The 115,343-nt window shown below is 59.4% G+C and carries 94 protein-coding genes, 4 pseudogenes and 1 riboswitch (2 of these 99 cut by a window edge); of the genes and pseudogenes, 53 read left to right on the top strand and 45 right to left on the bottom strand.

What is annotated here, in order from left to right:
- From gltB to hemE, 3 genes are all read left to right on the top strand, one after another.
- A protein-coding gene (gene gltB, locus ACYZT5_RS22470) for a glutamate synthase large subunit (RefSeq protein WP_462047466.1) crosses the window boundary here: on the top strand, positions 1-837 show its final stretch. 3,609 nt of this gene lie to the left of the window's left edge; only the last 837 of its 4,446 coding nucleotides appear in the window; its start codon lies beyond the left edge, outside the window; its stop codon occupies positions 835-837.
- A gap of 33 nt (positions 838-870) precedes the next feature.
- Positions 871-2,289, top strand: coding sequence for an FAD-dependent oxidoreductase (locus tag ACYZT5_RS22465; protein ID WP_462047465.1), 1,419 nt, complete (start codon positions 871-873; stop codon positions 2,287-2,289).
- A gap of 232 nt (positions 2,290-2,521) precedes the next feature.
- Entirely contained in the window at positions 2,522-3,589 is a 1,068-nt protein-coding gene (gene hemE / locus ACYZT5_RS22460) for a uroporphyrinogen decarboxylase (RefSeq protein ID WP_462043220.1), read from the top strand.
- A gap of 126 nt (positions 3,590-3,715) precedes the next feature.
- Here hemE and ACYZT5_RS22455 read toward each other — a convergent pair whose 3' ends face one another.
- Entirely contained in the window at positions 3,716-4,990 is a 1,275-nt protein-coding gene (locus ACYZT5_RS22455; RefSeq protein ID WP_462047464.1) for an MFS transporter, read from the bottom strand.
- Positions 4,991-5,108: 118 nt separating this feature from the next.
- Between ACYZT5_RS22455 and ACYZT5_RS22450 the strand changes: the two genes are divergently transcribed.
- From ACYZT5_RS22450 to ACYZT5_RS22435, 4 genes and pseudogenes are all read left to right on the top strand, one after another.
- Positions 5,109-6,011 (top strand): LysR family transcriptional regulator, encoded by a 903-nt coding sequence (locus tag ACYZT5_RS22450; RefSeq protein WP_462047463.1) that lies wholly within the window; start codon positions 5,109-5,111, stop codon positions 6,009-6,011.
- A 506-nt stretch (positions 6,012-6,517) separates the two neighbouring features.
- Entirely contained in the window at positions 6,518-6,784 is a 267-nt protein-coding gene (locus ACYZT5_RS22445) for a DUF6124 family protein (RefSeq protein ID WP_462047462.1), read from the top strand.
- 148 nt (positions 6,785-6,932) lie between these two features.
- Positions 6,933-7,109 (top strand): annotated as a pseudogene (locus tag ACYZT5_RS22440) (addiction module antidote protein); the annotation flags it as partial.
- A 230-nt stretch (positions 7,110-7,339) separates the two neighbouring features.
- Complete coding sequence (locus ACYZT5_RS22435) at positions 7,340-7,783, top strand: DUF2846 domain-containing protein (protein ID WP_462047461.1); 444 nt, start codon at positions 7,340-7,342, stop codon at positions 7,781-7,783.
- Between the two features lie 127 nt (positions 7,784-7,910).
- Here the strand turns inward: ACYZT5_RS22435 and ACYZT5_RS22430 are convergent, their stop codons facing one another.
- The 20 genes from ACYZT5_RS22430 to ACYZT5_RS22335 all read right to left on the bottom strand — a co-directional run bounded on the left by ACYZT5_RS22430 (position 7,911) and on the right by ACYZT5_RS22335 (position 26,046).
- Positions 7,911-9,137: a beta-ketoacyl-ACP synthase gene (locus tag ACYZT5_RS22430; RefSeq protein WP_462047460.1), complete on the bottom strand. Its 1,227-nt coding sequence runs from the start codon at positions 9,135-9,137 to the stop codon at positions 7,911-7,913.
- The gene (gene fabG, locus ACYZT5_RS22425) at positions 9,137-9,865 is read right to left on the bottom strand and encodes a 3-oxoacyl-ACP reductase FabG (RefSeq protein WP_462047459.1); all 729 of its coding nucleotides are present in this window, start codon (positions 9,863-9,865) and stop codon (positions 9,137-9,139) included. Before fabG ends, ACYZT5_RS22430 begins: the two co-directional genes overlap by 1 nt.
- A complete protein-coding gene (locus ACYZT5_RS22420; RefSeq protein ID WP_462047458.1) occupies positions 9,862-10,335 on the bottom strand; it encodes an ApeP family dehydratase in 474 nt (157 codons plus the stop codon). Before ACYZT5_RS22420 ends, fabG begins: the two co-directional genes overlap by 4 nt.
- Positions 10,332-11,528, bottom strand: coding sequence for a beta-ketoacyl-[acyl-carrier-protein] synthase family protein (locus ACYZT5_RS22415; RefSeq protein ID WP_462047457.1), 1,197 nt, complete (start codon positions 11,526-11,528; stop codon positions 10,332-10,334). Before ACYZT5_RS22415 ends, ACYZT5_RS22420 begins: the two co-directional genes overlap by 4 nt.
- Complete coding sequence (locus ACYZT5_RS22410; protein WP_462047456.1) at positions 11,525-12,007, bottom strand: hypothetical protein; 483 nt, start codon at positions 12,005-12,007, stop codon at positions 11,525-11,527. Before ACYZT5_RS22410 ends, ACYZT5_RS22415 begins: the two co-directional genes overlap by 4 nt.
- Positions 12,007-12,732: a class I SAM-dependent methyltransferase gene (locus ACYZT5_RS22405; protein WP_462047455.1), complete on the bottom strand. Its 726-nt coding sequence runs from the start codon at positions 12,730-12,732 to the stop codon at positions 12,007-12,009. Before ACYZT5_RS22405 ends, ACYZT5_RS22410 begins: the two co-directional genes overlap by 1 nt.
- Complete coding sequence (locus ACYZT5_RS22400; protein ID WP_462047454.1) at positions 12,729-13,976, bottom strand: NAD(P)/FAD-dependent oxidoreductase; 1,248 nt, start codon at positions 13,974-13,976, stop codon at positions 12,729-12,731. Before ACYZT5_RS22400 ends, ACYZT5_RS22405 begins: the two co-directional genes overlap by 4 nt.
- A complete protein-coding gene (locus tag ACYZT5_RS22395; RefSeq protein ID WP_462047453.1) occupies positions 13,963-15,123 on the bottom strand; it encodes a cation:proton antiporter in 1,161 nt (386 codons plus the stop codon). The genes ACYZT5_RS22400 and ACYZT5_RS22395 overlap by 14 nt, the downstream gene beginning before the upstream one ends.
- Positions 15,120-17,459, bottom strand: coding sequence for an MMPL family transporter (locus ACYZT5_RS22390; RefSeq protein ID WP_462047452.1), 2,340 nt, complete (start codon positions 17,457-17,459; stop codon positions 15,120-15,122). Before ACYZT5_RS22390 ends, ACYZT5_RS22395 begins: the two co-directional genes overlap by 4 nt.
- Positions 17,443-18,045 (bottom strand): outer membrane lipoprotein carrier protein LolA, encoded by a 603-nt coding sequence (locus ACYZT5_RS22385; protein ID WP_462047451.1) that lies wholly within the window; start codon positions 18,043-18,045, stop codon positions 17,443-17,445. The genes ACYZT5_RS22390 and ACYZT5_RS22385 overlap by 17 nt, the downstream gene beginning before the upstream one ends.
- Entirely contained in the window at positions 18,042-18,467 is a 426-nt protein-coding gene (locus ACYZT5_RS22380) for an acyl-CoA thioesterase (protein WP_462047450.1), read from the bottom strand. Before ACYZT5_RS22380 ends, ACYZT5_RS22385 begins: the two co-directional genes overlap by 4 nt.
- Complete coding sequence (locus ACYZT5_RS22375; RefSeq protein ID WP_462047449.1) at positions 18,460-20,004, bottom strand: HAL/PAL/TAL family ammonia-lyase; 1,545 nt, start codon at positions 20,002-20,004, stop codon at positions 18,460-18,462. The genes ACYZT5_RS22380 and ACYZT5_RS22375 overlap by 8 nt, the downstream gene beginning before the upstream one ends.
- The gene (locus ACYZT5_RS22370; RefSeq protein ID WP_462047448.1) at positions 19,985-20,932 is read right to left on the bottom strand and encodes an LpxL/LpxP family acyltransferase; all 948 of its coding nucleotides are present in this window, start codon (positions 20,930-20,932) and stop codon (positions 19,985-19,987) included. Before ACYZT5_RS22370 ends, ACYZT5_RS22375 begins: the two co-directional genes overlap by 20 nt.
- Positions 20,929-21,663, bottom strand: a complete 735-nt coding sequence (locus ACYZT5_RS22365) for a glycosyltransferase family 2 protein (RefSeq protein ID WP_462047447.1) — start codon at positions 21,661-21,663, stop codon at positions 20,929-20,931. Before ACYZT5_RS22365 ends, ACYZT5_RS22370 begins: the two co-directional genes overlap by 4 nt.
- A 131-nt stretch (positions 21,664-21,794) precedes the next feature.
- Positions 21,795-23,477 (bottom strand): AMP-binding protein, encoded by a 1,683-nt coding sequence (locus ACYZT5_RS22360; RefSeq protein WP_462047446.1) that lies wholly within the window; start codon positions 23,475-23,477, stop codon positions 21,795-21,797.
- On the bottom strand, positions 23,474-24,019 hold the full coding sequence (locus ACYZT5_RS22355) for a COG4648 family protein (protein WP_462047445.1): 546 nt from the start codon (positions 24,017-24,019) through the stop codon (positions 23,474-23,476). Before ACYZT5_RS22355 ends, ACYZT5_RS22360 begins: the two co-directional genes overlap by 4 nt.
- Positions 24,016-24,270 carry an acyl carrier protein gene (locus ACYZT5_RS22350; RefSeq protein ID WP_462047444.1) on the bottom strand — a complete coding sequence of 85 codons (255 nt, stop codon included), beginning with the start codon at positions 24,268-24,270 and terminating at the stop codon, positions 24,016-24,018. The genes ACYZT5_RS22355 and ACYZT5_RS22350 overlap by 4 nt, the downstream gene beginning before the upstream one ends.
- Before the next feature lie 9 nt (positions 24,271-24,279).
- Positions 24,280-24,555 (bottom strand): phosphopantetheine-binding protein, encoded by a 276-nt coding sequence (locus ACYZT5_RS22345; protein ID WP_462047443.1) that lies wholly within the window; start codon positions 24,553-24,555, stop codon positions 24,280-24,282.
- Entirely contained in the window at positions 24,533-25,345 is an 813-nt protein-coding gene (locus ACYZT5_RS22340) for a lysophospholipid acyltransferase family protein (RefSeq protein WP_462047442.1), read from the bottom strand. The genes ACYZT5_RS22345 and ACYZT5_RS22340 overlap by 23 nt, the downstream gene beginning before the upstream one ends.
- The gene (locus ACYZT5_RS22335; protein WP_462047441.1) at positions 25,321-26,046 is read right to left on the bottom strand and encodes a beta-ketoacyl synthase chain length factor; all 726 of its coding nucleotides are present in this window, start codon (positions 26,044-26,046) and stop codon (positions 25,321-25,323) included. The genes ACYZT5_RS22340 and ACYZT5_RS22335 overlap by 25 nt, the downstream gene beginning before the upstream one ends.
- Positions 26,047-26,401: 355 nt before the next feature.
- Here ACYZT5_RS22335 and ACYZT5_RS22330 point away from each other — a divergent pair, with 355 nt between their 5' ends.
- On the top strand, positions 26,402-27,172 hold the full coding sequence (locus ACYZT5_RS22330) for a ParA family protein (protein ID WP_462047440.1): 771 nt from the start codon (positions 26,402-26,404) through the stop codon (positions 27,170-27,172).
- Between the two features lie 144 nt (positions 27,173-27,316).
- Here ACYZT5_RS22330 and trxC read toward each other — a convergent pair whose 3' ends face one another.
- Positions 27,317-27,751, bottom strand: a complete 435-nt coding sequence (gene trxC / locus ACYZT5_RS22325) for a thioredoxin TrxC (RefSeq protein ID WP_462047439.1) — start codon at positions 27,749-27,751, stop codon at positions 27,317-27,319.
- A 271-nt stretch (positions 27,752-28,022) separates the two neighbouring features.
- Here trxC and mazE point away from each other — a divergent pair, with 271 nt between their 5' ends.
- Together mazE and mazF are read left to right on the top strand one after the other, a co-directional pair.
- Complete coding sequence (mazE, locus tag ACYZT5_RS22320) at positions 28,023-28,292, top strand: type II toxin-antitoxin system antitoxin MazE (RefSeq protein ID WP_095127471.1); 270 nt, start codon at positions 28,023-28,025, stop codon at positions 28,290-28,292.
- On the top strand, positions 28,292-28,654 hold the full coding sequence (gene mazF, locus ACYZT5_RS22315; protein WP_462047438.1) for a type II toxin-antitoxin system toxin MazF: 363 nt from the start codon (positions 28,292-28,294) through the stop codon (positions 28,652-28,654). The genes mazE and mazF overlap by 1 nt, the downstream gene beginning before the upstream one ends.
- A gap of 6 nt (positions 28,655-28,660) precedes the next feature.
- On the opposite strand, the gene selO is transcribed toward mazF, so the two are convergent.
- The 5 genes and pseudogenes from selO to ACYZT5_RS22290 form a co-directional block, all read right to left on the bottom strand.
- Positions 28,661-30,124: a protein adenylyltransferase SelO gene (gene selO / locus ACYZT5_RS22310; RefSeq protein WP_462047437.1), complete on the bottom strand. Its 1,464-nt coding sequence runs from the start codon at positions 30,122-30,124 to the stop codon at positions 28,661-28,663.
- A gap of 48 nt (positions 30,125-30,172) precedes the next feature.
- Positions 30,173-33,523: a mechanosensitive channel MscK gene (mscK, locus tag ACYZT5_RS22305; protein WP_462047436.1), complete on the bottom strand. Its 3,351-nt coding sequence runs from the start codon at positions 33,521-33,523 to the stop codon at positions 30,173-30,175.
- A gap of 34 nt (positions 33,524-33,557) precedes the next feature.
- Entirely contained in the window at positions 33,558-35,300 is a 1,743-nt protein-coding gene (locus tag ACYZT5_RS22300) for a potassium/proton antiporter (RefSeq protein WP_462047435.1), read from the bottom strand.
- 250 nt (positions 35,301-35,550) lie between these two features.
- Positions 35,551-36,150 (bottom strand): annotated as a pseudogene (locus ACYZT5_RS22295) (methyl-accepting chemotaxis protein); the annotation flags it as partial.
- A gap of 303 nt (positions 36,151-36,453) precedes the next feature.
- Positions 36,454-37,110: pseudogene (locus tag ACYZT5_RS22290) on the bottom strand (MCP four helix bundle domain-containing protein); the annotation flags it as partial.
- A 341-nt stretch (positions 37,111-37,451) separates the two neighbouring features.
- Here ACYZT5_RS22290 and ACYZT5_RS22285 point away from each other — a divergent pair.
- The 4 genes and pseudogenes from ACYZT5_RS22285 (at position 37,452) to ACYZT5_RS22270 (ending at position 40,019) form a co-directional block, all read left to right on the top strand.
- Entirely contained in the window at positions 37,452-37,682 is a 231-nt protein-coding gene (locus tag ACYZT5_RS22285) for a hypothetical protein (protein ID WP_008149645.1), read from the top strand.
- A complete protein-coding gene (locus tag ACYZT5_RS22280; protein WP_462047434.1) occupies positions 37,679-37,981 on the top strand; it encodes a cell division protein ZapA in 303 nt (100 codons plus the stop codon). The genes ACYZT5_RS22285 and ACYZT5_RS22280 overlap by 4 nt, the downstream gene beginning before the upstream one ends.
- A gap of 55 nt (positions 37,982-38,036) precedes the next feature.
- Positions 38,037-39,104 (top strand): annotated as a pseudogene (locus tag ACYZT5_RS22275) (cache domain-containing protein); the annotation flags it as partial.
- 69 nt (positions 39,105-39,173) lie between these two features.
- Positions 39,174-40,019 (top strand): methyl-accepting chemotaxis protein, encoded by an 846-nt coding sequence (locus ACYZT5_RS22270; protein WP_462052293.1) that lies wholly within the window; start codon positions 39,174-39,176, stop codon positions 40,017-40,019.
- Between the two features lie 119 nt (positions 40,020-40,138).
- Here ACYZT5_RS22270 and ACYZT5_RS22265 read toward each other — a convergent pair whose 3' ends face one another.
- Together ACYZT5_RS22265 and putA are read right to left on the bottom strand one after the other, a co-directional pair.
- The gene (locus tag ACYZT5_RS22265) at positions 40,139-41,941 is read right to left on the bottom strand and encodes an acyl-CoA dehydrogenase (RefSeq protein ID WP_462047433.1); all 1,803 of its coding nucleotides are present in this window, start codon (positions 41,939-41,941) and stop codon (positions 40,139-40,141) included.
- A 226-nt stretch (positions 41,942-42,167) separates the two neighbouring features.
- A complete protein-coding gene (gene putA / locus ACYZT5_RS22260; RefSeq protein WP_462047432.1) occupies positions 42,168-46,121 on the bottom strand; it encodes a trifunctional transcriptional regulator/proline dehydrogenase/L-glutamate gamma-semialdehyde dehydrogenase in 3,954 nt (1,317 codons plus the stop codon).
- Positions 46,122-46,584: 463 nt separating this feature from the next.
- Between putA and putP the strand changes: the two genes are divergently transcribed.
- From putP to ACYZT5_RS22215, 9 genes are all read left to right on the top strand, one after another.
- On the top strand, positions 46,585-48,069 hold the full coding sequence (gene putP, locus ACYZT5_RS22255) for a sodium/proline symporter PutP (protein ID WP_462047431.1): 1,485 nt from the start codon (positions 46,585-46,587) through the stop codon (positions 48,067-48,069).
- A gap of 351 nt (positions 48,070-48,420) precedes the next feature.
- The gene (locus tag ACYZT5_RS22250; RefSeq protein WP_462047430.1) at positions 48,421-50,439 is read left to right on the top strand and encodes a type VI secretion system Vgr family protein; all 2,019 of its coding nucleotides are present in this window, start codon (positions 48,421-48,423) and stop codon (positions 50,437-50,439) included.
- The gene (locus tag ACYZT5_RS22245; RefSeq protein ID WP_462047429.1) at positions 50,429-51,166 is read left to right on the top strand and encodes a DUF4123 domain-containing protein; all 738 of its coding nucleotides are present in this window, start codon (positions 50,429-50,431) and stop codon (positions 51,164-51,166) included. The genes ACYZT5_RS22250 and ACYZT5_RS22245 overlap by 11 nt, the downstream gene beginning before the upstream one ends.
- Positions 51,166-55,929, top strand: a complete 4,764-nt coding sequence (locus tag ACYZT5_RS22240; protein WP_462047428.1) for an RHS repeat-associated core domain-containing protein — start codon at positions 51,166-51,168, stop codon at positions 55,927-55,929. Before ACYZT5_RS22245 ends, ACYZT5_RS22240 begins: the two co-directional genes overlap by 1 nt.
- A gap of 8 nt (positions 55,930-55,937) precedes the next feature.
- A complete protein-coding gene (locus ACYZT5_RS22235; protein WP_367372349.1) occupies positions 55,938-56,348 on the top strand; it encodes a hypothetical protein in 411 nt (136 codons plus the stop codon).
- A 196-nt stretch (positions 56,349-56,544) separates the two neighbouring features.
- A complete protein-coding gene (locus tag ACYZT5_RS22230) occupies positions 56,545-56,859 on the top strand; it encodes a contact-dependent growth inhibition system immunity protein (protein WP_462047427.1) in 315 nt (104 codons plus the stop codon).
- A 167-nt stretch (positions 56,860-57,026) separates the two neighbouring features.
- Entirely contained in the window at positions 57,027-57,284 is a 258-nt protein-coding gene (locus ACYZT5_RS22225; protein WP_462047426.1) for a hypothetical protein, read from the top strand.
- A gap of 108 nt (positions 57,285-57,392) precedes the next feature.
- Positions 57,393-57,848, top strand: a complete 456-nt coding sequence (locus ACYZT5_RS22220) for a hypothetical protein (RefSeq protein ID WP_462047425.1) — start codon at positions 57,393-57,395, stop codon at positions 57,846-57,848.
- Positions 57,848-58,264 (top strand): hypothetical protein, encoded by a 417-nt coding sequence (locus tag ACYZT5_RS22215; protein ID WP_462047424.1) that lies wholly within the window; start codon positions 57,848-57,850, stop codon positions 58,262-58,264. Before ACYZT5_RS22220 ends, ACYZT5_RS22215 begins: the two co-directional genes overlap by 1 nt.
- Positions 58,265-58,629: 365 nt before the next feature.
- On the opposite strand, the gene tnpC is transcribed toward ACYZT5_RS22215, so the two are convergent.
- The 3 genes from tnpC to tnpA all read right to left on the bottom strand — a co-directional run bounded on the left by tnpC (position 58,630) and on the right by tnpA (position 60,894).
- Positions 58,630-60,177, bottom strand: a complete 1,548-nt coding sequence (gene tnpC / locus ACYZT5_RS22210) for an IS66 family transposase (RefSeq protein ID WP_462047423.1) — start codon at positions 60,175-60,177, stop codon at positions 58,630-58,632.
- A 61-nt stretch (positions 60,178-60,238) separates the two neighbouring features.
- Positions 60,239-60,574, bottom strand: a complete 336-nt coding sequence (gene tnpB, locus ACYZT5_RS22205; protein WP_237142353.1) for an IS66 family insertion sequence element accessory protein TnpB — start codon at positions 60,572-60,574, stop codon at positions 60,239-60,241.
- Positions 60,571-60,894, bottom strand: a complete 324-nt coding sequence (tnpA, locus tag ACYZT5_RS22200) for an IS66-like element accessory protein TnpA (RefSeq protein WP_462047422.1) — start codon at positions 60,892-60,894, stop codon at positions 60,571-60,573. The genes tnpB and tnpA overlap by 4 nt, the downstream gene beginning before the upstream one ends.
- Positions 60,895-61,509: 615 nt before the next feature.
- On the opposite strand from tnpA, the gene ACYZT5_RS22195 reads away from it, so the two are divergent.
- Positions 61,510-61,833, top strand: coding sequence for a hypothetical protein (locus ACYZT5_RS22195; protein ID WP_462047421.1), 324 nt, complete (start codon positions 61,510-61,512; stop codon positions 61,831-61,833).
- Between the two features lie 32 nt (positions 61,834-61,865).
- On the opposite strand, the gene ACYZT5_RS22190 is transcribed toward ACYZT5_RS22195, so the two are convergent.
- Positions 61,866-63,227, bottom strand: a complete 1,362-nt coding sequence (locus ACYZT5_RS22190; protein ID WP_462047420.1) for an IS4 family transposase — start codon at positions 63,225-63,227, stop codon at positions 61,866-61,868.
- 408 nt (positions 63,228-63,635) lie between these two features.
- Here ACYZT5_RS22190 and ACYZT5_RS22185 point away from each other — a divergent pair, with 408 nt between their 5' ends.
- Complete coding sequence (locus ACYZT5_RS22185) at positions 63,636-64,475, top strand: 23S rRNA (adenine(2030)-N(6))-methyltransferase RlmJ (protein ID WP_462047419.1); 840 nt, start codon at positions 63,636-63,638, stop codon at positions 64,473-64,475.
- A gap of 124 nt (positions 64,476-64,599) precedes the next feature.
- On the opposite strand, the gene msrA is transcribed toward ACYZT5_RS22185, so the two are convergent.
- The 5 genes from msrA to aceE all read right to left on the bottom strand — a co-directional run bounded on the left by msrA (position 64,600) and on the right by aceE (position 74,526).
- Complete coding sequence (msrA, locus tag ACYZT5_RS22180; protein WP_462047418.1) at positions 64,600-65,247, bottom strand: peptide-methionine (S)-S-oxide reductase MsrA; 648 nt, start codon at positions 65,245-65,247, stop codon at positions 64,600-64,602.
- A 74-nt stretch (positions 65,248-65,321) separates the two neighbouring features.
- Positions 65,322-68,015: a putative bifunctional diguanylate cyclase/phosphodiesterase gene (locus ACYZT5_RS22175; protein ID WP_462047417.1), complete on the bottom strand. Its 2,694-nt coding sequence runs from the start codon at positions 68,013-68,015 to the stop codon at positions 65,322-65,324.
- 232 nt (positions 68,016-68,247) lie between these two features.
- Positions 68,248-69,642, bottom strand: coding sequence for an alkaline phosphatase D family protein (locus ACYZT5_RS22170; RefSeq protein WP_462047416.1), 1,395 nt, complete (start codon positions 69,640-69,642; stop codon positions 68,248-68,250).
- A 271-nt stretch (positions 69,643-69,913) separates the two neighbouring features.
- On the bottom strand, positions 69,914-71,869 hold the full coding sequence (gene aceF, locus ACYZT5_RS22165; protein WP_462047415.1) for a dihydrolipoyllysine-residue acetyltransferase: 1,956 nt from the start codon (positions 71,867-71,869) through the stop codon (positions 69,914-69,916).
- An 11-nt stretch (positions 71,870-71,880) separates the two neighbouring features.
- Positions 71,881-74,526, bottom strand: a complete 2,646-nt coding sequence (gene aceE, locus ACYZT5_RS22160) for a pyruvate dehydrogenase (acetyl-transferring), homodimeric type (RefSeq protein WP_462047414.1) — start codon at positions 74,524-74,526, stop codon at positions 71,881-71,883.
- A gap of 383 nt (positions 74,527-74,909) precedes the next feature.
- Here aceE and glnE point away from each other — a divergent pair, with 383 nt between their 5' ends.
- From glnE to ACYZT5_RS22075, 17 genes are all read left to right on the top strand, one after another.
- Positions 74,910-77,849 carry a bifunctional [glutamate--ammonia ligase]-adenylyl-L-tyrosine phosphorylase/[glutamate--ammonia-ligase] adenylyltransferase gene (glnE, locus tag ACYZT5_RS22155; RefSeq protein ID WP_462047413.1) on the top strand — a complete coding sequence of 980 codons (2,940 nt, stop codon included), beginning with the start codon at positions 74,910-74,912 and terminating at the stop codon, positions 77,847-77,849.
- Between the two features lie 207 nt (positions 77,850-78,056).
- Entirely contained in the window at positions 78,057-79,091 is a 1,035-nt protein-coding gene (gene waaF, locus ACYZT5_RS22150) for a lipopolysaccharide heptosyltransferase II (protein ID WP_462047412.1), read from the top strand.
- A 1-nt stretch (position 79,092) separates the two neighbouring features.
- Positions 79,093-80,154: a lipopolysaccharide heptosyltransferase I gene (gene waaC / locus ACYZT5_RS22145; RefSeq protein WP_462047411.1), complete on the top strand. Its 1,062-nt coding sequence runs from the start codon at positions 79,093-79,095 to the stop codon at positions 80,152-80,154.
- Positions 80,154-81,275 (top strand): glycosyltransferase family 4 protein, encoded by a 1,122-nt coding sequence (locus tag ACYZT5_RS22140; RefSeq protein ID WP_223432815.1) that lies wholly within the window; start codon positions 80,154-80,156, stop codon positions 81,273-81,275. Before waaC ends, ACYZT5_RS22140 begins: the two co-directional genes overlap by 1 nt.
- Entirely contained in the window at positions 81,275-82,081 is an 807-nt protein-coding gene (rfaP, locus tag ACYZT5_RS22135) for a lipopolysaccharide core heptose(I) kinase RfaP (RefSeq protein WP_462047410.1), read from the top strand. Before ACYZT5_RS22140 ends, rfaP begins: the two co-directional genes overlap by 1 nt.
- A complete protein-coding gene (locus tag ACYZT5_RS22130; RefSeq protein ID WP_462047409.1) occupies positions 82,081-82,815 on the top strand; it encodes a lipopolysaccharide kinase InaA family protein in 735 nt (244 codons plus the stop codon). Before rfaP ends, ACYZT5_RS22130 begins: the two co-directional genes overlap by 1 nt.
- Positions 82,812-83,564 carry a lipopolysaccharide kinase InaA family protein gene (locus ACYZT5_RS22125; protein WP_462047408.1) on the top strand — a complete coding sequence of 251 codons (753 nt, stop codon included), beginning with the start codon at positions 82,812-82,814 and terminating at the stop codon, positions 83,562-83,564. The genes ACYZT5_RS22130 and ACYZT5_RS22125 overlap by 4 nt, the downstream gene beginning before the upstream one ends.
- Positions 83,564-85,015 carry a lipopolysaccharide kinase InaA family protein gene (locus tag ACYZT5_RS22120; RefSeq protein ID WP_462047407.1) on the top strand — a complete coding sequence of 484 codons (1,452 nt, stop codon included), beginning with the start codon at positions 83,564-83,566 and terminating at the stop codon, positions 85,013-85,015. Before ACYZT5_RS22125 ends, ACYZT5_RS22120 begins: the two co-directional genes overlap by 1 nt.
- Positions 85,016-85,225: 210 nt before the next feature.
- Positions 85,226-85,561, top strand: a complete 336-nt coding sequence (locus ACYZT5_RS22115) for a YceK/YidQ family lipoprotein (protein WP_462052292.1) — start codon at positions 85,226-85,228, stop codon at positions 85,559-85,561.
- 17 nt (positions 85,562-85,578) lie between these two features.
- On the top strand, positions 85,579-86,379 hold the full coding sequence (locus ACYZT5_RS22110; protein WP_462047406.1) for a DUF3800 domain-containing protein: 801 nt from the start codon (positions 85,579-85,581) through the stop codon (positions 86,377-86,379).
- 227 nt (positions 86,380-86,606) lie between these two features.
- Positions 86,607-88,364, top strand: coding sequence for a carbamoyltransferase family protein (locus tag ACYZT5_RS22105; RefSeq protein ID WP_462047405.1), 1,758 nt, complete (start codon positions 86,607-86,609; stop codon positions 88,362-88,364).
- Complete coding sequence (locus ACYZT5_RS22100) at positions 88,348-89,478, top strand: glycosyltransferase (RefSeq protein ID WP_462047404.1); 1,131 nt, start codon at positions 88,348-88,350, stop codon at positions 89,476-89,478. The genes ACYZT5_RS22105 and ACYZT5_RS22100 overlap by 17 nt, the downstream gene beginning before the upstream one ends.
- Complete coding sequence (locus tag ACYZT5_RS22095; protein WP_462047403.1) at positions 89,478-90,374, top strand: antimicrobial resistance protein Mig-14; 897 nt, start codon at positions 89,478-89,480, stop codon at positions 90,372-90,374. The genes ACYZT5_RS22100 and ACYZT5_RS22095 overlap by 1 nt, the downstream gene beginning before the upstream one ends.
- Positions 90,375-90,382: 8 nt before the next feature.
- Entirely contained in the window at positions 90,383-91,813 is a 1,431-nt protein-coding gene (locus ACYZT5_RS22090) for a PIG-L deacetylase family protein (RefSeq protein ID WP_462047402.1), read from the top strand.
- A complete protein-coding gene (locus ACYZT5_RS22085; RefSeq protein WP_462047401.1) occupies positions 91,810-92,766 on the top strand; it encodes a glycosyltransferase family protein in 957 nt (318 codons plus the stop codon). The genes ACYZT5_RS22090 and ACYZT5_RS22085 overlap by 4 nt, the downstream gene beginning before the upstream one ends.
- Positions 92,767-92,805: 39 nt before the next feature.
- Positions 92,806-93,573, top strand: coding sequence for a glycosyltransferase family 2 protein (locus ACYZT5_RS22080; RefSeq protein WP_462047400.1), 768 nt, complete (start codon positions 92,806-92,808; stop codon positions 93,571-93,573).
- A 25-nt stretch (positions 93,574-93,598) separates the two neighbouring features.
- On the top strand, positions 93,599-94,726 hold the full coding sequence (locus ACYZT5_RS22075) for an O-antigen ligase domain-containing protein (protein ID WP_462047399.1): 1,128 nt from the start codon (positions 93,599-93,601) through the stop codon (positions 94,724-94,726).
- 42 nt (positions 94,727-94,768) lie between these two features.
- On the opposite strand, the gene ACYZT5_RS22070 is transcribed toward ACYZT5_RS22075, so the two are convergent.
- Positions 94,769-95,410: a BUD32 family EKC/KEOPS complex subunit gene (locus ACYZT5_RS22070; RefSeq protein WP_462047398.1), complete on the bottom strand. Its 642-nt coding sequence runs from the start codon at positions 95,408-95,410 to the stop codon at positions 94,769-94,771.
- Between the two features lie 115 nt (positions 95,411-95,525).
- On the opposite strand from ACYZT5_RS22070, the gene msbA reads away from it, so the two are divergent.
- Complete coding sequence (msbA, locus tag ACYZT5_RS22065; protein WP_462047397.1) at positions 95,526-97,328, top strand: lipid A export permease/ATP-binding protein MsbA; 1,803 nt, start codon at positions 95,526-95,528, stop codon at positions 97,326-97,328.
- A 123-nt stretch (positions 97,329-97,451) separates the two neighbouring features.
- Complete coding sequence (gene hldE, locus ACYZT5_RS22060) at positions 97,452-98,876, top strand: bifunctional D-glycero-beta-D-manno-heptose-7-phosphate kinase/D-glycero-beta-D-manno-heptose 1-phosphate adenylyltransferase HldE (RefSeq protein ID WP_462047396.1); 1,425 nt, start codon at positions 97,452-97,454, stop codon at positions 98,874-98,876.
- A 127-nt stretch (positions 98,877-99,003) separates the two neighbouring features.
- Here hldE and ACYZT5_RS22055 read toward each other — a convergent pair whose 3' ends face one another.
- From ACYZT5_RS22055 to ACYZT5_RS22040, 4 genes are all read right to left on the bottom strand, one after another.
- Positions 99,004-99,972 carry a metal ABC transporter ATPase gene (locus ACYZT5_RS22055; RefSeq protein WP_462003721.1) on the bottom strand — a complete coding sequence of 323 codons (969 nt, stop codon included), beginning with the start codon at positions 99,970-99,972 and terminating at the stop codon, positions 99,004-99,006.
- Positions 99,973-100,004: 32 nt separating this feature from the next.
- Positions 100,005-100,817 carry an aldo/keto reductase gene (locus ACYZT5_RS22050; RefSeq protein ID WP_462047395.1) on the bottom strand — a complete coding sequence of 271 codons (813 nt, stop codon included), beginning with the start codon at positions 100,815-100,817 and terminating at the stop codon, positions 100,005-100,007.
- Positions 100,814-101,989: an NAD(P)/FAD-dependent oxidoreductase gene (locus tag ACYZT5_RS22045; protein ID WP_462047394.1), complete on the bottom strand. Its 1,176-nt coding sequence runs from the start codon at positions 101,987-101,989 to the stop codon at positions 100,814-100,816. Before ACYZT5_RS22045 ends, ACYZT5_RS22050 begins: the two co-directional genes overlap by 4 nt.
- Before the next feature lie 198 nt (positions 101,990-102,187).
- Positions 102,188-102,520, bottom strand: coding sequence for a DMT family transporter (locus ACYZT5_RS22040; RefSeq protein WP_008004867.1), 333 nt, complete (start codon positions 102,518-102,520; stop codon positions 102,188-102,190).
- 103 nt (positions 102,521-102,623) lie between these two features.
- Here ACYZT5_RS22040 and ACYZT5_RS22035 point away from each other — a divergent pair, with 103 nt between their 5' ends.
- Positions 102,624-103,526 carry a LysR family transcriptional regulator gene (locus ACYZT5_RS22035; protein ID WP_415772988.1) on the top strand — a complete coding sequence of 301 codons (903 nt, stop codon included), beginning with the start codon at positions 102,624-102,626 and terminating at the stop codon, positions 103,524-103,526.
- A gap of 11 nt (positions 103,527-103,537) precedes the next feature.
- On the top strand, positions 103,538-104,815 hold the full coding sequence (waaA, locus tag ACYZT5_RS22030; RefSeq protein WP_462047393.1) for a lipid IV(A) 3-deoxy-D-manno-octulosonic acid transferase: 1,278 nt from the start codon (positions 103,538-103,540) through the stop codon (positions 104,813-104,815).
- Positions 104,816-104,932: 117 nt separating this feature from the next.
- On the opposite strand, the gene ACYZT5_RS22025 is transcribed toward waaA, so the two are convergent.
- Positions 104,933-106,366: a TolC family outer membrane protein gene (locus ACYZT5_RS22025; protein WP_462047392.1), complete on the bottom strand. Its 1,434-nt coding sequence runs from the start codon at positions 106,364-106,366 to the stop codon at positions 104,933-104,935.
- A 205-nt stretch (positions 106,367-106,571) separates the two neighbouring features.
- A riboswitch (TPP riboswitch) is annotated at positions 106,572-106,677 on the top strand.
- Positions 106,678-106,841: 164 nt separating this feature from the next.
- On the opposite strand from ACYZT5_RS22025, the gene thiC reads away from it, so the two are divergent.
- Entirely contained in the window at positions 106,842-108,731 is a 1,890-nt protein-coding gene (gene thiC, locus ACYZT5_RS22020; protein ID WP_462047391.1) for a phosphomethylpyrimidine synthase ThiC, read from the top strand.
- 144 nt (positions 108,732-108,875) lie between these two features.
- On the top strand, positions 108,876-110,168 hold the full coding sequence (gene cytX, locus ACYZT5_RS22015) for a putative hydroxymethylpyrimidine transporter CytX (protein WP_462047390.1): 1,293 nt from the start codon (positions 108,876-108,878) through the stop codon (positions 110,166-110,168).
- On the opposite strand, the gene ACYZT5_RS22010 is transcribed toward cytX, so the two are convergent.
- The gene (locus ACYZT5_RS22010; RefSeq protein WP_462047389.1) at positions 110,137-110,883 is read right to left on the bottom strand and encodes an RsiV family protein; all 747 of its coding nucleotides are present in this window, start codon (positions 110,881-110,883) and stop codon (positions 110,137-110,139) included. The two genes, cytX and ACYZT5_RS22010, sit on opposite strands and share 32 nt — an antisense overlap.
- Positions 110,884-111,111: 228 nt before the next feature.
- Between ACYZT5_RS22010 and ACYZT5_RS22005 the strand changes: the two genes are divergently transcribed.
- From ACYZT5_RS22005 to parE, 5 genes are all read left to right on the top strand, one after another.
- Positions 111,112-111,729: an NUDIX domain-containing protein gene (locus ACYZT5_RS22005; protein ID WP_462047388.1), complete on the top strand. Its 618-nt coding sequence runs from the start codon at positions 111,112-111,114 to the stop codon at positions 111,727-111,729.
- Positions 111,720-112,172, top strand: a complete 453-nt coding sequence (locus ACYZT5_RS22000; RefSeq protein WP_282376656.1) for a DUF1249 domain-containing protein — start codon at positions 111,720-111,722, stop codon at positions 112,170-112,172. Before ACYZT5_RS22005 ends, ACYZT5_RS22000 begins: the two co-directional genes overlap by 10 nt.
- Before the next feature lie 99 nt (positions 112,173-112,271).
- Positions 112,272-113,087, top strand: coding sequence for a 3',5'-cyclic-AMP phosphodiesterase (gene cpdA, locus ACYZT5_RS21995; protein ID WP_462047387.1), 816 nt, complete (start codon positions 112,272-112,274; stop codon positions 113,085-113,087).
- Between the two features lie 219 nt (positions 113,088-113,306).
- Positions 113,307-113,915 (top strand): YqiA/YcfP family alpha/beta fold hydrolase, encoded by a 609-nt coding sequence (locus ACYZT5_RS21990; RefSeq protein WP_462047386.1) that lies wholly within the window; start codon positions 113,307-113,309, stop codon positions 113,913-113,915.
- A gap of 69 nt (positions 113,916-113,984) precedes the next feature.
- Positions 113,985-115,343: the 5' portion of a DNA topoisomerase IV subunit B gene (gene parE / locus ACYZT5_RS21985; RefSeq protein WP_462047385.1), read on the top strand. 546 nt of this gene lie beyond the right edge of the window; only the first 1,359 of its 1,905 coding nucleotides appear in the window; its start codon is at positions 113,985-113,987; its stop codon lies beyond the right edge, outside the window.

The raw sequence follows: 115,343 nt of genomic DNA, 5'->3' as shown, positions 1-115,343 counted from the left end.
CGCAACCCACCGTTCGACAAAGGCCTGTTGGCCGAGAAAATGGTCGATATGGCCACCTCGGCCATCAACGACATGAGCGGCGCTGATTTCGCGCTGGATATCTGCAACTGCGACCGTTCGATCGGCGCGCGGATCTCCGGTGAAATCGCTCGCAAGCATGGCAACCAAGGCATGGCGAGTGCGCCGATTACCTTCCGCTTCAAAGGGACGGCCGGTCAGAGCTTCGGTGTGTGGAACGCTGGCGGCCTGCACATGTACCTGGAAGGCGACGCCAACGACTACGTCGGCAAAGGCATGACCGGCGGCAAGCTGGTTATCGTTCCGCCGAAGGGCAGCGTCTACAAGACTCAGGACAGTGCCATCATCGGCAACACCTGCCTGTACGGCGCCACCGGCGGCAAGCTGTTCGCCGCCGGTACCGCGGGCGAGCGTTTCGCGGTGCGTAACTCCGGTGCTCACACCGTGGTGGAAGGCACGGGCGATCACTGCTGCGAGTACATGACCGGTGGTTTCGTCTGCGTGTTGGGCAAGACCGGTTACAACTTCGGCTCAGGCATGACCGGCGGTTTCGCCTACGTGCTCGACCAGGACAACTCCTTCGTTGACCGGGTCAACCACGAACTGGTGGAAATCCAGCGGATCAGCGGTGAGGCGATGGAAGCCTATCGCAGCCACCTGCAACGCGTGCTGAACGAATACGTCGAGGAAACCGACAGCGAATGGGGCCGTAACCTCGCTGAAAACCTCGACGACTATCTGCGTCGTTTCTGGCTGGTCAAGCCCAAGGCTGCCAACCTGAAATCGTTGCTTTCCAGCACCCGTGCCAACCCGCAGTGATATGCGCCTGAAGAGTTTGATGAGGTTTTAACAATGGCTGAACGTCTGAATAACGACTTCCAGTTCATCGATGTCGGGCGCAAGGATCCGAAGAAGAAACTGTTGCGTCAACGCAAGAAAGAGTTCGTGGAAATCTACGAGCCGTTCAAACCCCAGCAGTCGGCCGACCAGGCCCACCGTTGCCTGGGTTGCGGTAACCCGTATTGCGAATGGAAGTGCCCGGTGCACAACTTCATTCCGAACTGGCTGAAACTGGTGGCCGAGGGCAACATCCTTCAGGCCGCCGAGCTGTCGCACCAGACCAACACCTTGCCGGAAGTCTGTGGCCGGGTGTGCCCGCAGGATCGTCTGTGCGAGGGTGCCTGCACCCTCAACGACGGCTTTGGCGCGGTGACCATCGGTTCGGTCGAGAAGTACATCACCGACACCGCGTTCGCCATGGGCTGGCGCCCGGACATGTCCAAGGTCAAGCCGACCGGCAAGCGTGTCGCGATCATCGGCGCAGGCCCGGCGGGTTTGGGCTGTGCCGACGTGCTGGTACGCGGTGGCGTGACCCCGGTGGTGTTCGACAAGAACCCGGAAATCGGCGGTCTGCTGACCTTCGGTATCCCCGAGTTCAAGCTGGAAAAGACCGTGCTGAGCAATCGTCGCGAAGTCTTCACCGGCATGGGCATCGAGTTCCGTCTGAACACCGAAGTGGGCAAGGACGTGACCGTCGAGCAACTGCTCGAAGAATACGATGCCGTGTTCATGGGCATGGGCACCTACACCTACATGAAGGGCGGCTTTGCCGGTGAAGACCTGCCGGGCGTTTACGACGCGCTGGATTTCCTGATCGCCAACGTCAACCGCAACCTGGGCTTTGAAAAGTCGCCGGAAGATTTCGTCGACATGAAAGGCAAGAAGGTTGTGGTGTTGGGCGGCGGCGACACGGCGATGGACTGCAACCGTACTTCGATTCGCCAGGGCGCCAAATCGGTGACCTGCGCTTATCGTCGTGACGAAGAGAATATGCCGGGCTCGCGCAAAGAGGTGAAGAACGCCAAGGAAGAAGGCGTGAAATTCCTCTACAACCGCCAGCCGATCGCCATCGTCGGTGAAGACCGCGTCGAAGGCGTGAAGGTGGTCGAGACCCGTCTCGGCGAACCGGACGCCCGTGGCCGTCGCAGCCCCGAGCCGATCCCGGGCTCCGAAGAGATCATCCCGGCCGACGCCGTGGTCATCGCGTTCGGTTTCCGTCCAAGCCCGGCGTCGTGGTTCGAACAGCACAGCATCCAGACCGACAGCCAGGGCCGCGTCGTGGCACCGGAACAAGGTCAGTACAAGCACCAGACCAGCAACCCGAAAATCTTCGCCGGTGGCGACATGGTTCGCGGTTCTGACCTGGTGGTAACCGCGATCTTCGAAGGGCGTAATGCCGCTGAAGGGATTCTGGATTACCTGGGCGTCTAACTCGCCAATGATCGTTCCCACGCTCCGCGTGGGAATGCAGCCTGGGACGCTCCGCGTCCCCAAAAGTCGTGACGCGGAGCGTCACAGGAGGCGTTACCACGCAGAGCGTGGGAACGATCTTTCGGTGGCTGATCCGCGACAAATTGACCCGATAGACAAAAGGCGCGGCTCTTGCCGTGCCTTTTGCGTCGCGCTCTGAGAAAATGCCCGCACTTTTTTTCCGGATGCCGACATGACTGCCCTGAAGAACGACCGTTTCCTTCGCGCCCTGCTCAAGCAACCCGTAGACGTCACGCCTGTCTGGATGATGCGTCAGGCCGGTCGCTACCTGCCGGAATACCGCGCCAGCCGTGCCAAGGCCGGTGACTTCATGAGCCTGTGCATGAACCCGGAGTTCGCTTGCGAAGTCACGATGCAACCGCTCGACCGCTATCCACAACTGGACGCGGCGATCCTTTTCTCCGACATCCTGACCATCCCGGACGCTATGGGCCAAGGCCTGTACTTCGAAACCGGTGAAGGTCCACGCTTCAAGAAAGTCGTCAGCACCCTGGCCGACGTCGAAGCCCTGCCAATCCCTGATCCGCACAAAGACCTCGGCTACGTCATGGACGCGGTCAGCACCATCCGCCGCGAACTGAACGGTCGCGTGCCGCTGATCGGCTTCTCCGGCAGCCCATGGACCCTGGCCACTTACATGGTCGAAGGCGGTTCGTCGAAAGACTTCCGCAAGACCAAGGCCATGCTCTACGACAACCCGCAAGCCATGCACCTGCTGCTCGACAAGCTCGCGCAGTCGGTCACCAGCTACCTCAACGGCCAGATCATGGCTGGCGCGCAAGCGGTGCAGATCTTCGACACTTGGGGCGGCAACCTGTCAGCGGCGGCGTACCAGGAGTTCTCCCTGGCTTATATGCGCAAAATCGTCAGCGGCCTGATCCGTGAACACGAAGGCCGCAAGGTTCCGGTCATCCTGTTCACCAAGAACGGCGGCCTGTGGCTCGAAAGCATTGCCGATGCAGGCGCTGATGCGTTAGGCCTGGACTGGACCTGCGACATCGGCGAAGCCCGCCAGCGTGTCGGCAACAAAGTCGCGCTGCAAGGCAACATGGACCCGACCGTGCTGTACGCCAAGCCAGAAGCCATTCGCGCCGAAGTCGGCCGCATCCTCGCCAGCTATGGCAAGGGCAGTGGTCACGTGTTCAACCTCGGCCATGGCATCACGCCTGAAGTCGACCCGGAACACGCTGGCGCCTTCCTGCGTGCGGTGCATGAACTGTCGGCGCAGTATCACGAGTAACTAGCGCCCGGTTTCAATGTGGGAGCGAGCCTGCTCGCGAAAGCGGTGGATCAGTCAGCAGTGATGTTGAATGTGAAACCTTTCGCGAGCAGGCTCGCTCCCACAGTTGTTTGTGGTGGGACGAAGTCAGGTTTTCACGCCGGCCAACGGCGGCAATTTCGCAAGCTTCAACGCCACCAACAGCGCAATCACCAGCAAACCACCAATGAACAACCCGATCCCGTTCCAGCCACCCAAATGCCAGAACACCCCGCCGGCAGTACCCGCGATGCTCGACCCGGCGTAATAGCTGAACAGATAAAGCGACGACGCCTGCCCCTTGGCCTTGATCGCACGACGGCCAATCCAGCTACTCGCCACCGAATGCGCGCCGAAGAAGCCAAAGGTGAAGATCAACATGCCAATGATCACCACCGGCAGCGGCGTGAACAGGGTCAGGGCGAGGCCGGCGATCATCAGCGCGATGGTCGCCCACAGCACTTTGCGACGGCCGAGTTGGTCGGCCAGGGCGCCGATTTTCGCTGAGCTGTAGATACCCGACAGGTACACCACCGACAGCAACCCGACAAAGACCTGATCCATGTGATACGGCTCGGCCAGCAAGCGATAGCCGATGTAGTTGAACAGCGTAACGAAGGCGCCCATCAGCACGAAAGCCTCAAGGAACAGCAGCGGCAGGCCGGCGTCGCGAAAGTGCATGGTGAAACCGTCGAGCAGGCTGCGCGGGTGCAGCGAGCGGGCTCGGAAGTTGCGCGACTCAGGAAGGATTTTCCAGAACACCGCCGCCGCGATCAGGGCCAGGCCGCCGATCACCAGCATCGCCGTGTGCCAGCTGACGAAATCGATCAACACGCCGGTAATCAAGCGTCCGCACATCCCGCCAATCGCGTTGCCGCCGATGTACAAACCCATGGCCAGACCGATGTGCTGCGGGTGGATCTCTTCGCTCAAATAAGTCATGGCGACCGCTGCCAGACCGCTCAACGACAAACCTATCAGCGCCCGCATCACCAATACGCCTTGCCAGCTCGGCATCATTGAACTGGCAATGGTGCAGAGTGCGGCGGCGAACAGCGCGGCGACCATCACCGGTTTACGCCCGATGCGATCGGAGATGGGGCCAGTGATCAGCAGGCCGATGGCGAGCATGCCAGTGGCCACCGACAGGATCAGGCTGCTCTGGGCCGCGTTGATCGAGTACTCGTGGGACAACAGCGGCATCATCGGTTGCACGCAATAAAGCAGAGCGAAGGTCGCGAAGCCGCCGGAGAACAGCGCCAGCACCGTGCGCATGAACATCGGCGTGCCTTTTTCGATGTAGATCTCCTTCAATTCGGCGACAACATCGTCCACCGCGGCAGGCGGAACTTCATGGGCAAGTGGAGCAACAGCAGTTTTCACTTCGGACCTCGGAGGGCGCAGCCGGTCAGGCAATGAAAAAAGCATATAGCTGCCTAATGATTCAATCCAATATATTGTTCGACCTGTTTGATAGGTTTAACGACCTAATGGAGTTTTCATGGAATTGCGTCACCTGCGCTACTTCATTGCCGTCGCCGAAGAGCTGCACTTTGGCCGCGCCGCCCAGGTGCTGGGCATCTCGCAACCGCCCCTGAGCCAGCAGATTCAGGCGCTGGAGCAAGAGGTGGGTGCGCGGTTGTTCGAGCGGACCAATCGTCGGGTCGAGCTCAGTGAAGCCGGTCGGCTATTTCTGGAAGAGGCGCGGCTGGTGCTGGCGCAGGTCGATAAAGCGGCAGACGTGGCACGGCGGGCGCAGCTGGGTGAGTTGGGCGAACTGAAGATTGGCTTCACCTCGTCGGCGCCGTTCAACTCAACGATCCCTCAGGCGATTTTTTCGTTTCGCCAGCGATTTCCGGCGGTGCACCTGAACCTGCGAGAGATGAGCAGCACCCAGGTAGCGGATGCGCTGGTGGATGAGTCGATAGAGGTCGGGATCATGCGGCCACTTGGGTTGCCGGACTCGCTTAGCGTGGTGGAGCTGATGCGTGAGCCACTGGTGGCGGTGCTCAGCTCCAAGCATCCGTTGGTGAGCGACAGCGAAGAGGGCTTGTTTCTGTCAGCCCTGGCCCTCGAACCCTTCGTATTTTTCCCACGCAGTTATGGCAGTGGTCTGTACGCACAATTGCTCAGCCTGGCCCGAGATGTCGGCTTCAGCCCGCACTTCGCTCAGGAGGCGGGCGAGGCGATGACGATTATCGGGTTGGTGGCGGCGGGGTTGGGTGTTTCGGTGCTGCCGGCGTCTTATCAGCGGATGCGCATTGATGGTGTGGTCTATCGGCCGTTGCTTGATCCAGAGGCTGTGTCGGCGGTGTGGCTGGTGCAGCGCAAGGACCAGAAGTCGCCGATGGCCAAGGCGTTCGTGGAGTTGTTGACGCGTAAGGTTGAGCCGCTGAAGACGTGACTGCTTTGCAGTCATTCGCGGGCAAGCCCGCTCCCACAGGATTTGCGGTGTGAACCGATTTTTATTCCACCACCCATCCACTGTGGGAGCGAGCCTGCTCGCGAAAGCGTCCGCAAGTCCGCCAAAAAAGGCGCAGTTACCTATGCCAAAGCGGACGCTTCGCTGATGAGCGTGGGACATTTCCGAACTACCTTAGGAAGGCTTCAGCGACTTGCTGCATTGCCTACAACTAATCCAGAATCCGCCGGCTTGTGCGCTTTGGGGGCCGTCGGTAACTTGATTCGCGTCACTGATTCCCAGCGATCGGGTTTAGTAGCCCGTGTTTTCACGATGCGCATTTGCATGCCGGACAGTCAGGTAATTTCATGCCTGCACTTTGATGGTAGCTGTGCGTAGGGCGCTCTCGGGCGCGCCGGTTCGTGTTTCCCGGTCTACTAACCTGCGTACGGCTGCCACCCTTTTGATTAGTAGCGACTCGGTGGCTCCACTTTGTAGGTAGCCGAAACATGACGAATACAAGAACAAACCTACCGGACGCAGATCCGGATGCTCCACGCCAACCAAGCAAAATCTTCCGCATCGCCACCGATATCGACAACCAAACCTTGCTGGAATACGCCTGTGAATCGCTGGCATCAGCGAATGTCATGGCGAGCGATTTCGCGAGGTTTCTGAAAGGATCGCAAAGCAACACACTGCTGGGGATTCAACAGTCGATCATGTTGGGAGAACTCGCAGTAAACCGCGTGCTGGATAACCTCGATCCACGCTGAGCGACGTAACCGATCGTTCCCACGCTCCCGCGTGGGAATGCCTCAACGGACGCTCCGCGTTCGGCTCTGGATGGGACGCAGAGCGTCCCGGGCTGCATTCCCACGCAGAGCGTGGGAACGATCAAAAATCCTGGCGGGAGCAAAACCCATGACCGAACAATTCACTCGCTGGGACTCTGCCGAGTACCTCAAGACCGAGGAGGACATGGCCAGTTATCTTGACGTTTGTATGGAAGAAGCGGGGAATGATCCAGCATTCATCGCCAAGGCTCTCGGGACCATTGCACGTGCTCGCGGCATGACTCAGGTCGCGCTGGATGCGGGACGGCGATGACAAGTCGACTTGTTTGTAAAGGGGCGCCGAAAGGCGCCCTTTGTCGTCCTGGCGTTACTGAAATCGTTGAAAGACTCGATTTATGACCAGCGCAGGAAGATCAGCGGAGCGGTTACGTTGATTGAATGGCTGACGCGCAAGCTGACGCCTTAGAGCTTCAAGGTTTTGTTGGGTACGGCCGATAACCGTTGTGGGACTCATCAAAACAATGGAGATACAGGATGTTCAAGCAGTTAACCTTCACCGCTTTGCTGGCATTGACCGCTCTGACCGGTGGTTGTGCTTCGGTAGAAATGGCTGATGAAAGCCAGGACGCTCAGGCCAAGACCTTCCAGGTCACCCCGGACAAAGCCAATATCTACGTTTATCGCAACGAGAGTATGGGTGCAGGCGTGAAAATGCCGGTGGCACTTAATGGCAAGCCGGTAGGGCAGACCGTCGCCAAGTCTTACCTGATGTTATCCGTCCCGGCCGGTCAACAGACCCTGGTGTCTTCGGCGGAAAACGATTCTGAACTGAAACTCACCGCAGAAGCCGGCAAGAACTACTTTGTCTGGCAGGAAGTGAAAGTGGGCTTCATCAAGGCGCGCAACAACCTGCAAGTCGTCGACGACAAGACAGGCCGCGCTGGCGTCGCGGAAAGCAAATTGATTCAAGCTCAGTAAGCAGTTACACAACTGATCGTTCCCACGCTCCCGCGTGGGAATGCTTCAACGGACGCTCCGCGTTCGGCTCGCATGCCCACGCAGAGCGTGGGAACGATCAACAACGCAGCATCACCGTACTTCCCTGTTACGACCAACGCCGAAAGATCAGCGACGTATTAACCCCACCAAACGCAAAATTATTGTTCATCACGTACTGGTTGCTCATCTGCCGGAACTCGCCGCGCAGGTAATCGAGCTTGCCGCAGTGCGGGTCGACGTCGTCGAGGTTGAGGGTGTGGATGTACAGGTCGCGGTTCAGCATTTCGATGCTGAACCAGGATTCAAGCGCGCCGCAGGCTCCCAGGGTGTGGCCGAGGAAGCTCTTCTGCGAGCTGATCGGCATGTGCTCGCCGAACAGACTGCTGGTCGCCAGTGTTTCGGCAATGTCGCCCTGTTCGGTGGCCGTGCCGTGACCATTCACGTAGCCGATGTCCGAAGGCTTCAGCCCGGCATCTTCCAGGGCCAGCTCCATGGCCCGGCGCATGGTGGTTTGCTCCGGCCGGGTGGCGTGCTGGCCGTCGGCGTTGCTGCCGAAACCGACGAGTTCTGCGTGGATGTGCGCACCGCGAGCCAATGCGTGTTCGAGTTCTTCGAGCACCAGCATGCCGCTGCCTTCACCGATCACCAGGCCATCGCGGCCGCTGTCGTAGGGGCGTGGGGAAGTTTGCGGCGCATCGTTTTTCAGGCTGGTGGCGTAGAGCGCATCGAAGACCATGGCTTCGGTGGGGCACAGCTCTTCGGCACCGCCGGCGAGCATCAATGGCAGGCGACCAAACTTGATCGACTCGTAGGCATAACCGATGCCCTGGCTGCCGCTGGTGCAAGCGCTGGAGGTCGGGATCAGCCGGCCGGTGAGGCCGAAGAAGATGCTGATATTCGCCGCCGTGGTGTGCGGCATCATGCGCACATAGGAGTTGGCGTTCAGGCCCTCGGCCACCGAGTTGAGCAGCATGTTGCCGAACGCCTTGATCTCGTCGGTGCTGCCGGTGGAAGAGCCGCAGGAAACGCCCATGCGCCCGTCCTTGATCGATTCGTCACCCAACAGCCCGGCATCGGCCAATGCCTTTTCCGCCGCACCGACCGCCAGGCGCGAGACCCGGCCCATGCTGCGCAGTTGTTTGCGGGTCCAGTGGCTCGGCACTTTGAAGTCATCGATCGGCCCCGCCAGGCGCGTGTTGAGTTCGGTGAAGCGATCCCACTCGTCCATGCGGCGTATGCCGCTGCGATTGGCGGCGAAGTTGCTGGCGATGGTGTCCCAATCGCTGCCCAGTGAGGTGATGCCGGCCATGCCGGTGACGACGACGCGCTTCATCAGCACAGGCCTCCGTTGACGGCCAGAACCTGCCGGGTGATGTACGACGCTTCCGCCGACATCAGGAAATTCACAGCGCTGGCCACCTCTTCAGGTGTGCCCATGCGTTGTGCGGGAATCATTTTCATCATTTCTTCCACCGGCACGTTTTCATCGAGCATCGCGGTGTCGATCAAGCCGGGTGCGACACAGTTAACGGTAATTTTGCGCTTGCCCAATTCGATCGCCAATGCCTTCGCCGCACCGATCAAACCGGCCTTGGAGGCGCTGTAATTGACCTGGCCACGGTTGCCGATCAACCCGGAAACCGAGGTGATGCAAACAATCCGTCCGGCCGCGCGGCGACGAATCATCGGCATCATCACCGGGTGCAGTACGTTGTAGAAACCGTCGAGATTAGTGCGCATCACCACATCCCAATCATCCTCGCTGAGGGCTGGAAAAGCACCGTCGCGCGTCAGACCGGCGTTAAGCACCACGCCGTAATAGGCGCCGTGGGATTCCACGTCGGCTTCGAGAGTGGCTTTGCAGCTGGCGCGGTCGGACACGTCGAATTGCAGGATGCGCGCTTTACGCCCCAACGCTTCGATGTCGGCCTTCACGGCTTCAGCGTCCGCAAGGCCACTGCGGCAATGCAGCACGATGTCATGCCCGGCCTGGGCCAGACGCAAAGCGATGGCGCGGCCGATGCCGCGGCTGGAACCGGTTATCAGTACGGATTCAGTCATGGCTGGGTTCCTTTTGAAGAGCCGGTAGACTCATGAAGGTATTGAGCGGCCTGAGGCGGACGGAACACGTTCAGACGAGCGGTGGCGTGAATGCCGGGGGCGGTGATATGGCATTCGAACACGCCCATGCCGTTGTCGTCTTCCAGCGAGCGTATTCCGTGGATGGTCAGCTCGGTGCCGGCTGGGAAGTGCTCGACGTTGCATTCGAATTTACGGGTGCCGAGCAGAAACCCCAGTGCCACCGCATCGCCACGCTGACGGGCATGGCAACCGGCGTAGGCGGCGACGCTCTGGGCCATCAGTTCGATGCCGACCCAGGCCGGCAGGCTGCCGTCCGGGCGGTTGAACAGGCCATCGGGTTTGACCGTGAGGCGGGTGTAAATCTGCTCGTCATCGAACGCCAGGATCTGATCGATGAAGATCATGTCGCCAGCGTGCGGCAGCAGTTCGGCGATCGGCCAGTCAATCATGGGGCGTCTCCGATAATCAGGCTGACGTTGTTGCCACCGAAGGCAAAGGAGTTGCTCATCAGATAGCGAGGTGCAATGGACGCCAGGCGATCGGCCGGGATCACCCAATTCAGGGCTGGCAGTTCGGGGTCCGGTTGGCCGTCCCAGACGTGGGGTGGCAGGGCGTGCTCGCGGTTGCCTGCACTTAGGCTCAACCAGCAGAACGCCGCTTCCAGAGCGCCGGCCGCGCCGAGGGTGTGGCCGGTCATGGGCTTGGTCGACGAACACGGCACACCCGCCGGGAACAACGTCGCCACTGCCAGGCTTTCCATGGCGTCGTTGTGTTGGGTGGCGGTACCGTGCAGGTTCAGGTAATCGATCTGCTGTGGTTGCAGTTCTGCTCGGCTCAAGGCTTTGCGCATTGCTTGCAGGGCGCCACGGCCGCTGGGTTCCGGTGCGGAAATGTGATGCGCATCGGAGCTGGCGCCACTGCCGAGCAGGGCAATCGGCTGGCTGTCGCCAACACTTTTGCTCATCAAAAACAGCACCGCCGCTTCGCCAATGTTGATGCCGTTACGGTTCACCGAAAACGGGTTGCAACGTTGCCCGGACACCGCTTCCAGCGCCGAGAACCCGTTGAGGGTCAGCTTGCACAGGCTGTCGACACCGCCGCACAGCACCGCGTCGCACACGCCCAGGTTCAGCAGCCGCTGAGCACTCATCAGCGCTCGGGCGCTGGAGGTGCAGGCCGTGGAAATCACATAGGCCGGGCCGCTCAGTTGCAGCCAGTCGGCGAGGAAGTTCGCCGGAGCGCCGAGTTCCTGTTGCTGATAGTCGTAATCGGCCGGGAACTGATGCTCGCGGATGTAATGGGCCAGGCCGCGACTGGCTTCGTCGATGCCCGAAGTGCTGGTGCCCAGAACGATACCAATGCGGTCGCGGCCGTAGGTCTGGATCGCCTGGTCGATGTCTTCGCGAATTTGCAGCGCGGCTTCCAGCAGCAATTGATTATTACGGCTGCTTTGCTGCGCAAGCTCAGCCGGGATCGGTGCCAGTTTGCCTTGGACCGCGGCCACGGGCAGCGACCGTTCCGCCACCCAGCCGGCCTCATTGCGCATGCCCGAGCAGTCACCGGCAAACAGGTTGCGGGCGACTTCGTGCTTGTCACGGCCCAGGGCGCAGATCACCCCGAGGGCGTTCAGGTAGGCCGTCATGGCGTGTCCCCACTGAGCGGCGTGACTTGATATTTCGGGCCTTTGGGCAGGTTCAATTCAAAGCTCATGGGTTGTGAGTAACGGACGTCCCAGTGCGCTGGCAAGGACCGTTGCGAGCCATGCTGCCAAGCGGCGGGATAGTTGCCCGACAGTTCATCTTTGGGGGTCAGCGCAAACAGCAGCGCGGCGAACAGCTCTCGCGCTTCCGGATTGGGTGGCAGCAGACCGTCAGCCTGCCACTCGCCATCGACCAGTTTCTGGCGTGCCTGTGGAATGCCCAGCAAGTCCATCATCGACCAGCGAATGCCCGGGCCTTCACGCTGGATCACCAGCACCCAGTCCTGCCGTTGGTCAGCCACCAGGCGCTGGATGTGCAATTGCAGCGGCAACGACAGGTTCGGAGTTTGCTCGGGCAGCGGCGCCCGGCTGGCACAGGCGCTCAGCAACAGGACGCAACCCAGGAGCAGAAAACGGATCATCAGGCACACCTTTCAAGGGGTTTGCGCGCGACCACATTGACCAGGGTTTCTTCCCGTTGGCCAATGGGTTTTGGCTGGCGCAGACCCAAACGTTCAAGCAGGCCGAAATCCTTGGCGCGGCTCCACCACAAGTACGGATAAGACACGTTTTTCGGGCCGAATTCGAAACCCTGTTGGCGAATCAATTCCAGATACCCGGCGGCGCTCTTCTGCACGTGCATCGGATGGCGGAACAACCAGCGGATCACCCAAGTATCAATGTAAGCCTCGGTGGATTCGGCGAACAGCAGATAGCCACCGGGCTTGAGCACGCGGTAGAACTCGGCCAGTGCCTGTTCCTGCTGCACCAGATGATGGAAGGTCTGGTGACAGAACAGCAGATCGACGCTGGCGTCCGGGACGTTGATGCTCGCACAGTCGTTGCTGATCAACTCCACCTCCACGCCCTGACGGACGGCTTCTTCGCCGGCCAGGTCCAGGCTGTGAGGGTCGGCGTCCAGTCCGATCAGGCGCTGGGGCGCAAAGGTCTGGCGCAAGTGCTGAAACGACTTGCCCTGACCGCAACCGGCATCCAGCAGCACCGGGTTGCTCGGCGGTGTTTCGCTGAACAGGCCGCGAAGGTCATTGATCGCTACGCGCAACACATGGTGCTGCCAGGTGTGGCTGCGCAGGAACCAGAAACCGAAACGGGTTTCCTCAACGTAGTTGTCGCTCAAATAGCTCACGTGGCATCCCTTGCGCAGAGCTCCGAGAGCATTCGCAGTCGACGTTTGGCTTCGCTGACGAACGGGTTGCGTTCATCCCAGGCATAACCGGCCAGGATCGAACTGATCATGCGGCGAATATCCGGGGAGCCGCCCTCATGATAAATCACGTCCTGGAAGGTTCCGGCGTACCAGCCTTCGACGTAGCAACGGAACGTGTCGACGCCGCGCTTGAGCGGGAGGGCGAACTCAGCCTGCCAATCGACACGTTCGCCTTGCAGTTGGCGATGCAGAACCCCGGCGGCCATGCTCGCCGAGCGCATGGCGATGGTCACGCCGGAGGAGAACACCGGGTCAAGAAACTCCGCCGCGTTGCCGAGCAGTGCAAAGCCTGGCCCGTGGAGGGTTTTGACGTTGGCCGAGTAGCCGCCAATGGTTCGAGCAGGCGTATCCCACAGGGCGTTGTTCAGCACTCCGGCCAGGCTCGGGGTTTCAGCAATAAACCCACGCAGGCACTCGTCCAGATTCTCCATGCGGCCTTCGAAGTGTTCGGCTGCCGCGACCACGCCCACCGAGCAACGGCCGTTGCTGAACGGGATGGTCCAGAACCAGATATCGCGATGGATCGGATGGGTGGTGATGAGGATTTTTTCCCGCTCGAAGGCCGGGTTGTCGATGTGGTCTTCGACGTGGGTGAACACGGCCTGGCGCACTGGGAAGTTCGACGGTGCTTCAAGGTCGAGCAAGCGCGGCAGCACGCGTCCGTAGCCGCTGGCATCCAGCACGAAATCGGCTTCGACGCGGTACTGGCTACCGTCTTCGCGAAGCACATCGAGTTGCGGTTTGGGCAGGGTGAAATCGACGCTGACGATGGCTTCGCCGTAGCGAACGTCCACGCCTTGCAGCGCGGCCTGATCGGCCAGCAGTTTGTCGAAATCGGCGCGCTGGACCTGGAAGGTGGTTGGCTTGCCGTTGCTGAAGGTGTCGCCGAAATCAAAGGCGCTGTACTGCTCGCCCCAGGCGAATGCAGCACCGTTTTTCAACTGGAATCCAGCGGCGTTCACGGCCTCGAGCATGCCGGCTTCTTCGACGAAATCCAGGCAGTGGGACAGCAGGCTTTCACCGATGGAAAACCTTGGGAAATGCTGGCGTTCGATCATCAACACGTCGTGACCTTTGCGCTTGAGCAGCGCGGCGGCGATGGCGCCCGATGGACCGGCACCGATAACCACGACCTGGCGATGTTCCATTTCAACTGTTGGCACGGGGGCTCCTTGCCGGGACGGCGATGTTCAGAGGGGTTCGGTGCATGCCGGCAAGCGCCGGCAGCAGTGTCGCGATCAGGCCCATCACCATCAGCGCGAAGTACAGCGCCGGGCTGATGAGTTGTTGTTGCAGCAGCAGGTTGAGAAAGACGATCTCGCTCAAGCCACGAATATTCAGCAAGATACTTTCCCGCCAGCGACTGGCGCCTTCAAACGAGGCGCCGGCCCAGCCGAGGCCCAGCCAGTTGCCCAGCAGTTTACTGGCAATCGGGAACAGCAGCAGTGCGCTCAGCTGCACCCAGCCGAGGCTGGCCATGGCGCTGTGGACGTTGATCTGCACGATGCCGAACGTGAGGATCAACGGGATCGCGATATACGTCTGCAAGTGACTCATCCAGATCACCGGCAACGGCAGCACCAACGGCACTTTGAGCATTGCCATCCACAGCAGGTAACCGATGCCGAAAATCAGCGCGTTGAGCTTGAAGTGTTCCGCCACGACCAGCAGCGCGAAGAAGCACCCGCTGTGCAGCAACGGCTGGCGCAATCCCAACAGGCGCAGCAGCAACGGCAAGCAGGCGCCGGCCAGCGGCAGCAGGAGGCTGCTCAGGTGCAGGCTGCCCTGGGCGATGGCGAACAGGGTCCAGCAGGTGAGGTCGATGAGGATGGCGGTCTGCACCAGTCGCCGGGTGGCGGCGGGCGGGTAGTTGATGTGCCGCAGGTACAAATACAACACCGGAATCGCGGTGATGGCGAACAGCAAGCCGACCGCCAGCGAACTGATCCACGGTTGCGGCGGCAGCAGCCAGACCGCTGTCGCGAGGCCGCAGGCAAACGGAATGGAGAAACTCGGCAGGGCGATTTTCAAGCTCTGACGGTCGAGTCGCAGGTCGATCACGTCACTGAGAATGTGCCCCAGCAACAAGGCAAAACTCAGGCTGTAGAGGTTTTTCAGCCAGACCGGCGCGACCAGCGCGGCGCCGCTCAATTGCCACTGGGGTTCGATCCAGAAGTACATCAGCAGCGGCAGGCCGAAGGTAGCCAGCAGCAACTGGCTGACGATCGGGATCACGCCGAAGTGACGACCGACACGGGTGGCCACGGCGAACAGCGCCAGGGCCATTGCCCAAAACAAGGCGATCATCATGCGGCAGACTCCGCGACCGGGGTGGCGTGAACCTGGCGTCCGGCCCAAGGCGCAAGCATGAAGCTGAAGGCCAGGCCCAGGCTAACGGACAGGCCGAAATTGCTCACCGCCGGCGTGCTGGACACCGCCAGCAGACCAAACGACAGCCAAGTGGTCAGCGCCGCCAGCAAGGTACCCAGCAGGCTCACGGCAGCGCCGCCGACCTGTTCGCGCATGAGGATCGCGTAATCGACGCTGATGGCCGTCACCAGCAGCAGGCCGAACAGGCTGAACAGCGTCAGCGGTTGCCCCAGCCAGCCGAGACTGGCCAGGCTGCACAGCGCGGCCAGCAGCGGCAGGGCGACGATCCGCAGCGCGCCACCGAAGCCGAACGGCAGGATCAGCACCAGCACGATCAGCACACAGGAAGCGAGTTTCAGCTCTGCGGCACTGATCTGGGTGTCGGCGAACACCTTGTTCAACTCACCGAGGCGATCCACCAGTTCCACGCCCGGCAAATCCAGCGCCTGGACTCGCAGCAGAGCGGGGTTGTTCAGGCCTTGCAGACTGACCATTGCCGCTACGCCGTCATCGGTCGGCCCCAGCCACAGCGCGCGATAGGGTTCGGCCAACGGACCGACCAGCGCCGCGTCGATGTCTTCGGTGGGCAGTGCCTGCAACTTCGTGAGCTCTGCTTGCAGCGCCTCGGCCGGCACGCCGACATCGAGCAGCGGTTGCCAGAACTGCGGCAACTTGTTCAACGCTTCGCGCACTTGCCGCTGTTCGGTCGGTTGGCTGACCAGTTGATTGAGTGACAGATAACCCTTGAGTTTTTCCAGGTTGACCAACTGATCCAGCCGCTCGCTCAACGCGGTTTGGCGTTCGAGCAGTTTCTGCTGATTGGCCGCGCGCACCAGGAAGAACTGGCTGGTGGGTTGATAGCCCGTAATGCGCGCAATGGTTTGTGCTTCGTCAGTCAGTTGCTGCGGTGCACCGACCCACTGGCGAATGTCGTTTTTGGTGTCGAGCTGCAACAGACCGCCCACACAAAAGGCAATCAGCAGCGCCAGCAACACCGGCGTACTCGCGAGTTTGAGCAACGCTTCACGGCGGCCCAGCAAATACTCGGAAACCCGCAGCGGCCACTGCGCTGGACGCAGGTCTGTGCCCTTGAGCAGTGCCGGCAGCAGGCACACCGCGGACAAATAAGCACCGAGCAGACCGGCGGCAGAGAACGCGGCAATCTGGGTCAACGCCGGGAAGGGGGTCCAGGCCAGGGCCAGGTAACCGATGCAACTGGTGATCAGGCTCAGCGTCAGGCCCGGCAACGTCAGGCGCAGGGCCGGCCAACTGTGCCAGGGTTTCAGGCTCCAGCTCTTGGACAGGTAATGCAGCGGGTAATCGACCGCCACGCCGATCAGGCTCGAACCGAGCACCAAGGTCATCACATGCATATGGCCGAACAGCGCCACGCAGGCCACCGCACCGAAGAGCATGCCCACCAGCACCGGGACGAAGGCCAGCAACACGCGCCAGCGCCGGAAGGCCAGCAACAGCAACAACAGAATCCCCGCCGTGGCACCGCCGCCGACCCAGGTCATTTCCCGGGAGGCTTGCTTTTGCCCATTGGCCGCATAGAGCAGGCCGCTGGCGGCAAGCAGTTGAACGTTTGCCTGGGCGGCTTCTTCACGGCTGTGCTGGAGCAGGTCGGCCACTTGCAGCGGCAAATTCATGTCGAAGGCGTTGCCAGTGGTTCGCGAGCGCAGCAGCACCCAACTCTTGCCGTCGGCATCGGCGACCAGCGCACCGCTGCCGATGTCCAGTTGCACCGAACCGTGCTGCGGCTGGCTGTTCTGGATGCGCCCGGTCAGGCCCAGCCAGTCATCCTGGCTCGGCACCAGACTGAAACCGGTGAAGGGGTCGAACAGCGCTTGCACCCTTTGCTGGATAAACGCGTCGGGATGCTCGATCAGTTGCTGCCGGTCGGCCGCCGAGAGCATTGCCAATCGGCCTTGCAGCAATTGCGTGCGTAACGCCGGGAGGTCGGCTTGCAGGTTCCATTGGACCTTTTCGAACAAGCCGCTCGCCTGCCATTGCTCACCCAGTTTCTGGGCCATGGCGACGGCTTGCTGGCGATCGGTGTGGCCCACCAGCACCAGCATTTCGCGGTTCAGCGGTTCTTGCATGCGTTGTTCGGCGCGCAGTTCCAGCGCGTCCGGCGCCGTGCCTGGCACCAGTTCCATCAGGTTGGCCGACAGCGGGGCGCCGTCACGCCATTGCCAACCGGCGAGCGCGAGCACCGCCAGCAGCAGGATCAGAAACAGCCGCGGAAGAATCCGTTCACTCGGCAAAGTCATGTTGCTCCGCATCGCTCAACGGTTGGATGCTGGTGCTGTCCTGCATGCGTAAAAGCGTGCTGTCGCCCTGGGTTTCGAGCAGCTCGATGCTGTGCACCAGTTCGCCGCCGGCAATGTTGATCTGAGTGAACACCTGTTTGAGCAGCATTGAACGCGGGGTCAGCGTCAGCTTCCAGTTCTGCGCATCGCCGCTCAGCGAAAGCTCGAAATCCCGTTGCAGCCCGCTGCTGTCACCTTGCAGTACGGCGAGGAACAAGCGGTTCTGCTCGGCGCCGGCACTCTTGCTGGGGAGCATTTGCCAACCGTTGGCGTCACGCCGGGCAATACCTTTGTCGCTGATGCGGTAATCCTGTTGCAGCGGGGTTTTCAGCAGCCAGAGCAAACCGTGGTTTTTAGCGAGGACGAAGGTGCCCTTGCTGGTCAACGGCTGGGGCAGGGCGCGCAGGTGTTTTTCCTGGATGAAGTTGCCGTGGATCACATCGGGTTTGGCCAATTGATCGCTGAGCTGTTGCAGATCGAATGCATGAGCGATCGATGACAACCCAAGCAGCGCCAAAACGCCGAGGCATTTGAAGAACGGGGTCATGCGAGCATCCTTTCAACTGCGTCGGTGAAGACCTTGGGTGAGGCCAACAGCATTTCTCGGCTGCTCATGTCGACGGCAACCTGCACGGAACTGGCGCGGGTCAAGCGCTCGCCGGTTTGCAGATCGCTGATCAGGTAGCTGATTTTCAGACGGTTCTCCCACTCCACCAGGTTGGCGCGTACGTTCAACTTCTGGCCAAACACCGCGCCGCGCACATAACGCAATTGCAGATCGATCACCGGCCACGCGTAACCGGACTCAACCATGGCGTCGTAGTTGTGGCCGATCTTGTCCAGCAGCGCGCAGCGGGCGACTTCCAGGTATTTGACGTAATGGCCGTGCCAGACGACGTTCATGGTGTCGACGTCAAAGAACGGCACGAGGATTTCCGTATCGGTGTGAAGCACTCCCTTGCTACGCATGCAGCCTCCAGTGTTGCTCGGCGATGCGTTGCAGACACAGGCGCAATTCGCCTTCCAGCGCACGGTCTTCGATGACCGGCGGGAAGTCTTTCGCCAGCTCTTCGTGCATGGCGGCGAGGGCTGGCGGCAGCGGGCGCGCATCCTCGGCCTTGCTGCGCAGCCAGACGCCTTGGTTGGCGGCCAGCAGGGTGGCGGCGGCGACCTGTTCGGTCAGCTCCAGCACGCGGATCGCATCGCGAGCGGCGATGGTGCCCATGCTCACTTTGTCCTGGTTGTGGCATTCGGTGGAACGCGAGAAGACGCTGGCCGGCATGGTGTTTTTCAGTGCTTCGGCGGTCCAGGCACTGGTGCCGATCTGCACAGCTTTGAAGCCGTGGTTGAGCATCGCGCGATCCGCGGTGGCACCGGACAGGTTGCTCGGCAAACCGTGGTTGTAACGCTCGTCCACCAGCAATGCGAGTTGACGGTCGAGCAGGTCGGCGACATTGGCCACCAGGTTCTTCAGGCTGTCCATGGCGAACGCAATGTGGCCGCCATAGAAGTGCCCGCCGTGCAGCACGCGCTCGGCTTCGGCATCGATGATCGGGTTGTCGTTGGCGCTATTAAGTTCAATCTCGATGAACGAACGCAGCCAGTTCAGGCTGTCGGCCAGCACGCCGAGGACGTGGGGCGCGCAACGCAGGGAGTAACGGTCTTGCAGGCGATGCAGCGGCGCGGTCGGCGCGTCGATCGCCAGGTCCTTGCGCAACCACGCGGCGACTTGCATTTGCCCCGGATGCGGTTTGGCGGCGAACAGGCGCTCGTCGAAGTGCTCCGGATTGCCTTGTAGCGCGACCACGTTCAGCGCGGTGATGCGCGTGGCCAGTTGCAGCAGGTAATCGGCGCGGGCATAGGCCAGGCAGGCGAGGCCAGTCATCACGGCAGTGCCATTCATCAAGGCCAAGGCTTCTTTGGGGCGCAGTACCAGCGGCTCCCAACCCAGTTCGCGGTGCACGTCGGCGGCTTGCCAGCGTTCACCCCGGAACATCACTTCACGCTCACCGGACAAGGTCGCGGCGACATAGGACAGCGGCGTCAGATCACCACTGGCGCCTACCGAACCTTCTTCCGGAATCAGCGGCAGAATGTCGTGTTCGAGGAAGGCTTGCAGGCGTTCCAGCAGCTCCACGCGCACCCCGGACACGCCGTGGCACAGCGACTGCAAACGAGCCGCCAATACCGCACGAGTGGCTTGAGCATCGAGCAGTTTGCCCAGGCCGCAGCCGTGGAACGTGTACAGATGACGGGGCAACGCCTCGACGTGATGCAGCGGCACCGCGACCACGCAAGAATCGCCGTAACCGGTGGTCACGCCATAAATCACGCCTTCCTTGTCCAGCAGGGAGTCGAGGAATCGCGCACCTTTGGCGATACGCTCGCGGTACGCAGGGTCGCCTTGCAACTGCGTCGGCACCTGACGATTGGCCAGGGCCAGCACGTCTTCGATGCGCAAAGGGAGTTCGCCGAAGGTTACCGGCTCAAGCGTTGGCGTCGTCATCGGTCTTCCAGAAAGGGTAAAAGTTGAACCATTGTTGAGGCGCTTCAAGGCAATAGTGACCCAAGCGTTCGGCATAGCGGGAGGCCCACTGATGAATGACCTGCTCGCGGTCGCTGCGTTTCCACACCACGGCCTCGGCGAACGGTTCGAGGGTCAGTCGATAGTCGCCCGTCGGTTTCTTCAGGCACAGCATCAGGTTGATCGGGCATTTCAGCAGGCCGGCCAGCAACCATGGCCCCTGAGGGAACGCGGCCTGATGGCCCAGGAAATCCACGATCACGCTGCGCCCGCCATGCAGCGGCACGCGGTCGCCGGCAATCGCCAGCCACTCGCCGCGCTCCAGGCGCTCATGCAGTTGCAGCATGATCAGCGGGTCCAGCTCGCTGACCTGGATCAGTCGCAGATTGGTCGCGCCGGCTTCGCCCAGCAACTGGTTGAATTGCTCGGCGTGCTTGGTGTGCACCAGCACGTTCATCGTGACTTTTTCGCCGATCTCCGCCAACGCACGGCAGACCTCGAGATTGCCCAGGTGCGCGCCCACCAGCATTTGCCCGCGGGTGCCGCGCAGTTGATTGCGCAGTAATGCCGGGTCGATGATTTCAATCTGCTCGATGCTCAGCTTGCCGTTCCACACGTCGAGCTTGTCGAGCATGGAATCGGCGAAGGCCATGAACTGGCCGAACACCCGCCAATGAGTCGGGCGCAATTCGTTGCGGCCGCTCCAGTCGGCGAGCCGTTGCTGGTATTGCCAGGCGCTGTGACGAGCGCTGCGGCCGAACAGGAAAAAGTACAGAACGATGCCGTACAGCAAAGGGCTCAACAGCCGCCGGCCCAGCACTTTGGCGCAGAGTGCGGTGAATTTCATCAGCCAGAAGCTGCCGCGCTCTTCGCGGTCAGCCCAGTGCTTTTTATCCGCGTCAGTGCTCATGCTCGCCACCGTCGCCAGAGAATCACCGGCGCCCGCAGCAACATGCCGAAGAACAGCCGGGTGTGCATGCTCGTAATCAACACGTTGTCGTGGAACAGGCGGAAATGCGAGACGCCGTCCAGCGGGTAGTGGACTTTGGTTTGCAGCCATTGCATCGGGAGATTGCGCCAGGCCAGTCGCACGATAATGTCCGAGTCGAAGTCCATGCGCTTGCCGATCTTCGCCGAATCGATCAGCGCCAGGGTCGGTGGTAACGGGTAGAGGCGGAAGCCGCACATGGAATCGCGAATCTGCAGCGACAAGGTGTTGATCCAGACCATCACGTGAGTCAGGTAACGGGCGTACAAGCGACCTTTCGGCACGCTGGCGTCGTATTGCGGATAGCCGCAGATCACCGCCTCGGGATGGGCGCGTGACTGTTCGATGAAGGTCTGGACGTCTTGCAGATCGTGCTGACCGTCGGCGTCTACCTGCAAGGCATGGCTGAAGCCCAGGCGCGAGGCTTCGCGAAAACCGGTCATGACCGCGCCACCCTTGCCCTGGTTGGCGGCGAGGCGGATCAGGAACACCTTGTCGCGCCGGGCCAGTTGATCGAGCACCTTTGCACAGGCCGGGCTGCTGGCATCGTCCACAAGAATGCACGGCAGGCGGCTTGCGAGCAGTGCATCAACCACCGTGGTGATCGCGGTTTCGTGGTTGTAGACCGGGACCACGGCGCAGGGGTTATGCATATTGGCATTCGCCTGAAGGACCGAGGTGCCTGCATCGCGAGCAGGCTCGCTCCCACATTGGATTCGTGTTGGACGCAGATCCAGTGTGGGAGCGAGCCTGCTCGCGAATGAGTGCGCAGCACTCACCAAGGTTACGCATCGCCTGCAGCCTCCAGCAAGATCCGCCCACTGGAGCAGGTCGCGGTCTCGTTGCGATAGGCGAAATACAACTTGCTGCGCGTCGGATCGAAGCGCAAGTGCAGCTGGACTTCATCGCCGGGGCGCACCAGTTGCTGGAATTTCAGCACTTCCATGCCGGCGAATTTTGCCGGCAGGTCCATCAATTGCTGACCCAGCGTTAACGCCCATTCTACTTGCACCACACCGGGCAATACCGGCGTTTGGGGGAAGTGCCCGCTGAAGTAGGCGAGGTCGGGTGGTACCGCCAGTTGCAGGCTCCACTCACCATCGACTTCGATCTGCTCCAGCACTTGCGGCGCCTTTGGTCGCGGCGCCAGTAGCAGGGCTTCAACGGTGGCCTGGGGCAGTTTGCCCTGAGCGTTCAGCGGCAGATGCCGCAGCAGGCGCCAACGGCGTGGCAACGCCAGGGCTTCGCAATGCTGGCTCAGATGTTGACGCAGTTCTTGCGTGAGGGTGCGTCGACCCTGATTGCGCAAGGCATGCAGGCCTGACTCGGTCAGCACCAGCAACGCACCCAACGAAGCGCGGTTTTCCTGAACCACGCCAAGACGCGCTTCGGCGACCCAGTCGTGGGCCATCAGGGCCTGTTCCAGCATCGGTAGCGAGATACGTTTTTCTTCCAGTTTGACGATCCGGTCCAGCCGTCCGAGCAGTTCGAATCGGCCGTCGGCAGCGATTCGCGCGGCATCCGCGGTGTGTTCGATATGGCCGTACGGCAAGTACGGCGAAGCAATGAGCAGAGCGCCGTCGCTGTCCTGGCTCAATTCAATGTCAGCAAAGGGCTGCCAGAGATCGTGGCCCTGACGCCAGGCGATGCCGCCGGTTTCCGAGCTGCCGAGGATTTCCGTCGGCCACTGCTGCAGGCGTTGCTGAAGGCTTTGCGCGGCCTCGGCCGGCAATGCACCGCCGGAGGAAAATACCCGGCGAACCGCACTTAAAGCAGGCCAGTCGAGGTTGTCGCCCATGCGCTTGAGCAGCGCCGGGCTGGCGACCCAGGCAAACGCCGGGTGTTCGCGGCTGGCGCGCTGCAGGTCTTCAGGGAATGCCAGCTGCTTGCGCACAAACGAGCGCCCGGCGCACAGCGGCCACAGCACTCGAAATAACAATCCGTAAATATGCTGAGTGGCGACGCTGCCAATGATGCAAGTCTGGCCCAGATCGGCTCCCCAGAGCAGCTCCAGCGCTTGGACCTCATTGGCCAGTTGGCGCAAGGTTTTGTCGATGCGCTTGGGCTCGCCACTGGAACCGGACGTGCACAGGCTCAGCGAACAACGATCCAGATCCAGTGCGGCGGGCATCAACGGCGGATGCCGGTAATCGCTCAGGTGCGCGTCATCGGCCTGATCGGTCAGCCACAGATCGACTTCGGTCGACCAGCGCTGTCGAGTCTGGGCTTGCAGGTCCGCGGGCAGCAGCACGCTGACCCCGGCACGCCAGGCACCCAGCAGGGCAATTGCCAGGTTGGCGGCGTCCTCAAGGTGCACGGCAATGCGCCGCACACCCTGGGCTTGCAGTCCCGCGGCGAGGCTCAACGCCTGTACGCACAGTTGCGCGTGATTCAGCGTCGGTTCGGCCGTCACGGCACGTTCCGGTTGCGCCTTGAGCAACAGTTGCTCAAGTTTTATCCAATTCATGGGTGGCCTCGTACCCGTTGTCGTATAAGCCATTCAATGGCAAACAGCAGACCCATCAATCCGTAGGAAATCAGGCCGGTGTACAGCATCCACCAACTCAGCGGCGCCCAGAGGGTCAGGGCGGCGGCGAGCAAACCGTTACAGAGGAAAAACACGCTCCAGACGATCGTCACCTGGCGCGTATAAACAATCGCCTTGGCCGGCAATTGCGGTTCACGCATACGCGCCAGTCGTTCGATGATCGGCGGGCCAACGATCAAGCTCAGGCCAAACAGCCCGAGCATGAAAGCGCTGATCAGCACCGGGTACCAGCGCAGCAAGAGCGGGCTGTCGAACAGCGCCAGCAATAGGCAAAAAACGATCGCGGTGATCGCCATCCACAAGCTGCCTGGGCGGCGCGCGCCGAGCAGCGCCCGGGCCAGCCACAGACTGCCCAGCAGCAGACCGAACTGCCACGGGGCAAAATGCTCCATGCCGAAATACACCGCGAAGGGGTACAGCAGACCCGCCAGCAGCAGGCCAAGGCCGATCAATCGACTCATGCGGCCGGCTGAACCAGACGGTAGACCGCCTCGACCACGTCGCTGACCGTGCGCACCGTTTTGAATTCTTCGGCAGCGATTTTCTTGCCGGTCTGGCGTTTGATGTGATCGATCAGGTCGACCGCGTCAATGCTGTCAATTTCCAGGTCCTGATACAGGTTGGATTCGAGGCTGACGCGTTCGGGGGCCAGCTCGAAGAGCTCGACCAGAGCATCGCGCAAGGTGTTGAAAATGTCGTCACGAGTTTGCATGGTCCGGTCTCAAGCTGCCTGTTTTGCAGTGACGAACGCCGCAAGGCTCGCCACGTTGCTGAAATGATTGCGGGTGTCTTTGGCGTCGGCGTCGATTTTGATGCCGTATTTTTTCTGGATCGCCAGGCCGAGTTCCAGGGCGTCAACCGAGTCCAGGCCCAAGCCTTCGCCGAACAGCGTCTGGTCGTCGCCGATGTCTTCGACGCTGATGTCTTCCAGGCCCAGGGCGTCGATGATCAGTTCTTTGATTTCCTGCTTGAGACTAAGAGTGTGCAGATCGCTCATCTTCGGCGAGCTCCTTAATAAAGTAAGAATGCAAATAATCGTTGAGCTTGCGCGAGGCCTGTGGAGCAGGGCCCAGCGCGGCGAAGGCTTGTGGGTCTATATCGGCCCCGACACGGAAACTGAAGTGCACGCGGCGTTTGGGGATCCGATACCAGGGTTCGGCCTTGGTCAATGTGGTCGGGCTGACCTTGATGATCACCGGGGTGAGGATTTTCGCACCGCGCAGTGCGATCGCCGCAGCACCCCGATGGAAGGCCGGCGGCTGACCCGGTTGGGTGCGGGTGCCTTCGGGAAAGATGATCAGGGTCTGGCCGCTTTTGAGCGCATCGGCAGCGGCATCGAGCATGTCCATGCTGCCGTCGTTGCTGATGTATTCGGTGCTGCCTAGCGGGCCGCGGGTAAAAGGGTTCTCCCAGAGGCTTTTCTTGACCACGCAGTTGGCGTGGCGCACCAGGCCGATCAGGAACACCACATCGATCAGCGACGGGTGATTGGCGATGATCATTTGCCCGGGGCGACCGAGTTTTTCGGCGCCCTGGATGTCGTAAGTCAGCACGCCGGTGCGAGCCATGAATCGTACAAAAAACCAGAACAGGCGAGCGACGGTCTGCCGCGCTCGCCGCCGGTGTGTCCGGGCATCGCCGGGCAGGCAGTTCAGCAGCGGGAAAACCACCAGGCGCAGGCACAGCCCGCCCAACCCGAACAGGGTGAAGCTTGCGGCGGTAGCCAGCAGGCGCCAGTAATAGGCGTCGCGGTTTTTATCGGTTACAGGTTGCGTTGCCAGGTCCATACACGATTTTTCCAGGCATGTTGGCAGGTTGTCTGCTGGCCGAGCAGGGTACGCAATAGGTTCAGGGCATGGGGCCAGTGGGCTTTGGACAACTGATCCGAGGCGCTGTTCAGGGACAGCTGCCAGTCGTTGCCGGGGGTGATCAGCAGACCGACCGCGTAAGGGAACGGCACGTCGTCGATCCAGGTCGAGTAGGCATCGGGCGGTTGCTCTTCGGTGACGACCAGCAGTACCGCGGGTGCGCCTTCGCCAAGCAAAGCTGCAGCCTCTAGCATGCCGTGTTCAAGGCCATCGCCGGCTGCGGCGAGGGCAGTCATTTCGCTGGTTTCACCCCGCATGATCGACCACAGGCCGATGATCGCGTTGTGCACGGACAGGCTGAATTGAGTCGGCGACAGCGGCTGATCGGCAGCCAGATCGCGGAGAATATCGAAGGTGCGCGGTGTTTCGCCGTGGCGAGAAATAAAGACCAACGGTAGGTCCTGACGACCATCGGCCAAAGGCCAGCCGACACTGAACGCCATCCGCGCCAGACGACTGAGTCGACGGCGCTGCATGGCCGGCAAAAACGAGACGTCGGGGGCGGCATCGCTGCTCGCAAGCACGACCGGTTGTCGGCTCCAGGCCTGCCAATCGTCCACGCTTTCGAGCCCAGGGGCCCACGCGCGCCATTGGGCGATGTTGAAGTTGATCACAGGCATTCATCCCGCCCCTGCGGGCTTCCTTGACGCGGTGAGTCGCAAAAAACGCAAACTACCTTATCGTGGCGCTTAGCGCCGAGTGGCGCGCATTATCCCGTTGCGGCGGGCGTGTAGCAAATGATGGTTACATTTTGCTCAATGAAATGTACCGGTTGGTTCGTGCATGGCTGTCACTTGGCCATTATCCACGCTGCGACCGGCCTGTCTGTCGGCTCTATCTGCAAGGAATGCACGCATTCATGGTTTTTTCCGCATGAGATCACACCTGACTGTGTAGTCCCTATGCCTGGGAGGTAGCTAAGCAACGTTGTGGACTACTACACTCGGTCATTCTTTGATACACGGAGGTTTTGACATGCGGCGCGTGGTGTTCAATCAGAAAGGTGGCGTAGGCAAATCCAGCATCGCCTGCAATCTGGCGGCGGTCAGCGCCAGCGAGGGCTATCGCACCCTGTTGGTGGATCTCGATGCCCAGGCCAACTCCACTCAGTACCTGACGGGGCTCACCGGTGATGACATTCCGATGGGCATCGCCGACTTTTTCAAACAGACCCTGACTTCCGGACCGTTCTCCAGGAAAAAACAGGTCGATATCTACGAAACCCCATTCGACAACCTCCACGTCATCACCGCCACTGCCGAGCTGGCTGATTTGCAGCCCAAGCTTGAGGCCAAACACAAGATCAACAAGCTGCGCAAATTGCTCGAGGAACTGGACGGCGATTACGACCGGATCTACCTCGATACCCCGCCAGCCCTGAATTTCTATGCGGTTTCAGCCTTGATTGCCGCTGATCGCGTGCTGATCCCCTTCGATTGCGACAGCTTCTCGCGTCAGGCGTTGTACGGCCTGCTGGCAGAAATCGAAGAATTGAAGGACGACCACAACGAAGGGCTGGAAGTCGAAGGGATTGTCGTTAACCAGTTCCAGGCTCGGGCCAGTCTGCCCCAGCAAATCCTCGACGAACTGATCGCCGAAGGCCTGCCGGTGTTGTCGGTGTACCTGGGTAGTTCGGTGCGCATGCGTGAATCCCACCAGGCCAACACGCCGCTGATCCACCTCGACCCACGTCACAAGCTGACGCAGCAATTCGTCGATCTGCACAAACTGCTGGAAAACACCTGATTCCTGCAAACAACACCGAACCACTGTGGGAGCGAGCCTGCTCGCGAAAGCGGAAGTCCAGTCAACAGAGATGTTGAATGTGAGGCCCTCTTCGTCGGAACGCCGCCCGGAGCCGGCTCGCTCCCACATTTATTTGTGGTGGTTCTAAATCCCTTGGCTACGCAACCAGCTCATCAACTGCGGTAACGGGAAGGCCCCGCTCTGGCGTGCGACTTCCCGGCCGTTCTTGAGCAGAATCAGACTCGGGATCGAACGGATCCCCAACTGTGCCGACAGCTGCTGGTTCGCCTCGCTGTCCAGCTTGGCCAGTCGACACTTGCCGGCCAATTGCACCGCCGCCTGCTCAAACACCGGCGCAAACGACTTGCACGGCCCACACCAGTCCGCCCAAACGTCCACCAGCAACGGCAGATCGCCCTTGATCTGGCTGGCGTAATCGCTTTGCTTCAACTCGAACGGTTTGTTCAGCAAGACCTCGGCCTTGCAGCGGCCGCATTTTGGGTGGTCGTTGAGGCGCTCGGCGGGGATGCGGTTGAGGCCGTTGCAGTGGGGGCAGGGGATGAGGAGTGGGTCAGACATGGTCGTGCTCTGAATGAGTGGGCAATCTAGAACTGATCTGGTGTCGCAAACTGCTTTTATCAAGCCGTGAAAGGCCAGCAGGCGCGACGCGCTTGTCGCAAATCCTCACATTTTCCAAGCGTTCCGTTTGGGATCGGTGGCTACGCTGGAAGCAACGCCACAATCTTCAAATCACCTTTGTGAGGAGTTCGCTTTGCCTTCAACCTCGTGCTACTTTTGTTGCACTTATCGAGAAATCGATGCCTTTCAATTATCGGATAGGAGTTATCCCATGTCCGTGACTTCCAAAATCCGTCGTCAAGGTGGGGCTGCGGTGATTACCCTCCCGCCAACTTTACTGAAGCTCCTGCACCTGGAAGTAGGGGCACAGTTGGAACTGAATGTGGTCGATGGCGAGTTGATTGCCCGTCCGGTTGTACAGCCTCCTCGCAAGCGGTACAGCCTTGCCGAGTTGCTTGAAGGTTCCGAAGAAGTCGCTGAGCTGAATGCTCAGACGGCGTTTGCACGTGAAGGCGATTCAGTTGGCCGGGAGCTAGGTTAATGGTTAAGCGGCAAGCCCCGCAGCGGGGCGATGTCTACTGGATTGACCCGAACCCGGTTGCGGGACGAGAGATGATGAACCGGCATCGGTTCGTGGTGATTACGCCAAGGGAAATCAACTCACTGGGTGTCAGCATGACTGTGCCCGTGACCAGTGGCGGGAGCTTCAGTCGAAACTCCGGTTTGGCGGTCATCGTCTCCGGCCACGAAACGAACGGTGTAGCGGTTTGCAATCAGGTGCGCAGTTTTGATATTGAGCAGCGAGTCCGGGACGGCTCAGCCAAGTTCATTGAACGACTTGATGACATCACGATGGCAGACATCATTGCTCGAGTCGTCAGTGCCATCGATCCCATGGATTGATCCCTCTCACGACGAACAACTGATCTCCAAATGCTTGCCCCACTCCGGCGGCCGTTCGGCATAACTCTCCATCCCCGGCTGTTCCTCGAACGGATTGCTCAACACCGCATGCAGTCGGCGAACCTCTGAATAGTCGCCACTCTCCGCCGCATCGATGGCTTTCTGCGCCAGGTAGTTACGCAGGATGTACAGCGGATTGACCGCATGCATCCGTTTGCGGCGTTGCTCCTGATCAACCTCGCCGTCACGGGCAACCCGGGCGACATAAAGCTCGCCCCAGGCATCGAAGCCCTTGATGTCGACGAAGTCATCGCGCAAACGGGCGACGGCCAGTTCAGGTGATTCTTCACCCAGGCGGCGGAAGAACAGGCTGTAGTCGACGCCGCTGTTCTGCATCAGTTGCAGCAAGTGTTCCAGCAGTTTCTGGTCATCGTCTTCGGCCGTGGTGAAGCCGAGGCGGCGGCGCATCAGGTCCAGGTAATGGGCCTGGTACAGCGGGAAGTACAGACCGAGGGTTTCACGCAGGGCTTCGACGCTGATGAATGGCGTCAGGGCCTGGGCGAGGGCGCTGAGGTTCCACTGGCCGATTGGCACCTGGTTGCTGAAGGAGTAACGGCCCTGGTCATCGGAGTGGTTGCAGATGAAGTGGGCGTCAAAGTCGTCGAGGAACGCGAACGGGCCGTAGTCGAAGGTAATGCCGAGGATCGACATGTTGTCGGTGTTCATCACGCCGTGGCAGAACCCATAGGCCTGCCATTTGGCGATCAGTTCAGCGTTGCGCTCAACGATTTCACGGAACATCGCCAGGTACGGTTCTGGCTGTTCCAGGCATTCCGGGAAATGCATGGCCAGCACGTGGTCGCCGAGTTCTTTCTGCTTCTCGGGACGTTTGGTGTAGTAGAAATATTCGAAATGCCCGAAACGCACATGGCTCGGCGCCATGCGCAGGACCATGGCCGCGCGTTCCTGCTTCTCGCGCCACACCGGCGTGTCGGAGCCGATTACGCACAGCGCGCGGGTGGTCGGGATGTTCAGGGCATACAGCGCTTCGGAGGCAAGAAATTCGCGGATCGAGGACCGCAGCACCGCCCGGCCATCACCCATGCGCGAAAAGGGCGTCTGGCCGGCACCCTTGAGGTGCAGGTCCCAATGCTCGCCGGCCTCGTTGTAGACCTCGCCCAGCAACAGACCGCGACCATCGCCCAGCTGTGGGTTATAGGAACCGAACTGATGACCTGAATAGACCATCGCCCTCGGGACCGCGTCGGCCCAGAGCTTATGGCCGCTGAACAGTTCGGCGAACTCCGGGGTTTCGGCCACGCTAGGGTCGAGGTCGAGCAGCGCCATGGCGGCGGGGCTGGCCACCACCAGACGCGGGTTGTCGATGGGTTCGGGCAGCACGTGGGCGGAAAACGTATCGCCCAGGCGGGCGAAACGATTATCGAAGGTCAGTTCGTCGAGGGCTTTCAAGGGCCATCTCCAGCAGAATGTCCGAGCATTCTGCTAGGGATAAGCCGCTTAGTCGAGCTTGGCCGGTGGTGGCTCTTGCGGCGATTTGCCATCGACCAGCGGCACGATGGTTTTGGATTCGGGCTCGATGGGCACCATTTTGTATTCCTGGCCGTGAACGTTCTTGAGGTAAACCTCCATCTGCCGGAACGAGATGTTGATGTGCTGTTTCTTGAACTCGCGATTGATGAAGCGGTTGACCTCATCGAGCACCGGGTTTCGGTCACCGAGGTCTCGCACGTGCATGCGCAACTCATGGTCGAGGGTGCTTTCGCCGAAGTTCAGGAAGTACACGTGGGGTTCCGGGTCTTTCAATACGCGTGGGTTGTCGCGCGCAGCCTTGAGCAGCAATTCCTTGACCAGGTCCAGGTCCGAGCCGTAATCGACGCCGAGTTTGAGCGTCACTCGGGTGATGGTGTCGGTCAGGGACCAGTTGATCAGTTGCCCGGTGATGAACGTCTTGTTCGGGACAATGATGTCCTTGCGGTCGAAGTCGGTGATGGTCGTGGCGCGGATACGGATCTTGCTCACCGTGCCCGACAGGTTGCCGATGGTGATCGTGTCGCCGATCCGCACCGGGCGTTCGAACAGGATCATGATCCCGGAGATGAAGTTCGCGAAGATTTCCTGCATCCCGAAACCGAGTCCTACCGATAGCGCCGCCACCAGCCATTGCAACTTGTCCCAGCTCACGCCAAGCGTCGACAGGGTCGAGACAAAACCGACGCCGGCGATCACGTAAGACAGCAACGTAGTGGTGGCGTACGCACTGCCCTGAGCCAGGTTCAGTTTCGACAACACCAACACTTCCAGCAGCCCCGGCAAGTTACGCGCGAGGGCGAAGGTGATGCCGATGATGATCACCGCGCCGAGCATGTCGCCAATGCTGATCGGCACCATGCTCATGTTGGCGCCGGTGCCGCTGGTGTATTCGTAGAGGGTGACGTTATCCAGGTACGAAAACACCGAGATCAGATCGGACCAGACCCAGTACAACGCCGCGATGAAACCGCCAAGCAGGGCCAGACGGATCAGGCGCAGGGACTGCTCGTTGACCTTCTCGATATCCAGTGTGGGCTCTTCGATCACCGCTTCACCGTCGCCGGCCTCTTTCGCGGCCTGGCGTTTGGCCAGGGCGCGCTGGTAGGCCAGACGGCGTGCCGCCACGCTGAGACCGCGCACGAAGGTGGCTTCGATCACCAGCCAGAACATCAGCAGGTACAGGGTGTTGATCAACCGGTCACTGAGCTTCAGCGCTGTGTAGTAATAACCGAAGCACACCGCTACGAATAACGCGACTGGCAGGACGGTGAACATGATCCCCACGGCCTTGCGGAACAGCGAAGCGTTCTGGTGAGTCGGGCTGCTGATCAGCAAGCGGCTGAGCAGCCAGGCCATCAACGCGTAGCAGGTCAGCACCACCGGCATGCCGAGCACATCATCGGCCAGTGCCGCCGGTTGCAGTTCGGCGACCGCCACTACCGCGACGAGGGCCATCACCACCAGCCCGAGCCGGCGGACCCAACCTTGAAGGAATTCGACCTGGGGTTTTTCCCAGCGGAAATGCAGTTCGGCCACGCCGCCCGGCGCGAGGGTCCGGTAAGCGGTGTAGAACACCAGCCAGGCCTGAGCCATTTGCAGCAGCGCCGCGCCCATGTTGGCGTTCTGTCCGCGGGCGTCGATTTGCAAGGCCAGGCCACACAAGGCCAGGCCCAGAGACACCGGCATCGCCAGCAAAATGTTGATCAGAATCGCCTGGGGAGTGTGCCACTGGCTATCGCGCTTGAAGTGACCGATGTCCTGGTGAACCTTGTTCAGTCGGGCATACAGGCTCTTGCGCCGCCACAGCAGGGTTCCGATCAGCAACGCCAACGGCAGGAACAGCAACGGCCGCTGGGTCAGGCCGTCAGCCAATTCGCTCAGGCTCGAGGCCCAGGGCAGGGTGGTGACCTGACGTTGCAGGCGTTCCGGTACGCCGCGCATCCACTCCGGGTCCAGCGGCTTGTTGCTGGGAATCCAGAACATCTGTTCATCGAGGGTCGCTCGCAGGCTTTGGGCCGTGCTGAGCAATTGTTTCTGATTGAGTTGCAACGTGATGGATTCGTTGAGCACCGCGCTCAGTTCGCGGTTCAACCGCTCCAGCAGGTCGGCGCGGGTCGTGGCCAGGTCCAGCAGGCTCTTGCGCAGCGCCGGGGTGACTTGTTCCGGCGGTTGGGTAGACAGCAGATTGTCGACGTAAGTGGCCGGGTTGCTGAGCAGTTCCCGTTGCTGGCTGACTTCGAATTGATAGAGGCGAATGTCGGCAATCTGGTCGGCCAGGTCACGGTCGAGCTTGAGACGTGGCAGGGCCTGTTTCTGTTTGTAGAGAATCTTGGAGAGCAGCAGGCTGCCCCTGAGTACGTTGATTTGCTCGTCCAGCGCCGAATCGCTCTGGGTCACGTTGTCCAGCTGCTGCTTGGTCTGCAGGTTCTGCTGGGTGACTTCGTTGAGGCGGTCAGTACTTTTGAGCAGGTAGTCAGAAAGCTTCAGGTTGGCCGCGCTTTCGGTGGCCAAAAGGCTGCTGCCGCCGGCCTTCTGCGCTTCGATGGACTGCTGGGTCACCGTCTCCTGGGACTGAGCCAGGCGCTTCTGGTTGATCAGGTTTTGCAGCTCCTGGATTTCCTGATCCAGACGATCGGATTTTTCCGATAGCAAGTCATGCTGGCTGTTGCCCAAGTCCTGCAGTTGATTGTTACCGGCCAGTTCCTGGCGACGCAACGGGATCAGGGCATTCAGCGCCGCGAGCTCGGCGTTGAGCAGGTCGCGTTGCTCGGGGGTCAAGGTCTTGCCGGCGTCCTTGCCGGCCTTGAGGATGTTGTTGATCTGCTGGATGCGCGTCTGGCTGGTAGAAATTTCGGCCTGGGCGCGCTCGGGGCGGGTCTGGGCGGTAATGACCAGGCTGTTGGCATCGGCCAGGGCCTTCTGCAGATCGCTTTGCTGGGTGGAGCGCTCAGTGAGCATCTGCTCCAGTTGCTGAATAGACTCTTTGGTATAGCGTTGCGGCACCGGCAACACTTTGGTGGCTTTGAGCTTGGTCAGTTCTCGCTGGTTCTCAACGTTCTGCTTCGGGGCGCTGGCCAGTTGCTGTTTGAGATCGGCCAGCCTCTGCTCGTAATCACGCTGGTTGTTGAGTTGTGTCAGCGTGTTTTGCAGGATGGTTTGCAGGGCTTTCTGATCGGCTTCCGGCAGTTTGCGGTCGGCGATCTTGTCCAGGTTCGCCTGCACGGCTTCGCTGGACGGCGGTTCGGCCGCTTGCAATGTACCGACAGAAAGACTCAAGCCCAGCAGGGCCATGATGAAAAAGGTGCGCAGGGTTGACATAGAGACCGATCGAAAACGAGACGAAGAATGGAGTTTAGAGGAAGAGTCCCGGACCGGGGCGACTTCCTTCGGGGAATCTGACGCCCACTTTGCCGATCTTGTTCCCTTCCATGACCGCGACGGTCCAAATGGTGTTGTTCCACTCCACCTGGTCGCCGACCACCGGTGCACCGCCCACTTTCTGGGCAATGAAATGGCCCAGGGACATGTCCGGGTCGATGCCTTCCACTTTCAATCCGTACAGCGCAGCAACCGCGGCCAGCTGGGCGTCTCCTTCGAGTACGAAGTCGCCGAAGAAGCGCAAATCGAGGCCTCGTTGCGGTGCCTGACTGAAGAGTTTTCCGAGGGCCGGAAGGTTGTGTTCATGGCCGATTACACACAGCAAATCATCCACTTCGAGCACCGTACTACCCGACGGATGGAGCAGTTGCTGGCCACGAAACAGGGCTGCAATGCGAGTACCTTCGGGCATTTTCAGTTCGCGAAGGGGCGAGCCGATGCACCATTTCTCGGCGCCGAGGCGATAAACGAACAACTCCCACTCGCTGGTGACGTGCACCTCCAGCGCTGCGCGCGAGATCGGCGCCGGCTCCGGCGGAACGGTCACTTTCAATAGCTTTGCCACCCATGGCAGGCTCGTACCCTGCACCAGCAGCGACACCAACACGATAAAGAACGCGAGGTTGAAGTAGAGCTGGGCGTTGGGGAGGCCGGCCATCAGCGGGAACACCGCCAGAATGATCGGGACCGCGCCGCGTAACCCGACCCAGGAAATGAACGCCTTCTCGCGCCCGTGGAACGCCTTGAACGGCAGCAGACCGACCATTACCGACAACGGCCGGGCAAACAGAATCATCCACAGCGCCAGACCCAGAGCGGGCAGGGCAATCGGCAACAAGTCATGGGGCGTCACCAGCAGCCCCAGCACCAGGAACATGCCGATTTGCGCCAGCCAGGCCATGCCATCGAGCATGTGCAAAATGCCGTGGCGGCTGCGCACCGGGCGGTTGCCGATGACCAGACCGCACAGGTACACCGCCAAAAAGCCGCTGCCGTGCAAGGCGTTGGTCAGGGCAAACACGACCAATCCGCCAGCAATGACCAGAATCGGATAAAGGCCGGTGGCCAGGTGGATACGGTTAACCAGTTGCAGCATGACCCAGCCGCCGCCCAGGCCGATGACGGCACCGATACCGAACTCACGCAGCAGGTGGGTCAGCAGGCTCCAGTGCAGACCGGTCTGGCCGCTGGCGAGCATGTCGATCAAGGTCACGGTGAGGAACACCGCCATCGGGTCGTTGCTGCCGGACTCGATCTCGAGGGTGGCGGTGACCCGTTCGTTCAAGCCTTTGCCACCCAGCAGTGAGAACACCGCCGCGGCGTCGGTGGAGCCAACGATAGCGCCGATCAGCAGGCCCTGAATCAGGTTCAGGTTGAACAACCAGGCGGCTGCCATGCCGGTCAGCCCCGTGGTAATCAACACCCCGACCGTCGCGAGCGACAGCGCCGGCCATAACGCCACGCGGAAGCTGGAAACCCGGGTGCGCAAGCCGCCGTCGAGCAGGATGACTGCCAGGGCGAGGTTGCCGACCAGATAAGCCGTTGGGTAGTTATCGAAAATAATGCCGGCGCCATCGACGCCGGCCGACATGCCCACCGCGAGGATGATCACCAGAATCGGGATGCCGAGGCGGGACGAAAGTGAGCTCACCAGAATGCTCGCACCTACCAGCAACGCGCCGATCAAGAACAGGCTGTTGATGGTCGTCGCATTCAAAGGCAGTACTCCAGAAAGCAGAAAGGCGGGCACAAACTGACCATGCAGTCTGCGTGCCAGCGATTCTAACCTGTTGAAATGTGATGCTGTCAAAAAGCTTTTTTGACAGCAGAGAGGAGGCGCAGGAGCGGTGATCGTTCCCACGCTCTGCGTGGGAATGCCTCAATGGACGCTCTGCGTCCGCTTTTTGGGACGCAGAGCGTCCCGGGCTGCATTCCCACGCGGGAGCGTGGGAACGATCAGTTACGGGTTACAGGCTAAACCGCCCAACCATATTGTTCAGGTCCAGCGCCAACCGCGACAACTCATTGCTGGCAGCACTCGTCTGATTCGCCCCGGTTGCCGACTGCACCGACAGATCACGAATGTTCACCAGATTGCGGTCCACTTCGCGAGCCACCTGCGCCTGCTCTTCGGCAGCGCTGGCGATCACCAGGTTGCGTTCGTTGATTTCGACGATCGCACTGTTAATAGTGTCCAGCGACAGGCCCGCGCCGCGAGCAATGTTCAAGGTCGACTCGGCGCGTTCGGTGCTGTTGCGCATCGAATCCACCGCGTGCTCGGTGCCGCTCTGGATGCTGCCGATCATGCGTTCGATTTCGCTGGTCGATTGTTGGGTGCGGTGGGCCAGTGCACGGACCTCGTCCGCTACCACGGCAAAACCACGACCGGCCTCACCGGCACGGGCTGCTTCAATGGCGGCGTTCAAGGCCAGCAGATTGGTCTGGTCAGCCAGGCCGCGAATCACGTCCAGCACTTTGCCGATGTCACGGGACTCGTTGGCCAGGTCGCCGATCAGGGTCGCGGTGCTCTGCACATCGGCGCTCATGCGTTCGATAGCGCTGACGGTTTCCTGCACCAGATCACGACCATCGCCGGCAGAGGTGGTGGCATTTTTCGAGGCTTCGGAAGTGCTGACGGCATTGCGCGCGACTTCTTCTACGGCGCTGGTCATTTCATTGACGGCAGTGGCAGCCTGTTCGATTTCGTTGTTCTGCTGGGTCAGGCCACGGGCGCTTTCGTCAGTGACGCTGTTAAGTTCTTCAGCGGCAGACGCCAGTTGCGTGGCCGAGCCGGAAATCCGTTGCAGGGTGTCGCGCAACTTGTCTTGCATCTTTGACATGGCGGCCAGCAGGCGGCCGGCTTCGTCTTCACCATCAACCTTGATCGGCCGAGTCAGGTTGCCTTCGGCGATTTCTTCGGCGGCGCTCAGCGCGTTGGCGATCGGCTTGGTAATGCTGTTGGTCAGCAACCAGGCGAACAACAACGTCAGGCCGGTGGCGAATGCCAACAGGGTCACCACCAGATTGAAGGCCGAGGCGTACTGGTCGGCAGCTTGCTGATTGGTGTCGACGGTCTGCTGAGTGTTGATCTCCAGCAAACGGTTGAGCACGGTGTTGACCGCTTCGGAGTTGGTCAGCAAATCGGTGTTGAGCAGGGTGCGCAGTTCATCCACCTGATTGTTGCGCGACAGGGTTTTCATCCGGTCTTCGATCTGACGGTATTGCCCCAACAGCTGCACGTATTGATCGTAGGCCGCGCGTTCTTGCGGGCTGGTGATCAGTTTTTCGTAGGTCGCCTGGGCCGTACGGATCTGCTGATTGCGGGTTTCCAGCAGCTCCATGGTCTTTTGCTGCACGTCCGGCTCGCGGTTCACCAGCAAGCGGTAGGACAACACGCGCAGACGCAGGGTGAGTTGCGTGAATTCGTCGAGGCTCTTGATGCTTGGCACGCTGCGTGAGGTGATGTCCTCGGCGGCACCGCGAATCTTGCTCATCTGGTTCAAGGCAAATACACCCAGGACCAGCATCAGCCCGCCAATCAGGGCGAAGCCGAGGAACGCCCGTGGGGCGATATTCATATTACGAAGGGACATGGTGTTTACCGAAAAGAGCGCATCCGTGCGGCGCTGAGACTGACGTATGGGTGACTTATCGGTCATACGACTAAAGTCTTGAGCCCCTGCGCGTATTTGTCGCACAACCGCCCGGGCGACGAAGTGCAGGAACCAGATCTGCCAATCACAGTCTTTAAAGTTCGCGAGGAAGGTCACTCGCCAGCAAAATCAAGGCCTTGCGCCTGAATAACCCTGGCATCCGTGGTGACTTTTCTTTATCGTACGCGCCCTTTGAAAATGCTTGGAAAATCAAAATGTTGGAAGCATCCCTAAGCCAATTGGAACAGCTGGTCAGCGACCTGGTGCAACAGAACCAGACCCTGCTCGGCACCAACCAAACCCTCAGCGCAGAATTGGCCCAGGCCAAGGATGAAAACGAAAGCCTGCAGCTGAGCCTGATGGAGCAGGAAGAGAAACAAGGCGCCACCGCCGCACGCATCCAGGCCCTGGTTGAGCGCGTCAGCGCCGGCCCAGTCAGCGCATGAATCACGGCGCCGCAGGGGTAAAAGTCGTCTCGATCCTGGGGGAGGACTATTCGATCAAGGCGCCGGCCGGGGAAGAGCAAACCCTGCTGGACGCCGCATTAATGCTGAAGGCTGCCCTGGCCGACACCAAAAAGAAGTACCCGACGCTGATCGGTGACCGCTTGTTGGTGCTGGCGGCGATGAATCTGTGCTCCCAGCAGATTGAAATGAAGAAGCAGCATCAGCAGGAACTCGACCGTTACCAAGAGCAAGTCAGCGCCACGGTTGAAGTGATCTCCAAGACGATCAATCAGGCCTGATCGGCTTTGCGCACAACCAAAGAATAAATTGTCGTTTGCGTTGTATACAATCGGCATGGCTGTTGCAGTGTTTCAGCCTCTTATTCTTTGGGGGTGCTCCATGCAGTTCTGGCGACGCAGTATTCAATGGCAGTTGATCCTGAGCATGGGCACCGCCCTGCTGGTCAGTATTCTGATCGTGGTTGGCGTTTATACCCTCGTGGTCAACCGTCTCGCCCAGCGCTATCTGGTCGAACAAGCGCTGCCGTCGAGCATCGAAGCGATGCGCAACGACATCGAGCGAATCCTCGTTCAACCCCTCACCGCCGCCAAGGACATCGCCAGCAACAGCATGGTGCGTGACTGGTTGGCCGGGGGTGAAAACAGTGCTCAGACCAACACCTTCGTCACCTATCTCGAAGGCATCCGCTCCGAGCACAAAGCCTTTACCGCGATTATTGTCGGCACCGCGTCCAACCATTACTTCACTGAAAAAGGCCTGGACCGGACCCTCAGTCGCTCCAATCCAAAGGACGCCTGGTTCTATGCATTCCTCGACAGCAACCAGCCGGGCACCCTCAATATCGACAATGACACCGCCACCGGCGAATTGGCCCTGTTCATTGACTTCAAGGTCGAGCAGGCCGGCAAAGTCGTGGGTGTTGCCGGGCTCGGCCTGAGCATGAAAGAGCTGTCGGAGCTGATCCACAACTTCAACTTCGGTGAGCGCGGCAAGGTCTATCTCGTGCGTTCCGACGGTTTGATCCAGGTTCACCCCGAAGCGCAGTTCAGCGGCAAACGCTCCTTGTCCGAACAGATTGGCGCCCCGGCAGCGCAAGCCATCATGGGCCAACAAGCTGCCACCCACAGCAGCTTCGATCGCGATGGCGAAGATTTCCTGGCATTGAGCCTGCCGTTGCGGGACTTGGGTTGGACCCTGGTGGCCGAAGTGCCGCAGTCGCAGATCTACGCCGAAGCCCGCCGCGCGATGTGGATGAGCAGCGGCATCGGCCTGGCGGTGGCGCTGGTTTGCCTGATGCTGGTGGTGTTGTTGGCCCGTGGATTGGTGCGGCCGATCCGTCAGGTAACAGCGGCACTGGTAGCCATCGGTAGCGGTGGTGGAGATTTGACCCACAGGTTAGATTCCAGTCGCGCCGATGAACTGGGTGACCTGGCTCGCGGCTTCAATCGATTCCTGGAAAGCCAGCGCGACATGATCGGCGAAGTGCTGACCACCAGCGAGCGCTTACGCACGGCAGTCGGCCAGGTGGCGCGGGTGGTGGACAACACCGCCGAACGCTCCGGCCGGCAGCAGGAAATGACCGACATGGTCGCCACCGCCGTCCACGAAATGGGCCTGACCGTGCAGGAAATCGCCCAGAACGCCGGCAACGCTGCGGTGGCTTCACAAACTGCTCGCGATGAGGCGATGCAGGCGCGGGAAGTGGTGGGCGGGTCGATCCGGCATATTGAAAGCATGTCCGATGAGATTGGCCTCGCTGCCAGTGCGGTGGGCGAGTTGGCCCATCAGGTGGCATCCATCGATCAGGTGCTGGCAGTGATTCGCGGGATTTCCGAGCAGACCAATTTGCTGGCGCTCAACGCGGCCATTGAAGCGGCGCGAGCCGGGGACATGGGTCGTGGGTTTGCGGTGGTGGCGGATGAGGTGCGGACGTTGGCGCGGCGGACTCAGTCATCGACTGATGAAATTCAGCAGATGATCGGCAGCCTCAAGCAAGGCGCGGAGAATGCGGTCTCGTCGATGCATTCCGGGCAGGCGGCGACGGGCACTGGGGTTGAGTCGAGCCAGCGCACCGGGGCGTCGTTGACGGCGATTACCGGGCAGGTCGAGCGGATCAGCGATATGAACCATCAGGTAGCGACGGCGACGGAAGAGCAGTCGGCGGTGACCGAAGAGATCAACCGGAACGTGCAGGGGATTTCCGATTTGGCCCGGGCTACGGCGGGGGAAGTCAGGGCTTGTCGTGAGGATTGTCAGACGTTGCAGCGGTTGGCGGATGATTTGGCGCGGCAGATGGGTGGGTTCAAACTTACCTAACTGATCGTTCCCACGCTCCGCGTGGGAATGCAGCCCGGGACGCTCCGCGTCCCATTGGAACGCGGAGCGTCCCCTGAGGCATTCCCACGCGGAGCGTGGGAACGATCAGTGTGAGGGGGTCAGAACCATTCATCCTGCATCCCCAGGCACACATCATCCCGCGCCTCAAGAATCGCCAGCTCATGGTGGCAACCCGGCACTTCCCACGTCAGGAAATACCGCGCCGCCTGCAGCTTGCCTTTATAGAAGCTCACATCCGCCGCATTACCCTTGGCCAACCCTTCCTCAGCGCGAATCGCCTGTTCCAGCCAGCGCCAGCCAATCACCGTGTGCCCGAACACTTTCAAATACAGCGCCGAGTTCGCCAGGCTGCTGTTGACCTTGCCTTGCCCGAGATCCGTCAGCAGGCCAATGGTCACCGTTTGCAGGCGTGCCACCAGTTTCTCCAGCGGTTCACGCAGCGCGGTCAACGACTCATGCGCCTGCGCTCGCTCAGCAGTGTCGGCGATCAGTCGAATCAGTTGCTTGAGCCCCGCACCACCGTTCTGCGCCAGTTTGCGGCCCAACAGGTCCAGCGACTGAATGCCGTGCGTGCCTTCATGAATCGGGTTCAAGCGGTTGTCGCGGTAGTACTGCTCAACCGGATATTCGCGGGTGTAACCGTGGCCGCCAAGAATCTGGATCGCCAATTCGTTGGCCTTCAGGCAAAACTCAGACGGCCAGGATTTGACGATCGGTGTCAGCAAATCCAGCAGCTCATGGGCCTGTTTGCGCTCGGCTTCAGTCTCAAGGGTCGTGGTGTCATCGAACAGCCGTGCCGCGTACAGCCCGAGGTCGAACGAGCCTTCTACGTACGCTTTCTGAGTCAGCAGCATGCGTTTGACGTCGGCGTGCTGAATGATCGCCACCGGCGCAGTGTTCGGGTCCTTGCTGTCCGGTACGCGACCCTGCGGACGCTCGCGGGCGTACTCCAGGGAATACAGATAGCCGGCGTAACCGAGCATCACCGCGCCCATGCCGACGCCGATCCGCGCCTCGTTCATCATCTGGAACATGTAGCTCAGGCCGTGGTGCGGCTTACCCACAAGGTAGCCGACACACTCACCGTTATCGCCAAAGTTCAGTGCGGTGGAGGTAGTGCCGCGCCAGCCCATCTTGTGGAACAACCCGGCCAGCAGCACGTCGTTACGTTTGCCCAGGCTACCGTCGTCGTTGACTAGAAACTTGGGCACGATGAACAGCGAAATACCTTTCACCCCGGCCGGTGCATCCGGCAACTTGGCCAGCACCATGTGCACGATGTTTTCCGACAGCGGATGGTCGCCGCCGGAGATGAAGATCTTGTTGCCCTTCAGGCGATAGGTGCCGTCAGACACAGGCTCGGCGCGGGTACGAATATCCGACAGCGACGAGCCGGCATGTGGCTCGGTCAGGGCCATGGTGCCGAAGAAGCGGCCATCGATCATCGGCTGCAGGAAGCGCTGCTTCTGCTCATCTGTACCAAAGCTTTCGATCAGGTTCGCCGCGCCCATGGTCAGGAACGGATAAGAGGTCGACGCCGCGTTGGCTGATTGAAAGTGAGCGAAGCAGGCTTGGGACAACAGCGTAGGAAGTTGCATGCCACCCGCATCGAAACTGCGCGCCGCGTTGAGGAAACCGGCTTCAAGGAAGGCATCTACCGCCGGTTTCACCTCCGGAATCAGAATCGCCTGACCGTCTTCATAGCGCGGCTCATTCTCGTCGCCCTTGCGGTTGTGCGGGGCGAAGAACTTCTCGGCGATGCTGCGGGCAGTGCCGATGGCGGCATCGAAAGTCTCGCGGTTGTGCTCGGCGAAACGCTCGCGCTGAGTCAGGCCCTCGGCATCGAGGACTTCATACAGCTCGAAAGCCAGATTGCGGGAACTGAGCAACGTCTCGGACATGTCGGCCTACCTTTTTTTGGAATGGACCGAGTCTAGGCGTGGGAAGGGCGGGGTGAACAGGAAGATTGATGAGCGTGATGGAGAGGCAAAACAAGGGCAGGGCATGATCGTTCCCACGCTCCGCGTGGGAATGCAGCCCGGGACGCTCCGCGTCCCCAAACGGCGTGACGCGGAGCGTCACAGGAGGCATTCCCACGCAGAGCGTGGGAACGATCACAAGGGAGAGTTAGCCGATAGTCATCAAACTGGCATTACCACCCGCCGCCGCAGTGTTAACACTCAACGCCCGCTCAATCACCAACCGCTCCAGCGCAATGTTGGTCTCGCCCTGGGACAAGCCATGAACCCCAACAATCGCACCAGCACGCTTGGCCACTTGCTGGCAGACCGCGCGCAGCTGATCGGAATGGCCGTGATGCAGAGCCGCATCAAACAGCACTTCGTCCTTGCTCCAGTCGGAAACCAGCTTGATCCGTGCCTGAACTTCCTTCGGCAGACGTGCGGACAACGCCTTGGTCAATTCAGCTTCCAGCCATACCGCCGAACCACCTACCGCCAATACCGCCGCCAGCTGAGTCAGCAGATCGCCTTCGACGTCCGCCAGGCACAGCACGTGTTCGCGCGGCAGGATGGCGTAGCTGTTGCGCTCGCCGGTCGGGCCAGCCAGAACACGGGTGATGCCGCTTTGCGATTGCGCCGCGAACTGTACGCACAGGGTGCTCAGATCAGCGAACTTGTTGCTGTCGGCCCAGGCCTTCAGGGCAGTCAGCGGTTTGCTCATGGCGTCACGCAGACGAACATCCGGTGCTGCGATGGCGTCACCACGAGCGAAGGATTGTTCGATCGCATCGGTAGGACGCGTCGACAGCAGACGGTACAGGTACAGCGGACCACCGGCTTTCGGGCCAGTACCCGACAAGCCTTCGCCGCCGAACGGCTGCACGCCGACCACGGCACCGACAATGTTGCGGTTCACATAGACGTTACCGGCGTTGACGTTGTCGATCACCTTGGCGATGGTCTCGTCGATACGGGTGTGCACGCCCAGCGTCAGGCCGTAACCGGAAGCGTTGATCTGACCAATCAGCTGATCGATGTCTTTGCGCTTGTAGCGAACCACGTGCAGCACTGGGCCGAAGATCTCCCGTTGCAGTTCGTCGAAGCTTTCCAGCTCGATCAACGTCGGCATCACGAAGGTGCCGCGTTTGACTTCTTCGGTATTGGCGATTGCCACCTGGTACACGCTGCGACCTTTGTCGCGCATGGCCTGGATGTGCTTCTCGATGCCCGCCTTGGCTTCGGCGTCGATCACCGGGCCGATGTCCACGGACAGGCGCTCTGGATTACCGAGACGGCATTCAGCCATGGCACCTTTGAGCATTTCGATGACACGGTCAGCGGAATCTTCCTGCAAGCACAACACTCGCAGTGCCGAGCAACGTTGACCGGCGCTGTCGAAGGCCGACGACACCACGTCGATCACAACCTGTTCGGTCAGTGCCGAGGAGTCGACGATCATGGCGTTCTGGCCACCGGTTTCGGCGATCAGCGGAATCGGGCGGCCCTGAGCATCCAGACGACCGGCGACGTTGCGTTGCAGCAAGCGAGCGACTTCGGTGGAGCCAGTGAACATCACGCCTTTGACCCGATCGTCACCGACCAGACGGGCGCCGACGGTTTCGCCGCGACCCGGCAGCAGTTGCAGCACGCCTTCCGGAATCCCGGCTTCGAGCAGCAAGCGCACGGCCTGAGCAGCCACCAGCGGGGTTTGTTCCGCAGGCTTGGCGAGTACCGGGTTGCCGGCGGCCAGTGCTGCAGCGACTTGGCCACTGAAAATCGCCAGCGGGAAGTTCCACGGGCTGATGCACACCACCGGACCCAGTGGGCGGTGGGCGTCGTTGGTGAAATCGTTGCGAGCCTGCACCGCGTAATAACGCAGGAAGTCCACGGCTTCACGCACTTCGGCGATGGCGTTGGCGAAGGTCTTGCCAGCTTCGCGAGCCAGCAGGCCCATCAGCGGCTGGATCTCGCCTTCCATCAAATCGGCGGCACGTTCCAGAATCGCGGCACGTTCGGCGGGCGGAGTGGCCTGCCAGATTGGCGCAGCGTTCAGGGCGCACTGGATCGCGTTGTCGACGTCTTCGACGGTGGCTTCTTGCACATGGCCGACCACATCACGCAGATCGGACGGGTTCAGGACTGGCGCAGGGGTTTCAGTGCTGGACTCGCAACCGAGCATCGGCGCAGCTTTCCAGTGGTTATGAGCGGTCGCCAGCAGGGCGCAGGACAGCGAAGCCAGACGATGTTCGTTGGCCATGTCGATGCCGCTGGAGTTGGCGCGCTCGGCACCATAAAGATCACGCGGCAGCGGGATACGCGGGTGTGGCAGGCCGAAGCCGCCTTCCAGCGTCGCCATCTGCTCGATGCTGGCCACTGGATCGGCCACCAGCTCCTGGATCGAAATAGACTGGTCGGCGATGCGGTTGACGAACGAGGTGTTCGCGCCGTTTTCCAGCAGACGACGCACCAGGTACGCCAGCAGCGTTTCGTGAGTACCGACCGGTGCGTACACGCGGCACGGACGGTTCAACTTGCCTTCGGAAACTTTACCTACAACCTGTTCGTACAGCGGTTCGCCCATGCCGTGCAGGCACTGGAACTCGTACTGGCCGGGGTAATAGTTCTGACCGGCGATGTGGTAGATGGCTGACAGGGTGTGGGCGTTGTGTGTGGCGAACTGCGGGTAGATGACTTCCGGTACCGACAACAGTTTTCGCGCGCAGGCGATGTAGGAAACGTCGGTGTACACCTTGCGGGTGTAGACCGGATAGCCTTCCAGGCCTTCGACCTGGGCGCGCTTGATTTCGCTGTCCCAGTACGCGCCTTTCACCAGGCGAATCATCAGGCGATGACGGCTGCGGCGAGCCAGGTCGATCACGTAGTCGATCACATACGGGCAACGCTTTTGATAAGCCTGAATCACGAAACCGATGCCGTTCCAACCGGTCAGTTGCGGCTCGAAGCACAGGCGCTCCAGCAGATCCAGCGACAGCTCGAGGCGGTCGGCTTCTTCGGCGTCGATGTTCAGGCCGATGTCGTATTGCTTGGCCAGCAGCGTCAGCGACAGCAGGCGCGGATACAGCTCGTCCATCACACGTTCGTACTGCGCACGGCTGTAACGCGGGTGCAATGCCGACAACTTGATGGAAATGCCCGGACCTTCATAAATCCCACGACCGTGGGACGCTTTGCCGATCGAGTGGATGGCTTGTTCATACGAGGCCAGGTACTTCTGGGCATCGTGCTCGGTGAGTGCGGCTTCACCCAGCATGTCGTAGGAATAGCGGAAGCCTTTGGCTTCGAACTTGCTGGCGTTGGCCAGGGCTTCGGCGATGGTTTCGCCGGTCACGAACTGCTCGCCCATCAGGCGCATGGCCATGTCGACGCCCTTGCGGATCATCGGCTCGCCGCTCTTGCCGATGATGCGGCTCAACGACGAAGTCAGGCCGGCTTCGTTGTGGGTGGCGACCAGTTTGCCGGTCAGCAGCAAGCCCCAAGTGGCGGCGTTGACGAACAACGACGGGCTGTTGCCCAAGTGCGGGTGCCAGTTGCCGGTGCTGATCTTGTCGCGGATCAGCGCGTCACGGGTGCCTTTGTCCGGAATACGCAGCAGCGCTTCTGCCAGGCACATCAGTGCCACGCCTTCCTGGGACGACAAGGAAAATTCCTGCAACAGGCCCTGAACAATCCCGGCACGGCCGCCGGCGCTCTTCTGATTGCGCAGTTTTTCGGCAATCGAGGCGGCGAGCTTGTTGGTGGCTTCGGCCATGGCAACCGGCAGGCGAGCCTGCTCGATCAGCATCGGCACCACTTCCGGCTCAGGGCGACGGTAAGCGGCGGTGATCGAAGCGCGCAGCACCGATTGCGGCAGGATGCTTTCGGCAAATTCCAGGAAGCACTGGTGCGCGTGGTCCGCGTGGACTTCGCCGGCGTCGTCAGCGTCTTTGCTGATCAAACCGCTCAGCTCGGTCAGGGTTGCACCACCCTCGAGTTTTTCCAGGTAATTGAAAATTGCCTGCTTGATCAGCCAGTGCGGCGTGCGATCAATCGAGGTCGCGGCGGCCTTGAGGCGCTCGCGGGTCGGGTCATCAAGTTTGACCCCAAGGGTGGTGGTAGCCATATTTTTATCCTCATGTTTGCCACGACCGCGTGGCATCAGCTGGCGGCAAGATTAGCTGCGCAACTCTCGAGGTGCAACCGGGTGCAACCCTTTTTTTGTCGGAATTATAAGCAGCTCGTCAGGAAATAAATTCCGGTACGAGCGTACCGCTTCTGCTTGGTGCTTTTGCTTCTAGCAAAATGTCCGAACTGCCCTAAAAAGGAGCAAAAACGGACGTTTTTCACGAAAATCCGACTAGGTGCAACTTATTCCAAAGAAACTGGTTGCACCTTATTTGCGTTGTTGAATAGGATTCGCGCCCAAGGTGCAACCGGCTAAAAAGTCAGGTGCGCCGGCTGATGGCTTTCCTGGGGAAACATCAGTCATAAATGCGCGGGGCTGGAAATCGTTTCAACAAACGTTGTCGTTTGTCGGCGTTTCACACTTCGCCGCTACATAAAAACAAAGCCAGGGCATCACTCGAATGAGCGTAAGCAATCCAACCCTGATCACGTTCGTGATCTACATCGCAGCAATGGTGCTGATCGGCTTGATGGCCTATCGCTCCACCAACAACCTTTCTGACTACATTCTGGGCGGTCGCAGCCTGGGCAGTGTCGTGACAGCATTGTCCGCTGGCGCCTCCGACATGAGCGGCTGGTTGTTGATGGGCCTGCCGGGCGCCATCTACATGTCCGGTCTGTCCGAAAGCTGGATCGCCATCGGCCTGATCGTCGGTGCTTACCTGAACTGGCTGTTCGTCGCCGGCCGTCTGCGCGTGCAGACCGAGCACAACGGTGATGCGTTGACCCTGCCGGACTACTTCTCCAGCCGTTTCGAAGACAAAAGCGGCCTGCTGCGGATCATCTCGGCGGTTGTGATTCTGGTGTTCTTCACCATCTACTGCGCTTCCGGCATCGTGGCCGGCGCCCGTCTGTTCGAAAGCACCTTCGGCATGTCCTACGAGACGGCGCTGTGGGCCGGTGCTGCGGCGACGATTGCCTACACCTTTGTCGGTGGTTTCCTGGCCGTGAGCTGGACTGACACCGTACAAGCGACCCTGATGATCTTTGCCCTGTTGCTGACGCCGATCATCGTGCTGCTGGCCACCGGCGGCATCGACACCACGTTCCTGGCCATCGAAGCACAAGATCCAAGCAACTTCGACATGCTGAAAAACACCACCTTCATCGGCGTGATTTCGCTGATGGGCTGGGGCCTGGGCTATTTCGGCCAGCCGCACATCCTCGCGCGTTTCATGGCGGCGGATTCGGTCAAGTCGATCGCTAACGCTCGCCGTATCTCCATGACCTGGATGATCCTGTGCCTGGGCGGCACCGTGGCTGTGGGTTTCTTCGGTATTGCCTACTTCTCGGCAAACCCTGCCGTGGCAATGCCCGTGAGCGAAAACCACGAGCGTGTGTTTATCGAACTGGCCAAAATTCTCTTCAACCCATGGGTCGCCGGTGTACTGCTGTCGGCCATTCTGGCTGCGGTCATGAGCACCCTGAGCTGCCAGTTGCTGGTGTGCTCGAGCGCCCTGACCGAAGACTTCTACAAAACCTTCCTGCGTAAAACCGCTTCCCAGGTCGAGTTGGTCTGGGTGGGTCGCGCCATGGTGCTGCTGGTTGCCCTGATCGCTATCGCTCTGGCCGCCAACCCGAATAACCGTGTTCTGGGTCTGGTCAGCTACGCCTGGGCCGGTTTCGGCGCTGCTTTCGGGCCGGTTGTTCTGATCTCCGTGATCTGGAAAGACATGACCCGTAACGGCGCACTGGCAGGCATCCTGGTCGGCGCGATCACCGTGATCGTCTGGAAGCACTTTGAGCTGCTGGGTCTGTACGAAATCATCCCTGGTTTCATCTTCGCCAGCCTGGCGATCTACATCGTCAGCAAACTGGGCGAGCCTACTAAAGGCATGCTTCAGCGCTTCGCCGCTGCCGAGGCAGATTTCCGTCTGAACAAGTGATGGGGATGAGCTGATGCTCTAACCTTTCGCCGAACATGAAAACGGCCCGCTTCCTTTTGGAGGCGGGCCGTTTTTTTGTTTGCGGGGAAAGGTTTGGTGTTTTTGATGGCCTCTTCGCGGGCAAGCCTCGCTCCTACGGATTTGTGTGTTCTGTAGGAGCGAGGCTTGCCCGCGAAGGGGCCATCAGCTGTAACACACTACTTTTGCGGGGAATGTCTGTAGCCAAACATCCCGATTTTTGAAGGAAGATTCCCTAAAAAAGTAGGGCAAATCTGATTTTCCTGTCCCTCCATCAATGCCCATTGTCGCTCATGCAGAATCGCCCGCCTTCATTCTGCAGAGACACATCGGATGTTCGCTCCTGCCAATCAACCGCGTTTCACGTTGACGATCGACGGCGTCCAGAATGAGCTCAAGGTACTTGAGTTCACGGGCAAGGAAGCCATCAGCCAGCCCTACCGTTTTGACCTGGAACTGGTCAGCGAACGGCCGGACATCGAACTCGAAAGCCTGCTGCATCGTCAGGCGTTTCTGAGTTTTGATGCACAAGGTTCCGGCATTCATGGTCAGATTTTTCGGGTCGGCCAAAGCGATTCCGGACAACGCCTGACGGGTTACCAAATCAGTCTCGTACCGCGACTGGCGTACCTCGGCCAGCGCATCAATCAGCGGATCTTCCAGCACAAAAGCGTGCCGACGATCGTCGCGCAAATCCTCAAGGACCACGGCATCCAGCGCGACGCCTTCGAGTTTCGGCTCGGCAGCGATTACCCAGCGCGCGAGTACTGTGTGCAATACGCCGAAAACGATCTGGCGTTCATCCAGCGGCTGTGTGCCGAGATCGGGATTCACTACCACTTTCAGCACAGCCTCGACGGGCACCTGCTGGTGTTTGGTGATGACCAGACGGTTTTCCCTCGTCTGCCCGAGCCGACGCTATACCTGCCGGGCAGCGGAATGGCGGCGGATGCGCCGGCCATCAAGCGTTTCAACGTGCGGCTGGAAACCCGGACGACAGCGGTAACCCGTCGCGATTACGACTTCCGCAAACCGCGCCTGCAACTTGAAAGCCGCCTCGACAGCGAACAGCGACCGGTGCTGGAGGATTATCACTTTCCTGGCCAATTCACGGATCGCGAACACGGTAAACATCTGGCTCAACGAGCACTCGAACGCCACAACGCCGACTTCCGTCAGGCCGAAGGTCGTGGCGACGAATCTGCGTTGGTCTGCGGGCACTTCCTACAGCTCGCCGAACACCCGCGCCAGGCGTGGAATGACCTGTGGTTGATCACCGACATTGAGCACCGAGGTCGCCAGCCGCAAGTGCTGGAAGAGTCGGTCACCAGCGACAGCCCGGATGATTTCCAGGGTTATCGCAATACCTTTCTGGCAATACCGTGGGACGTTTCGTTTCGTCCGTCGCTCGGGCCGGAAAAACCACGCATGCTCGGCTATCAACCTGCCGTGGTCACCGGCCCGACCGACAGCGAAATCCATTGCGACGAGTTCGGTCGGGTCAAGGTTCAGCTCGCCTGGGACCGTGACGGTCAACTCAATGAACATTCCAGTTGCTGGCTGCGCGTTGCCACCGGCTGGGCGCACGACCGTTACGGCAGCGTGCTGATCCCGCGAGTCGGCATGGAAGTGCTGGTCGGGTTCATCGACGCCGATGCGGATAAACCACTGGTGATGGGTTGCCTGCCAAACGCGGCGACACCGGTGCCGCTCGACCTGCCCGCCGACAAGACCCGCAGCATTTTCCGCAGCCAAAGCAGTCCCGGTGGAGGCGGTTACAACGAATTGCGCATCGAGGATCGCAAAGGCGCCGAGGAAATCTACCTGCGCGCCCAGCGAAACTGGACCCAGCACGTGTTGAACGATCAACAGGTGCAGGTCGATAACCAGCGCAGCATCGTCGTCACCGGTACCGCTCGCCATGAGCTGAAGGCCGACGAGCAACGCATCACCCACGGTCAACGCCAGACTGAAGTGAAGCTGGACGATCACTTGGTAGTGATCGGCGACCGACACATTCGTGTGACCAGCCAGGCGCTGAATGCCAGTCAGCAATTCCACGTCAGCGCCGGTCAGCAAGTGGTGATCGATGGCGGTGCCAGTGCGACGATTCAGGCGGGCGGGCAGTGGATCAACATTGGGCCGGGCGGGATTTTCAGCAGCGTGCCGATTCAGGTCGGTGGTGCGTTGATGCCGGCCATGGCTGCTGCGCCGTCCATACCGGATACGCTGCTGAATCTCGTCGCCGCTCCGGCGGCACTGCTGAGTGCCGCACAGATTCTGAGCCTGAAAAGTGATGCGCCGTTCTGTGAGGAATGCGAGCGTTGCAAAGGTGGTGTCTGTGCAGCCTGATCGTTTGTCGCCCCATGACTGGCTCAATCGCCAACCGCTGAAACCATCGGAACAATTGTTCGCCATCTTCAGCAATACGAGCGCCGCTGAACCGTTCAAAGCTTGGCAGCGTTCGAGCACGGCTCAAGCACCCAGTCCGATTTGGGCCGACACCGCTTACGCCGAGTGGGAACCGGTGATGCCCTATGTCGGAATCGTCGCCGCTGGCAGTGAGTTTCTGGAGTGGGTCGCCAACACCGAATCACGCGATTGGGGTTGGCTGGCGGTTTCTTCGGCCTCTCAAGAAGTGCTGGTCGAGCATTTTCGCAGCCTTACCCAGGTCCTTTTGCCTAGCGGCAACGCGGTGTTTTTCCGCTTCTGGGACGGGCGTTATTTGCTGCCCATTCTTCGGTCTGCCGAAGTTAATACCACGCAGTTAATGCCTGTGATCGACCGCTGTTTGATCAATGGTCAGCCGCTCGACATGGGTGGCGGCGCGTTGAAAACCGCAAGGGTTTTTCCGTGGTGGGACGTTTCTGAATCGCTGCTTAAACACCTCGCTACGGAGTCCGCAACAACCCGTATCAACAACTTGCTGAAGTGGTTGGGCGAGGACCGCCCTGATCTTTATGAGGCGTTTTCGATAAGCGTATTGCGGCACAAGGTCGCGATCTTTCTTGAGACGCCGGATCTGCCTCAAGCACCCAAAACAGCCTTGGTGGAATACCTGATGGCGGAGCTGAACTGATGGATCAGATTGTGCGTATCGAGCAGGAGCTCGACGGCTTTAAAGACACCCTAAGTGTGTATCGCCAACAACTCGGCGGCTTCCTAAGCAGGAATGCGGACAAGGTCAGTCGGGCTACGGACATGCCCTCGCTGATGGGCATGGAGCGGAAGATCAAGCTGGGCAATACCAGCAAGTCTGTAAGCAGTGGTGATGAAGATTTTTTCTCCAGTGTTGCGCAATGCCCGAGGAGCGGGATTCTTGAGATCGAGAGCAAGTTCGAGTCGGTCTACGACATTCCGTTGGGAAATATTCAGGTCGATGTGATTGCCATTGATGATGGTGAAAAAAAATCGGTCACGCTCGATGAACATGGCAAAGGAAAGTTCAAGGGCACGCCCGGAAAGTTCTATCGCGTGCATGTCCAGAGTGAAGTCACCCCGGATCAAATCAATGATCTTTTTTCCTCTTACGACGGCCTGACGAACGAGCTGGAAGGCTGGCTGCGCAAAGAGTGGGAAGGGTTTAAACCGCAGTGGTCGCAGCAGTCGGCGTCAGCTTCGTTGGCGGCGGTGGGCAATGGAATGCTCGCAGGAGGTTGGGCAGCAATTCAGGGGGTTTGGGATGGTATCGGTGAAATTACCGACATCCTGAAAGACCCCAACGCCTTTGCCAAGACGCTTGGTGAAAGCGCTGGCGAACTTGCCAGGCTCGCAGAAAGCGCTCCAGACCTGATGGAAAAAGCCATGTTGCTGGCCAGCGACGAGGCAGCGCTGTGTTTGCTGATGCGCACCGCGACGCTGTGGCTCGAAGCGTTGCCACCTTCGCAGCTGGCCGGGTCCTCGGCGGAAGCCATTTCCAAGGTCGTGGTTGGCTTGGTCATCGACTTGTTGATTGGCCTGGTGCTGAGCGTGGTCGGGGTTGGTATTGCCTGGCTCACGGTGCGCTTGATGAAGTACAGCGCGCAGATTTATGAGGCAGCAATGGGCTTCGTGAAGTCGATGGTCACGATCATCAACAACTTCATGGGGTACGTCGATCGCTACAAAACAGTCGCTGCGCGCGGCGTCGCGGCCGGTCTGAAACAAGGTCGGATGCAATTGCGCTGGAATGGCCGCAAGAACACCACGCTGAAAAAAGACGAACACCACGACGACGTCCCGGATCAAGCGAAAAACCCCAACGGCGACAGCGCCGACTCCGCCGACAAAACCGCCACCAACAAATGCCCGGTGTCGATGGTCACCGGCGAAGAACTGCTGACCCTCACCGACGGTGCGCTGGACGGCATCCTGCCGTTCGACTTCACCCGGCTCTATCGCACCAGCGCCGCCGAGATCGACTGCGGTCTCGGTTTCGGCTGGAGTCACAGCCTCGCGCATCGACTGGAAATCGACGGCGACCACGTCAACTGGATCGACCACGAAAACCGCCGCACCACCTTCCCGCTGCCGAACCGCGAACGCCCGGCGATCCACAACAGCCTCTCGCGCGCGTCGATTTATCTGGGCGATCAACCCGAAGAACTGATCCTCGCTCAGGCGGGTGACGACACGCGGTTCTATCACTTTCAAAACGGCCGACTGACAACCATCAGCGACGCTTACGACAACCGACTGCGTATCACCCGTGACCGCCAGGACCGGATCAAACGCCTCGACAACGCCGCCGGTCGCGCCTTGCTTTTGCGCTATGACCGCAGCCATTTGGTCGCCGTCGACTACCAGGTTTTTGTTCCGGCCCAAACCCTCGATGAGGCTTGGCACACCGAGCAAACACTGGTCAGTTACCACTACGACGAACGCTCGCAACTGATCGAAGCCTCCAACGCGGCCGGTGAAAGCGAGCGCTACGACTACGACGATCAGCACGTCATTCTCCAGCGGCAATTGGCCGGTGGGGCAAGTTTCTTCTGGGCGTGGGAAAGGTCCGGCAAGGCTGCCCGATGCATCCGCCACTGGGCGTCGTTTTCGCAGATGGACGCGCGGTATGTCTGGGATGACCAGGGTAGTGTCACCGTTCAGAACATCGACGGCAGCGAAGAGGTTTACGTCCACGACGATCGAGCGCGACTGGTGCGCAAGGTCGAACTGGATGGTGGCGAACACCTCAAGGCCTACGACGACCAGGGGCGGCTGATTGCCGAGCAGGATCCGCTGGGCGCCGTCACTGAATACCACTATGACCAAGTCGGACGGCTGGTTGCGCTGATTCCGCCGGAAGACGAACCGACGGCCTACGAGTACCGCAACGGTTTCCTGCACGCGCGGTATCGCGGCAAAGCGGTCTGGAAGTATCAGCGCAATGCTCAGGGGGACGTGACCGAAGCGACCGATCCCGACGGCCATGTCACCCACTACCACTACGACGAAAAAGGCCAGTTGCTGTCGATCCGTTACCCGGACAACAGCCGGCATGTCTTCGTCTGGAGCACCTTGGGGCAACTGCTCGAAGAGACCTTGCCGGACGGTGGCCAGCGGCGGTTTTCCTACGATGCATTGGGGCGGCAGATTACCCGTCAGGACGAACATGGCGCCGTCACCCAGTACCAATGGGATGCCGTCGGCCGACTGATCCAGACCACGCTTCCTGCCGGCGCCAGCCGCGCCTTCAGCTACAACGCCTACGGCAAGATCACCGCCAAACGCGATGAACTGGGCCGCGTCACGCGTTACGAATACGTCGACGATCTGCACCTTGTCAGCCGCCGGGTCAATCCCGACGGCACCCAGCTGAAGTATCGCTACGACAACGCCCAACTGTTACTCACGGAAATCGAAAACGAATCAGGCGAAAAGTATCAGCTGGACTACACGGCCAACGGCCTGATCCGACAGGAAAGCGGATTCGACGGCCAACGCACGGCGTACAGCTACGACCTCAACGGCCATCTGTTGGAGAAAACCGAGTTCGGCGATGACGGCTCACAGCTGGTTACCGCTTATGAACGAGACTCAGCAGGGCGGTTGCTAGTCAAAACCCTGCCCGACGGCATCAAGGTCGAATACCGATACGACAGTCTCGGTCGCCTGATCAGCGTCGATGACGGCCACGACCATCCGCTGGAATTCGAGTACGACCAGCAGGACCGCCCGATCACCGAACATCAGGGCTGGGGCACCTTGCGCTATGGCTACGACGCCTGCGGTCAGCTGAATCGCCTGCGCCTGCCGGACGGCAGCAAACTCGATTACCACCACGCCAAGGGCGGTGCGCTGACGGCCATCGACCTCAACGGCGCGCGACTCACGACCCACCAATTCGCCTTCGGCCGCGAACAGCAACGCCAGCAGGGACAACTGCTCAGCGAATATGCCTACGACGATCAGGGCCGATTGAAGGCCCACGCCGTCAGTCAACAGCACCAAACGCTGTATCGCCGCGACTATGCCTACAGCGCCAACGGCAATCTCGACAGCATCGCCGACACCCGTCACGGCCAACGCAATTACCAATACGACCCGCTTAACCGCCTGACCCGCGTCCGCCACACCCGCGACGACCCACCGGAAAGCTTCGCCCACGACCCGGCGGGCAACCTGCTGATGCAAGACCGCCCCGGCGCCGCGAAGGTGCTGGGTAATCGCCTGCTGATGCAAGGTGATCGCCATTACGACTACGACGCCTTCGGCAACCTCATCCGCGAACGCCGCGGCACCGCGCAAAAACTCGTCACCGAATACCGCTACGACTGCCAGCACCGCTTGGTCGGCGTCACGACCCCGGACGGTCGTTGCTCAAATTATCGCTACGACGCCTTCGGCCGCCGCATCAGCAAAACCGTCGACGGCAACACCACCGAGTTCTTCTGGCAAGGCGACAACCTCATCGCCGAAAGCAGTCGCGAGCACTACCGCAGCTACATCTACGAACCGGGCAGCTTCCGCCCACTGGCCATGCTCGACGGCAAAGGCCCGCGCAAGGCTTGCCCGTTTTACTACCAGCTCGACCACCTCGGCACGCCACAGGAACTGACGGATTTTGGTGGCGAGATTGTCTGGTCGGCGAAGTACAACGCCTACGGCAAAGTCACTCGCCTTGCATTCGGTGGGGGAGAGCAGCTCGAGCAACCGTTACGGTTTCAGGGGCAGTACTTCGACGCCGAGAGCGGTCTGCACTACAACCGGCATCGGTACTATGATCCGGAGGTTGGACGGTACCTGACGCCGGACCCGATCAAGTTGGCGGGCGGGCTGAACCAGTATCAGTACACGCCGAATCCGACGGGGTGGGTTGATCCGTTGGGGTTGAGCGGAAATTGCCCGCCGCCGAATAAGCCTGGGTGTCAGGCGCCGGATGATACGACTGGCGTTAAGGTTGATGAGGGTGAGCCTGAGTTACCGAAGCCTAAGTTAAGTGCTCAGGAGCTTGCCGAGAAAGAAGTTAGACGGTTGGATAAAAGCCACGGCATGCATATGGTGGGGAAACATAGTCCAGCGGTACCAGATGCCAAATGGAAGCAGCGAGCTATTGATGGTACGGATCCGATAACTGGTAGAAAACCCTGGCACCAACGGGGTAATCCAAGCTCCAGATTTAGCAGTTGGGAGTTGATGCTCGAGGCTTACACTCTTGCAACAACGAGGACTGAGCGAGGGCTATCTCGATTTACGGGGACGGACGGGGAGGATAATAACATCGTTAGAATGAGGCTTCCGGGTGCCGGGGAGGGATATGTGCCAAACACTAGGTCAAAGGAAAATCCAAGGCTTATTAAATTGCACGGCTTTGAAATGAAGTTTAGTGATGCTGGCATTCCATTTACGTTATATCCGATTAAGTGATGAAGATTATGTTTATTGATCCTGATACTCAGCAGCCATATATACCGACACCTTCATATTTTTTGGGTTGTTTCGATATTTATGATCGTGAGCATACTCTTGGAGAGGAGCTGGAAAAATTCGATCCGAATGATCCAGCGGACAGAGAAGAGTTAATACTCAAGTATTGCTTGGTTAGAAATCGCACATATCGACACCGTTTTTTACTTTATAAATGCTTAGAAGAGGCGCTTCAGGACAAAAGCTACGATTTCCAGTCGTTGCTGAAATATGACCCAGAGGCATATTCCTCATTCCCCTGTGGGTGGGATGAAATGGAAAATACAAGAGTTTTTTTTGAAGATATTTATCGATTGGCAACTATCGAATGGAAAGAAGATCTTCAAAAAGCCAGTCTTGAAGATCAATCCACTTGGTAGAGGACGTCTCAGTGCGGAAGCGAAATTTCCGGGCAGGGTTATCGGAAATTTCCTTTAACTCGTAGCGGTATGCATGAGCTGGTGTAAAGGGTAAATATGTCTGTCCCCTTTTTGGAGCTTTTATCGTTTATAAGATTAGTGCTTAGGCGAGGCTCTGGTTCGCCGAGTGAATATTTCATCTTAACGGGGTACGTAAATGAATAGCGATGTGTTTTCGCATCTTTATCAGTTCTTGGGGGCCTATTTTAACGAGGATTGGATGTGTGGATTTGAATCGGCTGATGATGTTGTTAGATCGTACTTATTGGACTCTAGTAAGGAGGCGATTGCAGGTGCTAGGGAAGAGATAAATATGCTGCTGATGCAGTCAGTGGGTGAGGAGCAGTTGCGAGATTTTTTGTTAAAGGATATGGGAGCTTGTTATTGCTATTGGCATGAGTGGCCCTCAGGAGAATCGTGGTTAAAGCACGTTGTTGTTCTCCTTGATGGTGAGCGACAAGGGGGTAAATAAGTCCACCCCATTTTTGTCATGCGATAAAGTAGTGAGGTCGGCGAATGACTAAGATATATGAAGCCGTATTGCTAGCAGTAGGTTCGGTGGTTGAGGGCGAGGTCTTGTTGCTCGTTTAAGGTTTGGAAATTAAATGCTTCACAAACTACTGCCCATCAAAAATTGAAGTGGGTGAAACCTATGAAGTTGAGTTCGATTTGGTGCTTCCCGACAACGAAGTTGTTATTGCTGCGGCAGAGGAGCCAATCACTACAATGGTAGAAATGAAAGACAGCGGATTTTCATGCGCGCTTTATGGGTATTTGGATGGGAGCGTGTTTCGATCTTTTGTTGATTTTTCGGATCAGGAAATTCACTACGACCATCCTCATCTGAACGGCCGATTTGTAAAAATTCAGGTAGATCGAATAGACGTGTCTTTCTGACGGAAAATTCAAAATTTCCCGGCGGGCGTCGGAAGTTTCCTTCAGTTCGTAGGATTAAATAAATCTGTTCCGTTGTTTTGGGGGGTTACAGTTACGGAGATGAAGCGCTTGAAAGAAAAGGCGATTAATTTGATCAGTAAATTTCTGAGGTGCGGTATTTTTAGTAGATATAAAAAGGATGGTGTGGCACGAATTACGGATACACATGGAGCGGAAAATTCGAGTTCTGCTGTTCAGCCGCAACCCACTGGGCGTGAATTTCATGGTGAAAGCAAAAAGTGGAGAGCCGTTAAGAGTTCTCGGTTTTTAAGTCATAGAGCACAATTGAATGCATATAACGAAGCGATGACAAGGGTAACCAGAAAAATGTCTCGTTTTACTGGAGAGGATAGAAAAGGAAATTTGTTAGTAAGAATGGAGGCTGAAAATGTAGGTCAGGGATATGAGCCTAATCCTTTAGATCCAGCCAACCCGCGTTTCATTCCTCAGATGAATGCCTTTGAGATGAAATTCGACTTTGAAACGTTGCAGCCTATAGCGTTTTATCCGATAGAGAAAATTTAATGCTGATGCATCCTTTTCTTGATATTCCATATGATCCACGTTTAGAGCACTTTCTCGGCGGGTTCGATATATATGACCGAGAAGAAAGTCTTGGTGTTGAATTGTCGGCGTACGATCCTGACTGTGCTACTGATAGAGAGTTTTTAATATCTCAGTTTGTTGCCAAGCGTTTCGCTGGCTTGAGTTATCGACACAAATTTGTTTTGTTTTTCGTATTGGGGGAGGCTCTTGACGGTGACTCAAGTGTTTTTTCTGAAGTTTTTGAACATGATCCGATGTCGCATTCCTTGCTTCCTCCTGGGTGGGATGAAATGAAAGATCCGAGGGCGTTTTTTGAAGATGTGTACGTTAAATTATCGGAAGAATGGGTTGATGATCTGTATAAAGCGAGTCAGGAGGATTTTTCAACTTGGTGAGGGTTGATACTTCCTCGCGAGGTAAGTTCAGTGTCTGGTTATAATATTTTGATGGGGTTTGCAAATGACAACTGAAGGATTTCTATGACTATTTTTGGTGAGGAGGGGGCGTCATGCCGAGCATCAAATAAATCTGTCCCACTTCGATCCATTCGGGTCTTGTTTACTTGTTTGAAAGAGCTATGAGTGGACGCTTTCCGAGTTGCACGATTTTTTTGGTGCGTACTTTCATCAAGATTGGTTGGTTGAACACGAGACTGCGGAGTAGGTGCTCGACTCCTTTTTAACCGAGTCTCACGTCGACGATTTAAAGGTGGTCCAAAAGGAACTCAATGGTATGCGTCCGGGCATCACATCTTGCGTGATTAAACCGGCTGCCACTTATGCGGAAGCAACTGCTCGATTTCACTCGCCCGCTGCGTCGGCAGGCGCGTGAGAACATCCTTTAGATAGGCATACGGATCATGACCATTCAGCCGCGCAGACTGGATCAAGCTCATGATCGCCGCCGCCCGTTTTCCGCTGCGTAGCGACCCGGCGAAGAGCCAGTTCTTGCGCCCAAGAGCCCATGGCCGGATCTGGTTCTCCGCCCAATTATTATCAATGGGTACGGTCCCGTCATTGAGGTAGCGCGACAGCGCTGCCCAGCGTTTAAGGCTGTAATCGAGTGCTCTGCTGATGGCCGACCCTTCGGGCACAAGATCACGCTGGGCGATCATCCAGGCATGCAGGATATCCATCACCGGCACGGCTTTTTCTTGCCGTATTCGGCACCGTAAATCCGGCTCCAGGTCACGCACTTCGCTCTCGATCTCGTACAGCAACTGGATGTAACGCAGGGCCTGCTCGGCGAGCTGGCTCTTGTTTGTAGCGTGCAGTTCGAAGAACTTGCGCCGGGCATGGGCCATGCAGCCGATCTCGGTTACGCCGAGTTCGAAGCTGGCCTTGTAACCGCCAAAATCGTCGCAGACCAACTTACCTTTCCAGCCTTGCAGGAAGTTGCGAGCATGCTCACCGGCGCGGCTGGGGCTGAAGTCGTAGACGACAGCGGCTGTTTCGCAGAACTGGCTGGTGGCGTAAGCCCAAACATAAGAACGGTGGGTTTTTTTCGAGCCCGGAGCGAGCATCTGCACGGGTGTTTCATCCGCGTGCACAACCTGCTGCCCGATCACTACGTCACGCAGGGCATCGACCAGTGGCTGCAACTGCACGCCAGTAACGCCAACCCATTGAGCCAAGGTTGAACGTGGAATCGCCAAGCCGGCACGACCAAAAATCGACTCCTGACGGTAAAGCGGAAGATGGTCAGCGAACTTCGCGATCATGACATGGGCCAACAACCCGGCGGTTGGGATGCCTTTGTCGATGACCTGCGCCGGTATCGGTGCCTGGATTAGCGTTTCGCAGTTATCGCAAACCCACTTGCCACGAACATGGCGTTCAACGGTAAACACGCCCGGTGTGTAGTCCAGTTTTTCGCTGATATCTTCACCGATACGCTTGAGCGCGCAGCCGCATGGGCAGTGGGTGTTGTCCGGCTCGTGATGGATCAAGGTGCGTGGAAACTCTGCCGGCAAGGCCGTGCGCTTGGGCTTTTGCTTTTTCTCGGTCGCCACTGGGGCTATTTGCAAGGCCTGAAGCTCGGCCTCAATCGCCGCGATATCGGTATCGATCAGGTCATCAAGCAGGCTCGCCTGCTCAGGATTCATCTGCTCGCTGCGCTTGGCAAACTTCAAACGCTTGAGCTGCGCAATCTCGTGGGTCAGCTTCTCGATTACCGTTTGATCGCGGTTGATCTTCTTACCCATTGTTTCGACCGTCTTACCCATGGTCTCGACCTGCGACAGCAACTGCGCAGCGAATGCACGCAGTTGGTCGGGAGTCATTTGATCGAGATTGGGCGAGGAAGTCATGCCGTGGATTTTACCAAAGCAGGCCACTTGCGACAGCAAGCCGAGGCACTAATTACGGTTTTTAAAGCAGCGTGATTGCACCGCCAGCGCCAACACGTTGCCAAGGTAGGCCGAGCACCAAGGCCTGAAGTTGTTCGGTATCCAACTGCATTTCGCTGCCTTGTCGAATGCCTGGCCAGTGAAACTTGCCTTGGTTCAAGCGACGTGCAGCCAGCCAAACGCCAATCCCATCGTGTACCAGCACTTTCATCCGAGTCGCGCGGCGATTGGCAAACAGATAAGCACAGTGCGGCTTCGCCGCACCGAAGACCGCAATCACCCTGGCCAGCGCAGTTTCAGTGCCGGCACGCATGTCCATGGGCTCGGTGGCGAGCCAGATGGCGTCGATGCGGATCATCGCAACAGGTCTCGAAGGAAAGCGGCGCAGGCAGCAGCACTATCGGTTGGCCAGTTCACTTTGACGGTGCCGCGTGGGTGCAGAATCTCAACGCTGATATTCGATGAAGATACGTGCGCCGTTGTTTGCATAGGCAATGGGATGAATGCAGGTTGAAGCGTCGTGCTTTTCTGCGCTTGCACTCGAATCCATTTGTGGACGAGGTTTGCGTTGAGGCGATGGCTGAGGGCGATGCTGGCAATCGAAGCGCCGGGCTGGGCACACTCTTGAATGACCTGGGCCTTGAAGGATTTGGAATAGGAACGGCGTGTTGGCTGCATGAAATACCCGCTTAAAAGGCTAGAACTGGTGCCCACTTAAATTTAAGTGCACACCATGTCCTGGCGTTGCGGGGTTGGGTAGATGACTTGGCCGGACGCATACACTCAATGCACTGCTCAATCAGGAAAAAGATGAGTTGGTACTGAGAGAGTGTCTATTGAAAGAGTTGAGTTGTTACTACTGCTACTGGAATGCATCGGAGTCAGGTGAGGCTTGGTTGCGCCACATTGCGAGCAGGTTGACCAAACAGCTTGGTCAATCTTGATCGATTGGTGGTCAGCGAAATTTCTGGGCAAGGTCGTCGGAAGTTTCCTTCAATCCGCGGCGGTTTCCATGAACTGGTGTGAAATGTTCTCCATCGATAGTCTCTGGTGGTCACTGAAAATTCAGTGGCGGGGTGTAGGAACCCTTCAATACTAGAGAGGACGCTTTGGCGTCGACACCTGAATTGCGGCCATCAACGTGCGTCCGTAAGATCAGTTGCGGCGGCTGTGCGCGGGCACGCTTCGGTGTGGTCGAGTTCTCTGGTCTCGATATCCCTACCCCGCGTATAGCTGCCACCCAAGCCTGTAGGAAGGCCGATGGTAGCGCCCATTACTACCAGAGGTTTCATTATGAAAAGTCTTCACCCCGATCCACCCTATGAAAAACCAATCCCCCATCCCGAAAACCGTTTCATGGCGTTGACCAGCAACTGCAACGACATGCCCACCCTGTTCGTTGATACCCGCGCACCGCTCGATGTCTTGGCCGACGCGGCCAGCTTCCGAATCCGCGCTGTCACTCAAGTGATGGAGAACCTGTCCATGCGTGGTTCGGTTGAGTGTCAGTCCTTCATTCTCAGCGACTTTGCCTTGCTCTGCGCCATTCCATTGCGGGATGGGTGTGATGTGCTGGACGTGATTGGCCGGCGTTTGCGAGCGCGGTCTTCGGAGTAGCACCGCAGAAAGATCGTTCCCACGCTCCGCGCTCATCGTTCTACACAACTCTCGATGAGCGCACGCTGGGCGTCTAATGCGATAACAAACTCACGTATTCGTTGCATCCCTATCCACATGGCCTTGGGGCCGGGAGGTCCGTCATTTTTACGCCCCAAGTAGCCTCCCAGGCTCGTGACCAGTAAAACCATTTCTCCTAAAGAAGGGGGCGCAGTGGGCGGTTGGCACCGTTTGACCACGATATAGGCTGCTTTCCACTCCGAAGCCTCAAACACCATCTCGCAGCTTAGATCGGGACAAGCACGTCCCAGCATCAGGCTGTACAGCACACGCCAGGTCGTGATCAGGTACAAACCAATGCAGGGCAACAACCGTTCCTCGGTCTCCAGCTGCAATCGACTGACCTGACAACCATTCTTCAGCACATTGAAAAACACTTCGATAGACCAGCGTACCCCGTACCACTCAACCACGGTGCTCGCCTGCTCCAGGCTAGTGACCGGCAGACTGGTCAGCAGCAGCCACTCCAGAGGTTCAACACCGTCTATGGCGTTTTCTTCACGGGCCAACACAGCATTGATCGAGACGCTGGGCAATTTATAACCCGGCCTGTCGGGGGCACGCAGGGTCACGGTTGCCGCGCGCAAGGTGACATCAGCCAGTCGGGCGGGGCGCTGGGGACGAGCTTTGACTTCAACCTTGAGTGTTCCCAAGGACGGTGCCTGATCCAGTGCCGACCACAACTTCCCGTTGTCAGCCCCCAGCAAGCGCCTGTCTTGAGCCGCCCGCACGATCCATTGGGCCCGGGTGTCTGGACTGAACTCTTGATGATCAACAAACCATTCGTACAGATCGCCCTCAGCATCGGCGAGGTTGACCACCAGGGTCTGCGGTAGCTGCCCCTGAATCGCGCAACTGGTTTGATAACTGTCAATCCAGCGCTGACTCTCTTTCTCATCAATCCCTTTATCTCGGCGCTCATGGCGGGGGCTCGGTTTATCGCGGCTCCACCACTGAGCATCGACGACGCCCAGACAAATACGTTCGGGGGTAAAGGCAATGGTTGGGTGCAGACGTCGAGAAAACTTCTTCTGCGCCTTGATCGTGCCCATCCCTTTGGGACCGAGATTGACCCATTTGTCCATCTCGGTCGTGTCTTGCGCCAACAGCACCACGGGACTGCTTTGCATCCGTTGCAGGGTCGCGTCCTGATGGGGCCGCAACACCTTCTGGAACGTGACTTTCTCATTATCAAGAAATCGATAGGCCGCCGTGGTTTCTGCCAGCCCTCGACAAGCGGTCGGGATGCTGTTGCCGGGATGATCGGCTAGGCGTCCTAAAAAGCTGGCGAGCCTGGCATTTAAACGGCCATCACCCAAGTCGGCGGTTTTCATTTCGTCCTGTGCCCAATTCAATCTTCGTTCTCCATTTCTTCGAGTTTCAAAAATACTTGAAAACAGAGTTATGTAGAACGATGAGCGCTCCGCGTGGGAATGCAGCCCGTGACGCTCTGCGTCACTTCGGTGTCAGGCGCGAAATCGGCGGTGCTGCTGGAACGCGGAGCGTCCCTTGAGGCATTCCCACGCGGAGCATGGGAACGATCACCGCGTAGAGTGCCCGCTCGGCTGCGTCACTTCGGTGTCAGGCGCGAAATCGGTGGTGCGGCTGGAACGCGGAGCGTCCCTTGAGGCATTCCCACGCAGAGCGTGGGAACGATCACCGTGTAGAGTGCCCGCTCGGCTGCGAGGTCCTGACGTTCGCCGCTGTACAAGGTAAACTTCCCGCCCTTCGCAGGAGCAATCATGAATTATCGTCACGCCTTCCATGCCGGCAATCACGCCGATGTGTTCAAACACCTGACTTTGACCCGCATCATCGCTTTGATGTCGCGCAAGGAGCAGCCGTTTGCCTATCTCGACACTCACGCCGGCATTGGTCTGTATGACCTGCAGGGTGATCAGGCGAGCCGTACCGGTGAGTACCTGGAAGGCATTGCGCGTTTGTGGGATCAGCCGGATCTGCCGGCGTTGACCGCCGATTATATGAAGGTGCTGCACGACATGAATCCGGATGGCCAGTTGCGCTATTACCCGGGGTCGCCGGAGTTGGCGCGACGTCTGACGCGGCCGCAGGATCGGGTGATGCTCAACGAGAAGCACCCGGAAGACGGTGTGTTGCTCAAGGACAACATGGCCGGCGACCGTCGAGTGAAGGTTCATTTGGGCGAAGGCTGGCATGTGCCGCGTGCGATGTTGCCGGTGCAGGAGAAGCGGGCGGTGATGTTGATTGATCCGCCGTTCGAGCAGCTGGATGAGATGCAGCGCTGTGCGGCGTCGCTGAAAGAGGCGATTGGCCGGATGCGGCAAACCGTGGCGGCGATCTGGTACCCGGTGAAGGACCAACGCATGTTGCGTCGTTTTTATCAGGATCTGGCAGGTAGTGGCGCGCCGAAGTTGTTGCGGGTGGAGTTGCTGGTGCATCCGCTGGATACGCCGAACAGTTTGAACGGGTCCGGGTTGGCGATTGCGAATCCGCCGTGGGGGCTGGAAGAGGAGTTGCGTGAGTTGCTGCCGTGGTTGTCCAAGAAGTTGGGACAGACACAGGGTGGGTGGCAGATGGATTGGTTGATCGCTGAGAGTTGACCGATCGTTCCCACGCTCTGCGTGGGAATGCCTCAATGGACGCTCTGCGTCCGCTTCGGCAGGGACGCGGAGCGTCCCGGGCTGCATTCCCACGCAGAGCGTGGGAACGATCAGCGCCCGAAAGTCAGATCGGGCAGGTAACGCCTGTACCGCCAATCCCGCAATACCCTTCAGGGTTTTTCGCCAGGTATTGCTGGTGATAGGTCTCGGCGAAGAAGAATGTCGGCGCTTCTTCGATTTCGGTAGTGATGGTGCCTTTCCCAGCCTTGGTCAACTCAGCCTGGAACACTTTCTCGCTGGCCTTGGCGGCTTCCAACTGAGTTGGATTGGTGGCATAGATCACCGAGCGGTACTGCGTGCCGATGTCATTGCCCTGACGCATGCCCTGAGTTGGGTTGTGCAATTCCCAGAACATCTTCAGCAGCTCTTCATAGCTGACTTTTGCCGGCTCGTAGACCACCAGCACCACTTCGCTGTGACCGGTCAGGCCCGAGCAGACTTCTTCATACGTCGGGTTCGGCGTAAAGCCGCCGGCGTAACCCACCGCCGTACTGACCACGCCTTCACGCTGCCAGAACTTGCGTTCCGCGCCCCAGAAGCAGCCGAGGCCGAAGATTGCGAAATCCACGTCGGTGACGAACGGGCCCAGCAGCGGCGCGTCGTGGACGAAGTGTTTTTCCGGCACAGTCATTGGGGTTTCGCGGCCAGGCAGAGCTTGTTCTTTAGTAGGGAGCACGTTTTTGTTCACCAGAATTTCCGAGCGCAGAACCATGATCAGTCCTCTCAGTCAGGTTGGGTGGTCAGTAAAAAGTCAGACACACAGTTTGCCCGAGTGTTACGCCGCTGTCAGGCGATCGGGCCACGCGGATAGCGCTTGAGCTTTTCGATCAGCTCTACGCCGGGGATCGGTCGGTCGAACAGGTAACCCTGGCCAACGTCGCAGCGGTGACGGCGCAGGAAAGCCAACTGCTCGGCGGTTTCGATTCCTTCAGCCACGACCTTGATTTTCAGGTTGTGGGCCATGGCGATCACCGCGGAGGTGATTTCCATGTCGTCCTGATTGTCCGGGATTTCGTGAATGAAGCTTCGATCAATCTTAATGATGTCGATCGGGAATTTTTTCAAGTAACTGAGCGACGAGTAACCGGTGCCGAAGTCATCCATGGCCAGGGTCAGGCCCAGACGCTTGAGTTGATCGAGCTGCAAGTGGGTGTCTTCGGTGGCTTCCAGCAGCAGGCCTTCGGTGAGTTCGAGTTCCAGCAGGTTTGCCGGCAGCGCTTCCTCTTTGAGGATATTGGCGATGGACGACACCAGGTCCGGATCGGAGAACTGCTTGGGCGACAGGTTGATTGCCACCTGAAGATTGCCCAGACCAGCGGCGGTCAGGTCTTTGCTCATGCGGCAGGCCTGGCGGGCGATCCATTTTCCGATGGGAATGATCAGCCCGGTTTCTTCGGCGACGCTGATGAACTGGTCCGGGCGGATCATGCCTTTTTCCGGATGGTTCCAGCGCAGCAAGGCTTCCATCCCGAGCAGGCGACCGCTGCGCAGGCAGAGCTTGGGCTGATAGAAAACGTCCAGCTCGTTCTGGGTCAGGGCGCGGCGCAGGTTGTTCTCGACGAACAGCTTGTAACTGGCCTCGGCATTCAGCGCTTCGGTGAACACCTGAACCTGGTGTTTGCCGTTGGCCTTGGCCTTGTGCAGCGCCAGGCCGGCGTTGCGCATCAGGGTTTGCGGGTCGCGGCCGTGCAACGGCGCGCAGGCCAGGCCCACTGAGCCGGTGACGCTGATCAGCTGGTTGTCGACGAACATCGGCTTGTCGAGGGTCGCCAGCAATTGATTGGCGATCTGTTGCCCCGCACGCAGGTCGGTGTTGTCCAGCAGTACGGCGAATTCGTTACTGGCGAACCGCGCCAGGCTGCCGCTCGGGCTCAGGCTGTTGCGCAGGCGCCGGGCCAGGCTGATCAACAGTTTGTCGCCGGTCTGGTGGCCGAGGCTGTCGTTGATCCGCTTGAAGTTGTCGATGTCGACCAGCAGCAGGCTGATCGGGATATCGCTGTCTCGGGCGAAGCGTTCATCGAGGTTGCGGATAAACGCCGGACGGTTGCCGAGGTTGGTCAGGTTGTCGGTGTAAGCCAGACGCTCGATGCGTTGCTGAGCGAGCTTGGTCTGGGTGATGTCTTCGTAGATGCCGATGTAATGGGTCAGTTCACGGTTGTCGCCGTAGACCTTGGAAATCGACAACTGGCCCCAGTAGGGTTCGAGGTTTTTGCGGCGACTTTTGAACTCGCCTTGCCAGCTGTTGCTCTTGGCCAGCGCCGAGTGCGCGTCGAACAACAGTTCGCTGAGGTTTTCCAGTGCCGGCAGTTCCGACAGCCGCTGGCCGTGGACTTCTTCGGTGGTGTACTGGGTGATCGCCGTGAAGCTCGGGTTGACGTATTCCACCACGCCATCGCAATTGACCAGCAAAAAGGCGTTGGCGCTTTGCTCTACCGCACGCTGGAACAGGTGCAGGGCGCTGGTGGCGGTGCGGCGGTTATGGTTGTTGATGACCTGAGCGAACTGATCCGCCAGTTCGCCGGCGAAAGCAATTTCGTCCGATTGCCAGGCGCGGGTCGTACCGGTCTGCTCCAGGCAGAGTACGCCGACCACTTGGCCGTCGACGCGGATGCTGGCGTCGAGCATCGCGTTCACATCGCGCGGGCGCAGGCTTTCGGCCATTTCCCGGGTGCGCGGGTCGCGCATGGCGTTGTGAGCGTCGATGGCGCGGCCGGTGTGCAAGGCTTCCAGGTAATCAGGGTATTGACTGACGTCGATCGGCTCCGGCAGAAGGTATTTCTGGCTGACGCGGTGATAGGCCGAAATCGGCACTAGCCGTGAACCTTCGAGGTTCCACAGGCTGGCGCAGTCGATTTGGTAAATGTCGCAGGCACTGCGAGTGATCAGCTCGGCGGCCTCTTGCAGGGAGTTGTTGCTGCTGTAGCGCTGGCGGGTCAGCAGCAGGATCAAGTCTTGCTGGGCGCGCACCCGGTCCAGGTGCAGGAGCTGTTCCTGCTGGGCGCGTTGATTGAGTTCCAGGGCGATTTGCAGGCGAGAGTTCTGGGTTTCGAGGTCCAGCGCCGGCTGCAGTTGCTCGCCCTCGAGCAGGCCGTCGACCACCAGCAGGTAGCCGCGCAGCAGGTGTCGATTGTGTTGTTTGTAGGCTTCGCCCAATTCCAGCAGGTTCAAGGAGCCTGCGGCGGTGTGCAAGGTGTAGCGGATCTGGTAATTCGGACTTTCGGTGAGCTGCTGCTGGACCGCGTCATGCAGCTGATAGCGCGCTTCAGGTTCCATCAGGCTGGCGTAAGGTGAGTCGACCAGCGCACAGAGGTCCACCGCCGGCAGGCCGAACTGTCGTTCGCAATTGGGATCGAGAAACAGCAGTGCCCAGCTTGGTTCATTCAGCCGTTCGAAACGCAGCATGCCGAGCCGCGAGGGCACAGGCAACTGCGTCACTACCTCGGCCACCATACGGCTGGCGGCATCGGGTTGGCTTTTCATTGAGGGGAACTCACTTCGAATGTGCTGATCGCGCCGGGCTCTCGCCCTCTTTACCGTTGTCTGCGGCAAGGTTGCATCATTGCGACACTGACTGACAAGAGACATGAAGGCCAAGTGCTATAAGAATATGTCGGCAGGAGGACGAATTTCTCCAGCAGACGGCTAAAAGTATTGCTTCAAGCCGAAAAGATCGTCCGAACGCGGCCCGAGCCTTCGGACGATCTTTTTGGGATCACCGAAGTGCTATGCCGACCGACTGCAAAAGATTGCCGTCCCGGTCGTGGTAATTCACGCGAATCTGCTGCGCCTCAACCACCAGATGGGCAAAGTTGTCCTCGCTGACCACCTTGCCAGTCAGTTCATGTCGATAGTCGCCCGCGACCGTTTGCGCCAGTGGCTGATCGAGAATGAAAGTGGAGGCCTTGGCATACGGCAGCAGTTTGCTGTTGCACAGCGGTGACGACACGATGGTGTGCACTTCGAAGTCCGGGTCCTCGCTGTGGGTCAGGCGACTGGTCAGGGAGCCGTGGACATCGCCCGAAATGAAGAAGACGTTCTTGAGGCGGTGTGTACGAATTGTCTCCAGCAGCCGTAGTCGTTGTTCCGGGAAGGCTTTCCAGGCGTCATCGCCTTGAGCTTTTCGGTCGGGATAGAACATCACGCTGGTGACCACGAATTTGACCTTGGCCGGGCTGTGGATCAGCCATTTGCACAACGCCTGTTCCTGCTCTTCGTCGAGAATGCGTCGGTCATCGGCCGACAGGTTGCGGCGGGTTCGGCTGTCAGTGACAAACCATTCAATATCGCCTTCAGCGAACTGATACCCATACTGTTCCAGTGTTCTGCTTATTTGTCCGTTGGCTAGAAGTTTATGAGCCGGGCTGTGGCTGGTTTGATATAACTCGTACGCCGCCATAGCGTTCTTATATAAGTAGTCATCGGCTTTACTCTCGTTGGCAGGCCAGTTGTCTTCAATTTCATGGTCGTCGAGGATCATGTAAGTCGGCACGCTGGACATCAACTTTCCGATATGAGTTTGAGAAAAAGCCGTGCGGTACTTGCTGAGTATTGCCTTGTATTCCCGGTCGGGAGCAATGACGTTCAGGTCATCGACATAGATTTGATCCCCGGTCATCAGCAGGGCGCTGATGGGCGGCTCGGCCTGCTGCGCCAAGCTCGTGATCGAGGCGAAAATCCGATCCCCCAGATGCGGTGCAGCCGGGACGCCAGCGGTCATGCGCAGGTAACGGCATGAGCCGACGATATAGGCCCGTGGAATCGTGACTTTGCTGGACTGCGTGCGAAACCGGTAGATATCCCGCGGCCATTGCAGCGGCAGCTCCTGAACCGTCTCCACGGTGTGGACCGGGCTCATGGGGCTGAACCAGCCCGCCTGATATTCGTACTCGGTATCGGTGGCCAGATCGTTGAGTGCAATGACATCGGACATGTCGCGCACGACCGTCAATTTTGCAAATACACCTTGGGACCAGCGTTCTTCGCCAATACGCCGATAACGAATACCCGCAAATACTAAAGCATTGTTTTGTAGTTCGCCGCGCAAGAAAATGCGTGTGTGATTAGTTGTGGTGTGGCCAATAATAGGGCCGACAGTCGGTTTGAACATGTTCGAATCCATTCGAAGTAATGCTAACTAAGCAAGAGAGGCTGATGATGATTTAAATCAATAATCAGTTGGACTAAGCCTAGTTACTGGTGCGCAAAAAATATCGGGTGAAAGTGGACTTGAGTTGTGGGCGACGTCAGCCACGAATGTAGGAAGAAACTTTCTTCCAAGCAAAAAAAGCCCCGCCAAACTGGCGGGGTTGAGGTACGAGCGTGGCGCTCGGAAAACGTGGAACGCGACTGGCCCTCCGGTGAAGGAGGGCCGGCCGGTGTTACAGCAGGATGGTGCGGATGTCCGCCAGCAGGTCGCTCAGACGCTTGGTGAAGCGTGCAGCAGCGGCGCCGTTGATCACACGGTGATCGTAGGACAACGACAGTGGCAGCATCAGTTTCGGCTGGAAGGCTTTGCCGTCCCAGACTGGCTGGATGGTTGCCTTGGAAACACCGAGGATCGCCACTTCCGGCGCGTTGACGATCGGCGTGAAGCCGGTGCCGCCAATGTGGCCGAGGCTGGAAATGGTGAAGCAGGCGCCTTGCATGTCGTCAGCGGTGAGCTTCTTGTCGCGGGCTTTGGCGGCCAGTACGGCGGCTTCGGCTGCCAGTTGCAACAGGCTCTTCTGGTCGACGTTCTTGATGACCGGTACCAGCAGGCCTTCAGGGGTGTCGACCGCGAAGCCGATGTTCACGTACTTCTTGCGGATGATCGCTTTACCGCTTGGTGCCAGCGAACTGTTGAAGTCCGGCAGTTCCTTGAGCAGGTGCGCGCACGACTTGAGCAGCAGCGGCAGGATGGTCAGCTTGACGCCAGCCTTCTCTGCAACGGCTTTCTGAGCGATACGGAACGCTTCCAGGTCGGTGATATCAGCCGAATCGAACTGAGTCACGTGTGGAATGTTCAGCCAGCTGCGATGCAGGCTCGACGCGCCGATTTGCATCAGGCGGGTCATCGGCACTTCTTCGGTTTCACCGAAGCGGCTGAAGTCCACGACCGGAATTGGCGGGATGCCCGCGCCGCCGGTTGCGCCGCCAGCGGCCGGTGCTTCCTTGGCCTTCTGCATCATGGCTTTGACGTAAACCTGCACGTCTTCTTTCAGCACACGACCGTGCGGGCCGCTTGGGCTGACTGCGCTCAGCTCGACGCCGAACTCGCGAGCCAGTTGGCGCACCGCAGGACCTGCGTGAACCTTGGCGCCTGGTTTAGCCGGTGCAGCAGCCGGTGCGGCCGGTGCCGGGGCAGCGGCTGCAGGAGCAGCTTCAGCCTTGGCAGCTGGCGCAGGAGCGGCGGCTGGAGCCGGGGCTGCAGCAGGCGCAACGCCTTTGACTTTCAACTTCAGGATCAGGTCGCCAGTACCGACTTCGTCATCCAGCTTGATGGAAACGCTTTCCACCACACCAGCGGCAGGCGATGGAATTTCCATGCTCGCCTTGTCGGATTCCAGGGTGATCAGCGACTGGTCGGCTTCAACGGTGTCGCCGGCCTTGACCAGCACTTCGATGATCTTGGCCTTGCCGGCCGAGCCGATGTCCGGGACGTGAATGTCCTGAACGCTGTCAGCTACCGGTGCAGCCGGTGCCGCAGCGGCTGGCGCTGGAGCAGCGGCAGCAGGTGCAGCCGCCTGAGCTGGCGCGGCCGCAGCCGGTGCCGCAGCACCTGCCACTTTCAGCGCCAGAATCAGGTCGCCGGTACCGACTTCGTCGTTGAGCTTGACGCTGATGCTTTCGACAACGCCAGCAGCGGGCGAAGGGATTTCCATGCTGGCCTTGTCGGATTCCAGGGTGATCAGCGACTGATCAGCCTCGACGGTGTCGCCGACCTTGACCTGGATCTCGATGATCTGGGCCTTGCCCGACGAACCGATGTCCGGCACGTGCACTTGTTGAGTGGTTGCAGCAGCAGGCGCGGCAGCAGGCGCAGCCGGCGCCGGGGCAGCCGCCGGTTTTGCTTCAGCTTTGGCAGCCGGCGCAGCGGCAGCCGCAGGGGCCGCAGCCGCGGCACCTTCGACTTCCAGCTCGAGCAATTCGTCGCCTTCTTTCAGGCGATCGCCCAGCTTCACTTTAATGCTTTTGACGATGCCGGCCTTAGGCGCAGGAATTTCCATGCTCGCCTTGTCCGACTCAAGCGTCAGAATGCTCTGGTCGGCTTCGATACGGTCGCCGACCTTCACAAATAGTTCGATTACTTCACCTTCACCGCTGCCGATGTCAGGTACGCGAATGAGTTCGCTCACAGAGTGTCTCCTCAGCAGTCCAGTGGGTTGCGTTTTTCCGGGTTGATCCCGAACTTGGCGATGGCTTCAGACACCACCTTAGGTTCGATATCACCACGGTCAGCCAAGGCTTCCAGGGCTGCCAACACCACGAAATGACGGTCGACTTCGAAGAAGTGACGCAGCTTCTTACGGCTGTCACTGCGGCCGAAACCGTCGGTGCCCAGGACTTTGAATTCCTTGGACGGTACCCACTGACGAATTTGCTCAGCGAACAGCTTCATATAGTCGGTAGAGGCGATGACCGGACCCTGACGGCCGTTCAGGCACTCTTCGACATAACTCAATTTAGGCTTCTGGCCCGGGTGCAGACGGTTGGTGCGCTCTACGGCCAGGCCGTCGCGACGCAGTTCGTTGAAGCTGGTAACGCTCCAGACATCAGCGCCGACGTTGAACTGTTCACGCAGGATCTTCGCCGCTTCGCGCACTTCACGCAGGATGGTGCCGGAGCCCATCAGCTGAACGTGATGCGCCGCTTCGCGGGTGTCTTCCTCGAGCAGGTACATGCCCTTGATGATGCCTTCCTCGACACCGGCCGGCATGGCTGGCTGCTGGTAGGACTCGTTCATCACGGTGATGTAGTAGAAAACGTCCTGTTGCTCTTCGGTCATCTTCTTCATGCCGTCCTGAATGATCACCGCCAGCTCGTAGCCGTAGGTTGGATCAAAGGTGCGGCAGTTCGGGATGGTGCCAGCCAGGATGTGGCTGTGACCGTCTTCGTGTTGCAGGCCTTCGCCGTTCAGCGTAGTCCGGCCGGCGGTGCCGCCGATCAGGAAGCCACGGGTGCGGCTGTCGCCGGCAGCCCAGGCGAGGTCGCCGATACGCTGGAAGCCGAACATCGAGTAGAAGATGTAGAACGGCAGCATTGGCTGGTTGTGGCTGGAGTACGAAGTACCGGCAGCGATGAAGGAGCTCATGGCGCCCGCTTCGTTGATGCCTTCTTCGAGGATCTGGCCCTTCTTGTCTTCGCGGTAGAACATCACCTGGTCTTTATCGACTGGCTCGTAGAGCTGGCCGACGGACGAGTAGATGCCCAACTGACGGAACATGCCTTCCATACCGAAGGTACGGGCTTCGTCCGGGATGATCGGGACGATGCGTGGACCGATTTCCTTGTCCTTGACCAGTTGCGCGAGGATCCGCACGAAGGCCATGGTGGTGGAAATTTCACGGTCGCCCGAGCCGTCCAGGATCGCCTTGAGGGTATCGAGTGACGGGGTCGGTACGCTGAAGCTTTGAGCGCGGCGCTGTGGCACGAAACCGCCCAGTGCAGTGCGACGCTCGCTCAGGTAGCGGGCTTCGGCGCTGTTGGGTTCTGGTTTGAAGAACGGCAGGTTTTCCAGTTCCGAGTCTTTGACCGGAATGTCGAAACGATCGCGGAACAGCTTTAGGCTTTCAACATCAACTTTCTTGGTGTTGTGCGCGGTGTTCTTCGCTTCGCCGGCACCGGTGCCATAACCTTTGATGGTCTTGGCCAGGATGACGGTCGGTTGTTCTTTGTGGTTGACCGCTTCGTGGTACGCCGCGTAGACCTTGTACGGGTCGTGACCGCCACGGTTGAGTTTCCAGATCTCGTCGTCGGACAAGTCTTCAACCATCGCCTTGAGTTCTGGCGAGTTGAAGAAGTGTTCACGTACGAACGCGCCGTCTTTGGCTTTGTAGTTCTGGTACTCGCCGTCGATGACTTCGTCCATGCGGCGTTGCAGGATACCGTCGACGTCTTTGGCCAACAGTGGGTCCCAGAAACGGCCCCAAATAACTTTGGTCACGTTCCACTGAGCACCGCGGAACACGCCTTCGAGTTCCTGGATGATCTTGCCGTTGCCGCGGACCGGGCCGTCGAGGCGCTGCAGGTTGCAGTTGATGACGAAGATCAGGTTGTCGAGTTTCTCGCGGCCAGCCAGCGAGATCGCGCCCAGGGATTCCGGCTCGTCGCACTCGCCGTCGCCCAGGAAGCACCAGACTTTTTGCTTGCCTTCCGGAATGAAACCACGGGCTTCCAGGTACTTCATGAAGCGTGCCTGGTAGATCGCCTGGATCGGGCCCAGACCCATGGATACGGTCGGGAACTGCCAGAAATCAGGCATTAGCCACGGGTGCGGATAGGACGACAAGCCCTGGCCGTCGACTTCCTGGCGGAAGTTGTTCATCTGGTCTTCGGTGATGCGGCCTTCCATGAACGCACGGGCATAAACGCCTGGCGAGGTGTGACCCTGGAAGTAGATCAGGTCGCCGCCGTGTTCATCGGTCGGGGCCTGGAAGAAATAGTTGAAGCCGATGTCGTACAAGGTTGCACTGGAGGCGAAGCTGGAGATGTGACCGCCCAGGTCAGAATCTTTCAGGTTCGTACGCATCACCATGGCCATCGCGTTCCAGCGTACCAACGAGCGAATGCGGCGTTCCATGAACAGGTCGCCAGGCATGCGTGCTTCGTGGGTAACGGGAATCGTGTTGCGGTACGGCGTGGTGATGGCGTAAGGCAATTGCGAACCGCTGCGGGTTGCGAGTTCGCCCATACGGGTCATCAGATAGTGAGCGCGGTCTTCGCCTTCTTTGTCGAGAACCGATTCCAGGGCGTCCAGCCATTCCTGGGTTTCGACGGGATCGAGGTCTTGCATGGCTTGCTCCAGGGCGGAAAGGCTTCCAGAATCGGTTGCCTGAGTTTGCGACTGGCCTTGTGGGCAGACGATATAAATTCTTGGATTGCCGAGAGGTTGTTCCGGCGGCGTGTAGTTTTACTACAAATCATCGGGCATTTCAGCCTTTCGAATGTATAGACGAGTAGTAAAACTACAGATGAGCGGCTTGTGGCCTCCAGCTGCGTTGTGAGAATAATCGTTAAGGTTGGTCTTTTTCCAATCAGAAAAGGTGAAAGCTTGATGCTGTCTGCCAAAAACAAAGAAATTTCAGCTATTTCTAACCTTTGTTCGACAGTCGATCACGTAGTGCATTCTAGCGAATCACTACATGCAGCCCTCTACACGCCGATCAAGGATAGACCATGAGCCTCCCTTCGCTTGCCGAGCTGCCCGGCATTCTCCTGCCGTTTGTCACCCGCGCCGAGCAGTCGTTCCGTACGGCCGTCGCCGGGTTGGACGACGACCATAGTCTGTCTCGCTGGACGCCTGATCGTTGGGCGCAATTCGCCCGTGTCACCGCTGCCAGCGATTTCGTGATCGAGCAGAGCGTGCGTGATCCGTTGATGTTGCTGGAACTGGTGCAGTCCGGTGAGCTGGATCGAAGTTTTGCTCCCGGCGAGCTGTGCGCACAGATTGCGGCGGCTGTGAATGCGGCGGAAACCGAAGATGGCCTGGGTCGCGCCCTGCGTCGTCAACGTACCCGTCATCAAGTGCGGATCATCTGGCGCGACCTGACGCGTCAGTGCGATCTGATCCAGACCTGCCGCGACCTCTCGGACATGGCCGATGCCAGCATCGATCAGGCCTATCAGTGGTTGTACACGCGGCATTGCCAGCAGTTCGGCGTGCCTACCGGTCGGCGCAGCGGCGAGCCGCAGCAAATGGTCATCCTGGGCATGGGCAAGCTCGGCGCGGTGGAGCTCAACCTGTCGTCAGACATCGACCTGATCTTCGCCTATCCCGAAGGCGGCGAAACCGTTGGCGTGAAACGCTCGCTGGATAACCAGGAATTTTTTATTCGTCTCGGTCAGCGCCTGATCAAGGCGTTGGACCCGATGACCGTCGACGGTTTTGTATTTCGCGTCGACATGCGCCTGCGGCCTTATGGTTCGGCCGGCGCATTGGTGTTGAGCTTCAACGCGCTGGAGCAGTATTACCAGGATCAGGGTCGCGACTGGGAACGCTACGCGATGATCAAGTCGCGGGTGGTGGCCGGCGATCAAGTGGCTGGCGCGCAATTGCAAGACATGCTGCGGCCGTTCGTTTACCGGCGTTACCTCGACTTCTCGGCGATCGAAGCGCTGCGCACCATGAAGCAACTGATTCAGCAGGAAGTCCGGCGCAAGGGCATGGCCGACAACATCAAGCTCGGCTCCGGTGGCATTCGTGAAGTCGAGTTTATCGCCCAGGCATTCCAGCTGATTCACGGCGGTCGCGACCTGAGCCTGCAGCAACGTCCTCTACTAAAAGTACTGCGCACGCTGGAAGGTCAGGGTTACCTGCCGCCGGCGGTGATCAGCGAATTGCGCGAAGGCTACGAATTCCTGCGTTACACCGAACATGCGATCCAGGCGATTGCCGACCGCCAGACCCAGATGCTGCCGCACGGTGCGCAGGATCAGGCGCGCATCGCCTTTATGTTGGGTTTCGCCGATTGGGCGGCCTTCCATGAGCAGCTTATGTATTGGCGTGGTCGTGTGGCGTGGCACTTCGGCCAAGTGATCGCCGATCCCGACGAAGAGCAAGGCACCGAGAGCGAAGTGGTAGTCGGCGGTGAATGGCTGCCACTGTGGGAAGAGGCTCAGGATGAAGAGGCTGCTTGCCGCCAGTTGGAGGAGGGCGGTTTCGCCGATGCCAGCAAGGCGCTGAAAGCCTTGGCCGGCTTGCGCAGCAGTCCACAATTGCGAGCGATGCAGCGGCTGGGGCGTGAACGCCTCGATGCCTTTATTCCACGATTGCTGGCTCAGGCGGTGGAGCACGCCAATCCGGATCTGGTGTTGGAGCGGGTACTGCCACTGGTGGAAGCCGTGGCCCGTCGTTCCGCGTATCTGGTGTTGCTGACCGAGAACCCCGGCGCGCTGCGACGCTTGTTGACCCTGTGCGCCGCGAGCCCGTGGATCGCCGAACAGATCACTCGCTTCCCGTTGCTGCTCGACGAATTACTCAATGAAGGTCGTCTGTTCAAGCCACCGCTGGCGCCGGAACTGGCCGCGGAGTTGCGCGAGCGTTTGACGCGGATTCCCGAAGACGACCTCGAACAACAGATGGAAGCCCTGCGGCATTTCAAGCTGGCGCACCGCTTGCGGGTCGCCGCTTCGGAAATCGCCGGCAGCCTGCCGTTGATGAAGGTCAGTGATTACCTGACCTGGCTCGCCGAAGCGATTCTCGAACAAGTGCTGGCCCTGGCCTGGCGCCAGACCGTGGCCAAATACGGCACGCCGCTGCGTACCGACGGCACCTTGTGCGACCCCGGCTTCATCATTGTCGGTTACGGGAAAGTTGGCGGTCTGGAACTGGGGCATGGTTCGGACCTGGACCTGGTGTTCATCCACGATGGTGATCCGCAGGCAGAAACCGACGGGCCGAAGCCTATCGATGGCGCGCAATTCTTCACCCGCCTGGGGCAGCGGATCATTCACTTGCTGACGGCCCAGACCAACTCCGGTCAGCTGTATGAAGTGGACATGCGCCTGCGGCCGTCCGGTGCGTCGGGGTTGCTGGTGAGTTCGCTCGGGGCGTTTGCCCGGTATCAGGAAAACGAAGCCTGGACCTGGGAACATCAGGCGCTGGTGCGGGCGCGGGTGTTGGTGGGCAGTCCGGACGTCGGCCAGGCGTTCGAGAAAGTCCGTGCGGCGGTATTGGGCAAGCCGCGGGATCTTGCGACCTTGCGCCAGGAGGTCAGCGAGATGCGCGCCAAAATGCGCGATAACCTTGGCAGCAAGAGCACCGCGGCCGGCACCGCGGCAAATGCCTTCGAGGCCACGGTGCCGTTCGATCTCAAGCAGGACGCCGGAGGTATCGTCGATATTGAATTTATGGTGCAATACGCGGCCCTGGCGTGGTCCGAAACGCATCCGCCATTGCTGCGCTGGACTGACAATATCCGCATTCTGGAAGGGCTGGAGGAGGAAGGGCTGATGTCCGCCGAAAACGCCAGCCTGTTGCGCGAGGCCTATAAAGCCTATCGCTCCGCCGCTCACCGGCAGGCCTTGCAGAAGGACGCCGGAGTGATACCGGGCGACCAGTTTGTGGACGAACGGCGGCAAGTAGTGCGGATCTGGCGCGAGCTGGGGCTAAGCTGAAACCGGATATTTGAAACACCCAATACCCATGTGGGAGCGAGCTTGCTCGCGATGAGGCCGTCACATACAACATTTATGCTGACTGTCACGCCGCCATCGTCGGAACGCCGCCCGGAGCAAGCTCGCTCCCACAGTAGATCTGCAGTGTTTTGTAGAATTCTCGAGGCGGGGAGGCGTATGCCTCCCCGGTTCGTTTTTGGAAACCACATGAAAATTCTGATCGTTGGGCCCAGTTGGGTCGGTGACATGGTGATGGCGCAGACACTTTTTCAGTGTCTCAAGCAGCGCCACCCGCACTGCGAAATCGACGTGCTGGCCCCCGAGTGGAGCCGGCCGATTCTTGAGCGCATGCCCGAAGTCCGCCAGGCCTTGAGCTTTCCGCTCGGTCACGGTGTTTTGGAGCTGGCGACGCGTCGGCGTATCGGCAAATCCCTGGCCGGCCAGTACGACCAGGCGATCCTGCTGCCCAATTCCCTGAAGTCGGCATTGGTGCCGTTCTTCGCCGGCATCCCGAAGCGCACCGGCTGGCGTGGCGAATTTCGCTACGGCCTGCTCAATGACGTACGCACGCTGGATAAAGAACGTTATCCGCTAATGATCGAGCGCTTCATGGCCCTGGCCTATGAGCCCGGTGCCGAACTGCCGACACCTTATCCACGGCCGAGCCTGCAGATCGACCCGGTCACTCGGGAGGCGGCAATGGCCAAGTTCGGCCTGGCCCTCGACCGCCCGGTGTTGGTGCTGTGCCCCGGTGCCGAGTTTGGCGAGTCCAAGCGCTGGCCGTCCGAGCACTACGCCAAAGTTGCCGAAGCGAAGATCCGCGAAGGCTGGCAAGTCTGGCTGTTCGGCTCGAAAAACGATCACGCGGTCGGCGAAGACATCCGTTCGCGGCTGATTCCCGGTTTGCGTGAAGAGTCGGTGAACCTCAGCGGCGGCACCTCCCTGGCCGAAGCCATCGACCTGATGTCCTGCGCCGACGCGGTGGTGTCCAACGACTCTGGCCTGATGCACGTCGCCGCCGCGCTGAATCGCCCGTTGGTGGCGGTCTACGGCTCGACTTCACCAGGTTTCACGCCGCCACTGGCCGAGCACGTCGAGATCGTGCGCCTGGGCATCGAATGCAGTCCGTGCTTCGACCGCACGTGCCGCTTCGGTCATTACAACTGCCTGCGTCAGCTCATGCCGCAAGCGGTGAACGAAGCCTTGCAGCGTTTGCAGGGCACTGTGGTCGAGGTCAAATAGTTTGCGGGTACTGCTGATCAAGACTTCTTCGCTGGGCGACGTGATTCACGCGTTGCCGGCGCTGACCGACGCGGCGCGGGCGATCCCCGGCATCACGTTCGACTGGGTGGTGGAAGAAGGCTTCGCCGAAATCCCGACCTGGCACCCAGCCGTGGGCAAGGTGATTCCCGTGGCGATTCGTCGCTGGCGCAAAAACATCTGGCAGACCCTCAAGAGTGGTGAGTGGAAGCGCTTCAAGCAAAGCGTTCGCGCCAACAAATATGATTTGGTGATCGATGCCCAGGGCCTGCTGAAAAGTGCGTTGCTGACCCGATATGCCAAAGCCCCAGTGGCCGGGCTGGATAAAAACTCGGCCCGTGAGCCGATTGCCGCACGCTTTTATTCCCGGCGTCTGGCCGTGGCCCGTGGGCAACACGCGGTGGAACGGGTGCGTCAGCTGTTTGCGGTGGCGTTGGGGTACGACCTGCCCAAAGGCTTGGGCGATTACGGCCTGAATGTCGAACGACTGGTGGAATTGCCGCGCAAGAATCCTTACGTGGTGTTCCTGCACGGCACCACGTGGGACACCAAACACTGGCCTGAAGCCTACTGGCGCGAGTTGGCCGAGCGCGTCGGCTATCTCGGTGTCGGGGTGAAGCTGCCGTGGGGTAATCCGATCGAGAAAGCCCGAGCCGAACGCATCGCCAAAGACATGAAACACGTCGAAGTGCTGCCCAAGCTGAACCTGGCCGGTGTCGGCAAAGTACTGGCCGGCGCGCAAGCCTGCGTGGCGGTGGACACCGGTCTCGGTCATCTCGCCGCCGCACTGGACGTGCCGACCCTGTCGCTGTTCGGCCCGACCAACCCGGGCCTGACGGGTGCCTACGGCAAGTCGCAGATTCACATGGCCAGCGACTTCCCTTGCGCGCCGTGCCTGCAAAAGAAATGCACCTATCAACCGACGGCCCAAGATGCCCGTCAGTTTGACCTGAAACGCGAGTGGCCCCTGTGCTTCACGCGTCTGAATCCCGAGCGTGTCGCCAGCCGACTGAGCACGTTGTTACTGGCTGAGGAGCTGCGCTGATGCAATTGGCATTTGTCCTGTACAAGTACTTTCCCTTTGGTGGCTTGCAGCGCGATTTCATGCGCATTGCCCTTGAGTGCCAGCAGCGCGGCCACCAGATTCGGGTCTACACGCTGATCTGGGAAGGCGACATTCCACCCGGCTTCGAAGTGTTGGTGGCGCCGGTCAAAGCGTTCTTCAATCATCGACGCAACGAGAAACTCAGCGAATGGATGGAGGCGGATCTGGCCAAGCGTCCGGTGGACCGTTTGATCGGCTTCAACAAGATGCCGGGTCTGGACGTCTACTACGCTGCCGACGGTTGCTTCGAAGACAAGGCGCAAAACCTGCGTAACTCGCTGTACCGTCGCTGGGGTCGCTACCGGCACTTCGCGGAGTACGAGCGCGCCGTGTTCGCCAAGGATGCCAAGACCGAAGTGCTGATGATTTCCGAAGTCCAGCAGCCGCTGTTCATCAAGCATTACGACACGCCGCTTGAACGCTTCCATTTGCTGCCGCCCGGTATCTCTCAAGACCGTCGCGCGCCGGCCAATGCCGCCGAGATCCGTGCCGAATTTCGTCGCGAATTCAACCTGAAAGACGATGACCTGCTGCTGGTGCAAATTGGCTCCGGGTTCAAGACCAAAGGCGTGGATCGCAGCCTCAAGGCGCTGGCCGCATTGCCCGCCGATCTGAAGAAACGCACCCGGCTGTTTGTAATTGGCCAGGACGACCCCAAATTATTCCAGATGCAGAGCGCCACATTGGGGCTCGGCGATAACGTGACGTTCCTCAAGGGGCGCAGCGACATCCCGCGTTTTCTGCTCGGCGCCGATCTGTTGATTCACCCGGCGTACAACGAAAACACCGGGACCGTGTTGCTCGAAGCCCTGGTGGCCGGCCTGCCGGTGCTGGTGAGCGCGGTCTGTGGTTACGCCCATTACATCGCCGAGGCCGACGCCGGTCTGGTGCTGGACGAACCTTTCGATCAGGCGCAACTGACTCAGTACCTGACCGGCATGTTGAACGACGCTCAAGCACGGGCGGCCTGGAGCCGCAACGGTCTGGCCTTCGCCGAGACGGCCGACCTCTATAGCATGCCGCAGCACGCGGCCGATGTGATTCTGGCGGAGCACGCTTAATGAAGTTGATGCTGGCTGAACCGTTCAAGAGCCTCTGGGCCGGGCGCGACCCGTTCGCCGAAGTCGAGGGTCTCCAGGGCGAGGTATACCGTGAACTTGAGGCGCGCCGGACCCTGCGGACCGAAGTCAATGGCAATGGCTTTTTCGTGAAGATCCACCGTGGCATTGGCTGGGGCGAGATCTTCAAGAACCTGCTCACTGCCAAGCTGCCGGTGCTCGGTGCCGGTCAGGAATGGAAAGCCATTCAGCGCCTGCAAGAAGTCGGCGTCCCGACCATGACCGCCGTGGCTTACGGCGAGAAGGGCAGCAACCCGGCAGACCAGCATTCGTTCATCGTCACCGAAGAGCTGGCGCCCACTGTCAGCCTCGAAGACTTCAGCATCGACTGGGTCAAGCAGCCGCCCGAGCCAAAACTCAAGCGTGCACTGATCGCCGAGGTCGCGCGCATGACCGGCATGATGCACCGCGCCGGAGTCAATCATCGCGACTGCTACATCTGTCACTTTCTGCTGCACACCGACAAACCGGTGACGGCCGACGATTTCAAGCTCTCGGTGATCGACCTGCACCGCGCCCATACCCGTCCGGCGATCACTCAGCGCTGGCGCAACAAGGACCTGGCGGCGCTGTACTTTTCGGCCCTGGACATTGGCTTGACCCGGCGTGACAAACTGCGTTTCCTCAAGGGTTATTTCCAGCAGCCCCTGCGCCAGATCCTGGGCGAAGAAGCCGGGTTGCTTGCCTGGCTGGAAGGCAAGGCCAACAAACTCTACGACCGTAAACAGCGATACGGGGATGCGCTCTGATGGCAGGTTGGAAACTGGAACCTGCGTACAGCGATCTGGCAGAAGATTTCGGCAGTCTTGAGGCTGTGTTTGCGCTTCAGGGCGAGCGCCTGACCCGCGACCTGTTATCCGAGGTCATTCGCGTCCAGCGCAATGGCGTCAACTATTACGTCAAACGCTACGTGGGTGCCGGCAAAGGTCTGCGCCGTTACTTGGGCAAACCCCGGGTGAAAATGGAGTGGCAGAACCTCAAGCGCTTCGCCAAGTGGGGCATTCCCACTGCCGAAGTGGTGGCCTGGGGCTTGGAGCGTCGCGGTGCGGCATACGATCGTGGGGCGATGATCACCCGTGAGCTGCCGCATACCGAAGACTTGTCGGCCCTGGCCGAGCGGCATGATCCGAAGCTGGCGGACCGCGCCTGGGTCGACAACGTCAGCCGGCAGCTGGCGGGTTATACCCGAACCATGCACGACCATCGTTTCACCCATAACGATTTGAAGTGGCGCAACCTGCTGGTCGACGATGAGCCCCGGCTGTTTCTGATCGACTGCCCCAATGGTGATTTCTGGCGCGGCTTCTGGCTCAAGTACCGGATCACCAAGGACCTGGCGTGTCTGGACAAGGTCGCCAAGTATCACTTGTCGGCCACCCAGCGCCTGCGCTTTTACCTGCAATACCGCCAGCGTGATCGGCTGAATGCCGCCGACAAAAAACGGATCCGGCACGTGGTGAGATTTTTCGAGGGACGCGAATGACTGATTTTCTGGCCGCTGAAGACCGTGCACTGCTTGAGCGTCACGGCCTCGGCACTTTCGACGCACTCTGGGCCAAGCAGCTCGACGCTGTGGACGAACCCAACACCGCTCGCGGTGGCTGGAGCAGCGTGTTTCGGCTGGATCTGGAAGGTCATGGCTACTACCTCAAACGCCAGAGCAACTACCAGATGCGCACTTTGCATGCGCCCTTTGGCGAGCCGAGCTTTGCCCGTGAATTTCGCAATATCAGTCGCTATGAGCGATTCGGAATTCCAGCGTTGAAAGCGGCGTTCTTCGGTGAGCGCAAGGTCGACGGCGAGGTTCGGGCGATTCTGCTGACCCGTGCCCTGGACGGTTGGGATGACCTGGATTCGCTGTTGCAGCGCTGGTCGGACCTGAGTTCGGCGCAGCATTCGGCGATTATGAAGGCCTGTGGGCAATTGGCTCGGCGCCTGCACGGCGCGCGTCAGGTTCACGGTTGCTTCTACCCCAAACACATTTTTCTCCAGGCTACCGGCGACGGTTACCTGGCCCAGCTGATCGACCTGGAAAAGACCCGGCCGTTGCTGTTTGGTCTGCGTGACCGGGCGAAAGATCTGGAACCGTTGCTGCGTCGGGCGCCTGAGTGGAGCGAAGCGCAGTTGCGCGAGCTGCTGGCTGCCTATCTGGATCAATCCCAGGACAGCTCGTTGATCGACAGCTGGCTGGCGCGACTGACTGCGCGGCGCACTCACAAGGAGACGCGCTGATGCGTTTGTCCGAGCTGAAAAACGCTGGCCGCAGCCCCAGCCTGCCGCTGAACATTTCACTGGCCGATGCGGCCGGCCCTGCCGAGTTGCAGTTGCTGACTCTGTTGCGAGTGTTGCCGGGGCAGCGTTATGTCGGTGCCGGCGTCTGGCGTGGGCGGCCGGTGCTGGCCAAGTTGTTGGTCGGCAGCAAAGCGGCGCGGCATTTCCAGCGTGAGCAGAACGGCGTGCGGTTGCTTGCGGCTCAGGGGTTGACCACGCCGTTGCTGCTGGCTGATGGCCTGAAGGACGGCGAGGGCGGTTGGCTGCTGTTCGATTTCCTTGAAGGCGCCGAAAGCCTTGGGGATGCCTGGGAGCAGGTCGAACACCTGCCGATGCTGGCGGATGAGCAGTCGGCGGTATTGGCCGATGCGCTGGGTGCGATTGGTCAATTGCACCGCAAGGGCCTGTGGCAGGAAGACCTGCACCTGGACAACCTGCTGCGCCAGGGCGGTCGGCTGTATTTGATCGACGGTGCCGGGATCTGTGCAGAAACGCCTGGCCAGCCGCTGTCTCGACAGAAAGTCCTGGAGAATCTCGGGGTGTTTTTCGCCCAGTTGCCCAAGACGCTGGAACCCTATACCGAAGAATTGCTGGTGTATTACCTGTTGAGCAACGGCGAGCATGCCTTGCCCATGGAAGCGTTGCAGAAGCAGATCAACAAGGTCCGCAGCTGGCGCCTCAAAGACTTCCTGATCAAGGTCGGCCGCGAATGCACGCTGTTCAGTGTCCAGCGCGGAGCATTCGGATTACGGGCGATTCGCCGCGAGGAAGAAGCGGCGATGCTGCCGGTGCTGGAGCAGGCCGATGCATTGCTCGATCAGGGCCATCTGTACAAGACCGGCGGCGCGGCGAGCGTCGGCAAGGTCGAGGTGGCCGGTCGTACGCTGGTGATCAAACGCTACAACATCAAGGGTTTTGCCCACTGGCTCAAACGCTTCTGGCGTCCGAGCCGTGCCTGGCATTCCTGGCGCGAAGGCAATCGCCTGGCGTTTCTCGGCATCGCCACACCCAAGCCGTTGGCGTTGCTGGAGAAGCGTTTTCTCTGGTTGCGCAGTCGGGCTTATCTGGTGACCGAGTATTTACCGGGGCCGGATATCATCGAGCGGTTTGCACCTTATGTTGAAAGCGGTGAGGCGCCTGAAGCTGAGTTGTTGGCGCTGGATCATCTGTTTGCCGAGCTGATACTTGAGCGGATCAGTCATGGGGATTTCAAGGGGCATAACCTGTTCTGGCAGCAAGATCGCTGGGCGCTGATTGATCTGGATTCGATGTGTCAGCATGCCTCGGTGAACAGCTTCGCCCCGGCCTATGCGCGGGATCGGGCGCGGTTCATGCGTAATTGGCCTGAGAGCAGTGCGCTGTATCAGGTCATTGATCAGCGTTTGCCCAAAGATATCTCTAGCGCTGCTTGAATCCCTTCGCGAGCAGGCTCGCTCCCACATTGGTTCTCCGTTGCGACACAGATCCCCTGTGGGAGCGAGCCTGCTCGCGAAGGGGCCGGAACAGCCACCCGAGATTAGGGACACGTTCTTATGAAATGTCCTACGTGATCTGAGGAGGCCATGAACTGTGCCCTGAATAGCCACGATGCTAGCTTGCCTGACGTTCTCGGAGGGCAGGTCTTGACTATAAAAATGGCAATTTCGTTGGGTGCTTTATCACTGGTTTTGGCAGGCTGCGGAACCGTCGCTACGGTATTGCAGGATGACGCCGCCGCGGCCCAGGGGCTGCGAAGACAAAAAACCTATTGCCAGTCCATCCCCCGCGTTTATAGCGGCCTGGCCTACGATTTTTGTGTGTTGAATGCGCCGCCGGACCCCACCGGTATTCTCGTACCGCTCGTTCTACTGGACCTGGCCTTGTCTGGCGTTCTGGACACGGCGGCCTTGCCGTACACCATTTACCGGCAAGGGGTCGATGGCAATATCAGCATCTACTGGCGAGCAGGCCGCGGGTAACTCTTTTGTATTCAGGCATGTCAGTGCTACCTCCACGAGGGAAGTACAGTGATTTCATAATTTATGTCGATGAGAGCGGCGATCATGGGATGCAAACATTAGATCCAAACTACCCAATGTTTGTGCTGGCATTTTGTGTGTTTCATAAAAGGCATTATTGCGGAAAGGTTATTCCTGCCCTTCAGAAGTTCAAATTTAATCATATGGGTCATGACCTGATCGGTCTGCATGAATTGGAAATTCGAAAGGAGAAGGGAGCGTTCTCTAGTCTTTTCACATCAAGGCAACACAAACATGCCTTTCTCGATGAGTTGACGGGAATCATTGAAGCCAGCAATTTCGTCCTGATTAGCTGCGCTATCGACAAAGCCGCTCTTCGCGAAAAGCAAGGTCCTGTCCACAATCCTTATCATGTCGCGCTCGGATTCTGCCTTGAAACGCTTTATGAGTATTTGCAGGAAAAGAATCAACAGAGCGTTTTAACTCATGTGATTTTCGAGCGTCGAGGGAAGCGGGAGGATAATGAGCTTGAACTGGAGTTTCGTCGCATGTGCGATGGCGCGAACAGATTGGGCATACAACTGCCGTTCGACATCGTCTTTGCAACCAAACAAGTGAATTCCACGGGGTTACAGCTAGCGGATCTTGTTGCAAGACCCATTGGTATGAGCGTTTTGCGGTCGGGGCAAGAAAATCGTGCCTTTGACGTGCTCAAGCGCAAGTTCTACTGCAGTGGTGGGCGTAACAATGTGGGAGAGGGTTTCGAGAATTGGGGGTTAAAAATTTTCCCTCTCTCAGAAAGCGAAAAACCCCGGTGAAACTCACCGAGGCCACAACGCCGACCGGGATCCCCCAGTCCATTTGCGCAGGAGTCTATGTCGAGGTCCGTCATCTGTCAACGCGCCAGCTTGCCACTTCCCGCTAGAGGCTTGCCGTCGCTTTTAAGCTATAATCCCGCCCTTTAGCTGCCACTCGCCCTTTGCGAGGGCACATTAATCTTTTAGGCGCCTTGCGCCTGCATGCAGACTAAAGAGGCTAGACCCCTGTGGCATTGACGATTCTTGGCCTGTCCGGCGCCCTTAGCCATGATCCTTCCGCAGCCTTGTACATCGACGGCAAGCTGGTCGCGGCGGCTGAGGAAGAGCGCTTTGTGCGCGATAAACATGCAAAGAACCGCATGCCTTACGAGTCGGCGAAGTTCTGCCTCGAGCAGGCTGGCATCAAACCGTCCGACGTTGATGTGGTAGCGATTCCATTCGCGCCGATCAGCCTGTTCGGCAAGGCTCGCTGGCATTACGCCAAGCGTTACTGGTACGCACCGGACCGCGCGCTCGACGCGATCCTGATGGGTAACCGTCGCTACAAGCGCTATCGCAACAAGATTGTCTGGTGCCTTGAGCAATTGGGTTTCGATCCGAAAAAAATCAAGATCGAACCGGTCGAGCATCACCTGGCCCACGCCTCCAGCGCCTACCACTGCTCCGGTTTCAAAGAGAAAACCGCGATCCTCGGGATTGACGGCAAGGGTGAGTACGCCACGACCTTTTTCGGTTACGGCGAAAACGGCAAGATCCACAAGATCAAGGAATTCTTCGATCCGGACTCCCTCGGCGGCCTGTACGGCGCGATCACCGAGTTCCTCGGTTTCGAGATGCTCGACGGTGAGTTCAAGGTCATGGGCATGGCGCCGTATGGCGATGCCAGCAAATACGATTTCTCGCGTCTGGCTTCGTTCGAGAACGGCGAGCTGGTGATCAACACCGACTACGCCAACGTCATCGGCTTGCGTCGTTATAAAGAGAAAGGCAAAGGCTTCTATTTCTCGCCGAAGCTGATCGAGTGGCTGGGTCCGAAGCGCGAAGGCGACATCGCCGACGAACCGTACATCCACTACGCCGCGAGCATGCAAGCGCTGTTCGAAAAGATCTCGCTGCAGATGATCGATCACTACCTGGGCGACGTACTCAAGGAAACCGGCAAACTGGCCTTCGCCGGTGGCTGTGCGTTGAACGTCAAACTGAACCAGAAGATCATCGCTCGCGACGACGTCAAAGAGTTGTTCGTGCAGCCGGCGTCCGGCGATGCCGGTACTGCGGTCGGTGCTGCGGCTTACGTGTCCCACGCCCGTGGTGTGCCGGTCGAGAAGATGGAACACGTCTACCTCGGCCCGTCCTACACCAACGAAGACGTGCTCGCTGCGTGTGCCCGTCACCCGAGCAAGCCGGTATGGCGCAAGCTCGAGAACATGCCGGAAAACATCGCCAAAATCATGGTCGACGGCAACCCGGTGGCCTGGTTCCAGGGCCGCATGGAGTTCGGTCCGCGCGCCTTGGGTGGTCGTTCGATCATCGGTTGCCCGAGCGCCACCGGCGTGGCTGACCGGATTAACCACCAGATCAAGTTCCGCGAGCGCTGGAGGCCTTTCTGCCCGTCGATGCTCGACACTGTTGCACCGCAGATGATCAAGGTCGATCACCCGGCGCCGTTCATGACCTTCACCTTTGAAGTGGCTGAAGAGTGGAAAACCCGCGTGCCGGAAGTCGTCCATGAAGACGGTACGTCGCGGGCCCAGGTGCTCAAGCGCGAATACAACCCGCGCTACTACGACATGATGAAGGCGCTGGAAGCACTGACCGGTAACGGCGTGTCGCTGAACACCTCGCTCAACCGTCGTGGCGAACCGATGATCTGCTCGCCTACGGATGCCCTGAACATGTTCTTCGGTTCCGATCTACAGTATCTGATCATGGAAGACATCCTGGTGGTCAAAGAGGGCGCGGACGCATATGACACGCTCGGCTGAACGCCATGTGCTGCAGTTCTGTCACGGCTATGACGGGCCGTTTCTGGACTGCGCCCGGCAGTACGCCAGCCTGTTCGCGGGGACCGGTTATCGAGTGACCACGGTATTCCTGACCGGGGCCGCAGACAGTGAGGTCGCCGCGGGCTGTGCTTCCGATGAAGTGCTGTTCATGGAATACAGCTCCAAGGCCATTCGTGGCCTGAAGCTGGGCGCCATCGGCGATCTGCGCAAGATCGCCGCCTCGCGCAATTTCAGTTTTTGCATCGCTCACCGATTCAAACCTATTTATATCGCCTTGCTCGGCACCTCGTTGCCGGTGATTGGCGTGCATCACGCGTTTGACGATTACAAGCGCGGCACGCGCAAACTCTTCGCGAATATTTTCCGCAAGCGTCTGAGCCTGCTCGGGGTTTCCGATGCGGTGCGCGACGACATGCGTCATTGCCTGCCGAAATGGCCGGCGGCACGGATTCAGACGCTCTATAACCGAATCGATGTGCAGACCTTGCAGGACAGCCAGGTATCGGTTCGCGAGGCTCGGGAAACCCTGGGTCTGGCGATGGATGCCTGGGTTGTCGGCAACGTCGGACGGCTGCATCCGGACAAAGATCAGGCCACGCTGCTGCACGGTTTTGCCGCGGCGTTGCCGGGTTTACCGGCCAACAGTCAACTGGTGATTCTCGGTGCCGGTCGACTGGAGCAGGACCTCAAGGCCCTGGCCCGTGAGCTGGGTATCGGCGGCCGCGTGCTGTTCCTCGGTCAGGTGCCTGAGGCTCGGCGTTATTTTCGTGCCTTCGATGTGTTTGCCCTGAGTTCCGATCACGAACCGTTCGGCATGGTGCTGCTGGAGGCCATGGCTGCCGGCGTGCCATTGCTCGCCACGGCGTGCGGCGGGGCGAAGGAAGTGGTCGAGGGCGTCGGTATTCTGTTCCCGCTGGGCGATGCCGAACACTTGGCTCAAGGGCTGCAACATCTGGCCGCGATGGACGAGCAGCAACGTCACCAGTGTGCCGAGCTGATGCTCGATCGCTTGCGTGAACGCTTCTCCGACCGCGCGGTGCGCGATGCTTTCTGGCGTTTGCCGCACGTTACCGAACTGGCACCGAGGGGCTGATGCTCAACCGATTTCAAGGCTGGCGCGAACGTGGCTGGGCGGTAGTCGACGCCTCGACCTATGCCGAGGCCTGGCAACGTTATGGCGGCAGCGTCGCCACTCATCCCATGGTGGTCGAGCGGCTGGCGCAGTTGGCCGACATCCCTGTGCGTTACCTGGCCTGGGAGCAAAATGGTGAAGTCAAAGCCGCGATCCCGACCTGGGGGCGCGACCTCGCCTTGTCCAAGTATGTGCTCAAGCGTTGCGGTAAAAAAGGCCTGTTCGACCTCGGTAATGCCGAGTTCATCCTGCCGGCCGCTGCCGATGCACAAGCGCCGCTACGTCATCGTGGACGCTACCTGTCGGTGCTGAATGAAGGCCGTTTCACCGGCATCAAGTTGCAGGCCGAGCAACTGGCGATGGCCCGCACTCCCGAAGAACTGTCGAAGAAGTTTCGCTACAACCAGCGCCGTGAATTGCGATTGCTGGAAGAAGCGGGCGGAGTGGTTCGGCCGGTCGCCGAGTTTTCCAGCAGTGAGCTGGCAGCGATCTATTGCGACCTGTTCCAGCGTCGCTGGGGCTTCCCGGCGACGGGGGCCGAGCGCATGGCTGAGGTCATCGAATTGCTGCGTGACTTGCTGATCGGCTCGGTGATTTTTCTCAACGATGCGCCGATAGCGATTCAACTGGTCTACCGTGTCGAGACACCACAGTGGATCAGCGTCGAGTACATCAATGGCGGCGTCGATCCCGAAACCCGCGAATTCAGTCCCGGCAGCGTGCTGAGTTTTCTCAATACGCAAAGTGCCTGGGAGCATGCCCGGGCGTTGGACAAACCCTTGCGCTTTTCTTTCGGTCGCGCCGACCGTGAATACAAGGATCGCTGGTGCAATCCTGTGCCGGTATTCACCGTATGAGCCAGCCCATGAACCGCAAACAGCAATTGCTCAAGCGCCATCGGCGCACCAAACGCATTGGTCTGCTCATTGCGCTGGCGCTATTGATTGCCATCGGCTTGCTGGTGAGCTGGTGGCTGCCGTTGGTGCTCGCGGTTCTGGGCTGGATTGCCCACGAGGCATGGTTCGCCGACCATTTGTTTTATTCGCCCAAAGACGATTACCAGTACAGCTTCCCTCCGTACACCCAACAGCCCAAGGTTCACCTTGATGGTGAGCGTTTGCGCCTGGACGACGGCGTCATGCTGGTCGACGACGCCACCCTGATCCTGGCGTTGCGGATAAAAAGCACCTGGCTGGGACGCTTTATCGATCCAGTGGTCGAGTTGTCGGGGGGGGATAACCCGGACCGACAAACCTTCGAGCGTGGTGTGAATGGCCTGCGTTACCTTAACCTCAGTGGTCAGGCGCATGTTCTTTCGCAAGGTGAGTTACGTCTACGCGGGCGTTTCTGCCGATTGCTCGGTGAGCCGGTGCTCTGGGCGTTCGAGCATCCGGATTACAGCCGTCAGCGGGTAATGGTGATTGCGCCCCACGCCGACGATGCCGAGTTGGCCGCATTCGGGTTGTACAGCAGCGCCAGTCAAAGCTGGATCGTGACCATGACCGCCGGTGAAATCGAGGCCGAGCACTATCAGCAGATGGGGCTCAACGGCGTCGAAGCGTCTCGGCTGAAAGGCTCGCTTCGCGCCTGGGACAGTCTCAGCGTGCCGCTGTGGGGCGGCGTACCTCAGGAACGCTGCATTCAGTTGGGGTATTTTTGCCTGCAATTGCCCGCCATGCAAAGTGCGCCGACCGAGGCCGTGGTGTCCCGTGAGGCACAGCTTGGCGATACTCGATATTTTCGACGGTTCAATCCGTTTGCCCTGGGCAGTGACATCGATGGCATACCGTCCTGGAACAATCTTCTGGCCGACCTGAGTGAGTTGATCGAGCGTATCCAGCCCCAGGTCATTGTCTTGCCACATCCGCGTTTCGACCCGCACCCAGACCATCTATGCTCACAACAGGCGGTGATGCAGGCACTGAGCGGTACAGCCTGGCAACCTGAAACCTTATTGCATTACGCCAATCATCTACACGATAACGATCGCTGGCCAATGGGTGATGCCAGCACTGGCGTGACACTGCCGCCACAGATCAATAGACATGAATCGTTGCGGCCCTGGGCGCTTTGCCTGTCGACCGAAAAGCAGTGGAACAAGGCTATGTCGTTGGGCATGATGCACGACCTTCAGCCCCGGCTTCCCCTCAAGCGTCTACTTCGTCGGGCGATACAACGTTGTCTGGCGGCCCGACACTGGCCGGCTTTCGGCGAAAACGAGTTCTTCCGTAAAGCGGTGCGACGCCACGAATTATTCTGGGTCCAAGAGCTGTCTGGAAAGAGAGAGACCAATTGAAAGTTCTGTTTCTGGTGCAGAAAGAGCAGCGAGCGATCCTCGATCGACTGTATGACGGTATCGCCGAGTGCTGCGACTGCGACAAGCGTGAGCTGACCAGCGCGGAGCAGGACGACTTGCGGGGTTACTTTCGCGAGCATGTCGATGTGAGCCGCTATGACAGGATTGTGTTCTTCCTGCGCTTCAAAAAAGAAATCAGACAGGTGAGGTTCATACAAACCCTGCCTAATCTGGTTATTCTGGAACACGATGCCTACCAGAATTACATCCCGTGCAAGTACACGGGCAAGTTCAGCGCCCATTACCACAAGCTGCCTTGGGTGCGGGTGATCTGCTCGGGTTTCATGGTCAGCCAGCGCTTGCGTGATGAAGGGTTTGACGCGCATTTCGTGCCCAAGGGCTACGATCAGGCGCTGTTGCAAAACTGCCAGCGTGAACGTGATATCGAACTGGGTTTCGTCGGTAGTCTCAACAGCGTGGCGTATGCCGGACGCAAGGCCATGCTCGAGTCCGTGGCCGACGTGGAGAACCTGCTGATCACGCGCACCAAGTCGGGTGAGGAATACTGCGAGACGTTGAGCCGGATCCGTTACTTCGTGAGTGCCGACGTCGGCATGGGCGAATACATGATCAAGAATTTCGAGGCCATGGCCTGTGGTTGTGTGCTGTTTGCTTACGATCAAGGGGAAGCAGAGAATCGCGCGCTGGGGTTTGTCGATATGCACAACATCGTGCTCTATCGAACCCGCGACGAACTCAGGGAAAAACTGGCGGTGTTGCGCGAGTCCCCACAGCTGACCGAGACCATTTCATTGGCCGGACAGGCTCTGGTAGAGCAGCGTTACACGTTCCGGGCTGTCGGGCATGCGATTGTCGAGGCCCTGCGTGCACCGCTGCGCGAGCATGTCCCGCTGGGCTGGAAAGAAAAATTACGCTTGTCGCTGGGGCTGTGAAGCCGGGCGATTAAACAACCAATGGTGCGGTGTAAATAAATGCTGTTCAGCGAGACTAGCGACATTTCGGTAGTAATCACTAGTTGCGGTCGCTTCGATCTGTTGAAGCGTACCCTCGAGACGTTTGACCGGTTCAACACGGCTCCCATCCGTAAAGTGTTCATCACCGAGGACTCCGGCGACAGCGCCGTAGAGGCCTGTATTCCGGAGCACTGGAGGGCGCATACCCAGTTTTTCATCAACAAGCCACGCTTGGGCCAGTTGCGATCCATCGATGCCGCCTATGCCGAGGTGCAGACGTCGTGGATTTTTCACTGTGAAGACGACTGGGACTTCTACCGTGAAGGGTTTATCGAAGAGTCCCAATGCCTGCTGGAGGAAGATCCACAGGCGCTGCAAGTGTGGCTGCGCAGCTTCAATCATGACCTGATGGTTCACAGTCCTTACGTGTTCCTGAACGAGCGCAAAGTCAGCCATGGCATTCCTTTCCATGTATTGGGCTCGCAAAAAGCCGAGTGGCAAGGTTTTTCCTTTAATCCAGGGCTGCGCCGTCGTGCGGATTACTTGACGCATGCACCGTATTCCGCATTTTCCGGGGAGAAAGACCTGTCGCGTCTGTATGCTGGCGAAAATCGCTATGCGTTGATTCTGGAAAACGACGCGGTATTGCACACCGGTTTCGGTGAGCATGTGGTGGTTCCCAAGGAGCGGGAGAACAAATTACGGCGTAAACGTCTCGATCGGCTGAAGCTGATCGCAGCTCTTATCTTGGGTCTGGCAATAGGTTGGGTACTCCATGGAATTTAGCGGCATGAAGCCAGGAAAGAACACCATGGCGTATTTCGGAACGGTGCTCTGTCTGTTTCTTTTGAGCTTTGTGGTGGGCTGGTCGTCGAAGTGGACCAATAACCTGTTCTACGTCCTGATGGCATTGCCGGGCCTGGTCTTTCTGATCAAGGAGCGCGGGGCGGGCTTGCTCAAGGAGCCGCTGGCATGGGGCTGGCTGGCGTTCATTCTGTGGTTTCTGGTGCCTGCAACGATTGCAGGGCAGATGCAGTTCTACAAGCACGTCTTCTATGTACTGATGTTCGTCATGGTGGCCGGCGCCCTTACCGATCCGCAGTTCTTCCGCAGCGCGGCGTTTATTCGCGCTCAGTTCTGGATTCTGACGTTGTACATCTTCGGCAGCGCACTCTACGGTTGGGCAACCGGTGAGTTCGCCGTCGGCGGCCGGGTGGGGCTGCTTCCGGCGCGTTTGGAGAACGTCATCTACGCCAGCATTTGGCTGTTCTGTGCGTTGGCGCTGGCACTGCCCATCTGGTTCAAGGAGCGAAAGTACATCGAAGCTGGCCTGGCCATCGTTTTGTCGGTGTTCGCGGTAGCCTTCGTCCTGCAGACGCGTACTGCGTTTGTGGGGGCAGTGTTCCTGTTTGGTATGTGGGTGCTTTACGGCATTTACCACAGGCCGCGGCTGGTAGGCGGTGCGGTGGCAATTTGCGCAATCGTTTTAGGCCTACTGTTTTTGGTGGTGCACAACGAAGCCTGGTACCAGTCCCTCTGGAACCGAGGTGATTCGTACCGCATCGAGATTTTTCATATCATGGTCGGCGAGTGGCGCCACTGCGGCTGGGTACTGGGCTGCGGCATCAACTTTCACACCGCCCAGGTACTCGATGGCTGGATGCCGATTCAGCATCCGCACAATATTTTCGTAGCGCTGGGGCTGTACAGCGGCGGGGTCGCGCTGGTGTTGTTCGTTGCGCTGATGGCAGCATCCCTTTGGCAGGCCTGGCGGCTGCGCGACGTGTGGGGTATGTACCTGGCGTGTGCGCTGGTGATGCTGAACTTCGATGGCAGTTTGCTGATCGGTAACCCTGACGAGTTGTGGCCACTGGTGCTGCTGCCCGCAGCGATGATCCTCTCTCGCGTGCTGAAGGCGCGGCAACCCGCGCTGGCGTAATGCCTGGCCTTCGTCTCCTCCCCGGAGGCGAAGGCGCTCAGATCATTTTTGCAGGGCGACGCTCAGCTCCTCCGGGGAGCAGATGCTCTGGGTCTGGCCATAATTGTGCATGAAGACTTCGCCGCGACCGTCAAGCAACCATTGCCGGTCTTGCGGGTAACGCACCATATGCTTGAAGTTGCGCAGCCGCAGGGTCTTGCGCAACGGACGGCGATACACCCGCATGTCGGCAATGTCGATCAGGCCCAACTGATGCTCGGGTGTGAGCACGATGTTGCCCAGGTGCGCCGAGCGGAAATAAATCCCCCGCTCATGCAAAGTGGCCATGAAGACCCCCAATTGACCGCGCAACGGATCGGCATCGCCCTGGGTGTCCAGTAGCTGGCGCAGGGTCTGGCCCGGTAGTGGATCGTAGTGCACGGCATCGCGCTCGATACTCGGGATGCGGTAAACCTGACGAATCGACGGGCAGGGGATCTGCCGTTCACGCAACGCATCGCAGTTGTCGGCAAAGCGTTTGGCGTACGGATACCATGCGGCCGATGTCAGCAGGCGCTTGCGGCGAAACAGTTTGAGTATTGAACCGTCCGTCAACCGCAGAACCTTGTCCCCCGAACCATCCGCTTCAAGGACTTGTGCTCCCTCGCGCAGGGCGAGATATCGGGTGTGATCAAGCGCTTGCATCAATACTCCGGGTTGGGCGCCGTGAGGCATGGATAGCCGGCCATGTTACCGCAGGTCAGCGACTAAAATGGCCTGTGTTACACTCGCGGGCTCTTTTCTCATACAACGGGTTCTCATGACCAGCCCTGATTCGCCTGCGCCGTCGAGCTTGAAGATTTACCTGCGCCTGCTGTCGTATGTGCGTCCGTACTGGGGCATGTTTGCCATCAGTATTGTCGGCTTTGTGATTTTTGCCTCGACGCAGCCCATGCTCGCCGGGATTCTTAAATATTTCGTTGATGGCCTGAGCAACCCTGAAGCGGTGCTCTTCCCGACTGTTCCCTATCTGCAAGACTTGCAGTTGCTGATGGCTGTGCCGCTGCTGATCATCCTGATCGCCGCCTGGCAAGGCCTGGGGTCTTTCCTGGGTAACTATTACCTGGCCAAAGTATCCTTGGGGCTGGTCCACGACTTGCGTGTTGAACTGTTCAACAAGTTGCTGGTATTGCCCAACCGTTATTTCGATACCCATAACTCCGGGCACCTGATTTCGCGCATCACTTTCAACGTGACCATGGTCACCGGTGCGGCCACGGACGCCATCAAAGTGGTCATTCGTGAAGGCCTGACCGTGGTGTTCCTGTTTGCTTACCTGTTGTGGATGAACTGGAAGTTGACCCTGGTGATGCTGGCGATCCTGCCAATCATCGCGATCATGGTCAGCAGCACCAGCAAAAAATTCCGCAAGCAGAGCAAGAAAATCCAGGTGGCGATGGGCGACGTGACTCACGTGGCCTCCGAGACCATCCAGGGTTATCGCGTGGTGCGCAGCTTCGGCGGCGAGAGCTATGAAGAGCGTCGTTTTGCCGAAGCCAGTCAGGGCAACACCGACAAGCAATTGCGCATGACCAAGACCGGTGCGGTCTACACACCCATGTTGCAATTGGTGATCTACACCGCCATGGCGGTGCTGATGTTCCTGGTGCTGTTCCTGCGCGGCGACGCCACCGCCGGTGACCTGGTGGCCTACATCACCGCGGCGGGCCTGTTGCCCAAGCCGATTCGACAGTTGTCGGAAGTCAGTTCGACGATCCAGAAAGGCGTCGCCGGTGCCGAGAGCATTTTCGAGCAACTGGACGTTGAACCAGAGATTGACAAGGGTACCGTCGAGCGCGATCGCGTCACCGGCCACCTGGACGTGCGCAACCTGAGCTTCACCTATCCGGGGACCGAGCGTGAAGTGCTGAAGAACATCAGCTTCACCGCGGCACCGGGGCAAATGATCGCCCTGGTTGGTCGTTCGGGTAGCGGCAAGTCGACCCTGGCCAGCCTTATTCCGCGTTTCTATCACCACGAAACCGGCGAGATCATGCTCGATGACGTGGAAATCGAAGATTATCGTCTGCGCAATCTGCGTCGGCACGTGGCGCAGGTGACACAGCATGTGACCCTGTTCAACGACACCATCGCCAACAACATCGCTTACGGTGACCTCGCCGGCGCACCACGTGCCGACATTGAAAAGGCCGCCACGGATGCTTACGCGATGGACTTCATCTCGGAGATGCCGCAAGGCCTGGACACCCAGGTCGGGGAAAACGGCGTGTTGCTGTCCGGTGGCCAGCGTCAGCGCCTGGCGATTGCCCGGGCCTTGTTGAAGAACGCACCGTTGCTGATTCTCGACGAGGCAACGTCGGCGCTCGATACCGAGTCCGAGCGGCATATTCAGGCTGCACTGGATCAGGTCATGAAAGGTCGCACCACGCTGGTGATTGCTCACCGGTTGTCGACCATCGAGAAGGCCGACATGATCCTGGTCATGGACCATGGTGAAATCGTCGAGCGCGGTACCCACGCTCAACTGTTGGCGCAAAACGGCTACTACTCGCGCCTGCACGCGATGGGGCTGGACGAGCCGGTCACCGCCGGAATCGCCTGACCTCCGCTGGCCGCCACCGAGGGGTGGCGGCCGCAAAAAATCTTCTCATTAATGCCATGCGCAAGCCCACGCCTACCCTGTGTTAATATCGCGCCCCTGTTCATTTTGTATGTGGGTTGCTCCATGAAGTTGTCCATGCCGCGATTCGATCAAGCCCCTGTCTTGGTGGTCGGCGATGTCATGCTCGACCGTTACTGGCATGGTGGTACCTCACGGATTTCCCCTGAGGCGCCGGTACCGGTAGTCAAGGTCGAGCAAATCGAGGACCGCCCGGGCGGTGCCGCCAACGTTGCGTTGAACATTGCCGCCCTCGGCGCACCAGCCTCGCTGGTTGGCGTGACCGGCGACGATGAAGCTGCCGACAGCCTGGTCAATAGCCTCAAGGGCGCTGGCGTACGAGCGTTGTTCCAGCGCATCGCGCATCAGCCGACCATCGTCAAGCTGCGGGTCATGAGCCGTCACCAGCAACTGCTGCGTATCGACTTCGAAGAACCCTTCGCCACCGACGCCCTGGCGTTGGGCGCGCAAGTCGACGAATTGCTCGAAGGCATCAAGGTGCTGGTGCTGTCCGACTACGGCAAAGGCGCGCTGAAAAACCATCAGGTGTTGATCCAGGCCGCCCGCGCCCGTGGCATTCCGGTGCTGGCCGACCCCAAGGGCAAGGATTTCTCGATCTACCGTGGTGCGAGCCTGATCACGCCGAACCTCAGCGAGTTCGAAACCATCGTCGGTGCTTGCATCGACGAACACGAGCTGGCGACCAAGGGCGCGCAATTGATGCACGACCTCGACCTCGGCGCATTGCTGGTGACCCGTGGTGAACACGGCATGACTCTGCTGCGTCCGGATCATCCGGCACTGCACCTGCCGGCCCGTGCCCGTGAAGTGTTCGACGTGACCGGTGCCGGCGACACGGTGATTTCCACCCTGGCGGCCGCCATTGCCGCTGGCGAAGAACTGCCGCACGCGGTGGCCCTGGCCAATCTGGCTGCGGGCATCGTGGTCGGCAAACTCGGTACGGCGGCCATCAGCGCGCCGGAACTGCGTCGCGCTATCCAGCGTGAGGAAGGTTCTGAGCGTGGTGTGCTCGGTCTTGAGCAGCTGTTGCTGGCGGTCGATGATGCGCGTGCGCATAAAGAGAAGATCGTCTTCACCAACGGCTGCTTCGACATTTTGCACGCCGGCCACGTGACCTACCTCGAGCAGGCGCGGGCCCAGGGCGATCGCTTGATCGTTGCGGTCAACGACGATGCGTCGGTCAGCCGACTGAAAGGCCCGGGTCGTCCGATCAACAGCGTCGACCGTCGCATGGCCGTACTGGCCGGTCTGGGCGCCGTGGATTGGGTGATCAGTTTCGCTGAAGGCACCCCGGAAAACCTGCTGCGCGAGGTCAAGCCGGATGTGCTGGTCAAGGGTGGGGACTACGGGATCGAGCAAGTGGTCGGCGCGGACATCGTGACTGCTTACGGCGGAACTGTGAAAGTGCTGGGGCTGGTGGAAAACAGCTCGACCACAGCGATTGTCGAGAAGATCCGCAAATCCGAGTGACCCTGATCGTTCCCACGCTCCGCGTGGGAATGCAGCCCGGGACGCTCTGCGTCCCAAAGCGGACGCAGAGCGTCCATTGAGGCATTCCCACGCGGACGGTTCGACGCCTCGACGTGGGAACGATCAATCAGGAGCTGACTTTTTTACGCGGCACAATCTTCTTCAGTAATAGCTTCGCCTTCCCACGCAACCGGGCTAATCCGGAATCCTTCCCCGGCGGGCTCAAACCCTGTTGCCGCACCCAATCCTTCCAGCGAATCCGCTCGTCCCGCACCAGCCAGCCTTCCTGCTGGGCAAAACTCTCTGCCAGGTACAACCCGCGAGTACTCGCCGGGTACAGCTGATCCTTCTTCAAGGTATACAGCTCGGCCATCGGCTGGCCGTCCTGCAGTGGCATTAAATACAGATCGGGGCGTTTGCGATCGAGGCGGGCTACCAGTTGATCGCCCTCCAGTCGTTCGTCGACATGAAACAAACTCAAGGATTTGGCTTCCTTGGGCACGTCCAGGCGCAAGTCATAGATCAATTGCAGCGACGCGGTCGGCAAATGCACGTAAGCCCGCGGACGTTCGATCAACTGCATCTTGGCGCAACGCACCGGCCGCGCCGAACCGGATAGCGGCGTCAGGCGAAACGGCAACGCCTCGCGATAATGCAGGGCGGACGAGTAGGGCGCCGGCAGCCAAGTGTCGTTGAAGCGCCCGCCGAGCCAGCCTTCCGGCGTTTCCAACAAGCACTCTTCGGCAATCTCCTGGATCGCCGTGTGCAGCGGCAGGTTCAGCTCGTGGGCCGGTACGTAGCCGGAGATCAGCTTGAGCACCACATCGCCACGGTCTTGCCGACGCTGACGGACCAACACCCAGTAGTCGCGATTTTGCCAATGAAGGGTCAGGCGCACCGAGACCCCAAGGTTGGCCAGCTCAAGCGAAAACCGCTGAGTGTCGGCTACCGTCACCGGGCGGCGACGTTGCAGGGTCTGGGAGAAATTGAGCGGCATCCCGACGCTTTGATAACTCAGGCCTTCGGGAGTCGCTTCGACGAATAACGGCAGGGTCTTGAAGTTGCTCGGGTTCTTTCTTATGAGCGTACGCGGCATGTCGGCTCCTGCTTAAGGCCGCGTGGGCGGCATCAGTTTCTACGTAGGACCTGGGCAACGGTCGCGACGTTATGGGCGAGGTGCAGCGGATTAATGGTCCCGACAATAGCACTGGCAACACCCGGATGTTCAAACAACAACTCGAAGCTGGCGCGAACAGGGTCCACGCCCGGACTCAGGCATACGTGGCCGCTGGCGAGGGCTTTTTTGACCAGAATGGCTTTGCCGTGAGCAGCAGCATAGTCAATGACCGGCTTCTCGTTCTGCTCGTTCAGATTGTAGGTGACCATGGCGCAATCGCCTTGTTCCAGAGCCTTCAAACCGCCTTCGACGGTTTTGCCGGAAAAACCGAAGCCGCGAATCTTGCCCTCGCTCTTCAGCGCCGCGAGGGTCGCATAGACTTCGCTGTCATTGAGGATCGCCAGGTCGTTGCCGTCGGAGTGCACAAGCACCAGGTCGATAAAATCCGTTTCCAGGCGTTGCAGGCTGCGCTCCACCGACAATCGCGTGTGGGCGGCGCTGAAATCGTGGCTCGACTGGCCGTCGGCAAACTCTTCGCCGACCTTGCTGACGATCACCCAATCCTGACGCTGCCCACGCAGCAATGGGCCGAGGCGTTCTTCGCTGCGGCCATAAGCCGGGGCAGTATCAATCAGGTTAATGCCCAGGTCGCGCGCGAGTTTGAGCAGCATGCGCGCTTCGTCGTCATCGGGAATCTGGAAACCGTTGGGGTATTTCACGCCTTGGTCACGGCCGAGTTTTACCGTGCCCAGGCCCAGTGGCGAAACCAGCAGGCCGGTGCTGCCCAGCGGGCGATGCAGATCGTGCAGGGTCGGTTGGCTCATGGCAGCAGTTGCTCCCAGGCAGGGACGCCCATCGGCGGTTTTGGCAGATCGGGCAGCGGCGCCGGATGGCTTGGCTGGATGCCGTCGCGCTGCAAGGAGGCGATGACCCGGTCGGCGAAGTCTGGCGCGAGGGCCAGTTTGGTCGGCCAACCAACCAGCAACCGGCCCTCTTCGGCAATAAACGCGTTGTCGGGGCGAGTCAGCCCCGATTGTAGCGGCTCGGCGCGATCCACTCGCAAGGTCGCCCATTGCGCCGTGCTCAGGTCGATCCATGGCAGCAACTGGCCGAGTTCTTTCTGCGCCGTGGCGATTTGTGCCGCGGGTTCACGAGTGACACCTTCTGCTTCGGCGATATCGCCGCCCAGGTACCAGACCCATTGGCCATCGGCGGCCGGATGAGTGGTGACGGTAATGCGCGGTTTGGTGCCGCCGCCCAGGCAGTGGGCATACAGCGGTTTGAGACCCGGGCCTTTGGCGATGATCATGTGCAGCGGCCGGCGTTGCATGGCGGGCTGGCTCAGCCCCAGGGCTTCGAGCAGTGCTGCCGTACCGGCCCCTGCACTGAGGACGATGCGCTGGGCGCGGATTTCTCGCTCGTCGACTTTGAGGCCGACCAGAACGCCACCTTCCAGCAACGGTTCGATTTTCTGACCGGCGAGCAAACCATCACCCGCCAGATCGGCGAGGCGCTGAATCAGGCTCGGCACGTCGATCACCAGTTCCGCCAGACGATAGACCTTGCCCTTGAAGCGCTTGTCTTGCAGGGCGGGTGGCAGTTGCTCACCCTTGACCTGATCGACACGACCGCGCACGGCTTTGCTGGCGAAAAAACTGGTGAGATTGCCGGCGATCGTACCGGGGGACCAGAGGTAATGGGCTTCGGACAGCAGGCGCACGCCGGTCAGATCCAGCTCGCCATCACCGGCCAGGGCTTCACGCCAGCGCCGAGGCATGTCGGCGATGGCTTCCGATGCACCGGTCAGGGCGCCATGCAACGCGTACTTGGCGCCGCCGTGGATGATGCCCTGAGACTTCACGCTCTGCCCGCCGCCGAGGCTGGCGCTTTCCACCAGCACGGTCGAAAAACCCTGGCGGCGCAGGCGCGCATTCAGCCAGAGGCCGGCGACACCAGCGCCGACAATCAGAACGTCGGTGGAAATAACGGATGGCATGCAGCGACCTCAGTGTTCAAGACGAGGGCGCAGTATACAGACTCGAAGAAGAGTGGATTTGTTGGTGATGAATAGGGCGGACGCAAAACCTGTGGGAGCGAGCCTGCTCGCGAAAGCGGCGTGTCAGGCAACATTGATGTCGACTGACACACCCTCTTCGCGAGCAGGCTCGCTCCCACAATGGAATGTGTTGCGCACTTAATGGCCAGCAGTTTTGGAGAAGAGCTGGATCACCACTACGCCCAATACGATGAGCGCCATCCCCAGCATTGCCGGCACATCCAGTTTCTGCCCGTAGATAAACAGCGCCGCCACACTGACCATCACGATTCCCATGCCGGCCCACACCGCGTAGGCGACGCCCACCGGAACGCTGCGCACTACCAGCGTGAGCATCCAGAAGGCGATGCCGTAGCCGACGATGACCAACAACAGCGGCAGTGGGGTGCTGAAGCCTTTGACTGCTTTCATCGAAACAGTGGCGATCACTTCGGCGCAGATGGCGATGGCCAGGTAGTAGTAAGCGGTCATAGGTGCATCCTCGTGTGAAGTGTTGCTTTCTGAGGTCGGCATTCTAGAGATTCTCCAGATGCGGTAAAGTCATTACCTATCTGTTCTGAAGATGGGTTGAGCCATGAATACGCAATGGAATCTGGAGCAGCTGCGGCTGTTTGTCAGCGTAGCGGAGCAGCGTTCGTTTTCTGCGGTGGCGCGGGATCAGCGCAAGGCGCAGTCGGCGGTCAGCAGTTCGATTGCGCTGCTGGAAGAGGACCTGGGCGTCAGTCTGTTCGACCGCAGCAGCGGCCGCCAGCCGAAACTCACCGAGGCCGGTAACGCATTGCTGGACGAGGCGCGGGAGGTGCTGCGCCAATGCGAACGCCTTAACGGTCGGGCGCTGGCAATGATGCGCGGCCAGGAGGCGCGTTTGCGTGTGGCCCAGGATGAGGCGATGCCCTATCAACCGATTATCGAAAGCTTCGAAGCCCTGGCTCAGCAATTTCCCAGCCTTGAAGTGCAACTGACCAGCGCCGCCCAGGGCGATGTTGCGCGCAAACTGGTGGAACGTCGGGCCGATCTGGGGCTGCTGTTTTATCACGACCAGATTCCCGAAGCGCTCGAACGGCGGGTGTTGGGCAGCGTCGAAATGGTCACGGTGTGCGGCGTCGGCCACCCACTCGCGAAACAGGCTCAGGTCGACTGTCAGCAACTGGCGCAGCATCGACAGTTGCTGATGTCCACACAGTCCAGTGTCTATCCCGGAAGCGAGCCCGCCAGCCCGCAAGTCTGGCGGGCCGACAGTTTCTACGTGATGGCTGAATGGCTGGTGCGCGGCCTCGGCTGGGCCTGGCTGCCGCGCCACGTGGTGCAGTACCCCGCGTATCAGGATCTGATGGTCGAGCTGGTCAGCGAGTGGACCCCGCCGGCGCTGGTGGTGGAGCTGGTCTGGCGCCGCGATGAACCTCTGGGGCCGGCGGCTCGTTGGTTGGCGGAGCGTTTTGCCGTGCACTTGCAGGCGATCGGCGAAAAAAGCCGATAAACTCCGCCGCCATGAATAGAACTCTCTACACCGCGCTGTTTTACCTGGGGCTGCCATTGGTAGCGATTCGGCTTTGGTTGCGGGCGCGCAAGGCGCCGGCGTACGCCAAGCGCATTGGCGAACGTTTCTCCCTTGGACTGCCGGTGATGAAGCCCGGCGGCATCTGGGTGCACGCGGTGTCGGTGGGCGAAAGCATTGCCGCGGCGCCGATGATTCGCGCCTTGCTGCAACGTTACCCACAGTTGCCCATTACCGTGACCTGCATGACCCCGACCGGTTCGGAGCGCATCCAGGCGCTGTTCGCCAATGAGCCGCGCATCCAGCACTGCTATTTGCCCTACGACTTGCCTTGCGCGGCGAAGCGATTTCTTGATCGGGTCCAGCCGAAATTGGCGGTGATCATGGAGACCGAGCTCTGGCCGAACCATATTCATCAGTGCGCCAAACGCGGGATTCCCGTGGCACTGGCCAATGCGCGATTGTCCGAGCGTTCGGCCAAGGGCTATGGCCGCTTCGGCAAACTGACTCAGCCGATGCTCGCCGAGATGAGCCTGTTCGCGGTGCAGACCGAGGCCGAGGCGCAGCGCTTCCGCGATTTGGGGGCGCGGTCGCAAACCGTGGAAGTGACCGGCTCGATCAAATTCGACCTGACCATCGACCCGAAACTGCTGCTGCGTGCCGCCGAGTTGCGTACGCAATGGCAGGCTCAGGAACGTCCGGTATGGATCGCTGCCAGTACCCACGAAGGCGAAGACGAGGTGGTGCTGGCGGCTCATCGTCAGTTGCTGGCCAATCATCCCGATGCGTTGCTGATTCTGGTGCCGCGCCATCCAGAGCGATTCAATTCGGTGTTCGAGTTGTGTCAGCAACAGGGTTTCGCCACGCTACGTCGGTCCACTGGCGACCCGGTCACCGCGCAGACTTCAGTGCTGGTGGGCGACACCATGGGTGAGTTGCTGTTTCTGTATGCCTTGGCTGACAGCGCTTTTGTGGGCGGCAGTCTGGTGCCGAACGGCGGGCACAACCTGCTGGAACCGGCTGCTCTGGCCAAACCGGTGTTGAGTGGGCCGCACCTGTTTAACTTCCTCGAAATCGCCGCGCAGTTGCGCAGTGCCGGGGCGTTGCAGGAAGTGGAGGATGCCGAAGGTCTGGCGCTGGCCGTGCAGCGACTGTTCGAGTTGCCACGGGATGCGCAGCGGATGGCGGAGGCGGGGCTGAAAGTGATGCGCACCAATCAGGGCGCGTTACAGCGGTTGCTGGATGGGTTGGGGCGGTTGATCGACCGTTAGATCGCGTCGCTTGAAATAAAAAGATCGCAGCCTCGTTTCACTCGACAGCTCCTACACGGGATTTGTATTCATCCTGTAGGAGCTGTCGAGTGAAACGAGGCTGCGATCTTTTGCTTTTTACGGTCTGGCTTTGAGTTGCTCTGCCGCTGCCTTGGCCAGATCCGGTGGCAGGAAGTCCTTGTCCGGGTTGTAGTCGGCCTTGAGATAACGCGCCAGGTCCTGCAAATCCCCCGGGTTCAAGGTGCCCGCCGCCTGCTTCAAGCGCAGGTTGTCGAGGATGTAGTCGTAGCGGGTGTTGTTGTAGTTGCGCACCGAGGTGTACAGCTGACGCTGCGCGTCCAGCACGTCGACGATGTTTCGCGTGCCCACCTGATAACCGATTTCGGTCGCTTCCACGGCGCTCTGGTTGGAGATGATCGACTGCTTGCGCGCCTGTACCTGTTCGACGTCGGTGTTCACCGCGCGGTGCAGGTTGCGGGTGCTTTCTACCACTTGCCGACGCAGGGATTCGCGCTGTTGTTCGGTTTGATCCAGGCGCGAGTAAGACTCGCGAACCTGTGAAGTGGTCAGGCCGCCGCTGTAGATCGGGATACTCAATTGCAGGGCCAGCGTGCGTTGCTCGACGTTACCGCCGTAAGGCGTACCGAAGGCGTTCGGGTTGCTGAAACCCAGGGCGTCGTTGTCGCCCTTCTCGTATTTCGCCACGGCATCCAGGGTCGGTGCGTGACCGGCCTTGCGCTGCTTGAGTGTTTCTTCGGCGGCGCTGACGGCGTAGTTGCTGGCCAGCAAATTCAGGTTTTGTTTGGCGGCGGTGTCGACCCAGGCTTTGGCGTCGTTCGGTGCCGGCGGCAGAATCGGCAAGGTGTGGACGATGCCCTGGATCGAGTTGTACTGACGATTGGTCAGGGTGATCAACGCTTCAAATGCATCATCGACCTGACGCTGCGCGACGATCCGGTTGGCCCGCGCAGTGTCGTAGCTGGCTTGCGATTGCAGCACGTCGGTCTTGTCCGACAGGCCGACGTCGAAGCGCTCGTTGGACTGGTCGAGCTGACGCTTGAACGCTGCCTCTTCGGCCTTGGTCGAGGCCAGGTTGTCCTGGCTGCGCAGCACGTTGAAGTAGCTTTCGGCGGTCTGCAGAATCAGGTTTTGCTCGGTCGCCGAGAGTTGCAGTGCAGCCTGTTCGTTGACGTCCTTGGCGGCTTGGTACTGGAACCAGCGATCGGCACGGAAAAGTGGTTGGGCCAGGGTCGCCTGATAGGAACGGGCGCTGCGATTGGCAACGGCCGACGGTTGATCGAGGTCGGTGCGCACGTTGGCTACTTGGGCACCGCCGGAGATGTTCGGCAGCAGGCCTGCACGGGCCTGGGGTACGACTTCTTTCTGCGCGCCGTACTGAGCGCGAGCGGCAGCCAGGTCGGCGTTGTTGTCCACCGCTTCCTGGTAGACGCTGACCAGATCCGTCTTGGTCGATAAGGGCGCTTCTGCTGCCCAGGCCATTCCGTTGGACGCACAAGACACGGCAAGGGCCAGTGAGAGTTTGCGCAGCATGAGGCGATCCCTGAAAAATTACGCTGATAATTTACGCCAAAGGTTCGACGCGAGGTTTTCTATCGCCAAGGCACGCAGCGTCAAGGCGGGACATGGGTTGCGAGTGTAGTTGGGCATACGCATGGCAACAATCCTGTAATTGCGCCATTCATCATGGTGTTTACCGCGGTGTTGGCGTTCTTTGCCGGTTGTGTCTAGACTGGCCGGGTTCTTGTCGGGGTGCCTTGCTATGAGGCTGAGATCGAATAATTTCGGATCCCGTTGAACCTGATCAGGTTAGCGCCTGCGTAGGGAACAAGATTTCTCGTCACCCGGCGAGTCCTCTTGTGCTTCGTCCGGGATGTTGTTCGACAATCGAACACCCCTCGAGCACTGAGCACAGCACCCGCTAGTTTCTAGCGACGCGTGCGCCCATTCGATTACAGGTTCGCTCCGACAAAAAATCCACTGCCTGGATGTGTCTGGAGAGCCCGTGATGACTACAAAACCAAAAATCGCAACCAACCTGAGTGACTCGGCCAAGGTCGATCAGCAATCGGTTCAGCCTTTTACTCGCTCGCAAAAAATCTATGTTCAGGGCACTCGCCCGGACATCCTCGTGCCGATGCGCGAAATCAGCCTTGATGTGACCCCGACCGACTTCGGCGGTGAGATCAATGCGCCGGTGGTTGTGTACGACACCTCGGGCCCGTACACCGACCCCAACGTCATCATCGACGTGCGCAAAGGCCTGGCCGATGTGCGTTCGCCGTGGATCGAATCCCGTGGTGACACCGAGCGTCTGCCGGGGCTGAGTTCCAACTTCGGCCAGGAACGTCTCGCCGATGCGGAGCTGACCAAGCTGCGTTTCGCTCACGTGAATAACCCGCGCCGGGCCAAGGCCGGTGCCAACGTCAGCCAGATGCACTACGCCCGCAAAGGCATCATTACCGCTGAGATGGAATACGTCGCCATCCGCGAAAACATGAAGCTTGAAGTGGCTCGCGCCGCTGGCCTGCTGGATCAGCAACACGCCGGTTACAGCTTCGGCGCCAGCGTGCCGAAAATCATCACCCCCGAATTCGTCCGCGAAGAGATCGCCCGCGGTCGCGCGATCATTCCGGCCAACATCAACCACACCGAACTGGAACCGATGATCATCGGCCGTAACTTCCTGGTGAAGATCAACGGCAACATCGGCAACAGCGCATTGGGTTCGTCCATCGAAGAAGAAGTGGCGAAACTGACCTGGGGCATTCGCTGGGGTTCGGACACGGTCATGGACCTGTCCACCGGCAAACACATTCACGAAACCCGCGAGTGGATCATCCGCAACTCGCCGGTGCCGATCGGTACGGTGCCGATCTACCAAGCCCTGGAAAAAGTCGGTGGCGCTGCCGAAGACCTGACCTGGGAGCTGTTCCGCGACACGCTGATCGAACAGGCCGAGCAGGGCGTCGACTACTTCACCATCCACGCCGGCGTGCTGCTGCGCTACGTTCCGCTGACTGCCAAACGCGTGACCGGTATTGTGTCCCGTGGTGGTTCGATCATGGCCAAGTGGTGCCTGGCGCATCACAAAGAAAACTTCCTCTACACCCATTTCGAAGACATCTGCGAAATCATGAAGGCCTACGACGTCAGCTTCTCGCTGGGCGACGGCCTGCGTCCGGGCTCGATTGCCGACGCCAACGACGCGGCGCAATTCGGCGAGCTGGAAACCCTCGGTGAGCTGACCAAAATCGCCTGGAAACACGACGTGCAGTGCATGATCGAAGGCCCGGGCCACGTGCCGATGCAGTTGATCAAAGAGAACATGGACAAGCAGCTAGAATGCTGCGACGAGGCGCCGTTCTACACCCTCGGCCCGCTGACCACTGACATCGCGCCAGGCTACGACCACATCACCTCGGGGATCGGCGCGGCGATGATCGGCTGGTTCGGTTGCGCGATGCTGTGCTACGTGACGCCGAAGGAACACTTGGGCCTGCCGAACAAGGATGACGTGAAGACCGGGATCATCACCTACAAGATCGCCGCGCATGCCGCCGATCTGGCGAAGGGGCATCCGGGGGCACAGATCCGCGACAATGCCTTGAGCAAGGCGCGTTTCGAATTCCGTTGGGAAGACCAGTTCAACCTGGGCCTTGATCCGGACACGGCTCGTTCGTATCACGATGAGACCCTGCCGAAGGATTCGGCCAAGGTCGCGCATTTCTGTTCCATGTGTGGGCCGAAATTCTGCTCGATGAAAATCACCCAGGAAGTCCGCGAATACGCGGCCAACCAGCGCATTGAAACCGTCGATGCTGAAGTCGCCCAGGGATTGGCGGAACAGGCCGAGCGGTTCAAGCAGGAAGGCAGTCAGCTGTACAAGAAGGTTTGATTCCGTATTGATCGTTCCCACGCTCCGCGTGGGAATGCCTCCGGTGACGCTCTGCGTCACGCTTTGGGACGCGGAGCGTCCCGGGCTGCATTCCCACGCAGAGCGTGGGAACGATCACAACAAATGTCCCTCTGAGATAACACCTTGAGCATTCAACCCAGCACTTATTCCCCTGATATCGCGGTGCCGACCGACAAACGTGTCTTCGGCGGCCGCGATCTGTTTTCCCTGTGGTTCTCCCTCGGCATCGGCCTGATGGTCCTGCAGACCGGTGCATTGCTCGCGCCAGGTCTGGGCCTGTCCGGCTCGTTGCTGGCCATCTTTCTCGGCACCCTGGTTGGCGTTCTGTTGCTGGCCGCCGTTGGCGTGATCGGCAGCGACACCGGTCTGTCGTCGATGGCCGCGCTCAAACTCAGCCTCGGTGCAAAAGGCGCGAGCCTGCCGGCCGTGCTGAACCTGCTGCAACTGATCGGTTGGGGTTCGTTCGAAATCATCGTCATGCGCGACGCCGCCAGTCTGCTCGGCGCGCGGGCGTTCAGTGAAGGCAGTCTGCTGTCGAATCCGCTGCTCTGGACCGTGTTCTTTGGTGGTTTGGCAACCTTGCTGGCCATCAGCGGTCCGCTGACGTTCGTGCGGCAGATCCTGCGCAAGTGGGGCATCTGGCTGCTGCTGGCCGCGTGCATCTGGCTGACCTGGAACCTGTTTGCCAAAGCCGATCTGACAGCGTTGTGGGCGCAGGCCGGTGACGGTTCGATGTCGTTCGCCGTGGGCTTCGACATTGCCATCGCCATGCCGCTGTCGTGGCTGCCACTGATTGCCGACTACTCGCGTTTCGGCAAGCGTGCGAAAAACGTGTTCGGCGGTACGGCGCTGGGCTTCTTTATCGGTAACTTCTGGCTGATGAGTCTCGGTGTGGCTTACACCCTGGCGTTTGCGCCGAGCGGTGAAGTGAATGCCTTGCTGTTGGCATTGGCCGGTGCCGGTTTGGGGATTCCGCTGCTGCTGATCCTGCTGGATGAGTCGGAAAATGCCTTTGCCGATATTCACTCGGCGGCGGTTTCCAGCGGGATTTTGCTGCGCTTGAAGGTTGAGCATCTTGCGCTGGCGATTGGCGTGATCTGCACACTGATCGCGTGCCTGGCGCCGTTGGCCCAGTATCAGAACTTCCTGCTGTTGATCGGTTCGGTGTTTGCGCCGCTGTTCGGCGTGGTGCTGGTGGATCACTTCATCCTGCGCAAGCGCGGTGCTCGCGTGGCGTCAGCCGCATTACGCTGGCCGGCGTTGCTCGCCTGGTTGGGCGGGGTGAGCACCTATCATTTGCTGGCTAATCTGTATCCGGACATCGGCGCAACCCTGCCGGCGTTGATTCTGGCAGGGCTGCTGCAGCTCATTCTGGGTCGGGCCTTCAGTTACGGCCAGGAAACAGCTCGGGCTTGAGAATGCCGTTCAGGCGAGGGTAAGGGATCTTCAGTTCGATGTGGCCCAGCGCGTAAGGCGCGATGGTGCTGGTTTCGTACTTGAGGATCACGCCGCCGTAGGTCAGCGCCACGTTTTGGGTTTTCTGGAATTGCCAGTTCTTCAGGAACTCTGGTTCCTGATCGAGCTTGGTGCTGATCAGCCAACTGTTGTGCGCCACCTGCGCAGCTTTCCAAAACGCCTCTTCCTGCCCAGGCACCAACATGTCCGACAGCGTCAGCACTTTGTGTTGCTGGCGTGAATAGTTGATGAAGCTGCGCCCCGGTGTGCCATGGGCACCGCCGGTGTCCAGGTAGCTGGAGAATTCAACGATCACCAAGCCGTCATGCTGCTCACGTACCTTGGCTTGCAAGTAGCTGCTGTAGCGCGGGCCGGCACTGCTCAAAAATTGTTCGCGATACGCTGCCAGCGTTGGCGCCACCGGGGCGTCGGGCGAGGTGCGGGTCATTTGCAGCAGGCGTTTTTCGACGATGCCGTCCAACTGCGGTTCGGCCGGGAAGCGCAGCGTATCAATGTTTACCAACGGGCAATCGGGCGTGGTGCAGCCAGGTTTCAACTGTTCCGAGGCATCGCGGGTGGTTTCCAGCGGCGTCCGGTAGTTGGGCTGGAACAGGCTCTGGCATGCGCCCAGAGTCAGGGCGATTGCAGCCACGGAGGCGATTTTAAAAAGCGACATGGGCGTCCTTCATAAAACAGGGAAAGGCGAAAAGTTATCCGCTTCGACTCTCAACGAAGCAGTCAGTTCGCCACTAAGCTAATTAGAGTTGGTTTCGCCCTCACCGTCTATCCCGCTGACTGGAAAGGGGCTGCATCAAACGTCGCGGGCGCGTTAGGATGGCGCGAAGTCGAGGTTGCAAGTAACAAAAAGGAGCCTCGTAACGGATTTGCAGTAAAGAGGATAGTCATGACTGATTTTGCCAACGCCATTCCGACCGCCGTTGAGATCGTTCGGCGCGAAAAGTGCTACGAGGGCTTTTACAAGCTCGATCGCGTGCACTTGCGCCACGAATTGTTCGCCGGTGGCATGAGTCGCGAGATCAATCGTGAAGTGTTTGTTCGCCACGATGCGGTGTGCGTACTGCCTTACGATCCGCAGCGCGACGAAGTGGTGTTGATCGAGCAGTTTCGCGTCGGTGCCATGGGCAAAACCGACAATCCATGGCTGATCGAACTGGTCGCTGGTCTGATCGACAAGGATGAAGAACCGGAAGCAGTTGCTCACCGCGAAGCGCAGGAGGAAGCTGGGCTTGTGTTCGGGGCGCTCTGGCCGATGACCAAATATTTTCCATCGCCGGGCGGCAGCAATGAATTCGTGCATTTGTACCTGGGGCGCTGCGACAGTACCGGGGTCGGCGGCCTGCATGGGCTGGAGGAAGAAGCAGAAGATATCCGCGTCACGGTCTGGGCCTTCGAAGATGCCCTGCAAGCCGTACGTGATGGACGAATTGCCAACGCGGCCAGCATCATTGCTTTGCAATGGCTTGCTTTGAACCGTGCTGAAGTGAGGGGGTTATGGTCGTAAACAAACTGCGCGATCGCTATCGGGTCGACCTTGTGGGGTTGCAAGCCTCCTGCGAGGCCAACTACGCGCGCCTGATGCGACTGCTACCGGACATGCGCAACGAGCCGCAGGCGCGGCGCATTGCCGTGACCCACGGGGACCAGATGCTCGGCGTACTGGCCCTCGAAGTGCTGCAGGTCTGTCCGTACACCACGACCTTGCAGGTGCGCCAGGAACACAGCCTGCCGTGGCTGCCGGTGCCGCAACTGGAAGTGCAGGTCTATCACGACGCGTGCATGGCCGAAGTTGTCAGCGCCGAACATGCGCGACGCTTTCGCGGCATCTATCCTTACCCGAATGCCTCAATGCATCAGCCGGACGAAAAGGCCCAGCTGAATATGTTCTTGGGCGAATGGCTCAGCCATTGCCTGGCCTGCGGACATGAGTACGCCGTCGTTCGATAGATGTGAACTGCTTCAGGTTCACAGGTTTCCCCTTTTGATCGTCCCCCAGCATAATTGCGGCACTCATCCAATCCCGTGATTCAGCCCTGGGAGAACGCCTTGCCGAGCGTATCCACATTGACCACCGCCGATTCGGCGTTGCTGGTGCAACTTTCCGACAGTCATCTGTTTGCCGAGACGGACGGGACGTTGTTGGGCATGAATACCCGTGACAGCCTGCGAAAAGTCATCGAGCTGGTGCGGGTTCAGCAGCCACAGATTGATCTGATCATCGCCAGCGGTGATTTGTCTCAGGACGGGACGCTGGAGTCGTATCAGCAGTTTCGCGACCTGACCCGGCAGCTCGATGCGCCGGCGCGCTGGATTCCCGGCAATCATGATGAGCCGCAGATCATGGCCGAAGCGGCCGTGCAGAGTGCGTTGCTGGAGCCGGTGGTGGATGTTGGTAACTGGCGCGTCACGTTGCTCGATTCGGCCGTGCCGGGTTCGGTGCCGGGGTATTTGCAGGATGAGCAGCTGCAGTTGCTGGCCCGCTCGTTGAGTGAGGCGCCGGAGCGGCATCATCTGGTGTGTTTCCATCATCATCCGGTGTCGATCGGGTGTGCGTGGATGGAGCCGATCGGGTTGCGTAATCCTGAGGCGTTGTTTGCGGTGCTCGATCGTTTTCCGCAGGTTCGCGCTGTTTTGTGGGGGCATGTGCATCAAGAGATCGACCAGGTTCGCAATGGCGTGCGTTTGATTGCTTCGCCTTCGACGTGTATTCAGTTCGAACCGGGCAGTGATGATTTCAAAGTCAGTGACCAAGCCCCAGGGTACCGCTGGTTGCGGCTGTTGCCAGATGGCCAGATTGAAACCGGCGTGGAACGCGTCACCGGGTTCGACTTTAAGGTCGATTATGGTTCCGAAGGCTACTGACTTATTTGTCACTCAGTAAGACCGAGTCGCGGCCATCGCGAGCAGGCTCGCTCCCACAGGGGATTTGTGAGCGACGCAGATTCAATGTAGGAGCGAGCCGGCTCCGGGCGGCGTTCCGACGAAAGCGTCAGTTCAGGCGCCTGTAATCCCGAGGATATCCCCGATCCCCCCCGACACCCTGTAAACTGCGCCTCTTTACCCGACGCACAGGGAGCTCAAATGTCCGGTTCGATCCTATATATCCACGGTTTCAACAGCGCGCCTGCCTCCAAAAAGGCCTGTCAGTTGATGAATGTGATGGAGCGTCTGGGCTTGAGCGATCAGTTGCGCGTTCCGGCCTTGCATCACCATCCGCGTGAGGCCATCGGTCAGCTAAACAAGGCGATTGAGGAGCTTGGGCGGCCACTGCTGGTCGGCAGCTCACTCGGCGGCTACTATGCGACTCACTTGGCCGAGCGCCATGGCCTCAAGGCCCTGTTGATCAACCCAGCCGTCAGCCCGCACCGGATGTTCGACGGGTATCTGGGGACGCAGAAAAACCTGTATACCGATGAGGCCTGGGAATTGACCCACGACCACGTGACGGCCCTGGCCGAGCTGGAAGTGCCGGCGCCCCAGGACCCGCAGCGGTATCAGGTGTGGTTGCAGACCGGCGACGAAACGCTGGACTACCGCCTCGCCCAGCAGTACTACCGGGCCTGTGCCTTGCGCATCCAGGCCGGCGGTGACCATAGTTTCCAGGGGTTTGCCGCGCAACTTCCGGCAATGCTGAGTTTTGCCGGCATCGGCGCAGATTTGTATCAGGCGATCGATTTCACTGCACTGTGATTTGTCGCCTCTTTTTCACAGAACACTCTTTTTCACAGAACACTTTTTACAGGCGGACGACGAGACCCCATGGCCACTCCCAGCGCTAGCTCTTATAACGCAGACGCCATCGAAGTCCTCTCGGGCCTCGACCCGGTGCGCAAACGCCCCGGCATGTACACCGACACCAGTCGGCCGAACCACCTCGCCCAGGAAGTCATCGACAACAGCGTCGACGAAGCCTTGGCCGGGCACGCGACCTCGGTGCAGGTCATCCTGCACGCCGATCACTCCCTGGAAGTCAGCGATGACGGCCGCGGCATGCCGGTGGATATCCACGCCGAAGAAGGCGTTTCGGGCGTCGAGCTGATCCTCACCAAGCTCCACGCGGGCGGCAAGTTTTCCAACAAGAACTACCAGTTCTCCGGCGGTCTGCACGGGGTAGGTATTTCCGTGGTCAACGCCTTGTCGAACGAAGTCCGGGTGCGCGTCAAGCGTGACGGCAACGAATACCAGATGACCTTCGCCAATGGTTACAAGAAAACCGAACTGGAAGTGATCGGCACCGTCGGCAAGCGCAACACCGGTACCAGCGTGTTCTTCGCACCGGACCCGAAGTACTTCGATTCACCGAAATTCTCTATCAGCCGCCTCAAGCACGTGCTCAAGGCCAAGGCCGTTCTGTGCCCCGGGCTGCTGGTCAGTTTTGAAGACAAGGCCACCGGCGAGAAAGTCGAATGGCATTACGAAGACGGCCTGCGCTCCTACCTGGTCGACGCGGTCAGCGAATTTGAACGCCTGCCGGACGAACCGTTTTGCGGCAGCCTGGCCGGTAATAAAGAAGCGGTCGATTGGGCGCTGTTGTGGTTGCCGGAAGGTGGCGACAGCGTTCAGGAAAGCTACGTCAACCTGATCCCGACGGCGCAGGGCGGTACCCACGTCAACGGTCTGCGTCAGGGCTTGCTCGACGCGATGCGTGAGTTCTGCGAATTCCGCAGCCTGCTGCCACGCGGCGTGAAGCTGGCACCGGAAGACGTCTGGGAGCGCATCGCTTTCGTTCTGTCGATGAAGATGCAGGAGCCGCAATTCTCCGGCCAGACCAAAGAGCGTCTGTCATCCCGTGAAGCGGCCGCGTTCGTTTCCGGGGTGGTCAAGGACGCGTTCAGCCTGTGGCTCAACGCTCACCCTGAGCTGGGCATGCAGCTCGCGGAACTGGCGATCAACAACGCCGGCCGTCGCCTGAAAGCGAGCAAGAAGGTCGAGCGCAAACGCATCACTCAAGGTCCGGCGCTACCGGGCAAACTCGCCGACTGCGCTGGGCAGGACCCGATGCGTTCCGAGCTGTTCCTGGTGGAAGGTGATTCCGCTGGCGGTTCGGCCAAGCAGGCGCGGGATAAAGAGTTCCAGGCGATCCTGCCACTACGCGGCAAGATTCTGAACACCTGGGAA

The sequence above is a fragment of the Pseudomonas sp. LB3P14 genome (genome assembly GCF_054898045.1).
The sequence above is the reverse complement of the archived record's forward strand: the minus strand, read 5'-3'. Positions and strand labels throughout refer to the sequence as shown.

Coding starts and splice junctions, on each gene's coding strand:
- ACYZT5_RS22335 (WP_462047441.1), bottom strand. CDS start 26,046: ATGCCTGTGATCAACTTCAACATCGCCCAATGGCGCGCGTGGGCCCCT.
- ACYZT5_RS22390 (WP_462047452.1), bottom strand. CDS start 17,459: ATGACTTTGCCGAGTGAACGGATTCTTCCGCGGCTGTTTCTGATCCTG.
- rfaP (WP_462047410.1), top strand. CDS start 81,275: ATGAAGTTGATGCTGGCTGAACCGTTCAAGAGCCTCTGGGCCGGGCGC.
- ACYZT5_RS22345 (WP_462047443.1), bottom strand. CDS start 24,555: ATGAGCGATCTGCACACTCTTAGTCTCAAGCAGGAAATCAAAGAACTG.
- ACYZT5_RS22450 (WP_462047463.1), top strand. CDS start 5,109: ATGGAATTGCGTCACCTGCGCTACTTCATTGCCGTCGCCGAAGAGCTG.
- waaA (WP_462047393.1), top strand. CDS start 103,538: ATGAATAGAACTCTCTACACCGCGCTGTTTTACCTGGGGCTGCCATTG.
- mazE (WP_095127471.1), top strand. CDS start 28,023: ATGTCCGTGACTTCCAAAATCCGTCGTCAAGGTGGGGCTGCGGTGATT.
- ACYZT5_RS22285 (WP_008149645.1), top strand. CDS start 37,452: ATGTTGGAAGCATCCCTAAGCCAATTGGAACAGCTGGTCAGCGACCTG.
- ACYZT5_RS22235 (WP_367372349.1), top strand. CDS start 55,938: ATGTTTATTGATCCTGATACTCAGCAGCCATATATACCGACACCTTCA.
- thiC (WP_462047391.1), top strand. CDS start 106,842: ATGACTACAAAACCAAAAATCGCAACCAACCTGAGTGACTCGGCCAAG.
- ACYZT5_RS22095 (WP_462047403.1), top strand. CDS start 89,478: ATGCTCAACCGATTTCAAGGCTGGCGCGAACGTGGCTGGGCGGTAGTC.
- ACYZT5_RS22395 (WP_462047453.1), bottom strand. CDS start 15,123: ATGATGATCGCCTTGTTTTGGGCAATGGCCCTGGCGCTGTTCGCCGTG.
- ACYZT5_RS22360 (WP_462047446.1), bottom strand. CDS start 23,477: ATGAATTGGATAAAACTTGAGCAACTGTTGCTCAAGGCGCAACCGGAA.
- ACYZT5_RS22045 (WP_462047394.1), bottom strand. CDS start 101,989: ATGCCATCCGTTATTTCCACCGACGTTCTGATTGTCGGCGCTGGTGTC.
- ACYZT5_RS22365 (WP_462047447.1), bottom strand. CDS start 21,663: ATGCATAACCCCTGCGCCGTGGTCCCGGTCTACAACCACGAAACCGCG.
- putA (WP_462047432.1), bottom strand. CDS start 46,121: ATGGCTACCACCACCCTTGGGGTCAAACTTGATGACCCGACCCGCGAG.
- ACYZT5_RS22170 (WP_462047416.1), bottom strand. CDS start 69,642: ATGTTCAAACCGACTGTCGGCCCTATTATTGGCCACACCACAACTAAT.
- ACYZT5_RS22035 (WP_415772988.1), top strand. CDS start 102,624: ATGAATACGCAATGGAATCTGGAGCAGCTGCGGCTGTTTGTCAGCGTA.
- ACYZT5_RS22410 (WP_462047456.1), bottom strand. CDS start 12,007: ATGATCCGTTTTCTGCTCCTGGGTTGCGTCCTGTTGCTGAGCGCCTGT.
- ACYZT5_RS22000 (WP_282376656.1), top strand. CDS start 111,720: ATGGTCGTAAACAAACTGCGCGATCGCTATCGGGTCGACCTTGTGGGG.
- ACYZT5_RS22055 (WP_462003721.1), bottom strand. CDS start 99,972: ATGCCGCGTACGCTCATAAGAAAGAACCCGAGCAACTTCAAGACCCTG.
- ACYZT5_RS22010 (WP_462047389.1), bottom strand. CDS start 110,883: ATGTCGCTTTTTAAAATCGCCTCCGTGGCTGCAATCGCCCTGACTCTG.
- ACYZT5_RS22080 (WP_462047400.1), top strand. CDS start 92,806: ATGCTGTTCAGCGAGACTAGCGACATTTCGGTAGTAATCACTAGTTGC.
- tnpB (WP_237142353.1), bottom strand. CDS start 60,574: ATGATCCGCATCGACGCCATCTGGCTCGCCACCGAGCCCATGGACATG.
- aceE (WP_462047414.1), bottom strand. CDS start 74,526: ATGCAAGACCTCGATCCCGTCGAAACCCAGGAATGGCTGGACGCCCTG.
- fabG (WP_462047459.1), bottom strand. CDS start 9,865: ATGACTGAATCCGTACTGATAACCGGTTCCAGCCGCGGCATCGGCCGC.
- hemE (WP_462043220.1), top strand. CDS start 2,522: ATGACTGCCCTGAAGAACGACCGTTTCCTTCGCGCCCTGCTCAAGCAA.
- ACYZT5_RS22465 (WP_462047465.1), top strand. CDS start 871: ATGGCTGAACGTCTGAATAACGACTTCCAGTTCATCGATGTCGGGCGC.
- ACYZT5_RS22445 (WP_462047462.1), top strand. CDS start 6,518: ATGACGAATACAAGAACAAACCTACCGGACGCAGATCCGGATGCTCCA.
- ACYZT5_RS22265 (WP_462047433.1), bottom strand. CDS start 41,941: ATGTCCGAGACGTTGCTCAGTTCCCGCAATCTGGCTTTCGAGCTGTAT.
- ACYZT5_RS22090 (WP_462047402.1), top strand. CDS start 90,383: ATGAACCGCAAACAGCAATTGCTCAAGCGCCATCGGCGCACCAAACGC.
- ACYZT5_RS22240 (WP_462047428.1), top strand. CDS start 51,166: ATGGATCAGATTGTGCGTATCGAGCAGGAGCTCGACGGCTTTAAAGAC.
- putP (WP_462047431.1), top strand. CDS start 46,585: ATGAGCGTAAGCAATCCAACCCTGATCACGTTCGTGATCTACATCGCA.
- ACYZT5_RS22075 (WP_462047399.1), top strand. CDS start 93,599: ATGGCGTATTTCGGAACGGTGCTCTGTCTGTTTCTTTTGAGCTTTGTG.
- ACYZT5_RS22280 (WP_462047434.1), top strand. CDS start 37,679: ATGAATCACGGCGCCGCAGGGGTAAAAGTCGTCTCGATCCTGGGGGAG.
- waaF (WP_462047412.1), top strand. CDS start 78,057: ATGAAAATTCTGATCGTTGGGCCCAGTTGGGTCGGTGACATGGTGATG.
- ACYZT5_RS21990 (WP_462047386.1), top strand. CDS start 113,307: ATGTCCGGTTCGATCCTATATATCCACGGTTTCAACAGCGCGCCTGCC.
- ACYZT5_RS22215 (WP_462047424.1), top strand. CDS start 57,848: ATGCTGATGCATCCTTTTCTTGATATTCCATATGATCCACGTTTAGAG.
- hldE (WP_462047396.1), top strand. CDS start 97,452: ATGAAGTTGTCCATGCCGCGATTCGATCAAGCCCCTGTCTTGGTGGTC.
- ACYZT5_RS22330 (WP_462047440.1), top strand. CDS start 26,402: ATGCGGCGCGTGGTGTTCAATCAGAAAGGTGGCGTAGGCAAATCCAGC.
- tnpC (WP_462047423.1), bottom strand. CDS start 60,177: ATGACTTCCTCGCCCAATCTCGATCAAATGACTCCCGACCAACTGCGT.
- ACYZT5_RS22005 (WP_462047388.1), top strand. CDS start 111,112: ATGACTGATTTTGCCAACGCCATTCCGACCGCCGTTGAGATCGTTCGG.
- ACYZT5_RS22435 (WP_462047461.1), top strand. CDS start 7,340: ATGTTCAAGCAGTTAACCTTCACCGCTTTGCTGGCATTGACCGCTCTG.
- ACYZT5_RS22230 (WP_462047427.1), top strand. CDS start 56,545: ATGAATAGCGATGTGTTTTCGCATCTTTATCAGTTCTTGGGGGCCTAT.
- mazF (WP_462047438.1), top strand. CDS start 28,292: ATGGTTAAGCGGCAAGCCCCGCAGCGGGGCGATGTCTACTGGATTGAC.
- ACYZT5_RS22130 (WP_462047409.1), top strand. CDS start 82,081: ATGGCAGGTTGGAAACTGGAACCTGCGTACAGCGATCTGGCAGAAGAT.
- ACYZT5_RS22250 (WP_462047430.1), top strand. CDS start 48,421: ATGTTCGCTCCTGCCAATCAACCGCGTTTCACGTTGACGATCGACGGC.
- ACYZT5_RS22415 (WP_462047457.1), bottom strand. CDS start 11,528: ATGACGGCCTACCTGAACGCCCTCGGGGTGATCTGCGCCCTGGGCCGT.
- mscK (WP_462047436.1), bottom strand. CDS start 33,523: ATGTCAACCCTGCGCACCTTTTTCATCATGGCCCTGCTGGGCTTGAGT.
- ACYZT5_RS22340 (WP_462047442.1), bottom strand. CDS start 25,345: ATGGACCTGGCAACGCAACCTGTAACCGATAAAAACCGCGACGCCTAT.
- ACYZT5_RS22140 (WP_223432815.1), top strand. CDS start 80,154: ATGCAATTGGCATTTGTCCTGTACAAGTACTTTCCCTTTGGTGGCTTG.
- msbA (WP_462047397.1), top strand. CDS start 95,526: ATGACCAGCCCTGATTCGCCTGCGCCGTCGAGCTTGAAGATTTACCTG.
- ACYZT5_RS22100 (WP_462047404.1), top strand. CDS start 88,348: ATGACACGCTCGGCTGAACGCCATGTGCTGCAGTTCTGTCACGGCTAT.
- ACYZT5_RS22355 (WP_462047445.1), bottom strand. CDS start 24,019: ATGAGTCGATTGATCGGCCTTGGCCTGCTGCTGGCGGGTCTGCTGTAC.
- ACYZT5_RS22420 (WP_462047458.1), bottom strand. CDS start 10,335: ATGATTGACTGGCCGATCGCCGAACTGCTGCCGCACGCTGGCGACATG.
- ACYZT5_RS22375 (WP_462047449.1), bottom strand. CDS start 20,004: ATGACGACGCCAACGCTTGAGCCGGTAACCTTCGGCGAACTCCCTTTG.
- glnE (WP_462047413.1), top strand. CDS start 74,910: ATGAGCCTCCCTTCGCTTGCCGAGCTGCCCGGCATTCTCCTGCCGTTT.
- ACYZT5_RS22190 (WP_462047420.1), bottom strand. CDS start 63,227: ATGAAAACCGCCGACTTGGGTGATGGCCGTTTAAATGCCAGGCTCGCC.
- trxC (WP_462047439.1), bottom strand. CDS start 27,751: ATGTCTGACCCACTCCTCATCCCCTGCCCCCACTGCAACGGCCTCAAC.
- ACYZT5_RS22120 (WP_462047407.1), top strand. CDS start 83,564: ATGCGTTTGTCCGAGCTGAAAAACGCTGGCCGCAGCCCCAGCCTGCCG.
- ACYZT5_RS22430 (WP_462047460.1), bottom strand. CDS start 9,137: ATGAAGCGCGTCGTCGTCACCGGCATGGCCGGCATCACCTCACTGGGC.
- ACYZT5_RS22270 (WP_462052293.1), top strand. CDS start 39,174: ATGATCGGCGAAGTGCTGACCACCAGCGAGCGCTTACGCACGGCAGTC.
- ACYZT5_RS22370 (WP_462047448.1), bottom strand. CDS start 20,932: ATGAGCACTGACGCGGATAAAAAGCACTGGGCTGACCGCGAAGAGCGC.
- ACYZT5_RS22185 (WP_462047419.1), top strand. CDS start 63,636: ATGAATTATCGTCACGCCTTCCATGCCGGCAATCACGCCGATGTGTTC.
- msrA (WP_462047418.1), bottom strand. CDS start 65,247: ATGGTTCTGCGCTCGGAAATTCTGGTGAACAAAAACGTGCTCCCTACT.
- ACYZT5_RS22070 (WP_462047398.1), bottom strand. CDS start 95,410: ATGCAAGCGCTTGATCACACCCGATATCTCGCCCTGCGCGAGGGAGCA.
- ACYZT5_RS22110 (WP_462047406.1), top strand. CDS start 85,579: ATGTCAGTGCTACCTCCACGAGGGAAGTACAGTGATTTCATAATTTAT.
- ACYZT5_RS22025 (WP_462047392.1), bottom strand. CDS start 106,366: ATGCTGCGCAAACTCTCACTGGCCCTTGCCGTGTCTTGTGCGTCCAAC.
- ACYZT5_RS22125 (WP_462047408.1), top strand. CDS start 82,812: ATGACTGATTTTCTGGCCGCTGAAGACCGTGCACTGCTTGAGCGTCAC.
- ACYZT5_RS22380 (WP_462047450.1), bottom strand. CDS start 18,467: ATGCGTAGCAAGGGAGTGCTTCACACCGATACGGAAATCCTCGTGCCG.
- ACYZT5_RS22050 (WP_462047395.1), bottom strand. CDS start 100,817: ATGAGCCAACCGACCCTGCACGATCTGCATCGCCCGCTGGGCAGCACC.
- ACYZT5_RS22350 (WP_462047444.1), bottom strand. CDS start 24,270: ATGCAAACTCGTGACGACATTTTCAACACCTTGCGCGATGCTCTGGTC.
- ACYZT5_RS22175 (WP_462047417.1), bottom strand. CDS start 68,015: ATGAAAAGCCAACCCGATGCCGCCAGCCGTATGGTGGCCGAGGTAGTG.
- ACYZT5_RS22195 (WP_462047421.1), top strand. CDS start 61,510: ATGAAAAGTCTTCACCCCGATCCACCCTATGAAAAACCAATCCCCCAT.
- ACYZT5_RS22040 (WP_008004867.1), bottom strand. CDS start 102,520: ATGACCGCTTACTACTACCTGGCCATCGCCATCTGCGCCGAAGTGATC.
- ACYZT5_RS22385 (WP_462047451.1), bottom strand. CDS start 18,045: ATGACCCCGTTCTTCAAATGCCTCGGCGTTTTGGCGCTGCTTGGGTTG.
- tnpA (WP_462047422.1), bottom strand. CDS start 60,894: ATGCAGCCAACACGCCGTTCCTATTCCAAATCCTTCAAGGCCCAGGTC.